We start from the raw sequence: 111,207 nt of genomic DNA on the forward strand, positions 1-111,207 counted from the left end.
TTCGATGCGGCGGTGCTGATGCACCCGCTGATCCCGTTCGAACCGCAGGTGCAGGGCAGCATTGCCGGACGCCGCATCCTGGTCACCGCCGGCAAACGCGATCCGATTTGCCCGCCCAACCTGACGTCGCGGCTGGAAGCCTATTTGCGCGCAGATGGCGCCGATGTCACAGTGGAGTGGCACGATGGCGGCCACGAAATTCGGCCAAACGAGATCGAAGCGGCGAGGCGGCTTTTTGCCGATGCGCCGGTTGAAGGAGCAAGCGATGCCTGACGAATTGCCTGAGATCGAACTCGAGGACCGCGGCTCGAAGGGACGTTATGTCCTGCGCGGGCCCGGTGGCGCCGAGGCGGAAATGACCTTCACCAAGGTCGGCGAGCACCAGATCATCATCGATCACACCGAAGTGCCGGACGTGTTTCGCGGCCAGGGCGCCGGCCTTCGGCTTGTCACACGCGCCGTCGAGGACGCGCGGGCAGTGGGCAAGAAGATCATCCCGCTCTGCCCCTTCGCCAACGCCCAGTTCCGCCGCCATCCGGAATGGGCGGATGTGCTGAAGCAATAGACCTTTTTCCCTTCTCCCCTTGTGGGGTGAGTTGCCGGTCGCCGAAGGCGAATTCATCGTGCCAGTGGCACGATGAAAGGCCGGCGAACGCCGGGACGCTGCGAAGCAGCGGGGACCCGGTAGGTGGTCGGAGTCGCTCAGCCACAAGAGCGAACACCTCTCTGGCATTTGCGCAGTTCGGCCTTCTTGCCTAAGTACACAGTTCGCTGCGGTTCGTCCGCTCCTGCCAACTTGACCGAATGGCTTCCTGATGACCGAATCCGATCTCGTCCCCGTCTTCGACGGCCACAACGACACGCTGCTGCGACTGTACCAGTCGAAAGACACCGACGTCGAAAAGCTGTTCATCGAGGGGACGCAGGGCGGTCATATAGATCTGCCGCGCGCCAAGAAGGGCGGCTTTGCCGGCGGCATGTTCGCTATCTTTCCACCGCCGGTCGAGAAGAGCAAACGCTCTGCGGTGCCGCCGGCGCCGAGCGACAATGAGCCATTGCCGCCGGAACTGCCACGCGCTGATGCGCTCAATTCCACCATCGGCATGGCCTCGATCCTGTTTCGGCTGGAGCGCGCGGGCGCGCTGACCGTCTGCCGCAGTGCCGGTGACATTCGCGAAGCGATGGCGAAAGGTTCGATCGCGGCGGTGTTTCACATCGAAGGCGTCGAGGCGATCGATCCCGAACTTACCTTGCTCGACGTGCTCTACGAAGCCGGCCTGCGCTCGCTCGGCATTGTCTGGAGCCGACCCAACGCCTTCGGCCATGGCGTCCCGTTCCGCTTTCCATCGTCGCCCGATACCGGACCGGGGCTGACCGATGCCGGCAAGGCGCTGGTCAAGGCCTGCAATCAGCTCAAGATCATGATCGACCTGTCGCATCTCAACGAAAAGGGCTTTCGCGATGTCGCCGCACTCAGTGATGCGCCGCTGGTCGCCACTCATTCCAACGTGCATGGGCTGTGCACCCATTCGCGCAACCTGACGGACTGGCAGCTCGGCGCCATCCGCGAGACCGGCGGCATGGTCGGGCTCAACTTCGCAACCGGCTTCCTGCGTGAAGACGGACGGATGAACTCGGACACCAGCCTCGACATCATGGTGCGCCATGTCGACTCGCTGCTGCAGGCGCTGGGCGAGGACGGCGTCGGTCTCGGCTCCGATTTCGACGGCGCCATGATCCCGGCGGTCATCGGCGACGTTGCCGGTCTGCCGAAGCTGATAGATGCGCTGGCCGCGCGCGGCTTCGGACGCGCGCTGATCGAGAAGATCGCCTATCGCAACTGGCTGAACGTTCTCGAAAGAACCATAGGGTGAGGCTTAAGCGCCCATGCGCTTCAGCCAATCCTGGCCGCCGCGATCCCTGATCATCGGCAGCGGGTTCTCCCAGTCCAGCCGCGCGCAGATGCGGTAGACTTCGAGCGTCTCGGCGCTCATTTCGCCGCGCTTGTAGAAGTACATGGCGGCGGCATAGCGGGTACGACCCGACCATTTTTCGCCGAGCGGCGTGTTGACCAGCTGCCACTGTTCGGCGGCTTCCGTCTCATCATCCGGTTCGTCGGCCATGATCAGAAATCCGCCGGCGGATTGGCGGTGCGGCGGTCGAGCTTGATGAAAGGACGGGCCACCACCTTGGCCCGCTTCATCAGCTTCTGGTACTGCAACTCGCGCATGGCGTAGATCTCGACCCAGAGGTCTTCCACCATCGTATCACCATAGGGACGCGTCAGCGAGGCGATGGCGATATTGCGCTTGGCCATCGGCGACCAGATGGCGGCGCTGACCAGCCCGACCTCCTGATGCTTCTTGTGGTAGACGATGGCGTGCTCGGCCGGGATGTTGCCTTCGATCTCCAGCCCGACCAGCATGTGGCGCAGCTTGCGTTTGGCGCGCGCTTCGAGCATGGCGCGGCGGCCATTGAAATGGCCTTTTCCCAAATCGACCATAAAGCCGAGACCGATCTCGTCCGGCATGCGCAGACGGTCGGCGCGAATGGCATGGTCTGCGGTGGTGAAGTCGGCATTGGCGACGATGAGGCCGGCTTCCAGCCGGGCGCGGTTGAGGGCGGCGTAGCCGATGGCGCGGATGCCGCGCAGTTCGCCTGCCGTCATCAGGCGGTCCCAGAGGCTGAGCGCTTTTTCGGCCGGCACGAACAGTTCGTAGCCGAGATCGCCGGTGAAGCCGGTGCGCGAGATGGTGATAGTGCCGCCATCGTGCGGGAACTCGGCGAGATCGAACACTTTGAGTTTTTCAACGCCGGCAAAGCCGGCCTCGCGCAGCACGGCGAAGGAGGTTGGGCCTTGCAGAGCGAGACCAGCGACGCTTTCAGTCTCTTCTTCGACGGTCACTTCGAAACCGATGGCGCTGTCGAGCAGCCAGGGCAGGTGCCGCTCCTGCGAACACAGGCGGAAGCGGGTCGGCGACAGCCGGAACAGCGTGCCGTCATCGAGGACAAAACCTTCGTCGTCGCACCATGCGGTGTAGTGGACGCGGCCCGGTTTCAGCTTGGTGACATCGCGCAGCGTGACGCGATCGAGGAAGGCTTCGGCATCCGGCCCCTCGATGCGGTATTTGGTCATCGGCGAGATGTCGAACAAAGCCGCCTGGCTGCGGATGGCGAAATATTCGAGTTCCTCGTCCCACAGCGAATGCGGCGCGCGATAGCCGGCCCAATTGTACCAGTCCTGAGTTTTGGCCACCGCATCGATGCGCGGCTGGAACGGCGTGCCGAGACGCAAGGTGCGGAAATGGCCCTGCGCTGTGGTGCGGGCGGCGTTGTTGATCGGACTCGTCATGACGACATTCCTTCGCCGTAGAGTGCGGCGTTGACTGGCTGAAACATCCGGTCATCCCTTCGTCGCTATGATGCGCCGCGCCGCATTAAAACCGGGAGCACCCGAAACGCCGCCGCCTGGATGCGAACCGGCGCCGGCCAGGAACAGCCCCTCGATCGGCGTGTCGTAGCCCGACCAGCCGGAGACCGGCCGCGACATCAGCATCTGGTCGGCCTGCAATTCGCCGTGGTGCCAGTGGCCGCCCGGCATGCGGTAGTTGGCTTCGATATCGGCTGGCGTCAAAAGCTCGGCATGCAGCACGGACTTGCCAATACCGGGGGCGTACGCTTCGAGCTGCGCCAAAACAGCCTTGAGGAATTTCGGCTTGCCGGCATCCCAACCCTCTTTCAGCGCATAAGGCGCGTATTGCACGATCGCCGATAGCACGCAGGCGCCACTTGGCGCGAGCGACGGGTCGGAGAGCGAGGGCAGTGTGATCTCCATCACCGGTTCGGCTGAGAACTCGCCATATTTTGACGGGTTGAAGGCGCGCTCGACATGGTCGGGCGAGGGCGCGATGACCAGACGGCCCTTGTGATTATCGGCGTCGACGCCGGAAAATTGCGGTTGCCGTTCGAGCGCCAGATGGAGCTTCGCCGCATCGCCCCTCATGCGGATGTTTTTTACCTTGCGCACGAAACCCGTGTCGATCTCGCGGGGGCCGACGAGATCGAGCATGGTGGTCGCCGGGTTGATGGCGGAGACGATCGTTCTGGCGTGCAGCACCTCGCCGCCGTCGAGGGTCACGCCGACGGCGCGGCCTTTCTCGACGACTATCCTGGCCACGGGCGCTGCCGTGCGGATGGTGACGCCGGCTTTCTCCGCCGCCGCGCGGATCGCGGCGACGACCGCACCCATGCCACCTTTCGGCAGCATCTGCGCGCCGGTTTTGCCGCCGGTCTCGCCGGCCAGCCGATAGTAGAGGCCGAGCAGGGAGGTCGGCGAGCGCGGACCGAGATGGCTGCCAAGCGTGGCGTCGAAGGCAAGCAGGCCCTTCAGCCTGATATCGGCAAGCTGTTCGTCGAGCAGGTCGGCGACGTTCATCAGGAGAACGCGCAGGAAGTCGCGCATGTCTTCCTTGCCGAGCTTTTTCAGCGCCACGGCCGTCTGGCCGAGCGCTGCGGTTTCAAGCAGCGACATGCCACCGAGATCGGGCGGGCGCCGCGACAGGAACGGTTTCAGGATGCCGGCATAGCGCAGAAGTTGCGCGCGCAATTCCTCCCAGGCCGCCTGCTCGGATGGAGTGGAGCCGGTCAGCACCTCGCCATAGGCGCCATGCAGGACAAGCGGCGGGCCGTCCTTCGCCAAGGCGACCGACGGCATGAAGTCTGTACGGGTGACCTGCAGCCCGTGTTTCTCCAGCTCCAATTTCTTCACCACGTCGGGGTGCAGGCGGTTCAGCACATGCGCGATCGAGGAGACCCGAAAACCCGGCGCAAACTCTCCGGTGCGCGCCGCGCCGCCGACATCGCCGGCCGCTTCCAGCACCAGCACCTTGCGGCCGGCTTTCGCCAGAGTGGCGGCAGCGACAAGGCCGTTGTGGCCACCGCCAATGATAATGGCATCAAATGACGTCATGGGCCGGGCTCATATGGGAGGTCGATTTGGCGAGGTCGCGCAGGATCTCGGCTGCCGCATTGCGGCCGGGTGCGCCCATGACGCCGCCGCCGGGATGGGTCGAGGAGCCGCACATATAGAGCCCGCCGACCGGCGAGCGGTATTGTGCGTAGCCCGGCACCGGCCGGTTGAACAGCAGCTGGTCGAAGGTCAGCTCGCCCTGGAAAATATTGCCTTCGGTCAGCCCAACCTCGGCCTCGATCTCGCGTGGCGTGCGCACCTCCATATGGACGATGCGGTCGCGGAAGCCTGGCGAGTATTCCGCGATCTGCGCAACCACGCTTTCAGCGAAACCGTCGCGGTCGGCATCGGTCCAGTCCTGGCCATTCACCTTGGGCGGCGCGTACTGCACGAAGCAACTCATAAAATGCTTGCCCGGCGGCGCCATGGTCGGGTCGAGCGTCGTTGGGATGACCATGTCGAGGAATGGGTCGGCCGACCAGCGACCGGCCTTCCAGTCGTCATAGGCGCGCTCCATGCGCTCCATGGAATCGGTGAAATGCATGTCGCCGCGATAAACGGGTGAATCCTTCGGCAGTGCCGGGAATTCCGGCAGAGAATCCAGCGCGATGTTGACCTTGCCGGAGGAGCCGCGGATCTTGAAGTTCCTGACCCGCCGCAGGAAAATGTCGGGCAGTTCCTTCTCCTCGACCAGTTTCAGGAATGTGCGTTTGACGTCGGCGTTGGAGACGACGAGCTTGCCGTAGACCTCCTCGCCGCCGGCCAGCACCACGCCCTTGGCCTTGCCTCGGCTCACCAGCACATGGTCGACCTCGGCGCCGGTGCGGATAGCGCCGCCGGACGCCTTGAATGAAGCGGCGAGCGCCTTGGTGACGGCGCCCATGCCGCCGCGCGCATAGCCCCAGGCGCCGACCGAGCCGTCGACCTCACCCATATAATGGTGCAGCAGCACGTAGGCTGTGCCGGGCGACATCGGCCCGAGCGCGGTACCGATAATGCCGGACAAAGCGAAGTTCGCCTTGATGACATCGGTCTCAAAATATTCGTCGAGGAATTCCGAGATCGACATGGTCCAGAAGCGCAGCGTCAGCGCCATTTCTTCTGATGACAGGCCGACGAATTTCTTGCCGAGATAGAGAAGCTCTCCGAGGTCGCGCGGCTTGAGACTGGCCGGGTCCGGTGCGGTGCGCATCAGCAGCGGCTGGATGAAACGGCACTGCCGCGTCACGTCGCGCGAATAGCGGTCATAGGCCTCCGCGTCGCGCCTGGAGAAGCGGGCGAATTCGCGCCGGTGCGCATCGTGGTCACGGTAGTTGGCGAGGTAGTCGCCGTCGCGGGTGAACACGGCGCCGCCTTCATAGGAAATAACCTGCAAGCCGAAACGCGGCAGTTCGAGGTCGCGCATGATCTCGGGGCGAAACAGCGAGCAGACATAGGAGCAGTTGGAGTAGAGGAAGCCCGGCGTCAGCTCGCGGCTGGTGGCGGCGCCGCCGACCCAGTCGTTCTTTTCCACCACCAGCACGTCGAGCCCGGCGCGTTGCAAATAGCAGGCGTTGACCAGGCCGTTGTGTCCGCCGCCGATGACGATCGCATCCCAAGCTTTCATTCGCGCCCAGCCTTCATGGTGCTCGACCCTTCATTTTCGCGTGATTTGTCGCCGAATGCGCGGAATTTGGCACGGCAGCGGCTATTCTGTCCAGCCATTCTGAATGAATGTTCAACAAATGATATTGCGTTTTCCTGTTAATACGCTACGCTTTGCCGGCATTCGAACCTGCGCAATTCGGCTGACGGGACTTAAGGTCTGATGATCGAAACGGCAGATGGCGAGCCGGAATATGACGACGCCGCGATCCGCTTCCTCGAGGCGCTGTGGGGCGAGGGCTATCTGTCGCCGGGCGGACCAGACGAGGTCGACCGGGTGGTCGAAGGGCTGTCGCTCAGGGGCAAGACGATCCTCGACATCGGCTGCGGCTCCGGCGGCATCGCGCTGCATCTGGTGGAGCGCCACGGTGCTGCTCATGCCACCGGCTTCGACATCGAGCGGCCGGTGATCGAGGCGGCCAGAAAGCATGCCGCTGCACGATGGCTTTCAGACCGCGCCAGCTTCGTCCAGGCGCCGCCGGGGCCGCTGCCTTTTGCCGACGCTTCGTTCGATGTCGTCTTCTCCAAGGATGCGCTGGTGCACGTGTCCGACAAGGACGCGCTGTTTGCGGAAATCTTCCGCGTGCTGAAGCCGGGCGGCGTCCTTGCCGCCTCCGACTGGCTGATCGGCCATGACGGCGAGCCGTCATCTGAGATGAAGGCCTATGTCGCGGCCGAAGGCCTGTCCTTCGCCATGGCCTCGCCGGCACGCTATGCGCAAGCGATGCGCAGCGCCGGCTTTGCCGATGTCACTGTGAAGGACCGCAATTCTTGGTACCGCGAGGTCGCACGCGGCGAGCTGGAAAGGCTGAAAGGCCCGCTCTACGAGACGGCGGCAGTCGCGGTCGGAGCGGCCTATGTCGACAAGAACATCAAGACCTGGGAAGCCATGCAGAAGGTGCTTGACAGTGGCGAGCACCGTCCCACTCATCTTCGCGGGTGGAAGCCGGCTGTGGTGGGATAGCCGGCAATGTGGAGCATGACGGCACCGATGAAAGCTGCAGCGCGCGAAGAGCGATCCTCCGACACGTCTGGAAAAACCGAGCCGGAAAAACGCGGCCGCAAGGCGTCGAAGGAGGTCAGGCAACAGCAGCTGATCGAAGCGACCATCGATTCGCTGGCCAAGCGCGGTTATTCGGAAACGACGATGGCCGATGTCGCTGACGGCGCCGGCCTGTCGCGCGGCATCGTCAACTTCCATTTCGAGAGCAAGGAGAAGCTACTCGTCGCCACGCTGGCCTATATGGCCGACGAATATGCGGCGCATTGGCGCGTCGCGCTGACCAAGGCCGGCGAGGATCCAGCCCGGCAGCTGCGGGCGCTGGTCGCCGCCGATTTCGACCGTTCGATCTGCAACAAGCGCAAGCTCGCGGCGTGGTGCGCGTTCTGGGGCGAGGCCAAGTCGCGGCCGACCTACCAGGCGCTGTGCGGCGCGCGCGACGCGGCCTACCAGAAGATCTTCATCGACCTCTGTGCCACGCTCAAGCAGGGCGGTGGTTATGGCTATGAGCCGCAGGTCATGGCGCTCGCGCTCAGCGCCATGCTGGAGGGCTTGTGGCTGCGGCTGATGATGGGCACCGAGGACGTCACCCGTGAGAGCGCGCTGCAGGCGGCAAACGAATTCCTGTCAGCCGCTTTTCCGAAACACTATCCGCCGGACAGCGGACGTTGACAACAACCGGCGGATCCAAGCCGGAGCGAACAATCAGAAACAAAGAGGATGGAACAGCATGAAAAGAACAACCCGACGCCTGACACTGACATTGGCGCTGACGGCGACGCTGGCTGGTTCGGCCGCGGCGATTGCGGTCGCCGCCGACAAGGACCTGATCGTGTTCGACTGGTCGGGCTATGAGGACCCGAGCTTCCACCCCAAATATGTCGAGAAGAACGGCGACTCGCCGACCTTCGCCTTCTTCGGCGACGAGGACGAAGCCTTCGAGAAAGTGCGCTCCGGTTTCAAGGCCGATCTTGGCCATCCCTGCTCGCAGAGCGTGACAAAGTGGCGTGAGGCGGGGCTGCTGCAGCCGCTCGACACCTCGAAGATCACCGGCTGGAAGGATCTCAATCCCGGCATCATGGCGATGAAGGATCTGGCCACCACTTCGGACGGCAAGGCCTGGTTCATGCCGTGGGACTGGGGCAACACCCAGCTCACCTACAACTCCGACAAGATCGACGCGAAGGATGTGCAGTCGCTGAAGGCCTTCTCCGATCCCAAGTTCAAGGGGCGGGTCTCAATCGGCGACAATGTCGACGACGCCTATGCGCTGGCCAGCCTTGCCATCGGGCTCAAGGACTGGACCAAGATGACGGACGACCAGTTCAAGCAGGCGTCCGATTTCCTGCGCCAAGTGCACAAGAATGTCCGCTCCTACTGGACCGATACCACCGACGTCGTGCAGTTGCTGAGCGGCGGCGAGGTCGATCTCGTCTGGGCATGGAACGATGCCACGGTACAATCCGTCGCTGCCGGTGTGCCGATCAAGTCCAAGAAGGATACGGACGAAGGCATCTCGACCTGGGTCTGCGGCTACGTGCTGTTCAAGGACGCACCCGGCAATGTCGACAAGGCCTATGACTACCTCAACGCGATCAACGATCCCGAGACCGCCAAGGTGCTGGTCAAGGACTGGGGTTATGGCCAGGCCAACGCCAAGGGCATGGCCGGCGTCGACCCGGCGATCCTGAAAGAAAAGGGCTATGACGACGTGCAGAAATTCGTCGACAAGACCCTGTTCCAATCGCCCGTGCCGTCGTCGCTCAAGCTCAAGATGATCACCGAATTCGAGAAGATCAAGGCAGGCTACTAAAGCTCTGTCCGGCCTCCTCCGTCTGCCTGTCAGTGCGCCGGGCAGACGGTCTCGCCAAGGCCGCTGAAATTCCGTAACGTCGCCCGGCCGCTTTTCGCGATGAGGAGTTTCGCGCCATGAATTCCATGCTTCGCCGCCTCGCCCTTGCCGCTGCTCTTACAGTCGGCGCCGGCGCCGTGCTTGCTTATGCCGAAGGCGGCGGCGACCTCGTCGTGTTCGACTGGTCAGGCTATGAAGATCCGTTGCTGCACCCCGACTACACCGCCAAATACGGCGCCGAGCCGACCTTTGCTTTCTTCGGCGACGAGGAGGAAGCGTTCCAGAAGATGCGCGCCGGCTTCAAGGCCGACATCGCCCACCCCTGCTCGCAAAGCGTGACCAAGTGGCGCGCGGCCGGCATTCTGCAACCGCTCGACACCTCGCGGATCGCCGGCTGGAAGGATCTCAATCCCGGCATCATGGCGATGAAGGATCTCGCCGTCACCGCCGACGGCAAGGCCTGGTTCATGCCGTTCGACTGGGGCAACACTTCGCTGCTCTACCGCACCGACAAGGTCACCGCGGAGGAAGCGCAGTCGCTGAAGATTTTCGCCGATCCCAAATTCAAGGGCCGCGTCACCATCGGCGACAATGTCGATGACGCCTATGCGCTGGCCAGCCTGGTCATCGGCCTCAAGGACTGGACCAAGATGACCGACGCGCAGTTCCAGGAGGCGTCCGCCTTCCTGCGTGACGTCCACAAGAACATCCGCTTTTACTGGACCGACGACACCGACCTCAACCAGGCCTTTACCGGCAATGAGGTCGACCTCGTCTGGGGCTGGAATGAGACCTTCGTGACGCTCAAGGGCCAAGGCATGCCGATCGCCATGAACCGCGACACCAGGGAAGGCATATCCACCTGGGTGTGCGGCTATGTGCTGATGAAGGATGCGCCGGGCAAGCTCGATCAGGCCTATGATTTCCTCAGTGCGGTCAACGCGCATGCCGTGTCCGATTACTTGGTCAAGACCTTCGGCTACGGCCAGGGCAACAGCGCCGGGATGGCCGCGATCGACCATCAGGTGCTGAGCGACCGTGGCTTCGACAATCTCGACAAGTTCTTGGACAGGACGCTGTTCCAGCAGCCGGTGCCGCCTGAGCTCAAGCAGCGCATGGTCACGGAATTCGAGAAGATCAAGGCCGGCTATTGAGCGACAGGACTGAAAGAACCGATGTCGTCATCGTCGGCGCCGGTTTCACCGGCCTGTCGGCTGCGCTTGAGCTGAGAAAGGCCGGCATCGATGTCGTGCTGCTCGAAGCACGCGACCGCGTCGGCGGCAGGGTCGAGGCTATTCGCAACGGGCTTGGCGAGCGCATCGACAGCGGCGGCCAGTTTTTCTGCGAAGACATGCCGGAGGTGACGGCGCTGGCCGCGTCCCGTGGCAAGGCCTTCGTCGAAACCTATGTGAATGGCGATTTCATCACCCATCCATCGCTGTCGGTCGAAGAGGCCGAACGGACCTATCATGGCGCGATCGCAATCCGCGAGCGGATGAATGCGATCGAGCCGGACGATCCCTCGATCGCCGGCATGAGCGCTGCCGCCTGGCTCGAACGCCAGCCTGATCCCACTGACGCCAAGACGGCTTTCCGCTCGATGATCGAAGGCCTGTGGTGTCTGGCGATGGACAAGGTGCCGCTGTGGTACCTCATCGACAATGACCGCCGCATCACCAACGAGGTGCCCGAGCTGCAATATTCGCTGCTCGAAACCATGCAGTCGCTGGCCGAGGACATGGCGGGAGATCTCGGCGACAGGGTTTGGCTGAACGAGCCGGTTACGCGCATCGAGCACGGGCCGCAAGGGGTTCGTGCCGTCTCGGCAGGCAGCGCCATCGAAGCGCGAAGAGTGCTGGTCGCGCTGCCGCCGGCGAGGGCCGCGAAGCTGGATTTCGCGCCCGCTCTGCCGCCAGCTCTCGCAAAGGCGCTGGGCGTCTGGGAAAGCGGTGCGGTGATCAAGATCCTGGTGCGCTATCCCACGCCGTTCTGGCGCGAGCGCGACCTGTGCGGCATGGTGATGTGGCGCGACCTGCCGGGCCTGTTCGCCTGTGACGCCAGCAAGGATGCGCAACATGCCGCGCTGGTCGTCTTCGTCGGCGGACCACTGGCGTTGCGTTGGCGTCCGCTCGCGGACGCGGCGCTGCGCGCGGAGGTCACGGCAAGGCTCGTTGATGCCCTTGGCCCGGAGGCGGCCGGCATTATCGATTTCAGCCAGCGCGACTGGATCGATGACCGCTGGAGCGGCGGCGCCTACAGCGACCTAATTGTCGATGTGACGGCACGGGATGCCGAGCGCACGATCCGTGCCGGCGCTGCCCCGGTTCATTTAGCATCGTCGGAACTGTCGCCGTCATTCCCGGGCTATGTCGAAGGCGCCATCGTGATGGGGCGGATCGCAGCCAAACAGATCGCGACGGAACTTAAAATTCTTAGTGGAGCATGATCTTATTCCGAAAACCGGTTTCCACTTTTCGGGATCATGCTCAGTCCGCCATCGCCACCAAGGCCTCCGGATCGCAGCCGAGGCGGATCGAAGTGCCGACGGGGATATCGTCGGCGCCGAAGTCGTTGGTCTCGGTGACCGACAGTGGCTTTTCCAATCCGGGTATCTCGACGATGAGATGGGTGATCTCGCCAAAATAGTGGCGTTCGACCACCTTGCCGGCCACTTCGAATTTCGCCGTCGCGTTGTCCCACAGCACGCGCAATCGCTCCGGCCTGATGCCCAGCGTGGTGCCGCCGCCATTGCGCACGAAGGCCTTCGGCTTGTCGGTCCTGACCCGGCCGAAGCCCAGCGTGTCGACGACCAGCGAGGCGCTGCTCTCCTCGACGATCTGCGCTTTTACGAAATTCATGCCGCCGAGGAAATCGGCGACCTGGCGGTTGACCGGCCGCTGGTAGATTTCCTTGGGCGAGGCGACTTGGGCGATCTTGCCGCCGAACATTACGGCGATGCGGTCGGACATAGCGAGCGCCTCATACTGGTCATGGGTGACCAGCACGAAGGTGATGCCGACCGCCTGCTGCAGGCGGCGCAGTTCGACCTGCATCTGCTCGCGCAATTTCTTGTCGAGAGCCGACAGCGGCTCGTCGAGCAGCAGCACCTTGGGCCGCATCACCAAGGCGCGGGCGAGCGCCACGCGCTGGCGCTGGCCGCCGGAAAGCTCGGTGGCGAGGCGTTTGCCGAGGCCGGTGAGCGACACCTGCGCCAGCGCTTCCTCGACGCGGCGCTTTTCTTCCGTTCCTCCCAGCCTGAGCCGTTTCAGCCCATAGGCGACATTCTGCTCGACATTGAGATGCGGGAAGATGGCATAACTCTGGAATACCATGTTAGTCGGCCGGCGGTTGGCGGGGATGCCTTCCATCGACTGGCCGCCGACCGAGATCGAGCCGCTGGTCGGGTTGTCGAAACCGGCAATCATGCGCAGCAGCGTGGTCTTGCCGCAGCCGGAAGGGCCGAGCAGCGAAAAGAACTCGCCCTCCTTGATGGTCAGCGAGGTGTCGTCGAGCGCCTTGAACGCCCCATAGCTGCGGGTAACGCTGCGGATTTCGATCATTGCTCGGTCGGTTTGGGGTCGATCAGATTGGGCCCGCTCGGACTTATCTTGCTTGGATGGCTCATCCTGAGGCCGTTCGGCCCGGGACTGCTCAGGCATAGAGGCCTCCCTCGCTCTGGGTGCGTCTGGCCGCATGGCGGCGCAGGATCTCGGCAACGGTCATCAAAACGAAAGAGGCAACCAGCAGCAGCGTGCCCAGCGCCAACACACCCGGCAGCTTGGCGGCAAAGCGCAACTGGCCCCAGATATAGATCGGCAGCGTCGTCTCGGTGCCGGTCAGGAAGAAAGCGATGACGAACTCGTCGAGCGAGATGGTGAAGCAGACCAGGAGGCTGGAAATGATCGCCGGCGCCACCATCGGCAGCGTCACCCGCCGGAAGGTGCCGAAGGCACTCTCGCCGAGATCGGCGGAGGCTTCTTCGAGGCTGCGGTCGAAGCCCTCGAAACCGGCGGTCAGCACCGTCATCGAATAGGGAATGCAGATCAGGACATGGCCGAGTACGACGGTGAACAGCGAAAGGGTTAAGCCCAGTTGCAGCATGACCAGCAGCATGGAGATGGCGAGGATGATTTCCGGCAGCACCAGCGGCGCCATGATCAGGCCATTGATTGTGCGGCGGCCGGGATAGCGGTAGCGGGTGATCGAGCGGGCGGCGAGGATGCCGAGCAGCGTCGCCAGCACCGATGCCGAGATACCGACGATCAGGCTGTTCCAGGCGGCGTCAAGCAGCGCCGGCGTCTTCGGCAGGTCTTGGTACCATTTCAGCGTATAGCCGGTGAGAGGAAATTTTGGCGTCGGCGCGGTGTTGATCGAGAAGATCGGCAGGAAGATCACCGGCAGATAGAGAAAGACGACGTAGAGGAAGGCGTAGGCGGACAGCCAGCCGCCGGGAAAAAGGCGCCGCCTCGCCGTCATCGCGCCAGCCTCTGCAGCGCGCGGATGATGAGCACGGTGGCGCCCGCCATCAGCGTCACGACCAGCATGGTGGTCACGGACAATGCCGCGCCGAGTGGCCAGTTGGAGGCCTTATGGAACTGCGACTCGATGGCATTGGCGATCATCACGCCATCCTTGCCGCCGACCAGCCTTGGGGTGACGTAGTCGCCGACGGTGGGGATCATGACGATGAGAGCGGCCGAGATGACGCCCGGCGCCGACAGCGGCAGCGTCACGCGCAGGAAGGAGCGCAGCGGGCCGTCGCCAAGATCGGTGGCAGCCTCGACCAAGGTGCGGTCGACCTTCTCGAGCGAAACGAAGATCGGCAGGATGGCGAAGGCCGCCCAGGCGTGTGTGAGCGTGATGATGACGGCGCTGGAATTGTAGAGTAGCGCGGTCGATGGTTCGTCGATGATGCCGAGGCCCATCAGGCCGGAATTCAGCACGCCATTATAGCCGAGGATGACTTTCCATGACATCACGCGCAGGAGATAGCTGGTCCAGAACGGGATGGTAATCAGGAACAGCCACAGGCTCTTGTGGCGACCGCCATGGAACGAGATGAAATAGGCGATCGGATAGGCGAGGATGACGGTGAAAAAGCTCACCGTCAGCGAAATGTAGAGCGAGCGCCAGAGCAGATCGCGATAGATCGGCTCGGTCAGCGCGATGCGATAATTCTCCAGCGTGAATGTGTGGTCGATGGTGAGGTAGTTCTGCGTCCAGAAGGAGTGGGCGAAGACCACCAGGATCGGCACCAGCAGCAGGATCAAAGCGTAGACCAAGGTCGGGCTGATCAGGGCAAGGCCCTGGACGGATTCGGACTGCAGAAGGGCGTTTCGCCTTGCTCGCGTCATACGCCGCGTGGGCACCCCTTCGGCAGCTACCGTCATTGCAGCGACCCGGGCGTGATCTCGGTTGCTGGCTCGAACTGTTCCGCCATGATGCTCCCATTGACCGGGCCGGCTGCCTGTTCCCAATTTTTGCGGAGCGCGCTTTGCTGGTTGCGCTCCAAGCTTGCCGGCTTTCTTTCAGCATGAGCGCATCCGTGCATTGAAATCAAGCGCTACTTCTGTAATATTGATTGAACGGACATTCAAAATGAAGTGAAGAATGCCGGCTTTCCTGCCCTTGGCGCTTCGCTTTCTGTCCGGTGAAATTACGCTCAGACGATGCGAGGCAATGATGGCGGCTGCAAGAGACCTAAGAGCGATGGAAATGGCTGACGGTGGCGATGCGGTCGAGCTGGCCAAGCGCCATCTCATCCAGCCCTGGCCTTATGCCGGCTCGGTCGGCAATGAAGCGCGTGCGCTGATCGGCGAGGGCGATGGCATCTACATCACCGATGTAACAGGCAAGCGACTGATCGACGGGCCGGCCGGCATGTGGTGCATCAATGTCGGCCACCGCCGCGAGGAGCTGGCCAGGGTGATGTACGACCAGGCGATGATGCTGTCCTACAACACGCCCTGGTATACGATGAATGCGCCGTCGGCCGAGCTCGCCAAGCGCCTCGCCGATCATGCGCCGGGCGATCTCAGCCATACCTTCTTCACCACCGGCGGATCTTCGGCTGTCGAGACGGCGCTGCGCTTCATGCAGTTCTACAACAATGTGCGCGGGCGGCCGGAAAAGAAGCTGATCCTCAGCCGCGGCGGCGCCTATCACGGCTCGACCTATCTGTCGGCCTCGCTCAACGGGCGGCCGCGCGACCGCGACTGGATGGACGGCGCCGACGATCTGGTCGTCAAACTGTCCTCGCCAGACCCGTTCCGGCGGCCGAAAGGCATTGACGTCGCCGCCTTCTGCGATTTCCTGGTCGATCAGTTTCGCGATGCGGTCGCCCGCGTCGGCGCAGAGAAGATCGGTGCTTTCGTCGGCGAACCGGTGCAGGCATCCGGCGGCGTCGTCGTGCCGCCGGATGGCTATCTCAAGCGCATTCGCGAAATCTGCAGGGACAACGATATCCTCTATATCTCCGATGAGGTGGTGACCGGCTTCGGGCGGCTCGGCCATGTCTTTGCCTCCGGCGATGGCTTCGGCATCAACCCCGACATGATCACCTTCGCCAAGGGCGTTACATCAGGCTATTTCCCGCTTGGCGGCGTCATCATCTCGGAGCGGCTGCTTCAGGAAATGCGCCGTTCCAACCATCCCGATGCGATGTTCGGCCATGGCCTGACCTATACCAGTCATCCCATCGGCTGCGCGGTGGCGCTGAAGAACCTCGATATCCTGGAAGACAGCGTGCTGGCCCACACGCGCGATGTCGCGCCCTATTTCCAGGCGCAGTTGAAGACGCTGGAGGAACTGCCGCTGGTTGGCGAAGTCCGCGGCATGGGCCTGATGGGCTGCGTCGAGTGCGTAGCCGACCGCGAAAGCAAGGATCCGCTGCAGCTCGACAAGGATGTCGGCAAGCGCATCGACGCGCATTGCCACGAACTCGGCCTCCTGGTCCGGCCGCTGATCAACATGTGCGTGATGTCGCCGCCGCTGATCATCACGCGAGAGCAGATCGACGACATGGTGGCGATCCTGCGCGAAGGCATTTCGCGGACCATGGATGATCTGCGCAAAGAGGGCGTGTGGCAGGGGTGACTGGCAGTTCAGCCCCTACACCTGCGAGCGCATAGCCTCATTGAGGTTCCACATGTCCTTCTCCTCCGGCGCCGTCTCCAGGCCCAGCACCGGGATCTGCTTGCGCAGATGGTCGTGGTGGGTGCGCACACCGTATTCGAGGTCGGAGAGATAAAAACCCTCGAAGGCCTCCGAGATCATGGACTCGTTCGACCACACGGAAAGCTGCACGTCCTCGTTCATGGTGTCCCGGTCGATGCGGTAGGCGAGATAGCGGGCGGCCGCCTGTTCCCGGGTCTCGTCGGGGTAGCGGTAGATGGCGCCGCGCAGCAGCGTCTCGCCGGTCGACAGCGGGAACTCCTGATAGAACTGCACCGATTCCGGCATGATCGACAGCGCGTTGTTGGGGAAGATGCCGTAATAGATCCAGGCCCTGCGCAGATGCTCCGGCAGGTGTGAGGCATCGGGCGTGAGCTTGATGTATTCGCGCACGCTCCAGCGCCGGCCGGCATGCGGACTGTAGGTGGCGAAGGAGCGCGACACGCCGTTGATGAACGGCTCGTCGAAATAGGTCGAGCCGTAGAGATCCTGCAGCGCCGGATGCGCCATGGCGACGTGGTAGCCTTCATTGTCGACGTCGCGCACCGACTTCCAGTTGACCGGCGTCTTCTGTGTCCAGATGCCCCAGGACGGCACCATCTCGGCCACGTTGTAGTGTGCCATCTCGGCCTCGATCGGCTTCAACAGTTCGGCCACCGAAGGCTGCGGGCCGCCCTTGCGAAAGCGGACAAAGATGAAGCCCATCCATATCTCAAGGTCGAGCGGCATCAGGCCGAATTCGGTCTTGTCGAGCTCGGGGAAGGAGCGCGGCCGGGCGGCGCCGCGCAGCGTGCCGTCGAGATTGTAGACCCAGCCATGGAACGGGCAGACCAGCGCGTTCTTGCAGGTGCCCTGGCTGTCGGCGACGACGCGGCTGCCGCGATGCCGGCACATGTTGTTGAAGGCGCGCACGACGCCGTCCTTGCCGCGCACGATGAGCGCCCGCTCGCCGACCACGTCCATAGTCAGATAGTCGCCGGCATTCGGCACGTCGCAGACATGGCCGGCGATCTGCCAATGGTTGCGGAAGACGTATTCCTTCTCAAGTTCGAGAAGCGCGTCGGAGTGATAACTCCAGCCCGGCAGACCCCGCCGGTCCCAATCATTGGGGATCGCCACGTCACGGAGATGCGGGTTCATAAAAAAGCTCTTCTTTTATTGAATACTCATTCAATAAAACCATATTTTACATTGAAATGCAATGGTTTGTAGAAATCTCAACTTTTCAAGTCGGCACAACAGGACCAGCTGAAAGCCAGAAAATCCCGGAATATCCGGGCGTTAACCGGGGGGCGTGAAATAGTTGTCCGGCATGCGGATTTGGCCGTGCCGAGCTTGCAAACACGGCCCGCTCCGAGACGAAAATACCTGGCGTCCGCAAATTCGATCCGCAGTGTGAGCTTGTTCATAGTGCGGCCGACAGGAAGCGGGCTTGGTGCGTTCGCGGCCCGCCTGTCGTCAACATTTGATTGCCCGCATGAAACAGCTTCGCAAACGCATCTTGCCGTCGGCACATGACCGGATCTGTCCGGATATGCCCGAATTTCTTGTTTCAAACCTGTTACGCGGGCAAGCCAAGCGCATCATTCGCCCGTTACCAGGCGCGCTTAGGTTCGTTTCATAAGAAAACGAAGGGGAGCAGCAATGCATACGAAAGTCGAGATCACTAGCAACGAACGACGCGCCAAACCGGCACTGCGTCAGCGCGCCAGCGACCATCCGGTTGCGATGTTCTCCATGCTGGGCGCCTGCGCTCTGGCCGTCATGTTCCTGACACCGGCTTCCGGTCCGGCCTTCGCTTCGCTCAACCCGCCGGCCAATGTCGTCCAGGGCGCGCCGACCACCATCAAGACCGCCCGGCTGCCGGAGCCGGAAATCGATTTTGCCTGCCAGGGCCAAGCCTGGGGCGCCGAGAGCGCGGAGTGCCTGCGCGTCATCGCCGCCCAGTCCGGCGTGCACAAGGCGCGTGCCGTCCGCATGATCGCCAACGCAGCGCCGCTGACCACGACACCCAACGTTTTCTGAACCTCCCGAGCGCTTCCTCCCGCGCTCGTTCTTGGCTCCCGCCGCTTCCCTCGGTCGGGAGCCTCTTTTTTAGGGCCTATCGACATTCGGGTGAGGCCGGCCTGCGCATGGAGGTTCCCTGCGCTTCCGGTGCTCGCGTACTTCAAGTACGCTCCGCTCCGGTTCTCGGGAACCACCATTCTCGACTCCGCCTGACCCGAATCTCGATAGACCCCTACGTGGGTGCTTCGGAAAACTTAGCCGGCGGCGGCGACCTGGTCGGCTATTGCCGAGAGTACGCCGCGGACGTCCAGCGTCGAGAACGGCTTTTCCAGGATTTGCGGGCGCTGCGGCGCCGGCAAGGCTTCGATCTCGGCCTTGGCGCCGATCAGGTCGCCGGTGACCAGCACGAAGCGTTTGGCGAGCGCCAGGTTGTCGGCGAGCAATTCGCGGTAGATGGCAATGCCGCTGGTGCCGGGCATGCGCAAGTCGGAAAAGACGATGTCTGGCGGCATGTGGCCGGTCAAGGTCGCCGCCGCCGACGTCCAGGCCGGCACAACCCGCGACTTGATACCCATCAGTTCCAGGATGTCGGAGAGGGAGCCGGCGACGTCGGGTTCGTCGTCGATGATCAGCGCATGGCGCAAGCCGCTGGAACGAGCCGGGCTGTCGCCGGCTGCTGCCGCGCCGCCGGTGATTACCGGCAGCTGGACGACGAAGCGCGCGCCGCGCGGCGGCACCTCCTCGAACCAGATATTGCCGTTGTGGCGCTCGACGATCGATTTCGAGATCGACAGGCCGATGCCGGTGCCGACGCCGACCGGCTTGGTGGTGAAATAGGATTCGAAGATGCGGCTGCGGATCGCCTCGGGAATGCCCGGTCCGTTGTCCTCGACCGAAAACCCGGGGTTGCCGCGATCGCTGCGGAATGTCCGCACCTTGATCAGGCGGTCGCCGCCGATACCGGCCAGAGCGTGTTGGCTGTTGATCAGGAAATTGGCGGCCACCTGCGTGACGTGGTCGGCATCGGCCATCGCCAGCAGCGGGCCGGGCGCGAAATCGGTGTCGATGATGATGCCGCTCGAGCGTGCGCCATAGGCGGTCACTTCGAGTGCGGCGCGGATCACCTGGTTGAGATCGGTCTCGGCCTGCGCCGCCGGATGCAGGCGCACCATCGACAGGAAGCTTTTGACGATGCGGCCGCAGCGCTCGGCAGCGGCGCGCACTTTCTCGGCGCGAACCTTGGTCTGCGGGTCGGTGGCGAATTCATGCAGCAGCGTCGACTGAGCAACGACCACGGCGAGCGGGTTGTTGAGCTCGTGCGAAACACCGGCCAGCAACGAACCCATTGCCGCCATCTTCTCGTTCTGGTGCAGTTTTTCGCGCTGGCGGTTGATCTCTTCTTCGGCGCGCAGCTTATCGCGCAGGTCGCGGATCGAACCGAAGATGAGCTGACGGTCGGCCACCCGCATCTCGGTCGCCGTCAATTCGATGGGAAACACCTCGCCGGCCGCATTCTGTGTCACGGTCTCAAGCCGCTGGCCAACCATCGGCGCGCCGCGGCCAGACATGTATTCGGCGCCCGAGACATAGCCCTTGCGGTAATATTCCGGCACCACGGTATCGAGCAGGTCCTTGCCGAGGATGTCGCTGCGCTGATAGCCGAACATCTTTTCGGCGGCCGGATTGAATTCGATGATCGAGCCGGTCTCGTCGATGACGATGATGGCGTCGAGCGACGCCTGCAGCATGGTGCGGCGGATGACTTCGCTGGCATGGGCGTCGGACGGCGAGTGCTCGATGGCGTCGCCGATGGCGAGCGCGATGATGTGCATCGTCGCCTCTTCCTCTTCGGTCCATTCGCGCTCGTTTAGGCAGTCATTGACCGCGAACGTGCCCCACAGATGACCGTGCGCGAACACCGATACCGACAGGAACGACTTGATGTGCTGCTTTTCGAAATCGGCCCTGAGGAACCCGTCGAGATCGCGCGTATGGCCGGCGAAGATCTTGCCTTGCCGCTCGTCCTCTCCAATCCGCTCCAGCAGCGGATCGGTATCGACGATCGACTGCATGATCACCGTCGGCGAAGCCAGTTCGCCGCCGAAGCGAGGATCGATCCAGTAGGCGGCGACCGATTGGGCGAAGCCCTGGCCGGGCAATTCGCGCAGCCTGAACAGGATGCCGCGCTGGCAATTCATGGCGCTGCAGAGCGTTTCGAGGATGGTTTCCATCTCGCGCTGCCAGTCGCCGGCATCGCGCAACCGGCGGACGACTCGCACAGCCGTCATCGCGGCGCTCTGGCGAGCGCCTTGCGGGTCCATGCGTGGTGCTGGTTCAGCGGTCATGTCAGCCATCAGTAAAGGGCCGTCGGATTAGGCAGCTATGGAGCATTTCACGAAAAAGGTGAAACGCTCCATGTTTCAATGCAATCCCGAACGGAAAATCGCTACGCACTGTTCCTGGAATTGCTAGAGCGTTTCACCGTTTCACGGAAACGGAGAAGCGCTCTATCTCTTTGTTTTTACGCAATTCCGGGCGGAAAAACCGCGTACACTTTTCCTGTAATTGCTCTAGTGCCCGTCACCGGTCGGCAGCGAGAAGATATAGCCTTCGCCGCGCACTGTGCGCAAAAATTTCGGATTGGCCGGATCGGTTTCGATCTTCTTGCGCAGCCGCATGATGCGAATGTCGACGGCGCGCGACGATTCAGGATCCTCAACAAAACCAATCGCCTCGGAGATCGCCGATCGCGTCAACAGCCGGTTGGCGCGGGTCAGGAAAACCTCCAGCACATCGAACTCGCTCTTGGCCATGTCGATGACGGCGCCGTTGGCGCCGGTGACAAGCCTGCCGTCGAGGTCGGCCTGGAACGGGCCGAAGGTCAGGCGGCGGCCGCCATCGGCTTGTGTCTTCGCCGCCTGGGGCGGGCTCGGCTGCGGAACGCGGCGCAGCACGCTGCGCACACGAGCCAGCACCTCACGCAACTCGTAGGGCTTGACGATGTAGTCGTCGGCGCCAAGCTCCAGCCCGACAATGCGGTCGAGTGCGGTGCCGGCAGCCGTGGCATAGATGATGCCGACCGGTATTTTCGAGCGCAGCCAGCGGCCGAGCGACAGTCCGTCCTCGCCCGGCATGGCGATGTCGAGAATGGCCAAATGAAACGGTTCCGTCTCCAGCAAGGCGCGCGCCTCGGCCGCGCTTCCGGCCTGGGTCACATCGTAGCCGTTGGCGCCGAGATACTCGGCGACCGCGTCCCGGAGATCGGGCTCGTCCTCGACGATGACAATCCGTGCCCGCACTATGGCCTCGCTCCCGCTTTCAGCGGAAAGTAGATTGGGTATAAACATGATGTCCAGCACTCATATCCGGTTGCGGGGGAACGGGAAGAAAAACATGGCTGCACGATCCGTCATCGCGCTGGTTTCCGTCGCCGATGTGGTGGCCGGCGATCTTGCCGATCATCTCGACCGGCGCGGCCATGACGTGCGCGAGGCGCGGCAGCCCTGGGAAGCTGAATCCCTGCTTTCGGCCGGAGGCATCGATATCGTCATCGTCGGCGACAGCCTCAGCCAGGCGGAAGGGCGGGACCTGCTCAGGCGTTATGGCGGCGGCCAGAGCGCGGACGGGAAGGCGGGGCCGGATTTCATCCTGATCTGCCGGCCGGCCGATCTGGTCGACAAGGTGCTGGCGCTCGAGCTTGGCGCCGCAGATGTCGTCGAAAGTCCGCTCAATGTCAGGGAGCTTGCCGCGCGCATCGGCGGCCTGCTGACGCGGCGCGGCAGGTCCGCCCAGGAACTGATCGTGCTGGAAAATGCCACCGTCGATTTGCGGTCGGCCATCGTCATGCACCGTTCGGGTACGGAAGAACAGCTGTCGCCGGGCCAGGTGGCGCTGCTCAGGCTGTTTCTGGCCAGCCCGCGCAAGGTGCTGACGCGCGACGACATCATTGCGGCGGCGCCCGCCGAAAATGCCGATGCCTTCGACCGCTCGATCGATTCGCGCATCGTGCGGCTGCGCCGCAAGCTCGACACCGAAACCATCACAACTATACGCGGCGCAGGCTACCGGTTCGACCCGCCGACGCAGCGCGCCGACTGAGGGTCGGGAGGCTGGATTGTTCCTCGGCTCGCCCAAAAAAGCTGCGCAATCTCGGGCGCCATGCATAGGCGTCAGCGCACCACCAGAAGCGATGGTCCCGACGGCAATTCGCTGGCGACTACGATTTCGCTGGCGGCATGCGCGCGGTCCTTCAGGAGAACCGTGGCGAGACCGGCAAAGCCGAGCAGGCCTTGTGCATAGAGCAGTACCGAAAGCACGGAGGCTGCAGATTTCGTCTTCATCGGTTGTCCCCAAAAATCAGAACCGCGGGTGCTTCAGGATAAACCCGAAGTGCCCGCGTCGCCCACGGAGCCCCCCGTTGCGACGCGGGCCTTCGGTCCTCTCGGCAGCAAGTTGCCGGAGGGGCCGCGCATCCACTTCAACCCGAGGCCGACCCGCCAGAGGGCCCTGAGACGGTTGATGCGCAGACTGGAGACAATCCAGACCAAGGCTATGAACAGCGCGGCATGCAGCGTCGAAATCTCACCCGAATTCATCACCGCCAGTTTCGTCATCGGGGTGCCGGCTACTGTGCCGATGCCGCCGACGACAAATGCGGCGATGCTTATCCTGAAGAGCCAGGACAGGGTGGTCGATTTGATGCTCATTTTCGTTGGCGCCGGCTGTTCTCGTTGGGATGACTGTGCCGCGAGCCTGTAACCAGATCATGCCGCCCAGGCCGCGCTTTGTTGCAAGTCGGTTTCGAGCGAAGCCGATCTTCTTTCATATAAGGACATCAGCACTTTCGTTTGGGGGGCGCGGTGCGTGATCGGGAGTGCGCAGCGACGGCGGGAGCACGCTCCTTGTCCACCTTGCTTGTTAGCCCGAGGAAACAGATTCGAAACACAAACGAGCGTCAAGCGAAATCAGTCTGAAACATGACGCAGGGATAAGCGGCCATCGAATTGACGCCGGCCGGGCCGGCAAAGGGGAGCCATCATGTACAAGGCCATTTCCGCCAAACTCATCAACGTCACCGCCGCCGCTGCCGGCGCCGCGCTTCTGCTTGGCGCCGCCAACAGCACCGCCCATGCCGCGGCAAACCAGATCGTCGCGCGTGTTTCGCTGTCGCAGCAGACCATGGAAGTGCTGGTCGACGGCCGGCCGACTTTCGCCTGGAAGGTCTCGACCGGCGACAGTGCGCATGTCACGCCGACCGGCTCGTTCAAGCCGACCCGCATGCACGAGATGTGGCATTCGAAGAAATACGACAACGCGCCGATGCCGCATTCGGTCTTCTTCAGCGGCGGCTACGCCGTGCATGCGACCAACGCCATCAAGCGGCTGGGACGGCCGGCGTCGCATGGCTGCGTGCGGCTGCATCCCGACAATGCCGCCGACTTCTACCAGTTGGTCGAAACCTTCGGCCCGACCAACACCAGCATCGTCATCGTCAAGTAGCAGACTGCGTTTGGAGCGATGGTGCAGCGCAGCCGGACAGGTCATGCCACACCGCAAGTTCCCGCCTTGGAGCTCCATCGGGGCTTCGCGGTAAATCAATCCAGTCAAAAAGAGGCCGGGATTTTCCGGCCTCTTTTCGTTTGTTCGCTGACGCCGTTCGCGCTCAGTCCGCGTGCACCGGCATCAGCTTCGGGTCTGGCTTTTCCGCGTGGTGCGGCAGGTCCTTGCTGGCGATGAAGGTGTAGAACATCGGCACCACGAACAGGGTGAACATGGTTCCGACCAGGATGCCGGTGAAGATCACGAGGCCCATCGAATAGCGCGCCGCCGCACCAGCACCACTGGACACGATCAGCGGCACGACGCCGAGCGCCATCGCCGCTGTCGTCATCAGAATCGGCCGCAAGCGCACCTTGGCCGAGGCGACGATCGCATCGCGCCGCCTCATGCCATGCAACTCGCGCTGCTGGTTGGCGAACTCGACCAGAAGAATGCCGTGCTTGGTGATCAGACCTATCAGTGTGATCAGGCCGACCTGCGTGTAGATATTGAGCGTTCCAAGCCCCAGATTGAGCGGCACGATGGCGCCAAAGATCGACAGTGGCACCGCCATCATGATGATCAGCGGGTCGCGGAAGCTTTCGAACTGCGCCGCCAGCACCAGATAGATGACGATTACGGCGGCTGCGAACGCGATAAGGATCGTGTTGCCCTGCTCCTTCTCCTGCCGGGACTGGCCGGAATAATCGATGAAGAAGGTATCGGGCAGGCTCTCCTTGGCAAGGTTCTCCAGGGTCTGCAGCCCGTCGCCCGTGGTGACGCCGGGAAGCGGCAGCGCTGATATCGTCGCCGAGTTCAGCTGGTTGAACTGCTCGATCGCGGCCGGCGCGGCGTTGGTCGAAATCTTCACTACCGCTGAAAGCGGCACCATTTCGCCGGTCACGCTACGCACGAAATATTCGCCGAGCTTCTCGGGATTGTCGCGGAATTCCTTCGGCACCTGCGGGATGATGTCGTAGCTGTTGGAGTCGCGGTCGAACTGAGCCACTTCGGCGCCGCCGACCAGCAGCGTCAGCGTCTGGCCGATGTCGGCGATCGGCAGGTTGAGAGCCGCCGCGCGGTCGCGGTCGATGGTCACCGTCACCTGCGGAGCGTCAAAGGACATCGAGTTTTGCACGACGATGAAGCGGCCGGAGGCCTGCGCCTTGTTCTTAATCTGCTCGGCCGCCTCGTAGACCTCGGCGGAACCACCGGTCGAGCGCACCACCATGGAGATCGGCAGGCCGCCGCCGGAGCCCGGCAGCGTCGGCGGCGCGAAGACGAAGGCCTCAACGCCGGCCACCTTGCCGAGGCGTCCCTGGATATCGGCTTGAAGCTCCTTTGAGTTGCGCTGGCGCTCGGCCCAATCCTTGAAGGCGAAGCCGACAAAGGCGCCGTTGGTGGCGCCGCCAAAGGCAACGGCGGAGAATTGCGCCCTGGTTTCGGGAATGTCCTTCACCAGGCCGAGGATCTGGTTGACGTAGGTCTCGGTGTAGTCCGAGGTCGCGTAGCGCGGTGCCGTCACGATCGACAACAGGAAGCCCTGGTCCTCTTCCGGCGCCAGCTCGCTCGAGGTCTTGGTGAACATGAAGCCGGTGAGCGCAACCAGCGCCACGACCATCAGCAGCGTCACCGGTCGATTTCTCAAGGAGGCGGTGACCGCCCGCTCATAGACATGCTCGACACGGCTGAAGGTTCCGTCGACGACGCGCTGGAAGCGACTGTGCGATCCCGTCTTGAGCAGACGCGCTGCCATCATCGGCGTGATGGTGACGGCTATGACGCCGGACAGCACCACCGAACCGGCGAGCGTCACCGCGAACTCGCGGAACAGCGCGCCGGTCAGGCCGCCGGTGAAGGCCAGCGGCGCGAACACGGCGGCGAGCGTGATGGTCATGGCCACGATGGCGGAGAAAATCTCGCGCATGCCGTTGAAGGCCGCCTGCATCGGCGACATGTGGTCCTCCTCCATGTGGCGATGGATGTTCTCCACCACCACGATAGCGTCGTCGACGACAAGGCCGATGGCCAGCACCATGGCCAGCAGCGACAGAAGGTTGATCGAATAGCCGACCGCAAACAAAAGGAAGCAGACTCCGACCAGCGACAGCGGGATGGTCACGATCGGCATCATCACCGAGCGGAATGAGCCGAGGAACAACAGGATGACCACGACGACGATGGCGACGGCTTCGGCGATGGTCTTGAACACTTCATCGATCGAGGCGCTGATCTGTTCGGTGGAATCGTAGACGATTTCGATGGTCATGCCTTTCGGCAGCGTCTCTTGAATCAAAGGCACGATCTTGTGGATCGCCTCCGCCGTTGTCAGCGGGTTGGCGGCCGGCGTCGGGAAGATGGCGAGGAAGGTGCCGGGCTTGCCATTGAAGCTCACCCTCGTGTCGGTGCTCTCGGCGGCAAGCTCGACTCGCGCCACGTCGCGCAAGCGCACCACCTGGCCGTCCGTCGAGCGCAGCGGAAGCTCGGCAAAGGCCTCAGGCGTCTGCAGCGTCGAGCGAACCGTGATCGAGGAGACGACATATTCGTTCTCGGTGTTGCCGGGCGCCGACAGGAAGTTGGAGTTGTTGATCGCCGCCAGCACTTCGGCGGCGGTGACGCCACGCGCAGCAAGCTTGACCGGGTCGATCCAGACCCGCATCGAATATTCCTCGGCGCCGAAGATCTGCACGTCGGCGACACCTTCGACCGTCGACATGCGCGGCCGCACCACCCGCTCGATATATTCGGTGAGCTGCTCCTTGCTCATGTTCGGATTCTGCATCGAGATGTACATCATCGCGAACTCTTGGCCGGTGCCCTTGACGATGACCGGGTCCTTGGATGCATCCGGCAAGGTGCCGCGTACGCCCTGCACTTTCGACAGGACCTCGGTGAGCGCGACATCCGGATTGGAGCCGAGCTTCATCTGGACGACCACGGTGCTCGAAGACGGCCGGCTGGACGAGGTGACGTAGTCGATGTTCTCGGTCGAGGCGACGGCCCGCGCGATCGGGGCGGAGATGAAGCCCTGGATCAGGTCGGCGCTGGCGCCGGGATAGGCGGTGGTGATGGTGATCGCCGTCTCGTCAACCTTGGGATACTGCCGGATCGACAGGTTGAAGATGCCCTGGAAACCCAGGAGCAGGATCATGCAGGCGAGGACGGTGGAGAGGACCGGCCGGCGAATGAAGATGTCGGAAAAGTTCATTTCTGAGCCTGCTGGTTAGCCGACTTGCTGGGGTCAATGGTGTTGTCGACAGCGACGGACATGCCGTTGAAGAGACGGTTCTGACCGGCGGTGACGACCTCGTCACCGGCCTTGATGCCCTCGATGATCTCGACCATGCCGTCGTTGCGGCGGCCGGGCTTCACGAACACCTGCGACAGCACGAGCGCCGGCTTTTCCGGTTCTGCCGCGGGCTTCGCGGGGTCGACAGCCGGCTTGTCCGCGGGCTTCGCCGCGGCGTCTTCGGCAGCCGGTTTCGCGCCGGCCGGCTTTGCATCTGCCGCCGGCTTTGCTGCGTCGGCCCCTGCAGCAGGCTTTTCCTCGGGTTTCGCGGCTGGGGCGCCTTCCGCCGGCTTCGCCGGAACGACGACGAAGACGAAGTCGCCATAGAGGCTCGACGTCAATGCCGTCTGCGGCAAGGACAGAATGTTTTTCTCCTGCGGCAGCTCGACGCGAACCTGGACGAACTGGCCGGGCGTCAGCTTGCCGTCAGGGTTGGCGACCTCGCCGCGGACGGACACCAGGCGGCTTGAAGCGTCGATCTTGGGATCGATGCCGCGAATGGAGCCGGCAAACGGCATGTCGGCGCCGCCGCCGGTGCCGCCGAGGCCGAGCCGCACCGCCTGGCCTATGTTGAGCAGCGGCAGCTGCTGTTCGGGTACCGAGAAATCGACCCGCATGGTGTCCAGATCCTGCAAGGTCACCACTGCGTTGCCGGGCGAGAGATATTGGCCGAGGTCGATCTTGGGGATGCCCACGGTGCCGGCGAACGGCGCCGTCAGCTGCTTCTGATCAAGCACGGCCTGCAGCTTGTTGACCTGCGCGGCGGAGGCCGATGCAGCGGCTTGAGCGGTGTCGAGCGTGGCATCCGTTCCGACGCCGCGCCGCTGCAGTTCCAGCGCGCGTTCGAGCGCCGTCTTGTCGGACACGGACTGCGCCTTGGCCGCGACGAGATCCGCGCGTTCGACGGCATCGTCGAGCTGCAGCAGGACCGAATCGACAGGCACCTTCTGGTTGGCGTGGAAAAGGATGTCCTTGACGATGCCGCTGGTCTCGACGGTAAGGTCGACACCGCGCACGGCGCGTACCGTGCCGATCGCCTCGACGCCCGGCGTCCAGTCGGAAGGCTTGACGACAACCGTCGATACGGTCGTCGCCGGCGGCTTCATGGTGGCGAAATACTGTTTGATAGCGTTGTCGCGGAACAGGTTGAAGCCGACAACGCCGACGCACACCAAAGCGAGCAGAAGCAGAATTGCGGTGATAGAGATGAAGCGCTTCACGAACTGTCCCCTCGGCCGGTGTCCGGCAAAATAGCCGAATAGCGGGACACTTATCGACGCCAGGTCCCGATTACAAATGACGGCGAACTTACTGTACCGTCTGGACGGTCTTGTCAATTCCGCCTAGGCTGGTGCGGGGGAAGGGATCGATGAAGACCCAAAGGGCAAATTCGCGCGACAAGATACTCGCCGCCGCCGCCGATGTCGCACGCGAGACCGGTCCCGGCAGCCTGTCGCTTGACGCCGTCGCCAGCCGCGCCGGCGTGTCGAAAGGCGGCCTGTTATATAACTTTCCGACCAAGGCCAAACTGATGCAGGGCCTGGTGGAGAATTACCTGCGCGCGTTCGAGCTGGCGCTGGAATCGGGCCGTGTCGCCGGCGCCAGCGGCGAGAGCCTGCTCGCCACCTATATCCGGCTCTCGGCGGATGATTGTGAGGAGCCGAAGCCGACGGCTTCGTGGATATTCTCGGCGATCGCCGAGGATCCGGATTTCCTGACGCCGATAAAAGCCTTCAAGTCACAGCTGCTGCAGCGGCTGAAGAGCGAGACGCCGGACCTCAAGACGCTGCTGGTCTGCTTTCTGGCCATCGAAGGGCTGCGCAGCATGAACCTCTTCGATTCCGACGTGCTGTCCGCCGACGAACGCCACTTGCTGGTATCGGCCCTACTGGAGATTGCGGGATAGCTTAGGGCGTCGCGGTCGAAGAAGCGATACGGGCCGGGCGGAAAGGACGGTTAGTGAGCGGCATGGCATAGGCACGCATCACGACATCGGCGATTTCAAGCTACAGCCCCCCTGATTCGTTGGATCGATGCTTCAGGAATGACTGCGCGAATGCGCGGCCGACTATGTTGCGCCGCACCATAACACTGCCGTGCCAGCCTTGACGTGTCAGCCTTGAGACGGCGCTCGGCGAGGCCGGCAAAGCGCGTTTTAGGGCTGTGATGGCGCCGGCATATGGTTATGGCATTGTCATGTTGCGGCGCACAAACTATGTGCCTTTGTAGTCCTCCTAACAGTCGCGAGATCTCCATGGGTTCCCTTTCTTCGAAGAATGCGCTCGTCACCGGATCGACCAGCGGCATTGGCCTGGCCATTGCCCGCGCCCTTGCCGCCGAGGGCTCCAACGTCACGATCAACGGCCTTGGCGAAGCCGCGGCGATCGAACAGGAGCGCGCCGGCATCGAGAAGGATTTCGGCGTCCAGTGCCGCTACTCCGGCGCCAACATGATGGACGGCGCAGCGGTGACCGCCATGGTGCGCGAAGCCGAGCAGGCCTTAGGCAGCCTCGACATTCTGGTCAACAATGCCGGGATACAGCATGTCGCGCCAATCGAGGAGTTTCCCGACGACAAGTGGGAAGCCATCATCCGCATCAATCTGCTTGCCGCCTTTTACGCGATCAAGGCCGTGGTGCCCGGCATGAAGGCGCGCAAATGGGGCCGCATCATCAACACCGCGTCGGCGCATGCACTGGTCGCCTCGCCGTTCAAGTCGGCTTACGTCTCGGCCAAGCACGGCATAGCGGGTCTGACCAAGACGGTAGCGCTGGAAGTCGCGCAGGACGGCATCACCGTCAACGCCATCGCGCCCGGCTATGTCTGGACGTCACTGGTCGAAAGGCAGATCCCCGACACGATGAAGGCGCGCGGCATGACCGAGGAACAGGTCAAGCGCGACGTGCTCCTGGCGGCACAGCCGACGAAGCAATTCGTCACCGTGGAGGAGCTCGCCGCGCTGACGCTGTTTCTGTGCTCGGACTCGGCCAGGCAGATTACCGGCACGACTTTGCCGATGGATGGCGGCTGGACGGCGCAGTAGGCGCGGTCCCCCGGCGCCGCTCTTTCCTTGACAAAGACGAAGGATCAATCCAGCATTGTGGCAAGGGGTTCCTTCGCGACGACCCCGTGAGGCGTCAGCCCAATGATCGCGTCCAAACTCTCACTCTGGAGGTGGACGCCATGCCGTCAACAACCGCAATCACCGTAGCGCAGCTTTCCCGCCTTGTCGGTCTGTCCGACGCGCCTGTTCTTGTCGATGTCCGCATCGACGAAGACTACGACGCCGATCCGCGGCTGCTTCCGGCCTCGTGCCGGCGCGACTTCAAGTCTGTTTCGAGCTGGGCGGCCGAGTTCACGGGGGCTCATGCTGTCGTCATCTGCCAGAAGGGGCTGAAGCTCTCGCAAGGCGTTGCCGCATGGCTGCGCCATGAGGGCATTGCTGCCGAATCCCTTGAAGGCGGCTTCGAGGCGTGGCAGGCGGCCAAGGGACTTCTGGTCAAGGCCGACAAGATACCGCCCCGCGACGACAAGGGCCGCACGGTCTGGGTGACGCGTGCCCGCCCCAAGGTCGACCGCATCGCCTGTCCCTGGCTGATCCGCCGCTTCGTCGATCCCTCGGCGGTGTTCCTGTTTGTCGAGCCGTCTGAAGTGCTGGCGGCCGCCGATCGGTTTGGGGCGGTTGCCTTCGACATCGACGACGTGTTCTGGAGCCATCGCGGCGAGCGCTGCACCTTCGACACGATGATCGAAGAGTTCGGGTTGCGGTCCGAAGCGCTCGATCGCCTTGCGCTGATCGTGCGTGCAGCCGATACGGCGCGCCTCGATCTCGTACCGCAGGCGGCCGGGTTCCTCGCTGCATCGCTCGGGCTGTCGCGCATGTTCCGCGACGATCTCGAACAGCTTGATGCCGGCATGCTGCTCTACGATGCGTTCTTCAGATGGTGCCGCGATGCCACTGACGAAACCCACAATTGGCCCAGCGCGGGCAAAGCGCCATGAGCGCCCTCGCCGCGGACGACGATGCACAGGCTACCGAGGCTCCGGTCGTCCCGACCTTCCGCCAAGCCGCGAAACTGTGGGCAAGGATCGGCCTGCTCTCCTTCGGCGGGCCGGCCGGACAGATCGCGCTGATGCACAAGGAATTGGTCGAGGATCGCCGCTGGATCGGCGAGCAGCGGTTCCTGCATGCGCTCAACTACTGCATGCTTCTGCCAGGCCCCGAGGCACAGCAGCTCGCCATCTATATCGGCTGGCTGCTGCACCGGACCGCCGGCGGCCTCGTCGCCGGCATCCTGTTCGTGCTGCCCGGTGCGTTTGTCATGCTGGGCCTCAGCATCTTCTACGTGCTTTACAATGATGCGCCTGTCATCGAGGCGCTGTTTTTCGGCATCAAGGCGGCGGTGCTGGCCGTCGTCGTCGAGGCGGTCCTCCGCATCGGCAAACGGGCGCTCAAGAACCGGGTGATGGTGGCGATCGCGGTGGCCGCGTTCCTTGCCATTTATGTCATCAGGCTGCCGTTTCCGCTGATCATCCTGGTTGCAGGGCTGACCGGCTGGATCGGCAACCGCTTGGCACCGGCGCGTTTTTCCGGAGCCGCACGCGGCAAGGACAATTTGCCCGATGTCAGGGGCGCCGTCGACGTCATGTTCGAACGCGGCGACCTCGCTCACACCAAGCCGACGAAATGGCACGCGCCGCGCACCATCGCGATCTGGCTGCCGATCTGGCTCGGGCCGGTCGTACTGATCCTGGCGCTGACCGGCCCTGCCAGTGTTTGGGCACAGCTTGGCGGCTTCTTCAGCCTGATGGCGGTGGTCACATTCGGCGGCGCCTACGCTGCGCTCTCCTATGTCGCGCAGGCAGCGGTGACCTCGTTCGGCTGGCTGGCGCCGGGTGAAATGGTCGATGGGCTTGGTCTGGCCGAGACGACGCCGGGACCATTGATCCTGGTGCTGCAGTTCGTCGGCTTCGTCGCCGCCTATCGTCACGCCGGTGCGATGGGACCGCTTGTGGCCGGATCGCTCGGCGCATTGCTGACGCTCTGGGTGACGTTCGTGCCGTGCTTCTTCTGGATCTTTCTGGGTGCCCCCTACATCGAGGCGCTGCGCGGCAACAAGGCGCTGTCGGCGGCGCTGAGTGCGATCACGGCGGCTGTCGTCGGCGTGGTGATGAACCTTGCGCTGTGGTTCGCACTGCATGTCGTCTTCGGCGCGGTGCACCGCGTTGGCCTGGGCACGGAGGTGCCGGTGCTGTCGTCGCTGGACTGGCGTGCCGCGTTGCTGGCGGCAGCCGCCATGGTCGCCATGCTGAAACTGAGGATCGGCATGCTGCCGACATTGGCCGGCTCGGCGCTGGCCGGACTGGCGCTGCTGGCCTTGCCTGCGTAGCGTTCGAAGGCGCGGCCAGCCATTATCACAGCCGGATTTTTGAGGTATGCCGGGGCGGCGCACAACGGTCGCGGGCGCTGGTAGGATCAGCGCCAGCCCCGGAGATACGCTTTACGTCGAACCCGATACCGCCAAGCTGAACCTGTTCGACGCGGAGAGCGGGGGAGCGCTGGTAAACTGATTTGACGAGGTTGGCCAAGCTGCTTCAAAGTCGATCCTGGATCGCACAACGGGATGTGACATGGTGGATTCCGATCGGATCGACAAGCTGATCGCAGGGGTGCCCCCTGCCTTGGCGCTTCGTGCCGGGCTGGACCTTGGCATCTTCACCCGGCTCGGCGGCGATGCTGCGACTGCCGACAGCCTTGGGGCAGCGCTCAAAGTCGAGCCCGCTCGTCTGTCGCGGCTCCTCTACGCGCTCGCCAGCATCGGTCTCCTCGAGGTCGAGGATGGTCAGTTTCGCAACGGAGCCGAATCGTCGGAGTTTCTCGACGCGTCCAAGCCGACCTATCGCGGCGGCGATCATGTGCTGCTGCGCGAACTCTGGGGAGCCGACCTTTTGACCGCAGAGTCGCTGCGGCAAAACCGGCCGGCCGCGCTGCATGACTTTTCCGAAGCGGGGCCAGAATCCGCAGCGGCCTTCAGCCGCATGCTCGCACCGGGAGGGGTGATTTTCGGCCGGAATCTGGCCCGTGAGCTGGACCTCTCGGCGGTCCGTTCGGTGATCGACATCGGCGGCGGCGCCGGGACCATTCTGGTCGGACTTCGCGAGCGATGGCCGCATATTGCGGCGACTTTGATGGAACTCCCGACGGTCGCAGCGGTCGCACCAGCGATCCTGTCGGAATACGGTGCCGGCGATGTGGTTGTCGAAGAAGGCGACATAACGGTCGCGCCATCGACCGGCCGGCATGACTTGGCAATCCTGAAGGCCGTCGTCCAGGTCCTGCCGCCGGACCAGGCGCGCAGTTCGATCCTGAACGCGGCGCGTTGCCTCACCCAAGGAGGCGAGATCGCAATTGCGGGGTGGGGTGTCGTCGATGACGACCGTCTCGGCCCGCCTGAGGGTGTCTTTCTCAATCTCACCTTCCTGAACCTTTACCGCGCAGGCGAATCGTACACGGAAGGTCAGTATCGCGGGTGGATGGCCGAGGCTGGGTTCCGGGATATCTCCAGGTCGCAGCTGACCGACGGCACCACGTTGTTTCGTGGGCGCCTCACGGACTGATTGTGGCTGGAGTGGTTGGTTTCGGGCGTGTGTGGCCCTCAGAGCCAGCCCCGGACGGATTGCACAAAGTTCCTGAGGCGGCGTGAGCCGATCTTTCCCCTTACCGGCAGCGCGGTGTCCCCTGTCTTCTCGATAGCTTCTTCGCAGAGGGGGCATTTAAATGTCACTTGGTCGACAACAAAGTTCGGGATAGCGGCATATTTCGCATTCGTCGATTGGGGCGGAACCTCCGACAGGATGTTGCGCGGTCGCTGCAACTTGCGCCTAGCTAGCCCGTTCGACTACGTCGAATCGGAATGGAGTTTTTAGACATTCGTTTATCTATTCGTGGTTTCTAATACATATGGCATCCAACGCGTTCACCCGGATTTGGTTTGCTTTGAGCCGCCTAAGGCGCGCCACGAACGGTAACGTTGCCGTCATCGTTGCCTTCACCTTGCCGGTCGTGGTTGGCGGCGCCGGCCTCGGTGTGGAGACATCCTTCTGGTATTACAGCAGCCTCAAGCTGCAGGCCGTTGCCGATGCCGCGGCCTATGCCGGCGCGCTCGAGAAAGTCGCGGGTTCCGATAACCCGACCATCATCGCCGCCGCCACGCAGTCCGCGACCTCGAACAATTTTGCCACGCCGGGCACGATCCAGGTCAACACGCCGCCATTGTCCGGCCCGAACACCGCGAAGAAGGCAGTGGAGGTCATCGTCAAGCAGAACATCGACCGCTACTTCACGGCGATTTTCAACCAGGCGCCCGTTGCCGAACAGGCAAGGGCGGTGGCGCTGATCAATGACGCCTCCAAAGCTTGTGTGCTGGCGCTCAGTCCCTCGGCCTCCCAGGCTGCGCTCTTTTCCGGCAACACCACCGTCAACCTCACCGGCTGTTCGGTCATGTCGGACTCGATTGCCTCGGACGCCATAAAGACGCAGGGCTCGGCGGTGCTCAAGGCCGACTGCCTGATCACGGTCGGCGGCATGGTGCTGAACAATCCAGCGACCACGGTCTGCAAGTCCAACATCACCCGAGCCTTGCCGGCAGCCGATCCTTTCTCCGGCTTGGCGACGCCGACAGCAGGCAACCCTTGCAAGAATGTCAACGGCAACAAGACGTCGCAAACACTCCAGCCTGGCACCTACTGTAGCGGCATGAGCCTCAGCGGCAACGTCACCCTGCAGCCCGGCGTCTACGTCGTGCAGGGCGGTATGAAGGTCAACGCCAACGCGGTCGTCGCCGGCAGCGGGGTAACCATCTTCATGGCAGGCAGCAACACCGTCAGCATGAACGGCAACGCCAAGGTGACGCTGAGCGCGCCTACCTCCGGAGCCTATTCCGGCGTGCTGTTCTACGGCGACAGGACCGGGACCGCGGCGCAGAGCACCTTCAACGGCACCGCGGCCTCGCTTTTGACCGGCGCCATCTATTTCCCCAGGCAGCAGGTCAACTACCTTGGCAACTTCTCCGGGAACGGCGGCTGCACTCAGGTCGTCGCCGACACCATCCAGTGGTCCGGCAGTACGACCATCAAGCAGGACTGCACCAGCCTCGGGATGAAGAACATTCCGGCGACGCAATCCGTTCAGCTCGTCGAGTAGCGGGATGGGTGGGCGGACTTTGCGCATTGTCCTGGACAAATCCGGGATAGCTGCCGTCGAGTTTTCCATGTTGCTGCCCATCCTGTGCCTCGTCTGCCTCGGCATCGCCGACGGCTGGTCCTACGTAACGAGTTACCTGCAGATGCGCGCGGGCGTCAAAACCGCGGCCAATCTCGTAATGGCCGGCGCGTCCAATGACACCGGAACGCAGGCGGTCGCGCTTTCGAGCTGGAACGACAAGCCCGAGGACGCCGCGGTCGTACTGGTCCGCTCCTATTTGTGCGGCGCCACGGTCGTGGATGCGACCACCATTTGCGGCGGAACGAAGCTGCCGACCGTCTTCGTCCAGATAACGGCGACGGGCACCTGGGTGCCCCCGTTTAACTTCGGTGTCTTCCCGGACCCGCGCGCGATCAGTCATCAGCAGGTGATCCGTGTCCGCTGAAAGGATCGGATCCAGGTGGCGCCGTGACTGCTCCGGCGCAGCCGGGCTGGAATTCGCCTTGATCGCGCCTTTCCTGGTGATGCTTTTGTTCGGAATCTTCGCCTTCGGCTGGGCCATGAATGCCGTGTCGACCGTCCGCTATACACTGGAAACCTCTTCCCGGGCGCTGCAGCTGAACAACACGCTTTCGCAGAGCGACATCCAGGCCATCGCCACGCAGAAATTGGTGAACCTGGGTCTGAAGAACGTCATTGTGACGATCGCGACCGACCCTGCCAGCGGCGGTTTCAAGATGGCGCATCTGACCGCCAGCTATGCCTTCGTCATCGCTTTCCCGTATTTCGACCAGTATCCGATAAATTACGCCACGACCGTCACGGTGCCCCTGGTTGCTAGCTAGGCGTACGACCGGCTTCGTTGAGTTGGCGGCGCCGAACTCAGACCGTAACGGATCGACTGGGAACCATCGCTCGATCTGGAATTGGTCGATTCTCTTCGCCGCTGTAGATGCTTAAAGCTCGCTCCTGAGACCTCAGGGATGGACTTTTTCTATGGAACTAAAGTCGGGCTGCTTGCTTGGTCGCGTCCGTGAAAATCACCGAAGACCAGTCCATCAGTGCTGCAACATGCCGACAGGCTATCTCAGTCACCAAGCCTTTGATCTTGCTGGTGATCCCGACAGGAATCGAACCTGTGACCTACAGATTAGGAATCTGCCGCTCTATCCTACTGAGCTACGGGACCACGCGGCCCGACACATAGCCGCTTCCGATCGTTTCGCCAAGAGGCTCGCCGAAGGCAATTCGGCCGGCCTTTCGGCGGTATATGTCAGGCTGCGAGCGCCGTTTCGGCCAGTTTTACCCAGTAGCTCATGCCGTGCGGGATGACTTCGTCGTTGAAGTCGTAGGCCGGATGGTGGAGGCCGGCGGTCTCGCCATTGCCGATGAAGATGAAGGCGCCAGGGCGGGCTTCCAGCATGTAGGAGAAGTCTTCGCCGCCCATCACCGGCTGGATGGCGCGGTGGACCTGGGTGTCGCCGGCGACATTTGCCGCGACATCGCCGGCAAAGACCGTTTCTTCCGGATGATTGAAGGTCACGGGATAGTTGGCGTCATAGTCGACAGTGATCGTCGCGCCGAAGGCGGTGGCTATTCCTTCGCAGATGGTGCGGATGCGCTCTTCCGATTTCTTGGCGATCTCTTTCTTCAGTGTGCGCACCGTGCCGGCAATCTCGGCGGTCTCGGGAATGACGTTGTAGGCGTCGCCGGCGTGGAACTTCGTCACCGAAACCACCACCGCCTCGACCGGATCGGTGCTGCGCGAAGCGACCGTCTGAAGGGCGCCGACCAACTGGCTGGTGATGACGATCGGGTCGATCGTGCCGTGCGGCATCGCCGCATGGCCGCCGCGGCCCTTCACGGTGATGGTGAACTCGGCGGTCGCCGCCATGATCGGACCCGGCCGGATGGCGAACTGGCCCACCGGCAGGCCCGGCATGTTGTGCATGCCAAAGACCCGCGAAATATCGAAACGCTCCATCATGCCGTCCTTGACCATCTCGTTGCCGCCGCCGCCGCCCTCTTCGGCCGGCTGGAAGATGACCGCGACCGAGCCGGCGAAATTGCGCGTTTCGGTCAGATATTTGGCGGCGCCCAAAAGCATCGCCGTATGGCCGTCATGGCCGCAGGCATGCATTTTGCCAGGAATGGTCGAGGCATAGGGCTTGCCGGTGATCTCGTTGATCGGCAGCGCGTCCATGTCGGCGCGCAAGCCGATGGTCGCGCCTTGCCCCTTGCGGCCATGGATGATGCCGACGACGCCGGTCTTGCCGAGGCCCGTCACCACGTCGTCGCAGCCGAATTCCTTCAGCTTCTCGGTGACGAAGGCGGCGGTCTTGAAGACATCGAAATTCAGTTCTGGCGTCTGGTGCAGATGGCGTCGCCAGCCGGCAACTTCATCCTGCATCTCGGCGGCGCGGTTGAGAATCGGCATAATGGTTCCATCTCGCTATTGGAGCAGACGATCTGGCCTGCTTGATTGCAATTGTGATTGCCATGCTTGTTGCCATCTTGGCACTTTGCCATCTTGGCGTCACATAGGGTAAATAGCACCCCAGACAATGTGATCCGGAAATTGAGGGCCGGATCAGGTCATGCTGGCCATCGCGTAACGAAATCTTACGGAGCCAGGGGCGACTACGGCAAGAGGCGATTTCGGATTCCATGATGCGGCACAGCCATATCCTCAAATTACTGCTAACGGGCGGCTTGGCGTTACCCATGCTGGCTGGGCCAGCTTTGGCCAATCCGGTGATCCTGTTCGACCTCAACAGCGGCAAGGTTCTGCAGCACCAGGACGCCTTCAAGCGCTGGTATCCCGCTTCGCTGAGCAAGCTGATGACCGCCTATGTCACCTTCCGGGCGATTGCCGCCGGCGAGGTCCAGCTCGATTCACCGATCAAGGTGACCAAGCATTCGGCGGGCGAACCGCCGAGCAAGATGGGCTTCAAGCCGGGCTCGGTGATGCGGCTCGACAATGCGTTGAAGATGATGCTGGTCAAATCGGCCAACGATATCGCCATGGCCATCGGCGAAAACATAGGCGGCTCGCAGGCCGGATTCGCCGTTCGCATGAATGCGGAGGCGGCGCGGCTCGGCATGACCGGAACGCATTTCGTCAATCCGAACGGACTGTTTTCGCCGGAGCAGTATACGACGGCGCGCGATCTTGCCCTGCTGGTGATGGCGATCCGCAAGGAATTCCCGCAATACGCCCCCTGGTTCTCGATCGAAGGCCTTGCCGTCGGCAAGAAGGCGATCTCCAACTACAATCTCTTGATCGGGCGCTATCCCGGCGCCGACGGCATGAAAACCGGGTTCGTTTGTCCCTCGGGCTTCAACATGATCGGCTCGGCGACACGCAATGGCCGCACGCTGGTCGCGGTCGTGCTCGGCGAAAAATCGGCGATCAGCCGTGCCGAGACCGCCGCCAGGCTGCTTGACCAGGGCTTTGCCATGCCCGACCCGAACTGGCTCACGGTCGCGGCCATGCCTTCCTATGGCGATACCATGTCACCCAACGACATGCATGATGAGATCTGCAAGAAGAAGGCGCCGCACGAGCAGTCCGAGGCGGCTCCGCCGGTGGCCGCGAAGGGCGCCGACGTGCCGAAATCGCCCTATCAGGAAAAGCTCGACCACGTGCCGACGCTGGTTGCCGTGGGCCTCGGCGGCGCCACCGGGCCGGCGCCGAAGGCGATGCTCGACCAGGGCGGCCAGGAATACGCCGATGTGCCGCTGCCGAGCTGGCGGCCAGACATTCCGGCGCCAAAGGGCGCCGAACCGGCCGTGGTGGGCCAGGCAACCGCGGTGCAGGGCGACCAGCTGGTCAAAGCCGCGAACTAGGCGATGGCTGGCTTTCCGATACCCGTCACGGTGGTCACCGGCTTCCTCGGCGCCGGCAAGACGACATTGCTCAACCGGCTGCTCAAAGATCCGGCACTGGTCGACACGGCCGTCATCATCAACGAATTCGGTGAGGTGGCGATCGACCACCTTCTGGTCGAGCAGGCCTCGGACGGCATCATCCAGCTGTCCGACGGGTGTCTATGCTGCACGGTGCGCGGCGAACTGGTCGACACGCTGGCTGACCTCGTCGACCGGCTGCAGACGGGCCGTATCGCCCGTCTCGCCCGCGTCGTCGTCGAAACCACCGGGCTCGCCGATCCGGCGCCGGTGCTGCAGTCGATCATGGCGCATCCCGCCCTGGTGCAGGCCTTCCGACTTGATGGCGTCATCACGCTGGTCGACGCGGTCAACGGCAACGCGACGCTCGACGGCCATGTCGAGGCGGTCAAGCAGGTGGCAGTCGCCGATCGCATCGTGCTGACCAAGGTCGATCTGGCCAGCGATTCCGGCGACGTCGATGCTTTGCGAACGCGAGTCCATCAGCTCAATCCAGGCGCCGTGGTGCTGGAGGCCGGCGACGGCCGAACCGGCGTCGCGGCTCTGTTCGACTGCGGCCTCTACAATCCGGCGACCAAATCCGCCGATGTCCGGCGCTGGCTCGGCGAAGAAGCCGCCCATGAGCACCACCATCATCATCATGATCACGGCGAGCATGAGCACCACCACGATTCCCGCGTGCGCTCCTACTCGCTGGTCCATGACGGCCCGGTGCCGTTTTCGGCGATCGAGATGTTCCTCGACCTGCTGCGTTCTGCGCATGGCGACAAGCTTTTGCGGATGAAGGGCGTCATCGAGCTTGCGGAGGACCCGTCGCGGCCGCTTGTTGTCCACGGGGTACAGAAGATCCTGCATCCGCCGGCGCGGCTACTGGCCTGGTCGGACGGCCAACGCGGCACCAGGCTGGTGCTGATCACGCTCGATATGCCGGAAGATTATGTGCGCCGGCTGTTTTCCGCTTTCACCAACCGGCCGTCGATCGACACGCCGGATCGCGCGGCGCTGGAGAGCAATCCGCTGGCGATAGCCGGGGGCTGATTCTCAGGCTCGCTCTGCGCCGCGTTCGACCAGGAAGCGGTGGCCGCCGGTGACGGCTGACGTTTCAACCAGTTGGTGACCAGCGTCGGCGCAAAAGGCGGGGATGTCGATGACCGCCAGCGGGTCGGTGGTCTCCAGCCAAAGCCGGCTGCCCGGCTGCATTGCCGCTAGGCGTTTTTTCGCCTTGAGAACGGGCAGGGGGCAGTTCAGGCCCTTGAGGTCATAGATTGCGGTGTGATTTGTTTGTTTGTTTTCATGCATGTCTTTGTCCCAAAACCGCTGCGCACTTTTGGGCGGCATGCATCGGCAAGGCGAAAACCTCAGCCGCCGAACATGCCTAGCAGCTTGTTCTTGATCTTCGACATCCGGCTTTCGTCCGCCGGCGGTTCCGCAGGCGCCGCCTCGACGCTCGCAGTGGCGACCGGCTGCTGGGCGGCCTGCTTGGCTGCTTCCTTTTCGGCCAGCGATTGGGCCTTTGCGGCTTGCTTTTCAGCCAGTGCCTGGGCCTTGGCGGCTTTCGCAGCCTCGATGGCAGCAACCCGCTGTTCCTCGGCCTTGCGCTTGGCTTCCTTCTCTGCGTCCAGCGCCGCCATCTTGCGGCCGGCGGGCGAATCGATGCGGCCCATGCGCGCCGTCTCGGTCAGCGTGCCGTCGGAATTCAGCGACGGCGGTTCGATCGGCACGCGCTCGCCCCGGGCGCGGCGCTTCGACCAGTCTGAAACGATGGCGGCTTCCTTGATGCCGGCAATGGTTGGCTTGGGCGCTGGCACGCTGGCCTTGACCGCGCCGGTGAAGGCCGCGTCATAGCTGCTTTGATAGGCGTTGAGTGCGCTCTTCAGCGAATCGGGCTGCGTGGTCGCGGGGCATGCGCCAGTCGGATCGAATGTCGTGCCCTCAGGCGCCACCTGGTTGAAGACATAGCGCTTGTCGCAGACATCGACCTTCGGTGGCACCTTGGTGATCTCGAAATTGTCGTAACCGACCTTCAGCATCTTCCAGAACTCATAGTTCGGGTCGTTGCGGTAGCGCGCCATGTTGGCGGCGGTCATGCGGAACGGGAAGGCCTGGATCTGGAACTCGGTCTGGCCGCCCTGGAAGGCATCGCGACCAAAAGCGTAGATCTGCTCGATCTGCGGGTCGGTCATCGAATAACAGCCCGACGACGAGCAGGCGCCGTGCACCATCAGATTGGCGCCGGTGCGGCCATTGGCACGGTCATAGGCGTTGGGATAGCCGATGTTGAAGGACAGGTGATAGTTCGAGCGCGGATTCATCTGCGACGGGCGGACCGTATAGAAACCTTCCGGCGCCTGGCGGTCGCCCTCGGTGTATTTTGGGCCGAGCTTGCCCGACCATTTGCAGATGTCGTAGCTGGCGACCATCTCGTAGCGGCCGGTGGTCTTGGCCTTCCAGATTTCGAGCTTGCCTTCTTCCTTGAAGATGCGAGCCATCACCGACGAGGTGCGGATCATGCCCTTGGCTTTCATGTCGGCCAGGATCTTGTCCGGCAGCGGCTTGCTGGCTTCCGGCGCAAAATTCTTCATCGAGGAATCGTTGCAGCCGGCAACGCCAAGCGCGGCGATCAGGAGTCCAGTGCGGGCAAGCTTGGTAAACATGGATACGGCTATGTCTTTTTCTCGCGGCACGGCCGGATAGCGCCCGGGCCTGCATGCTGAACACTGACGGACCCTAAGCCCGTTAACCTTGAAAATTCCTTACCGCAAGCGTCGGACGGCGCCCCCCACGGCAATTCGCCCGGTGTCACGGATTTTTTATTGAGCCGAATGCGGCGGCATTTTTGTGGCGAAATTGCTCCTTGACGCCACATTGCGGTGCGCTGCCGGCCAAAATCAGAGGCTGCGGCCCATCGCCAGATATTTTTCGCGGCGCTGTTCGCGAAAATCGGTGTTGGCGCCGGCAAAATCCTTCATCGTCTTGGCGATGAGATCGCCGGTGGCGGCGATCACCGTTTCGGGCGCGCGCTGGGCGCCGCCGAGCGGCTCGGCAATGATGGCGTCGATGATCTTCATTTCCAGAAGGTCCTGGGCGGTGATCTTCATGTTGGTCGCCGCATCTTTCGAGCGCGTGGTGTCGCGCCACAGGATCGAGGCAGCGCCTTCCGGCGAGATCACCGAATAGATGGCGTGTTCCAGCATGTAGACGCGGTTGGCGGTGGCGATCGCAATGGCGCCGCCCGAACCGCCTTCGCCGATTACAACCGAAATCGATGGCACTTTGAGGCCGAGGCAGGCCGAGGTTGAGCGGGCGATGGCTTCAGCCTGGCCGCGTTCCTCGGCGCCAACGCCGGGGTAAGCGCCGGCGGTGTCGACCAGCGTCAGAAGTGGGATCTGGAAACGGTCGGCAAGTTCCATCAGCCGCACGGCCTTGCGGTAGCCTTCAGGGCGCACCGAGCCGAAATTGTGCTTGAGCCGGCTCGCCGTGTCGGAGCCCTTTTCCTGGCCGATGACGGCCACCGGTTCGCCGCGGAAGCGGGCGAAGCCGCCGATGATCGCCTGGTCCTCGCCGAAATTGCGGTCGCCGGCGAGCGGCGTGAAATCGCTGAACAGACCCTTGATGTAGTCGAGGCAATGCGGCCTGTCGGTGTGGCGCGCGACCTGCACCTTCTGCCACGGCGTCAGCGCCTTGTAGATGTCGCGCAGCGCGTCGCGCACGCGCTTCTCGAGCCGGCTGATTTCGTCGCCGACGTCGACCGCCTCGCCATTCTCGGCAAGCTTCTTCAGCTCGAGGATCTTGAGTTCAAGGTCCTGCACCGGCTTTTCGAAATCGAGGTAATTGTACATTCTTGAGCGGACCGATGCGTCGGAAGGCAAACATCGCGCAGATGTAGGCTCCGCGCGGGCACGTTGCCCTCACATAGCGATATGAGGCCTAGTCGGCAAGCGGATGATGATCGTTGACCAGCCGCACCAACCGCTCTTCCAGCACATGCGTGTAAATCTGCGTGGTCGAGATATCGGCGTGGCCGAGCAGCTGCTGCACCGCCCTGAGATCGGCGCCGTTCTGCAGGAGATGGCTGGCGAAAGCATGGCGCAGCACATGCGGCGAAATTTTCGCCGCCGATATGCCGGCCCGCGCGGCAAGGCCTTTGAGATCGCGGGCAAAGACCTGCCGGGAGAGAAAGCCGCTGTCGCCGGCGGCCGGGAACAGAAACGGGCTGTCGGCGAAAGCCGGCACCGTGGCCCGGGCTGTGAGCCAAGCCCGCATCGCCGTGCGGGCCTTGGCCGACAGCGGCACCATGCGCTCCTTGTCGCCCTTGCCGCGCACCATGAAGAAGCGGTCGTCGCGCTGCGCGACGGTCACCGGCAGGCCGACAAGTTCGGAGACGCGCAGGCCGGTGGCATAGAGCACCTCGACCAAAGCGTGCAGGCGCAGTGCCGCCACCCGGTCGCCATTGACGCCATCGCCTGTCTCAAGCGCCGCACGGTCGAGCAGCCGACCGGTATCGGCCTCGCTCATCGTCTTGGGCAGCGGCCGGCCCTTTTTCGGACTGTCCAGCGTGCCGGTCGGGTCGTCGCCGCGCAAGCCCTCGGCGTAGAGAAACTTGAAGAACTGGCGGATCGCCGACAGTTTGCGCGCCTGCGACGTCGACGCAAAGCCGCGCGCCGCGATATCGTCGAGATAGGCGCGGATGTCGGCTGCGGCGGCAGCGGCAAGCCCGCCGGCAATCTGCTGCGAAGCGTCTTCGAGATCACGGCGGTAGGAAGACAGCGTGTTTGCAGCGGCACCGCGTTCGGCGCTCATCATCTCGAGAAAGGCTTCGATGCGAGCCGCGCTGTTCATGTTCCAGGGGTCAGTTTGGGTCAGTTTTTCTTGGGGTTCAGCTTTTCCGGTGGGATGCGCACGGTGATTTCGGCTTTTTTCGGCTCGACGAACATCGCCAGCGCCACCATCGTACCATAGGCAATGCCGGCAAGAATCATCATCGTCACGACAAAGCGGAACAGTGTCGGCATCAATCTTCGCCCGTCTTCTTGCTCTGCGATTCCAAGCCCGTGTCCTTATGGGACGCTAATTCCGTCAATTCAAGGACGAAGGGCTCTGCGTGCGAAAGGCGCTATGCTTGACGCAAACGGGCTTTTGATGTCGATACGCCGGTAAAGACGGCTTAGAAACAGCATGGTCTCATGAACGCGTTACCAGCAAATCCTCCCGGCGATAGCCATGCCGCGCTGCTCGACAGGCTGGGCAGCCGCTCGATCGTCTTTGTCGGCCTGATGGGCGCCGGCAAGACGGCGATCGGCCGCAAGGTGGCGACGATGCTGTCGCTGCCCTTCGTCGACAGCGACCAGGAGATCGAAACCGTGTCGCGCATGACGGTGCCGGAACTGTTCGAACGTTATGGCGAGACCGAATTCCGGGCATTGGAGCAGCGCGTCATCCTGCGCGTGCTGGAGAGTGGGCCGCAGGTGCTGTCGACCGGCGGCGGCGCGTTCATGAATGCGCAGACGCGGGAAGCGATCGCCGGGCATGGCGTGTCGGTGTGGCTGAAGGCCGAGATCGACCTGTTGATGGAACGCGTGTCCAAGAAGCAGAACCGGCCGTTGCTCAAAAGCGCCGATCCGCGCGCCGTGCTCGAGCGGCTGATGGGCGAGCGCTACCCGGTCTATGCCACGTCCAACATCACGGTGCCGACACGCGACGACCGCAAGGAGGTCATTGCGACCGAGGTTGTCGACGCGCTGTGCGGGCATTTCGGCATTCCGGCTCCGACTGCGCCGGGCGAGGTGCGGCTGTGAGCGAACCGGTCACTGTCGAGGTCGGCCTTGGCGAGCGTGCCTATGACATCCTGATCGGCCCCGGCCTTTTGGCGCGCGCCGGCGCCGAGATTTCGCGCCGCCTGCCCGGCACGAGAGCGGCGGTGGTCACCGACGACAATGTCGCGGCGGCACATCTCGACGCGCTGAAGGCCGGTCTGGAAACAGGCGGCATCCAGCCTGCCGTCATCACTTTGCCGGCCGGCGAAAAGACCAAGAGCTTTGCCCATCTCGAAGAGGTGGTCGACGGCGTGCTCGCCGCCAAGCTGGAGCGCGGCGATGTCGTCATTGCGCTCGGCGGTGGCGTCATCGGCGACCTCACCGGCTTTGCCGCCGGCATCGTGCGCCGCGGCATGAATTTCGTCCAGATTCCAACCTCGCTGCTGGCGCAGGTCGATTCCTCGGTCGGCGGGAAAACCGGCATCAACAGTCCGCGCGGCAAGAATCTGGTCGGTGTCTTCCACCAGCCGAAACTGGTGCTGGCCGACACCGAAGTGCTCGACACGCTGCCGATCCGCGAATTTCGCGCCGGCTATGCCGAGCTTGCCAAATACGGGTTGATCGACCGACCGGCGTTTTTCGCCTGGCTGGAAGCGAACTGGGAAAAGGTGTTCGCTGGCGGACCGGAGCGGACCGAGGCCATTGCCGAGGCGTGCCGCGCCAAGGCCGATGTCGTCGCCCGCGACGAGTTCGAAACCGGCGACCGCGCACTGCTCAATCTTGGCCACACATTCGGCCATGCGCTGGAAGGCGCCACACAGTATGACGGCGCCCGCCTCGTCCATGGCGAAGGCGTCGCCATCGGCATGGCGCTGGCGCACCGCTTTTCCGCAAGGCTCAATCTGGCCAGCCCGGACGACGCGGCGCGGGTCGAGGCGCATCTTCGCGCCGTCGGTCTACCCTGGCGGATGGCCGACATCCCTGGTGAGTTGCCCGATGCCGAGGCGCTTCTTGGCTTCATCACCCAGGACAAGAAAGTGTCGCGCGGCGCGCTGACCTTCATCCTGACGCGCGGCGTTGGCCAGGCTTTTATTGCCAAGGATGTACCGGCGTCGGAAGTGCTTTCGTTCCTCAGCGAAAACCACCCGGGCCAGGAAGGCCGGCCGCGATGATCAACGAGCCCGGCTGGACCGTCGTCGCCGTCCTTGCCATCCTCATCCTGCTTGTCCTGGCCGTGCGCACGCGCCTGCTTGCCATGTTCGGCTATGAGTTGTCGCGCATCGAGCCGCAGCGCTCGACCCAGGACGAGTTGCGCGGCGCGGTCGACGATTTCCGCCGCGACGGCCAGATGGTGCGTGAGGACCGCGACCGTGTCGGCGGGCTGTTCGATCTCGCCGAGCTCGAAGTCTCCGACATCATGGTCCACCGCACCAATATGCGCTCGGTCAATGCCGACAATGGGCCGGAAGCCGTGGTGCGCGAGATCCTGCAGAGCCCGCACACCCGCATGCCGTTGTGGAAAGGCTCTCTCGACAACATTGTCGGCGTGCTGCACGCCAAGGACCTGCTGCGAGCGCTGAACGAGGTCGGCAACGACTTTTCCCGGATCGACGTGATGAAGATCGCGTCGAAGCCTTGGTTCGTGCCCGACACCACCACGCTGCAGGAACAGCTCAACGCCTTCCTGCGTGCCAAGGCGCATTTCGCTATCGTCGTCGACGAATATGGCGAGGTCGAAGGGCTGGTGACGCTGGAGGACATTATCGAGGAGATCGTTGGCGAGATCGCCGACGAGCACGATGTCGACATTCAGGGCGTCAAGCAGGAGGCGGACGGTTCCGTGGTCGTCGACGGCACCGTGCCGATCCGCGATCTCAACCGGGCGCTCGACTGGAACCTGCCTGACGAGGAAGCGACCACCATTGCCGGCCTGGTCATCCACGAGACGCAGTCGATCCCCGAGGAAAAGCAGGCTTTCACCTTCCACGGCAAGCGCTTCGTGGTGATGAAGCGCGACAAAAACCGGATCGCCAGAATCAGGATCAGGCCGGCGGGCGAATCTTAAAGGTACCGAGCAGGCCCGCCACATGACGCTCTTTGCCGAGCTTATGCCGCGATCTGGCTCGTAGACCGTTCGTGGATGGTCGCACCGGTTTGAGCGTCAACTGCGACCAGGCTGACCTCGTAGCCCCAGAGGCTGCGGACATGGCGCAGCGTCGCGTCACGGCTGGCCCCTTCGAGCACAACACCATCCTTTACCCTGTGTTGCAGCCGCAACTGCCGGTCGCCGAGCAGGTCGACATCAATCACCTGGATGTCCGGCCGATTCGCTCCAAGGTCGTAACTGTGGGCTAGCTGGGCGCGTATCTTGTGATAGCCACGTTCGTTGTGGATCGACGCGACTTCGAAATGCGGTTTGTCGGCTCCATCGCCAAGCACGAAGAACCGCCATTTTCGGATCAAGCTCGGGCTGAGGTACTGGCGGATAAAGGATTCGTCGCGGTGGTTGGCCCAGGCCTCAAGCAGGACCTCGCGCCAGTTGCCATGTCCTGCAATGTCCGGGAACCAGTCGCGGTCCTCCGCCGTCGGCTCGGTCGAAATGCGCTGTATGTCCTGCATCATGTCGAGGCCGAGGGCATAGGGATTGATGCCTGAAAACCGGGGATCGTCAAAGGCCGGCTGGAAGATCACGTTCGAATGGTTGCGCAGGATTTCGAGCATGGCACCTTCGCCGATCCGGCCACGATCGAATAGCATGTTCATGAGGGTATAATGCACGAAGGTGGCGCAGCCTTCATTCATGACTTGAGTCTGTCGCTGCGGGTAGAAATATTGCGCGATGACGCGGACGATCCTGATGATCTCGCGCTGCCAGGGTTCCAGGATCAGGCTGTTCTTCTCGAGGAAATAAAGGAGGTTTTCCTCGGGAAGGTTGAGCGATCTCTTGCGCTCCGCCATCCCTTGATCCTCATTGCCGGACTTGTTTTTGTTCTGCGACGGCGGCAGCGTGCGCCACAGATCGTTGTAGGAGCGCTCTTCGTATTCGAGGCGCTCGCGAAGCCCTTCGCGCTGTCGCTCCGACGAGAGCTTTGGCGGCCGGTGGTAGCGGAACACCCCTTGTTCCATCAGCGCATGGGCGGAATCGAGAATGGCCTCCACTGCTGCAAGGCCGTGCCGCTCCTCGCACCGGGCGATGTAGCCCTTGGCGAAGTCCAGATAACCCAGGATTGCCCCGGCGTCGGTCCATTGCTGAAACAGATGATTGTTCTTGAAGAAATGATTGTGGCCAAGCGCCGCGTGGGCCGTCACAAGGGCCTGCAACGCCATGGTGTTTTCCTCCATGAGGTAGACGATGCAGGGATTGGAGTTGATGACCAGTTCATAGGCCAGCCCCCGACCACCCTTACGGTAAAGAAGCTCCTGGTGAAGGAAATGTTTGCCGAACGACCAATGCCGATACATCAGTGGCATGCCGATAGATGAGTAGGCGTCGAGCATCTGCTGGGAGGAGATTATCTCCATCTGGACCGGGTAAGTATCGAGATACAACTCGTCGACCGCGATCGCCTCGATCTCTTCAAAAGCCCGCGATAATTTCTCGAAATTCCAGTCAGAACCGGAAAACAACAAATTCGTTTCGTTGGCTCGCCTGACCATCTCTCTCTCTCAAGCGCTCTTGATGGCCGCCGGCTGCCTGGCGAAGAGCCGGTGGAAGACCGGGTAAATATCCGCGGGAGCAGCGATGCGGCTCATCTGGAAGTTGGGCCATTTCAGCTCGATCGTACTGTAGGCGCGCCAAAGCGACGTCCCGTTTTCGGTAGCACCGAATATGTGGCTCTCGCGTTCGTCGATGATCTCGACATAGGCGAAATACTGGCACAGGCGCATGAGCTTGCCGTTCATGAGCTCTATGCATCGCTCGGAATCGGTGGTGAAATTGTCCCCGTCAGAGGCCTGCGCGGCGTAAATGTTCCACTCGCTGGCAGGATAGCGCTGGCCGATAATGCGGTGCATTTCGTCGAGCGCGGTGGAGACGATCGTACCGCCGCTCTGCGTGTTGTAGAAGAACGTGTCCTCATCCACTTCGTGCGCCTCATGGGTATGGCGGATGAAGACGATCTCCGTGCGTTCGTAGCGCCGTTTCAAGAACAGGTGCAGCAGCACGAAGAAGCGTTTGGCCAAGTCCTTTTCGCGTTGGCCCATCGATCCGGACACGTCCATAAGGCAGAACATGACGGCATTGGCATTCGGCACCGGCCGGGCGTCGAAGCGGTTGAATCGGATATCGACCGGATCGACAAAGGCAATTCGCCTGCGCCGTCGCTCCAGCCGGTCAAGCTCGTCGCGTAATTCCGCGATGCGCTGGCGCACCGCCGCGCCGGCCGGGGCCGACTCAAGCGTGACGATTTCCCGGAGGATCGCCTCCAGTTCCTGCTGCGTGGGGCGCCTCAGCGCAATGCGCCGGCCTAGGCTGTTGCGCATGGTGCGGCCGGCATTGATGTTGGTCGGGGAACCGGTTGCCGCGAAGCCGGCCCGGCGCGGCTTGAAGGCAAGGATTTCCTTGAGATTGAGCTTAACCAGGTCGGGCAGTTCGAGATCCTCAAAAAAGAGTTCGAGCACCTCCTCGCGTGACAGCACGAAACGAAAATCGTCTTCCGACGCCGTGTTTCCTGGCGACGACGCCGCGCCGCCCCCATGCGGCTTCGGGAGCAGGTCTCCAGGGGAAAAATGCCTGTTGCCCGGAAGGATGTGTCGGCGCCGTCCGCTGGCCCTGTCATCGTTGAAGCTCGGCTCGGCCGTTTTCCTTTCAGGCATGGGCACGGCGTGCTCGGTATCCACGTCGGCGATCCTGCCAGTGCGGATTTGATCGCGAATGCTCCGCTTCAACTCCTCGCGAGCACGCCTGAGGAAGCGCTGTCGATTGCCAAGGCTCTTGTCCTTGGGGTTCAGGCGACGGTCGATGAAGATCGGCATGGAACCATCCGGCTCTGTCAACCCGCCTTGTTCACCCGCATGTACCAGTCCACCAGCCGGCGTACCTGCCGTTCTGTGTAGCCACGCTCGATCATGCGCTGCACGAATTCGTTGTGGCGCTTTTCCGTAACGCTGTCTTGCTTGGAGCCGAAGCTGATCACCGGCAAGAGGTCCTCGACCTGTCCGAACATCCGCTTCTCGATGACCTCGCGCAGTTTTTCATAGCTGGTCCATGACGGGTTGCGGCCGTGGTTTCTTGCGCGAGCGCGCAGAGTGAACTTCACCACCTCGTTACGGAAGTCCTTGGGATTGGCGATGCCTGCCGGTTTCTCGACCTGCGAAAGTTCGTTGTCCAGGATCTCCCGGTTGAGGATCTGGCCGGTGTCGGGTTCCTTGTAGTCCTGGTCCTCAATCCAGGCATCCGCATAGGCGATGTAGCGGTCGAAGAGGTTCTGGCCGTATTCGCTATAGGACTCCAGATAGGCCTTCTGGATTTCGTGGCCGATGAACTCGGCGTAGCGCGCCGCAAGCTCCGACTTGATGAATTCAAGATAGGCCGCTTCCGTTTCCTTCGGGAACTGCTCCCGCTTGATCGCCTCCTCCAGAATGTACATCAGATGCACAGGATCGGCGGCCACCTCCTCATTATCGAAGTTGAATGTCTGCGAAAGGATCTTAAAGGCAAAGCGCGTGCTGACGCCCGTCATGCCTTCATCGACGCCGGCGGCGTCGCGATATTCTTGGACCGACTTTGCCCTGGGATCGACTTCCTTCAGATTTTCGCCGTCATAGGCGCGCATCTTGGTGTAGAGCGGCGAGTTGTCGTGCTCGGCCAAGCGCGTCGAAACTGCAAAGCGGCTGAGGATGTCCAAAACTTCAGGGGCACAGGGGCTGGCGGCCAACTCGCTCTCACGCAGCAATTTCTCATAGATCTGCCTCTCTTCGGTGATCCGCAGGCAATAGGGTACCTTGACCACCAGGATGCGATCGAGAAACGCCTCGTTGTTCTTGTTGCTCTTGAACTGTTGCCATTCCGACTCGTTGGAATGGGCGACGATGATCCCCTGGTAGGGAAAGGCGCCGAAATTTTCAGTGCCGTTGTAGCTGCCTTCCTGTGTCGCGGTCAGCAGCGGATGCAGAACCTTGATGGGTGCCTTGAACATCTCGACGAATTCAAGCAGACCTTGCGTGGTCCGGTTCAGGCCACCGCTATAGGAATAGGCATCGGGGTCGGACTGGCTAAAATTTTCCAATTGCCTGATGTCGACCTTGCCGACCAGGGCCGAGACATCCTGATTGTTCTCATCGCCAGGTTCGGTCTTGGCAATGCCGATCTGGCGCAGCCGCGAAGGCATCAGCTTGACGACGCTGAATTTGGAGATGTCGCCAGACAATTCGTCGAGGCGCTTGGCCGCCCATGGCGAAATCAATCCGTTCAGCCGGCGCCGGGCTATGCCGTATTTATCCTCTAGCAGATCACCCATGTGATCGGGATGGAACAGCCCAAGCGGCGACTCGAAAACCGGGCTGATCTGGTTGCCGACCTTCAGCGTGTAGATCGGGCGCTGCTCCATCAGTTTCTTCAGGCGCTCGGCCAGAGAGGATTTGCCGCCGCCGACCGGGCCGAGGAGATAGAGGATCTGCTTGCGTTCTTCGAGACCCTGCGAGGCATAGCGGAAATACCCGGCTATGCGCTCGATCGTATCCTCCATTCCATAGAAGTCGGAAAAATGAGGGTAGACCTTGAGGGTCCGATTCGAGAAAATGCGGCCGAGCCGCTCGTCTTTGCTGGTGTCAACCAGTTTTGGTTCGCCGATTGCGTCGACCATCCTTTCGGGAGCCGAAGCGTACATCGATTTGTCTTCCCGACAGGCAAGAAGATACTGTTGGATGCTGACCTCTTCGTCCGCCGCATTGGCATAAATTTCCGAAAAAAGATCGAAGACGTCGGATTGGGTTGCACGCATGATGTTCTGCCCTCGGAGCCGATCTGGATTCCAATCGCCTCATCACCTTCAACTGTCGGAAAGCATTGTTGGTTCCCTTCACATGAAGGAGAGTGGCTGCAATCCGGGTAGAAGGCTTGGGAGGAAACATTCGGAGTGGCTGGAATGGCGGGTTGCCCGGTGCTGCGGCGCTGATGGGCGGCGTTGTCGCCGGCCAGCTATCTCGATGGACACAAGCATCCGCCGACCTTCATCGCCTATTCGCGCGCCGAAGGCCGCGACGACCAATCGAAGGCTTTGCCAAACGCCTGCGCGCCATCGGCACTGAAGTGACGCTGTTCGACGGCAACGCCTACACGCATATGTCGATCAATCACGACTTCGGCGAGGACGGCGACGCGTTGACCGCCGCGATGCTGGCCTTCCTGAATGGACCGTCGGTTGATCCCCGATCCCCGCGAGGCGTCCTGGATCAGACCAAAAAGCCCCGGCGGGACATTGCCGACCCGGCGGCTACAGGTGCAATTGTTCCTGAGTTGTCGATTGGGAAAGAAAATCATGAATGGCGCCGATCTGCTGTGCGACGTGCTCCTGGCCAATGACGTCACGGTCTGCTTCGCCAATCCTGGCACATCCGAAATGCATTTCGTTGCCGCACTGGACCGCAAACCTCAGATGCGCTGCGTGCTCGGCCTGTTCGAGGGCGTGGTGACCGGCGCCGCCGACGGCTATGCGCGCATGACCGACCGCCCGGCAGCAACGTTGCTGCATACCGGACCGGGTCTCGCCAACGGTTTGGCCAACATGCACAACGCAAGGCGTGCGCGCAGCCCGATGATCAACATTGTCGGCGACCATGCTTCCTACCATCTGCCGCTCGATGCCCCGCTGACCAGCGACATTGAAGGCCTGGCGTCGCCGATGTCGAACTGGGTTGGCCGCGTCAAGGGGCCGGCCGATATTGTGCCGGCCGCAGAGGCGGCTTTCCGCGCCTCACTCACGCCGCCTGGCGTCACGACCTTGATCCTGCCTGCGGATGCCGCCTGGGGCGAAGTTGCTGCGATTTCGCCTGGCAAGGTGAAGCTGGAGCCGCCGCCCGCCGTCGACATGGCTGTTGTGCGCACGATCGCCGAAGCAATCCGCGCCGCGCCGGGCCGTGTCGGCATGGTGGTGCGTGGGCAGGCGGCGCGCGCCGATGGACTTGAAATCGCAGGGAGAATGTCATCGGGAAGCGATGTCAGGCTTTTCAGTGAGGTTCTGATCGCCCGCATGCAGCGCGGCCGCGGGCGGTTCGCCCCGACCCGCATTCCCTATCCGGTCGATGCGGCGACGGCCATGCTCCGGGATATCGACTTGCTGGTGCTGGTCGGCGCCAAGGAGCCGGTTGCCTTCTTCGCCTATCCCGGCAAGCCCGGGCGGCTGGTTCGGGACGATTGCAAGGTGCTTTCGCTGGCGGCGCATGGCCAGGATCTGAAAGCGGCGCTGGAGGCGCTGGCTGCCGAGGTCGGCATCAAGCCGACGCAGCAATTCGCCGCCGCAACCGCCTTTCCAGACGAACCGACGCTGAGCGGCAGACTGACGGACGATGCCATCGCGCTGTCGGTGGCGCGCAAACTTCCGGCCAATGCCATCGTCTGCGACGAAGCGGTCACCTCGGCGAGACGGTTCTTCGCGCTATCCGCCTTTGCGGCGCCGCACGACTACATGATGGGTACGGGCGGATCGATCGGCGGCGGCATTCCGATGGCGACAGGAGCAGCGATCGCCTGCCCGGACCGCAAGGTGATCAATCTCGAGGCCGACGGCAGCGGCATGTACACGGTGCAGGGACTGTGGACCCAGGCCAGGGAAAAGCTTGACGTCGTGACCATCATCTTTTCCAACCGGACCTACGCCATCCTGCATGGCGAAATGAAGAATGTCGGGGTCAATGAGATCGGCGAGAACGCTAGGCGCATGCTCGATCTCGACCATCCGGCGCTGGACTGGGTTGCGCTGGCCAAAGGCATGGGCGTCGAGGCGGCCCGCGCCGACACGTGCGAGCGGTTCGACGCGCTGCTCGACAGTGCCCTGTCGCGTCCGGGACCGTTTCTCATCGAAGCGGTGATCTGAGGCGGAGAGACTTACCAACGGGTCTTTTCGCCGGGTGCAGCCGGTTCGATTGCCAGCGCATGGACGCCGGCTTGCAGCTCCGCTGCCAGCAATTCGTTGACGGCGCGGTGGCGGTCGATGCGGCTCATGCCGGCAAAGACGGATGAGACGATGCGGACGCGAAAATGCGTCTCGCCAGTGCCGTCATAGGCAGCGTGATGGTCGGAGCCGTGGTGGTGATGACCGGCATGAAGGTGGCTTTCATTGACGATCGCCAGGCGCTCCGGCGAAAACGCCTTGTTCAGCTTGTCTTCCATAGTCGCCTGTATGGACATCGCCATCTCCCTTCACCATATCTGCAAGGCGTGATCGGGAAATCGGGATCGATCCCGCCGGGCCGCCTCAAAAAATCGCCATTTCGCCCTGCTTTATGCCGCGATTCAGCGGTTAGGGCGATGATCGCGAAAATGTCAATTCTTGTTTCGCACGTGCGAACAGCCCATAAATGGGTGAGATGAAACCGTACCCCAAATATTTCGAGAAAATTCGGGTCCGTCCCGACAAGGATGCGGAGCTGAAGTCGCACTCGCCGATCTGCCAGTGGGACGGCTGCAAGGAGGCCGGTACCCACCGGGCGCCGGTCGGACGCATGAAGGAAGGCGAGTATTTTCAGTTCTGCTTCGATCATGTGCGCGAATACAACAAGGGTTTCAACTACTTCTCCGGCGTGCCGGACACCGAGATAGCCCGCTTCCAGAAGGAAGCGATGACCGGCCACCGGCCGACATGGAAGATGGGCGTCGCCGGCGCCTCGACGCGCTCCTCGCCCGATTTCGCCCAGCAGCGTTCCGGTCGCGCCGGCTATTACAACCGCATGCGCGATCCTTTCGACCTGTTCAAAGGGCCGAAGGACCCGCGCGAGGCGCGCGAACGCAAGGCCAAGCCGCTTGAGGCCAAGGCGCTGGAAACGCTTGGCCTTGATACAAAGGCGACTGGCAAGGACATCAAGGCGCGCTATAAGGAACTTGTGAAGCGCCACCATCCGGATGCGAATGGCGGCGATAGAGGTTCGGAAGACCGGTTCCGCGATGTGCTGCAGGCCTATCGCGTGCTCAAGCAGGCGGGTTTGTGCTGAGCAACCTAACGGTTCGTGTCGTTTTCCAACTTTCATAAGGGTGGAAAAGGCTCTAAGACCGCCCCCGGACAAAATCGATTGCCGGCGAAATCAGGCATTTCGCCCGTGGAGACTTGGATAGAGATGAACAAGGTCGATCGCGACATCGCCAATTTGCCCGACACGACGGTGTCGGTGAAAGACAAATTCGGCTTCGAGTCCAAGATGGTGGTGCCGGCCTATTCGGTGACCTCGGAACATGTGCCGGACATCGATCCGGACTATCTGTTCGACAAGGCGACGACGCTGGCGATCCTTGCCGGCTTTGCCTACAATCGCCGCGTCATGGTGTCTGGCTATCACGGCACCGGCAAATCGACCCATATCGAACAGGTCGCCGCCCGCCTTAACTGGCCCTGCGTGCGCGTCAACCTCGACAGCCACGTCAGCCGTATCGACCTCGTCGGCAAGGACGCCATCGTCGTCAAGGATGGCCTGCAGATCACCGAATTCCGCGACGGCATCCTGCCCTGGGCCTACCAGCACAATGTCGCGCTCTGCTTCGACGAGTACGATGCAGGCCGTCCGGACGTGATGTTCGTCATCCAGCGCGTGCTGGAATCGTCGGGCCGCCTGACGCTGCTCGACCAGAGCCGGGTCATCCGCCCGCATCCGGCGTTCCGGCTGTTTTCGACCGCCAACACGGTCGGCCTCGGCGACACTACCGGCCTCTATCACGGCACGCAGCAGATCAACCAGGCGCAGATGGATCGCTGGTCGATCGTCACCACGCTGAACTACCTGCCGCACGACAATGAGGTGAACATAGTGCTGGCCAAGGCCAAGCACTATCGCGACGGCAAGGGCAAGGACATCGTCAACAAGATGGTGCGGGTCGCCGACATGACGCGCTCGGCCTTCATCAATGGCGATCTGTCGACCGTGATGAGCCCGCGTACCGTCATCACCTGGGCCGAAAATGCCGAGATCTTCGGCAATATCGGCATGGCGTTCCGGCTGACCTTCCTCAACAAGTGCGACGAGCTGGAGCGTTCGGTGGTGGCCGAGTTCTACCAGCGCGCCTTCGGCGAGGACCTGCCCGAGAGCGCCGCCAACGTGGTGCTGGGCTGAGCAGAGCCTCGATGGCGGGTCCGGGCGACAACACGCGCAACAAGTCGAAGACGGGGTCTGAAGCCGACAGCTTCAAGCGTGCCGTCACCGTCTGCATGCGCGCCATCGCCGGCGACAAGGAGCTCGAAGTCGGTTTCGCCAAGGACCGCCCGGCGCTCGCCGGCAGCCGCGCCCGACTGCCCGAACTGCCGAAGAAAGCGTCCAAGACAGACATCGCGATTACTCGTGGCCTGGGTGATTCCATGGCGCTGAAGCGCGCTTGCCACGATCAGCGCATCCACACCAAACTGGCGCCGGAAGGCAAGCTGGCGCGCTCGATCTATGACGCCGTGGAACAGGCCCGCGTCGAGGCGATCGGCAGCCGCGCCATGCAAGGCGTCGCCGACAATATCGGCTCGATGCTGGAGGACAAATACGCCAAGGCCAACCTTGTCGACGTCAAGGACAAGGCCGACGCGCCGATCGAGGAGGCGCTGGCGCTGATGGTGCGCGAAAAGCTGACCGGACGGCCGATCCCGAAGAGCGGCGAACGGCTGGTCGACCTCTGGCGGCCCTGGGTCGAGGAAAAAGCCAAGGCCGATCTCGACGGACTGTCGGCCAAGCTTGGCGACCAGCAGGCCTTTGCCCGCGTCGTGCGCGAGATGCTTGCGTCCATGGAGATGGCCGAGGAACTCGGCGACGACCAGGAAACCGAAGACTCCGAGGACAATGACGACAACCAGCCGCAAGGCGAGGAGCAGAGCGAGGAGGGCGGTGAAGACGATTCCGGCTCCGAGCAGTCGCAGTCCGAGGATGCCGAGGCCTCGGCCGACGACGAACAGTCGTCCGAGACTGAGGCCTCCGACGCCACTGCCGACGATCTTTCCGACGATGACGATGCAGACGCCGAAACGCCGGGCGAGGCGCGCCGTAACGACAACCCCTTCGCCAACCTGCCGAAAGAGATCGACTACAAGGTTTTCACCACCGCCTTCGACGAGACGGTCGGTGCGGAAGAGCTGTGCGAGGAAGAAGAACTCGACCGGCTGCGCGCCTTCCTCGACAAGCAACTGGCCAATCTCTCCGGCGTCGTCGGACGGCTCGCCAACCGGCTGCAGCGCCGCCTGATGGCGCAGCAGAACCGTTCCTGGGATTTCGACCTCGAAGAGGGTTATCTCGATCCGGCACGCCTGGTTCGTGTCGTCATCGACCCGATGCAGCCGTTGTCGTTCAAGCAGGAGCGCGACACCAAATTCCGCGACACGGTGGTGACGCTGGTGCTCGACAATTCGGGCTCGATGCGCGGTCGGCCGATCACGGTTGCCGCCACCTGTGCCGACATTCTGGCGCGCACGCTGGAGCGCTGCGGCGTCTCGGTCGAGATCCTCGGCTTCACCACGCGGGCGTGGAAGGGCGGACAGGCTCGCGAGAAGTGGCTGAAGGACGGCAAGCCGCCGAACCCCGGCCGGCTCAACGATCTGCGCCACATCATCTACAAATCCGCCGATCATCCGTGGCGTCGCGCCCGGCGCAATCTCGGCCTGATGATGCGCGAGGGCCTGCTCAAGGAAAACATCGACGGCGAGGCGTTGTTATGGGCGCACAACCGGCTGATCGCCCGGCCCGAACAGCGCAAGATCCTGATGATGATCTCGGACGGCGCGCCGGTGGACGATTCGACGCTGTCGGTCAATCCTGGCAACTATCTCGAGCGGCATCTGCGCGCCGTCATCGAGCTGATCGAGACGCGCTCGCCGGTCGAGCTGCTGGCCATCGGCATCGGCCACGACGTTACCCGCTATTACAGGCGCGCCGTCACCATCGTCGATGCCGAGGAACTGGCCGGCGCCATGACCGAGCAGCTGGCCTCGCTGTTTGCCGAGGAAAACGTGCGCGATACACGCCGCGGCGGCTACGGGCGCGCTGGATGATTTTTTTGCGCGGCGGGTTTCGGCAGATGCTCTTCGCGGTCACTGCCTTGTTCGGCATGGCGTTTGCGCCGGCCATCGCCGCCGGCCCAAGCGCGGTCGAGCCGGTCGAAGTCTCGGCGCGGCCGATCACCACCTTCAATATCGGCAGCGCCGACAAGCAGTTTGGGCTGCTGGAATTCGTCGGCGGTCTTGAGATGAACTCGACGACGCGCGATTTCGGCGCGCTGTCGGCATTTCGGTTCGTCAAACCCGGCAGCGATTTCATCGGCGTCGCCGATACGGGCTTCTGGTTCTTCGGCTCGATCACCCATGATGCCAACAAGCGGCCGTCCGGCATCCAGAATTTCCGCATGCAGCAGATGGTCGATGAAAAGGGCCGGCCGATCGACAGGAAATGGGAAGTCGATGCCGAGGGCCTTGCAGTCAAGGACGGCATCGCCACCGTCGGCTTCGAGCGCGATCACCGCGTCGCCCAGTTCAAGATTGACCCCAGCAACATGACGGCGCCGTTCAAGCAACTGAACTTTCTGGTTCCAGCCCGCGAACTGCGACAGAACCGCGGTTTCGAGACCGTCACCCACGCCAATCCCAACGGCCAGCACGAGGGCGGCCTCGTCGTGGTCTCGGAAAAGAGCTTGGACAAGGCTGGCAACATCTATGCCGCCATCATCGAAGGGCCGCACAAGGGCGTCTTCACGGTCAAGCGCAACGGTGATTTCGACATCACTGACGGCGCCTTCCTGCCGGATGGCGACCTGCTGCTTTTGGAGCGCAGTTTCTCGATGGCCGGCGGTGTCAGGATGCGGCTAAGGCGCATCTATGGCGAAAGCGTCGAGAAGGGCGCGGTTGCCGACGGGCCGGTGCTGATGGAAGCCGACATGGGCTACCAGATCGACAATATGGAAGGACTCGACGTCTGGACCCGCGATGACAGAGCGCTGATGGTGTCGCTGATCTCGGACGACAACCATTCGATCCTGCAGCGCAACCTCTATCTGGAATTCATCCTGCACCAGGATTGAGAGCCCTAAGGCTTGGTGGCGATCCAGATGACGTGGCGCGCGCCGCGCTTGCCATTGGCGCGCGTCTTCACCTCGTCCACGACAAAGCCCGCCTGCTTGAGCCTAAGTGTGAAGCCGGCATCGGGGCCTTGCGACCAAACAGCCAGCACGCCCCCGGGCCTGAGCGCTGCACGCGCCGCGCCGAGCCCGGCAGCGCCATAGAGGGCGTCGTTGCCCTTGTAGACGATGCCTTCGGGGCCATTGTCGACATCGAGCAGGATGGCGTCCCAGGCTGCCTTGTCGGATCTTATGATGTGCCCGACGTCGGCTTCGCGAACCGTCACACGGGGATCGTCGAGACAGCCGGCGAAGACCGCCTCCATGGGGCCGCGCGCCCAGGCGATGACGGCGGGGACAAGCTCGGCAACGGTGATGCCTGCGTCGGCGCCCATTTGGGCAAGCGCAGCGCGCAGCGTAAAACCCATGCCGAGGCCGCCGATCAGGATTTTCGGTTGGGCGCGGCCGCCGATCTTTTCACAGGAGAGCTTGGCCAGCGCTTCCTCGGAGCCGCTGAGGCGGCTGTTCATCAGCTCATTGGTGCCGAGCATGATCGAGAATTCGCTGCCGCGCTGCTTCAGGCGCAGTTCCTGTCCGCCGTCAGGCGTTTTGGCCGAGCCGAGCTGGACCCAGGGAATCACGGCCTAGACAGCCACGGCCGGCTGGCTCCAGTGGGCGGCGAGCAGCCGGTAGGGGATCAGGGCCACAACAGCGATGATCAGCTTCACCGAGAGGTCGCCCAGCGCCCAGGAGACCCAGCGCATGGACTCGACCGGCAGCACGCCCATCAGCGGCGCCGTCTCCAGCGCAAAGCTGTCGTTCGGGCCGGCAAAAGCGAAGGCGGCCGAAAAGGCGATGCTGAAGAACACCAGGGTGTCGAACACCGAGCCGACCAGCGTGCCGACGATCGGCGCGCGCCACCAGCTCTGCCGGCGCAACCGGTTGAACACGGTGACGTCGAGCAATTGCGCGCAAAGGAAGGCCGCGCCGGAAGCTGTGGCGATGCGCACCAGCCGGTCGGCTGATGTCTCGAACTCGATCAGGCCGTGGCGAAACAGGAAGGGCGGGACGAGGATCGAGCAGACCACAGCGGTCATGAAGCCGACAAGGACGATGCGGCGCGCCACGGTCGGCCCGTAGCGGCGGTTGGCAAGGTCGGTGACCAGGAAGGAGAAGGGATAGGTGAAGGCGCCCCAGGTCAGGATGTCGCCCAGCGACAGACCGCCGGCCTGGCCCTGCATCGGGAACTGCACGAGGATGTTCGATGCCACGACGACAAGCGCCATGGCGGCCACAAAGGGCAGATATCGCGAGAAGGAAGTCATTTTTTTATCCTGGGTAATGGAACCAGCCAGGCGCTAGCCGAAGTTCGGGTCGCGCTGCCTTGCAAGTTTTGAGCATCGGATTGCTCCGATGCTGCTGCCTTAGAAGTTTTGAGCATCGGATTGCTCCGATGCTCAGGGCGGTCGTCCCCCGCCTTGATATCGTTAAGCGGCGGGCTGGTCGGCCAGCTTCTTGGCGATCTGCTTCTTCAACAGGCGCGCGCGCTGCGACAGTTCCTTGGCGTCGGCCTTGGCCAGGAAGGCGTCGAGGCCGCCGCGATGCTCGACCGAACGCAGCGCGTTGGCCGAAATGCGCAGGCGCACATTCTGGTTCAGCGCTTCCGAAATCAGCGTCACATTGACGAGGTTCGGCAGGAAGCGGCGCTTGGTCTTGTTGTTGGCGTGGCTCACATTGTTGCCGGTCTGGACTGCCTTGGCAGTGAGTTCGCAGGTGCGGGACATGGTTCTAACCTTCAGTTCTGTCTAGCCTGCCAAACCTTGTTCGCCCGCGCCGGGTGGCGCGCGGTTTCAGTCAGGCGGCCTTATGGAAAAGTTGGCGTTCCATAGTTGCATTTCGCCAATGCGTCAAGCTCCGGCTTGCCCACGACTGTGACGAGCGTTTCACATAAAGGCCGGAATTCAGCCTATAAGCGGTCGGACAGGGACATCTCAAGCCGGAGTCGCCCGCCTCCGGTTAAAAAAATCAAGGACCGAGCCCGCCATGCTTCGCCCGTCACATGCCGTTGTCGCGATACTTGTCGCCGCCTTGCCAACATCAACCCTTGCCGCCGCGCCCGCAGCCACCGCACAGTCCTTCAAGGGCGAATACACGGTGTCGTTCCTCGGCCTTTCCGTGGCCAAGGCGACATTTTCCAGCCACTACGAAGGCGATAGCTATTCCATAGACGGCACCGTCTCCAGCGCGGGTCTCGCCACCTTGTTCGACGACACGAGCGGCACGATCTCGTCAAAGGGCAAGATTCTGGGCAAGCAGATGCAGCCGCAGGTATTTCGCGCCGATTATAAGTCCGGCAAGAAGGCTTCCATGGTCGATATCCGCTTTGCCAATGGCGCGGTGACCGCCACCCAGGTCATTCCCGAGCCGAAAAAGCGCAATCCCAAAAACTGGATACCGCTGGGCAGCAACGATCTGGCATCGGTGCTCGATCCGATGGCGGCTACCGTCATCCATGCCGACAGCCTCGACCAGGTCTGTGGGCGCAAGGTGAAATTCTATGACGGCGAGATGCGCGCCGACCTGACGCTGACCTACGCCTCGAAAGGATCGATCTCGGTCAAGGGCTACAAGGGCGACACCGTTACCTGCAAGATGAGCTTCGAGCCGGTGGCAGGCTACCGCAAGGGCCGCAAGGCGCTGAATTACCTGAAGAAGAAGAGCCAGATGATGGTGACGTTTGCACCGCTCGGCCAAACCGGCATATATGCGCCGATCCACGCCACGGTCGGGACGCAGATCGGCACCTTGACTGTCAGCGCGGGGCGGTTCGAAGCTACTGAATAGACGCGCCCACCCGAATAGAATGGGGCGAGTCGCCGGAGACGGGCATGGGGCGCGCAACACTGATCGGTTTCTCGGCGGTCGCCATGTGGGCGCTGCTGGCGTTGCTCACCGATGCGTCGGGCGCCGTGCCGCCATTCTTGCTCTCGGCCATCACCTTCACCATCGGCACCGCAGTCGGGTTGGTTGCCCGGCTGTTCATGCCGGCGACCGATAAAAGCCTGAAGATCCCACGCCAGGTCTGGGTGATCGGCATTGCCGGACTGTTCGGCTACCATTTCTTCTATTTCACCGCGCTGCGCAACGCGCCGGCGGTCGAGGCAAGCCTGATCGCCTATCTGTGGCCGCTGCTGATCGTGCTGGGATCAGCGCTGATGCCGGGCGAGAAGCTGGCCTGGAACCATGTCGTCGGCGCGCTGCTCGGGCTCGCCGGGACCGTGCTGATCGTCACCAAGGGTGGCGGCCTCGCCTTCGATGCTCGCTACACCTTCGGCTATGCGATGGCGGCCGTCTGTGCGCTGCTGTGGTCGTCCTATTCGCTGCTGTCGCGGCGCTTTCCGGCGGTGCCGACCTCGATCGTCACCTGGTTCTGCGCCGCCACGGCAGCCCTGTCTCTCGTCTGCCATCTTCTGCTGGAAAAGACGGTGCTGCCCGATGGTCCCGGCCAGTGGCTGGCGGTGCTTGGTTTGGGGTTGATGCCGGTGGGCGCGGCCTTCTACGCCTGGGATATCGGCGTAAAGCGCGGCAACATCCAGGTGCTCGGCGCGGCAAGCTATGCGGCGCCACTGCTGTCGACATTGGTGCTGATCGCGGCGGGCGTTGCCGAGCCGTCGCTGCGTATCCTGGCGGCCTGCGTGCTGATCACCGGCGGCGCGGCGCTGGCGGCGAAATCGTTGTTCCTGCGCAAGGCGGCAACTGGCGGGGCAAGCGCATGACGATGCCGTTTGCCGGCGGCATCGACGCCAACGCAAATGCAACATTGATTTTTTCGCTGGTGGCGGCAGTGATCTACGCCTTCACCCTGGATATGCGGCCGACGCTGGCCCGCTCGGCGGCAAAGACGCTGGCCGTGGCCATGCTTGCGGCGCTCGCCTTCATGCAAGGTGGGCCGCTGTTGCTCGTCGCTGCGCTGGCGCTCAGCGCCGTCGGCGACGCCTTCCTGTCGCGTGACGGCGAAAAGGCCTTCCTCGGCGGGCTGGCCAGCTTCCTTGCGGCGCATGTCCTCTATGTGCCGCTCTTCCTGCGCAGCGGCGGCGGGCTGGATGTGCTCAGCGCCGAGACATGGCGCGGCGTCATCGCGCTGGCCATGGCGGCCTTCGCAGTCGTCATGCTGGCGGCACTCTGGCGCCGTGTCGGCCCCCGCCTGCGGGTGCCAATCGGCGTCTATATCGCAGCCATTCTGGCGATGGGCATCTCGGCGTTGACGCTCGACAATCCGTGGGTCATCGGCGGCGCTGTTATGTTCATGGCATCGGACGGGCTGCTTGCCGCGGAGAAATTTCTGGTTCCGGCAATAGCACCCTATCGCGCCGGCATCCGTTATGCGGTCTGGGTGCTCTACTATGCCGCCCAGTTGGCAATTACGCTCGGCTTTTTGCTACGCTAGGTTCCCAGCCCGGCTCGGCCATTTCGAACGCGGCGAAGTCGAAGCCCGGCGCCACGGTGCAGCCGACCAACGTCCATTCGCCGAGGCTGCGCGCCGATTGCCACCAGCCGGCCGGCACGACGATCTGCGGCCGCTCGCCCGCCGCAAGCTCAATGCCGAGCACCTGCTCGATCACCTGGTTAAGCATTGGACTACCTTCCTCGCACATCGACAGCGCCAGCGGCGCTCCGGCATGGAAGTGCCAGACCTCGGCCGCGTCCTTGACCCGGTGCCAGGCCGAAATCTGGTCCTGTTCAAGGAGGAAATAGATCGCCGTCGAATGGCCGCGCGCGCCACCGGCGCCGTCGCGAAAGGTCTCGGCATACCAGCCGCCTTCCGGATGCGGCTTGAGGCCAAGCATGGCGATGATTTCAGCGGCGCTGGTCATGGCTGATCCCGGAACGATGCTCAGAAATTGTCCTTGCGCTTGCGGATTTCCGCGAACACTTCGGCGTCGGAGGCCTCCTCCATACCGAGATGCTTGCGGATCGCCGGGTCGTGCCAGCGCAGGAACGGATTGGTCGACAATTCCTCGCCGATCGTGGTCGGCAGCGTCGCCTTGTTGTCGGCGCGCAGGGTCTCGATTTTGGCGGCGCGTTCCCTGAGCGCCGAATTGGTCGGGTCGACGGTCAACGCAAAGCGGGCGTTCGAAAGCGTATACTCATGGCCGCAATAGATGACCGTGTCCGCCGGGAGTGCCGCCAGCTTCTTCAGCGACTCATACATCACCGGCGGCTTGCATTCGAACAGCCGGCCGCAGCCGAGCGCGAACAAAGTGTCGGCGGTGAACGCCACTTTCGAGGCCGGAAAATGATAGGAGACATGGCCCGCAGTGTGGCCGGGCGTGGCGATGACATCGATCCGCTCGCCGCCGAGATGGACGACCGAGCCTTGCCCGACGGTCTCGTCGATGCCGGGAATTTTTCCCTTTTCAGCCTCCGGTCCGACTATGCGCAGCTTGAAGCGCTCCTTCAGCGCCAGATTGGCCTCGACATGGTCGACATGGTGGTGGGTGGTCAGGATCATCGTCGGCTTCCAGCCGGTACGCTCGATCGCGGCAATGATCGGCGCTTCTTCGGGCGCGTCGATAATGGCGGTCTCGCCGCTTTTCGGGTCATGCACCAGCACGCCGAAATTGTCGCTGCGGCACATGAACTGTTCGATTTCGACGGGCATTGGCATCTCTCCATCTGTTGGCGCAGACATAGGGCGCTTGGCCGCCGATGTCACTCTAGCTTTGCAGAACGTGGCGGCTTTGTTGAACTTGGGCGGCATCGCAGCTACCGTCCCGCGCATGCATTCCGATATCGTCGATCTCCGCTCCTTCTATTCGACCACGCTCGGCCGCCTGGCTGAACGCTCGATCACCATGGCGCTGTCCTCAATATGGGCAACAGTGCCGAATGAGCGGCTGGTCGGGCTCGGCTATACCTTGCCGTGGCTGGAGCGGTTCGGCACCGATGCCGAGCGGGTGTTTGCCTTCATGCCTGCTACGCAAGGCGCCGTCGTCTGGCCGGCGAACGGGCCGACGGCTACGGCGCTGGTCTTCGACGAGGAATTGCCGCTGGTCGATTCCTGCATCGACCGCATGCTGCTCGTGCATTCGCTCGAACATGTCGAAAACCCGCGCGAGACGCTGAACGAGATCTGGCGGGTGCTGTCGCCGGCAGGGCGCGTCGTCATCGTCGTGCCCAACCGGCGCGGTGTCTGGGCGCGGTTCGAGCACACGCCGTTCGGCAATGGCCGGCCGTTCTCGCGCGGCCAGCTGACAGAATTGCTGCGCGAGGCGAATTTCACGCCGGCTTCCTGGTCCGACGCGCTGTTCTTCCCGCCATCGCCGCGGCGCTTCATGATGCGGTTCCACAATGTGCTGGAGCGCGCCGGCCGGCGGTTCTGGCCGATCTTTTCCGGCGTCATCGTGGTCGAGGCGCAGAAGCGGCTCTATCAGGGCGTGCCGGTCGCGCAGCGCGCTTCGCGCCGTGTCTTCGTGCCGGTACTGTCACCGCACGGTGCGACGCGGCTTGGCCGCCGGGCGGAAGGGGTGACATCGACGACGCGTCAGGTGACACCTTCGTGATCATCATGGAAACTGGTGTTGCGTGGGTTTTTCCCACCTATCTGTCGCAGATGCATTCGCGGTCCGTTTGAGCGGCGGATGCCTTCAAGTCTCTCCATCTGGTTTCAGCAACGCTTCTGAACGCAAGGACCTCGTGCATGGCTGATCAACCGGACAAGTCCGCCACCGTTCAGCCGGTAACCGTCGAAGCCAGCAGCCTGCGCGATCAGGTAGCGACGATCAAACGGGCGCTGATAGGCTCACCGGTGCGCAAGTGGCTGGTCTGGACGTCGGTCGGCATTATGGCGGTCATCGTCGCGACGTCGATCGGCCAGGTTCTGCTCAACCGCTGGAACCAGCCTTTCTACGATGCGCTGGCGCGTCGCGACATGGCGGCCTTCCTGCATCAGCTGATGATCTTTGCCGTGATTGCCGGCACGCTGCTGCTGCTCAACATCGCTCAGACCTGGCTCAACCAGATGATCCGGCTGAAGCTGCGCGAGGCGCTGACGCTCGACCTGATCGACCAATGGATGCGGCCGGCGCGGGCCTTCCGGCTCGCCAATGCCGGCGCCATCGGCGTCAATCCCGACCAGCGCATGCAGCAGGATGCCGCGCATCTGTCCGATCTGTCGACGGACCTCGGCGTCGGCCTGCTGCAATCCTTCATCCTGCTGGTGTCGTTCGTCGGCGTGCTTTGGCAACTCTCGTCGGGCTTCGTCTTCCACATCAACGGCTGGTCGCTGGCGATACCGGGCTACATGGTCTGGGCCGCGTTCCTCTATGCCGGCATCGCCTCCTGGCTGAGCTGGCTGGTCGGGCGGCCGCTGATCCGCCTCAACAGCGACCGCTACACCCGCGAGGCCGAGCTGCGTTCCGGGATGGTGCGCGTCAACGAGAATGTAGACGCCATCGCGCTCTATCACGGCGAAGCCGATGCCAAGAGACGGCTCGAAATCGACCTTGGCACGGTGCTGGGCGCGATGCGAAACATCTACAAAGCGCAGATCAACCTTTCCTGGGTGACCGATACCTATGGCTGGATCACCGTGGTGGCGCCGATCCTGGTTGCATCGCCGGTCTATTTTTCAGGCGACATCAGCTTTGGCGGGTTGATGATGGCGGTCGGCGCCTTCAACCAGGTGCACTCGTCGCTGCGCTGGTTCATCAACAATATCGGCGGCATCGCCGACTGGCGCGCCACGCTGATGCGCGTTGCCGACTTCCGCATTGCGCTCGATGAAACCGATGTGTTGCACGACAAGGAAAAGCGCATCGAATTCGGCGATAACGCCAATGGCAGCCTGACCTTCGAGAAGCTCCAAGTGGCCTCGCCGGAGGGCTGCACCAAACTTTCAGACAGCCATGTCGAGATCCATCCCGGTGAGCGCGTCATGATCACCGGCGACCCAGGCGCCGGCAAGACATTGTTCTTCCGCGCCATTGCCGGCCTTTGGCCCTGGGGCAGCGGGCGGATCGGCTTGCCGGCCGGAGAAACGCCGATTTTCGTGCCGCGTGTTCCGTATTTTCCTGCCGGCACGTTACGCGAAGTGCTGCATCCAAATGGCTCGGCGCCGGCTGGCGATGCTGATTTTGGGGCGGTGCTGGCCGAGGTCGGCCTCGAGCGGCTGTCATCCTCGCTCGACCGTTCCGCACGCTGGGAGCGTGAACTCAACGATGACGAACAGCGGTCGCTGGCCTTCGCCAGGCTGGCCTTGCGGCAGCCGAAATGGGTGATCATCGACGAAGCGATGGACGCGTTCGATGGTCCTTCGCTGCGAAGGGTACTGTCCATGCTGGAGAAACGCCTGCCGGAAACCGCGATCCTCAACATCGGGCGCGGACTGCACAATGGTCATTTCTTTCCACGCGCATTGAACATCGTGAAGGATACGGGTGCTGCGCCACTGAAACCCGCCCGAGTCAGGACCGGCGCCATCGACCCGCCGCCGAAAGCGGCCGTGCGGCGAAAGAAGTAGAAGGGGCTTTATTTCGCCGCGATCGCGGCGAAGAATCACGGGTCGAAACGTCCGTGGTGCGGCCATGCTCGATGCGCTCAGCCTGCTTGCCTGCCTTGCCTGCACCACGCCCGTGGCTGCCCCGGCCGTTGCCGTGGATGTCGAACTGGTGCTGGCGGTCGACATCTCACAGTCGATGGACGAGAGGGAGTTCGCGCTGCAGCGCGCGGGCTATGTCGAGGCGCTCAGGCATCCCGATTTCATCAAGGCCGTGCGCTCGGGAACCACCGGGCGCATCGCGCTTGCCTATTTCGAATGGGCGGGCGTCGTGCGCGAGGATGGCGTCATCGCCTGGCAGGTGATCGACAGCGCAGAGAGCGCCAACGCCTTCGCCGACAGAATAGAAGCGCGGCCGTTCCGCAGCTTTCGCGGCACCTCGATTTCGGGCGCGCTTGCCTTCGGCGCCGGGCTGTTCGAGGGCACGGGGTTCGATGCGCCACGCAGCGTCATCGACATTTCCGGCGACGGTCCCAACAACACCGGGCTGCCCGTCGCCACGACACGCGATGCGGCGGTGGCCAAGGGCATCGTCATCAACGGCCTGCCGATCCTGATCAGCCCGTCGCCGACCTTCAGCCATCTCGACCAGTATTATGACGACTGCGTCACCGGTGGGCCCGGCTCCTTCGTGTTGCCGATCTATGCGGCCTCGGAATTCGCCACCGCCATACGCCGCAAGTTGATCCTGGAGGTGAGCGGCATCGCCGATGCGACCGTGGTCCCGATCGATGCCGCCGCACCCATGGACTGCCTGCAGGGCGAACGCGACCGGCGGCTATATTCCGACCCATATCTGCCGGAACTCGACAAATGAGGTTTGAGGCAGTTCGGAGGGGAAAGCCGCTGCGCGGCTTGTCGGCAAACTTCAGGCCGGCCGTGCACCGTATTTGTCGCGAAATTCGGCATAGAGATCGCGGCGCCAGCGCCGGCCGCCGACATAGCCACGCAACAGCTGCGGCAGCGAATAGCCAAGCGCCTTCGACGACCGGTTGGCCATATAGCCGGAGAACGCCTGCGAAACCCTGCCCTTGAGTGCATCGGCGATGAGCTGCCGGGCGATCATGTAAGGCGGAATGTAGGGGTAGCGGTCGGCGATATAGGGGTGCTTGTCGATCAAGCTCGCATAGGCTTCGACATAGCCGTCCCGGCGACCGGAGATCGAATTCTCCGAGTTGTACTTTTTCCAGTCGATCACTTCGGACAGCTGCGCGCCGCTGCGACGGGCAAAGCGCAGCAACAATTCGCGATCCTGCATGCGCGTGACGTCACTATCGTAGCCGCCGATGGCCAGCAGCGACTCGCGCCGGGCGGTGATTGCCGACCCGGCAATGAAGATGGTCTGCGCGACAAGGGCCCGCTCCAGCGAGTCGCGGCTCAGCAGCGCCTCGCGGTTGACGCAGTTGGTGCGGCGATTGCCCTTCAGCGACACGAAGGAACTGATCAGCACTTCGAGCGAGGGATTGTTGTCGAACTGCTCCAGCGTCCGCGCCAGGCGATCCGGCAAATAGACGTCGTCGGAATCGAGGAATGTCACCACCGGCGCCTGCGCCCGCTCGATGCCGGCATTGCGGGCGGCATTGGCGCCGCGCCATTTTGAGCCAACATAGATCAGCCGTGGATCGCGGATTTCGGCAAGTGCGGCTGCCGTACCGTCGGTCGAGCCGTCATCGACGACAATGTGTTCGAACCGGGGAAAATTCTGCGCCAGCACGCTCTCCACGGCGCGCACGACCTTGCTGCGGCGATTGTGCGTCGGTGTGATCACCGAGATCAGCGGAGCGAGGTCGGTTGCCTTGGACATGTTGCTTCGATTGTGCCCCGAAATGCCTGGAGGCCGGAGGTTTTGATGGTCGCCGTCCAAGCCTTACCCCGGGATGGCATTCGATTCGACGCTACAAAAAACCAGCGGCAATGTCATCACAAACTGTTGAGCCAGGACGCCGGTAAGCCGGCCGATTACCCCAGACGTAATCGACCGATGGCCATCATGTCTGCAGATTGCGCCAACGAAGCCGGTCGTCGGGCTTCGATCTCACAGGGAGTTCAGCCATGGCCGCCTACGCCGTCGCCCATATGCGTCAAGTCACAATGGGCCCGCAGATTGTCGAGTATCTGCAGAGGATCGACGCCACATTGGAGCCGTTCGGCGGCCGCTTCCTTGTCCACGGCGGCGACATGGACGTGGTCGAAAACGAATGGCCCGGGCATCTGATCGTCATCGAGTTTCCGGACAGGGCGCATGCGTGGGGCTGGTACGATTCATCAGCCTATCGCGAGATTCTGGCCTTGCGCACCGACAACTCCCACGCCGATGTGATCATCGCCGATGGCGTTCAGCACCCGCACAAGGCGACGGACGTGCTGGAATAGGGGCAAACTACCGCTTCAGCAAGAACACCGCTTGCTGGCCGAAGAAATTCCAGAACCACCATGGCATCGACAGGCCGATCTTCTGGCCGTTGCCGTCGAGCGCGGTGGCTTTCTCGACCGAAGCGCCGAGTTCCTCGACCAGATTGACGAAGTCGCGGATGGTGCAGAAATGGATGTTGGGCGTGTCGTACCAGGAATAGGGCAGGTCCGCGGTCACCGGCATCCGGCCATTGACGAACAGCGACAGCCGCACCCGCCAGTGGCCGAAATTGGGGAAGGAGACGATGGCGCGGTTGCCGATTCGCAGCAGCTCGTCGAGCACCAGCTTCGGGTTGCGGGTCGCCTGCAGCGTCTGAGACAGGACGACGAAGTCAAAACCCTTGTCCGGATAGAATTCGAGGTCGGTGTCGGCATCGCCCTGGATGACCGAGAGGCCGCGCGAAACGCATTCATTGACGCCGCGCTGTGACAGCTCCAGCCCGCGGCCGTCGACCTGCTTGGTCTCCTGCAGGAGTTCGAGCAGCAGGCCGTCGCCGGAGCCGACATCGAGCACCCGCGACTGCGGGGGTATCAGGTTGGCCACGACTTCGAGGTCGACGCGCTGGCTGCCATTGACGCTCATGAGGCGAGCCCCCTTGCGCGGGCCGCCGAGCCGATGAAGCCCTTGATGGCGGCAAACAGTTCGGGTTCGTCGAGCAGGAAGGCATCATGGCCGCGGTCGGTGTCGATCTCGACGAAGGAGACCGATGCGCCGGCGGCGTTGAGCGCATGCACGATCGAGCGGCTCTCCTCGGTCGGGAACAGCCAGTCCGAGGTGAAGGACACCAGGCAGAAGCGGGTCTTGGTCCCGGCAAACGCGTCGGCCAACCGGCCGCCATGATCGGCGGCGAGGTCGAAATAATCCATCGAACGGGTCATGTAGAGGTAGGAGTTGGCGTCGAAGCGGTCGACGAATGTCATGCCCTGGTGGCGCAGATAGCTTTCGATCTGGAAATCTGCGTCGAAACCGAAGGTCAGCGCTTCGCGGTCCTGCAGATTGCGGCCGAATTTCCGATGCAGGGCGGCTTCCGACAGATAGGTGATGTGGGCGGCCATGCGCGCCACGGCGAGCCCCTTTTCCGGGCGCTTGCCGTGCTCGAAATATTTGCCGCCATGCCAGTCCGGATCAGCCATGACAGCCTGGCGGCCGACCTCGTGGAAGGCGATGTTCTGCGAGGAATGGCGTGCGCCTGTGGCGATCGGCAGGGCCGAGAAGACGCGCTCGGAATAGCATGACGCCCATTCCAGCACCTGCATGCCGCCCATCGAGCCGCCGAGCACGCAAAACAGCTTTTCGATGCCGAAATGGTCGACCAGCATCAGTTGCGCCCGCACCATGTCGCGGATGGTGATGATTGGCAGGTCGAGGCCGTAGGGCTTGCCGGTGGCGGGATTGGTCGAGGCCGGACCGGTGGAACCGAGGCAGCCGCCGATGACGTTGGAGCAAATGACGAAGAAGCGGTTGGTGTCGATGATCTTGCCGGGACCGATCAGCACTTCCCACCAGCCGGGCTTGCCGGTCACCGGATTGGTGCTGGCGACATGCTGGTCGCCGGTCAGCGCGTGGCAGACCAGGATGGCGTTGGTGCGGGCATCGTTGAGGGCGCCATATGTCTGGTAGGCGATCTGGAACGGCGACAAAAGCGTGCCGGCGTCGAGCTTCAGCGGCTTGTCAGGGCCAAAACGCAACACAGGGCTCGACGGGTTGTCGGCCTCGTTGTTGGTTTTTGTAGCGCGGAGCGCGGCCATGTGACTCTCCTTGCCCGCCGTCAGGCAATAAAAAACCGGCAATGCGATCGCAAAGCCGGTTACGTCACGCAAACGGCCCTTTAGCGAGTTGTTTAACGTGGCTGCAAGCCGACCGGCCAAATCACCACGGAACTGTTGCGTTCTTCTAGAACTCGTGCGGCCCGGCGTCAACGGCCAGCTATTGCCCGCCTCTCGACATTCGCGGCTACGGCTTGTATTTCCGCTGCGGCCTCCGGACGGAGGCATTCTCGATGGATTTGCGACATGGACAAGACAGCGGACAAGGCACGGCCGACGCCCCGCGCGGGCATTATGGACATCGACGCCTATGTGCCGGGCAAGAGCACGGCACCGGCCGGCGTTGCCAAGGTCCATAAATTGTCGTCGAACGAGAACCCGCTCGGCCCGTCGCCGAAGGCGATCGAGGCCGCGCGCGAAGTGGCTGGCAAGCTCGATGTCTATCCCGACGGCACCGCCCGCCGGCTGCGCGAGGCGATCGCCGAGGTGCATGGCCTCAACCCGGCAAACATCATCTGCTCCAACGGTTCCGACGAGATTTTGGGCCTGCTGGCGCAGACCTATCTGGCGCCAGGCGATGAGGCGATTTTTACCGAACATGCCTTCATGGTCTACAAGATCTACATTCAGTCGGCGGGGGCCAAGCCGGTTGCTGTGAAGGAAACCGAGGAGCGCGCCGACGTCGACGCGATCCTGGCCGCGGTGACGCCGCGGACCAAAATCATCTTCCTCGCCAATCCCAACAATCCGACCGGCACCTATCTGCCGTTCCAGGAGGTCCGCCGCCTGCATTCCACGCTCCCGGGCAACGTGCTTCTGGTGCTCGACGCGGCCTATGCCGAATATGTCAGGCGCAATGACTACGAGGCCGGCATCGAGCTGGCGGGCAGCGCACAGAATGTGGTCATGACCCGCACCTTCTCCAAGCTCGGCCTTGGCGGCGCGCGCATCGGCTGGATGTATGGCCCACTGCACATCGTCGATGCCATCAACCGTATCCGCGGCCCTTTCAACGTTAACGCAACAGCGATCGAGGCCGGCATTGCCGCCATCCGCGACCGCGCCCATGTCGAGCGCAGTTCGTTGCACAACGAGACCTGGCTTACCTGGCTGAATGAAGAGCTGACGAAGCTTGGGCTCAGGGTGACGCCCAGCGTCGGCAATTTCGTCCTCATCCACTTTCCCGACGACAAGAAGCATTCGGCTGAGGCGGCGGACGACTACCTCACCCAGCGCGGCTATATATTGCGGCGCGTTACCGGCTATGGCTTTCCCAATGCGCTGCGCATGAGCGTCGGCACCGAAGAAGCCAATCGCGGCGTTATCGACGCCCTCACGACGTTCCTGAAAAGCTGAAACAATGACATCACCGATGTTTGAAAAGATCGCGCTGGTCGGCATCGGCCTGATCGGCTCGTCGCTGGCCCGCGTTATCCGCCGCGAGGGCCTGGCCCGCCATGTCGCCATCGCGACGCGCAGCCCGGCCACGCTGGCGCGGGCGAAGGAGCTCGGTCTTGGCGAGAGCTACACCACCGGCGCCAGGGAAGCGGTCCGCGACGCCGACCTGATCATCGTCTCGGTGCCTGTGGGATCGTCGGGCGAGGTGGCGCAAGAGATCGCGCCGGGGCTGAAAAAGGGCGCCATCCTCACCGATGTCGGTTCGACCAAGGCCTCCGTCATTGCGCAAATGCAGCCCTATGTACCGGACGGCGTGCACTTTATTCCGGGGCACCCGCTGGCAGGTACGGAGAAATCGGGCCCGGATGCGGGTTTCGCCGACCTGTTCGAAAACCGCTGGTGCATCTTCACGCCGCTGCCGGGAACCGATCCGGCCGCGCTGGAAAAGCTGTCGGAATTCTGGCGGCGCTGCGGCTCCAACATCGACTCGATGGACCCGCAGCATCATGACATGACGCTGGCCATCGTTTCGCATCTTCCGCACATCATTGCCTACAACATCGTCGGCACGGCCGACGATCTGGAATCGGTGACCAAGTCGGAAGTGATCAAATATTCGGCTTCCGGTTTCCGCGACTTCACCCGTCTGGCCGCCTCCGACCCGACCATGTGGCGCGACGTGTGCCTGCACAACAAGGATGCCATCCTGGAAATGCTGGCGCGCTTTTCGGAGGACCTCGCCTCGCTGCAGCGGGCGATCCGCTGGGGCGACGGCGACAAGCTGTTCGACCTGTTCACCCGCACCCGGGCCGTTCGCCGTTCGATCATCGAGGCCGGCCAGGATATCGACGTGCCGGATTTCGGCCGGCAGGCGGTGAAAAGTTAAATCTGTTTCAGACGGGCCAGGTCGCCGCGACCATGGCCATTGCCTCGTCCCTGTTTGGCGCCCCCAGCCGGCCGCCGAAGCGCTGGCATTTGAGCGCGGCCGCCGCGCTGGCAAAGCGCAACGCCTGCTCGATCGGCATGGTTTCCGCCAACGCGACAGCAAAGGCGCCGTGGAAGACGTCGCCGGCGGCAAGCGTGTCAACCGCCTTGATCTTCGGCGCCGCGATGTGGCGCACGCATCCGGCGGACCGGTCATGCCACCAGCTTCCCGCGGCGCCGCCGGTCACCGCCACGAAGGCATCGGTGCGGCTGGCGAGGTCGGCACAGGCGGTTTCGGGGTCCAGCGCGTGGTCGCAGATAATGCGTGCAGCCGTCTCCGAAGCGACGATGTGCGACGCCAGCGGCAACAGACGCTCCAGCACCTCCAGCGGCGCCGTGTCGGCGTCGAGGATTGCCGGGCAACCGGCGTCGCGCGCGGCGGTCAAGGCAAGAGCGGCGGCGCCCGGCCAGCGCACATCGACCAGCACGGCATCGAAGCCGGAAAGATCGGCGATAGGCACCGCCTCGGGGTCGGCCTGCGCCTTTGGGTCGTAGAAGGGCACGATGATGCGCTCGCCATGAGCGTCGACCAGGATCGCGGCCAGCGCCGAGCGGGCGCCTTCGACGCGGCGGACAAAGCCGCAATCGACGCCCTCGGCCTCGATGCCGGCCAGCAATTGGTCGCCGACGGCATCGCCACCTGCACTTGCCCACAGGAACACCTCGGCGCCGAGACGGCGGGCGGCGCAGGCAGCACTTGTCGCCATGCCCGAGGCGATCTGGATGCCGTCCGAGGCGATGAACTTGCCCTGATGCGTGGGCAGGGTTTCGACGCGCAGGATGGTATCCAGCGTCAGCGCGCCAACGCTCAGCAGTTTCACCGGTCGGTTCATGCGTCGGCTTGCTCGAGCATGATCTCTCCCCAATAGCCGTTCCCGCTCTTTGCGATCATGCTCTATCTCTTTGTTTTAACGCAATTCCGGACGGAAAACCGCTCACACTTTTCCTGGAATTGCTCTAATCGAGCGGCTTGATCTTGCCCAGCGGAATGAAGCCGAGCGAGACCTTGCCCTTCACCACCTTGAGCGGCATCGACGGTTCGTTGCCGAGCAGCGCCAGACCGGCAAAGCCTTGCTCGATCTGGCTCTTCTGCTCGGGGATTGCGGTGGCGAGGATTGCCGCCACGGCTTTGGGATCCTGCAGCTTGATCGTCAGGTCGGCATTGACCTGGCCGTTGGCGTCGACCGACACCGGGCCGGAGACGGTGATGCGCGCGGTTCCCGACGACAGATCGAGCTTGTGGATGTCGACCGCCTGGCCGCGCAGGCTCCTGGCCTGCGTCTTCATCAGCGCGACGCCGTTCTTCAGCGTCGCGTCGCCGCTGCCGTCGAGCGGCGGCAGCACGCGCCCGCCGATCGCGTCGGCGTCGATCTCAAGATCGGTGAAGCTGCCGACGTAGCCGATGTCCTGGCCGTCGGGTCGCAACTCGCCCGCCGCGGTTCCGGCGCTGAACAGCGAAACCGGATCAGTGTCGTCGGCCGGATCCGTCTGGCCGGACAAGCTCTCCGCCTGCAGCGAAATGCTCCGGGGCAGGGGCCAGGAGAGCTTGGCATTGGCCTGCAGATTGTCCCAGTCGATCCATAGCGGCGCCATCCCCGGCACCGAGGTGCGCAGCGGCCCACGCAACTCGGCGGCAGGCGACAAAGGCCGGATGAGCTCTGCAACGAAGTTGAAGCTGCCTGCCGAGGCGGCAACGTTCCTGGCGTCGTCCTCGTAAGCCAGATTGTCACAGGAGATGGCAAAACTCAGGGGGTAGCCGCTGACGGTGAGGTTGGCGCAGCCGGCCTCGATGCCTTTGTCCTTGAGCGAGGCCACCGCCTTGTCGGCTTCGCTGCTGACGCGACCGGCGACATAGAACCAGACCGCGCTGTAGACGCCGAACAGCATAACGACCAAGGCAGCGAGCCACATCAGCCGGCGGCGAAACTTCGACGGACGCTCGTCACTTGACGTCATGCTGCGGCTTTCATTAACGCGGGCGTGTTGCGGGTGGACTGTGGCTTACGCAACAAGCAAAAAGAACAGAAGAGCACCGATTCCGATGCGGCGGCGTCACTCTCGTGCAATCAGGCTTGGCGATATGGGCGATTTTTGGGTTTTTGGCTACGGCTCGCTGATCTGGCGACCGGGATTCGCCCATGTCGAGACACGGCGCGCGCGGCTTTACGGCTACCGCCGGTCGCTCTGCGTCTATTCCTTCGTGCATCGCGGCACGCGTCAGCGGCCGGGCCTGGTGCTCGGCCTCGACCGTGGCGGCTCCTGCATCGGGCTGGCGTTTCGCGTGCCCGGCGAGCTGCGCGATGAGGTGCTGACCTATCTGCGCGAGCGCGAATTGGTGACCAGCGTCTACCTCGAGCGTGTGCTCGATATCAGTCTCGACGTGAATGGTGCGGCCGCGGGAGAGAGAGTGAAAGCGGTCGCCTATATCGTCGACCGCCAGCATGAGCAGTATGCCGGCGGGCTCGATGCCGCGCATGCGGCAGGTGTTATCCGTGGCGCCGTCGGCCAGTCCGGAAACAACGAGGATTATGTGCTCAACACGCTGCAGCATCTCGCGGCGCTGGGCATCAGCGACCACTGGCTGGAAGAGGTGGCGAAGCGGATCGCCTCGTGAGCCGGTAGACCACGGCGAGCCTGCAGGCGAAGCGCTCGCGCCTTTGTGAAGCGCTGGCCCGCTGGAAAAATTGGCTGAGGCCTTTGACCTCGGCGCGGCGAGACCTAGCTTAGCTGCGGCCCGAAGCATTCGGGTCGCCCGCCGCCAGCCCACGGAGCCCCGTCTTGCAAAAACGCCGTCTCGGTCAAACCGACCTTTCCATCGCGCCGCTGGTCCTGGGCGGCAATGTCTTCGGCTGGACCGCGGACGAGAAGACCTCCTTCGACCTGCTCGACCGGTTTGGCGACGCCGGCCTCAACGCTATCGATACGGCCGATGCCTATTCGCGCTGGGTGCCCGGCCACGCGGGCGGCGAGTCCGAGACCATCATCGGCAAATGGATGAAAAGCCGCGGCAACCGTGACAAGATCATCGTCATCACCAAAGTCGGCTCGGATATGGGACAAGGCAAGAAGGATTTGTCCGCTGCCCATATCGAAAGGGCGGTCGAGGCGTCGCTCAAGCGGCTGCAGACCGATGTCATCGACCTCTATTTGTCGCACTGGCCGGACCCGACCACGCCTTATGAAGAGACGCTCGGCGCCTACCAGAAGCTGCTCGCTGCCGGCAAGGTCCGCCATATCGGCGCCTCGAATCTCGACGCCGGCCAGCTGCGCGCCGCGCTCGATGTTGCCAGCCTGCGCGGGCTGCCGCGCTACAGCGTGCTGCAGCCGGAATACAATCTCTACGACCGCTCATCCTTCGACGGGCCGCTGCATGATCTGTGCGTGGCCGAGGATATCGGCGTCATCACCTATTTCAGCCTCGCCAAGGGGTTTTTGAGCGGCAAATACCGTAGCGAGGCCGATCTCGGCAAAAGTGAACGCGGCGGCGGCGTGAAGGTTTATCTCAATGCGCGCGGCATGCGCATTCTGGCCGCACTCGACACCGTCGCGGCGCGCCATTCGGCCAAGCAGGCGGAAGTGGCACTCGCCTGGGTGATGGCGCAGCCCGGCATCACCGCGCCGATCGCCAGCGCCACGACGCTGGACCAGGTCGACAGCCTGGCGCGCGCCGCATCGCTGAAGCTCAGCGCGGAGGATCTCGTGGCGCTGGACAAGGCCAGCGCCTAGCCGCGCAGCTTCGGCACGATCGTTCAAGACGACGGCTGTCCGCCTCGCCACACTGCTCTCCATTATTGTGGAGAAGAGGCAGCATGGCCGCAGACATTCTTTCGCAGGCGCAGCCCTGGCCGCAGTTGCTGGCGCTGGTGCTGGCGGCAACCGTCGTCATGGGCAGTCCTGGCCCGGCGACGATCAGCGTCACGGCGATAGGGGCCGCCTTCGGCCTGCGCAATTCGCTTCACTACACATCGGGGATCATTTTAGGCACCGTCGCGGTGCTGCTGGTGGTGGCCACCGGCATCAAGGCTATCCTTACCTCGATGCCGGGCGTAGCGCCGGTGCTGGCGGTCGCTTCCGCCGCCTATATTCTCTACCTCGCCTACAGAATAGCGACAGCGCCGCCGCTGGCCGCGCGTGACAGCAGCGCGGTTCTGCCGACCTTCCTCGGCGGCTTCCTGCTCGCCGTTGCCAACCCGAAAGCCTATGTGGCGATTGCTGCGGTCCTTGCTGGCTCCGCGACCGCAGCCGGCGCCGATGCTCTCGGCATCCCGGCCAGGCTGGCGGTTCTCACCCTGATGATCGTAGCCATCCATGTGCTGTGGCTGCTGGCCGGCGCGGCCTTCGCCCGCACCCTGCGCCAGCCGCTGACGTCGCGGATCATCAATCTGGCCTTCGCGGCGACGCTGGTGCTGACCACGGCGCTGGCGGCGTGGCCTTGAGCCGGCCCGCAGAAGAGATCAAGCTTTGGTCTTTTTTTTTGGCGCGATTCAGGACGGAAAAAACCGCTCACACTTTTCCTGGAATTGCTTTGGCGGCCGCGGCGAGTTCGGCCAGCCGCTTGACCGCCGTCGGCGGCATTTGCGGCGGGTTAGGAGCCTGCGATGCCTCGATCAGCAGCTGGTCGCAGGCGGCTTCCGTATCGCCGATCAGCCGGTCCATGAATTCGTCCTTGCCGAGCCCGGGCGGAATCGGCGGCAGGAAGCGGGCCTTGATGGTGCCGGGAAAGCGCAAGAATTTGCGGCGAGGCCAATAGAGGCCGGCGACATGGGCGACCGGTACCACCGGGACGCCAAGCTGCGTATAGAGCTCGACAATGCCGTATTTGTAAGCCGGCTCGTCGCCTGGCGATCGGCGCGTGCCTTCGGGGTAGATAATCAGCTGGCGCGGATTGCGCCCCATCTCCTGCTTTGTCGATGCAACGACCTGCTTCAACGCCTTGGAGCGGCTGCCGCGGTGAACCGGGATCATCCGCATCTTCAGGATGTACCAGCCGAAGAAGGGGATCCAGGTCAGCTCGCGCTTCAGGATATAAAGCGGATCGTGGAGGAAGGGAAAGAAAGCGATCGCGTCCCAAAACGACTGGTGTTTCGGCGCCAGGATGAAAGAGCCCTCCGGCAGGTTCTCGACGCCGGTGATGTCGCTCCTCGTGCCGGCGATCTTGTCGTAGAGCCACAGGCTGGTGCGCGACCAGAATTTCGGCACGAACCAGGCGCGATGGCGTGGCGAGAGGAAATAATAAGGGGTCCAGAGGACCATCTGGACGATCAGATTGACATAGAAGACGAAGTTGAACGCCAGCGAGCGGAAATAGAGCATGCGGGGAAGGGCCCGTTGAGGAGGTGTGCGTTGGTTACACCAAGCGCGGGCAAAAAGGAAACGCCGCAATGGCCTGAAATAGGCCGGCTCGCCACTGACACAAGCCAGTCCCAAACTCACCACGTCGCCTGCAATAGCCGCTGCTTCAGTTGCGGAGCGGCGAAATCGAGGAATGCCCTGAGTTTCACCGCCAGCAGGCTTTGGCCGGCATGGACGAGGCTCACCGGCCATGGCGAAGGCTCGAAGGCCTGCAAGACCCGGACGAGCACGCCGGAACGTAGTGCGTCCGCGATCTGGTAGGAGAGCACCCGCGTCATCCCGGCGCCTGCAATCGCGGCATCGATTGCAGCTTCCGCCGTGTTGACGCGCAGCCGTGAGCGGATCGGCACGATCAGTTCGCCCTTGTCGCCGGCAAAGCTCCAACTGGCGAGAGCGGAAGGCCCTTCGAAACTGATGCATTCATGCGCGGCCAGATCGTCCGGCGTCCGCGGCATGCCATGCGCGGCGATATAGGCGGGGCTGGCGCACACGACGCGACGGATCGCGCCGACGCGGATGGCAATGAGGCTCGAAGGCGCAAGCTCGCCGATGCGGATGGCAAGGTCGAGATGTTCCTCCGCCAGTTGGGTTATCCGGTCAGCCAGCGTCAGGCGAATGGTGACTTGAGGATAAACCGCCAGGAATTCGGTGACGACAGGCAGCACGTGCAGGCGACCAAAGACGACCGGCGCGGTGATGAACAGGTCGCCGGTCGGCGTGCTGTATTCGCCGGCAGCGGTGCGTTCGGCTTCGCCGACCTCGCCGAGGATGCGGCGGCAGGCGGCCAGATAGGCCTGGCCGGCATCGGTCAGCGTGAGCTGCCGGGTCGAACGGTTCAGCAGGCGCGCCTGAAGGTGCTTCTCGAGGTCGGAAACCTTGCGGCTGACCGTTGCCAGTGGAATGCCGAAATGGCGGCCGGCAGCGGAAAGGCTGCCCGCTTCCACCGCGGCGACGAACAGCGACATGGCTTCGAGACGATCCATAGTGTCTTCCGGAAATTGGAAGGATAGCTTGCAACTATGCCATCTACATCCAAAACATGGAAGGACCTACCTCTTCGCGTACAATGGCCGTGTTTCGGCCTCGCGGAGGCTTCCATGAATGCTCATACTTTCACCAGCGATGTCGCCTTCACGCCGACGGTCAAGGCGATCCAGACCCGCAAAGGTTCGCGCAAGGGCTATGCCAGCGCCGAGGAGCGCGGCGGATGGCGCGCCCATATGACGCCCGACCTCGCCGACTTCATCGCGGCGCAGACCAGCGTCTTCCTTTCGACGGCAAATGGCGAGGGTCAGCCCTATATCCAGCATCGCGGCGGGCCAGCCGGCTTCCTCAAGGTGCTGGACGAGAAGACCATCGGCTTTGCCGATTTCTCCGGGAACAGGCAGTTCATCACGCAGGGGAATCTCGCCGACAACAACCAGGCATTCCTGTTCCTGATCGACTATGCGCATCGCCAGCGCGTCAAGATCTGGGGCACGGCGCGCGTCGTCGAGGACGATGCCGAGCTTCTGGCAAGGCTGATGCCGCAGGACTACAAGGCGCGCCCCGAGCAGGTCATCCTGTTCACCGTCTCGGCCTGGGATGCCAATTGCCCGCAACACATTCCGCAGCGATTCGAGGCCGCCGATGTCGCGGCCGCACTCGCTGAACGCGACAAGCGGATTGAAAGCCTCGAACAGGAGATTGCGCGGCTGCGTGGCCCGGAAGACGGCACGGCCAAAGGGTAATCGAGCGCCGTCAGAGTCGTCTGTCTGGACGCAATTCCCAAGGGAAAGCGTACGTGCTTTTCCCGGGAAAACCGCCACACACTTTTCCTGGAATTGCTTTAGTCCTTGGCGGTCGAAACCTCGGCCAGTGCGACGCTGTCGGCAGTCTGGCGGACCTGGACGACGCCGCGCGCAAGCGCCAGCAGGTATTTGCTGTATTCGGTCAGAAGCACGCGTAGCGCTTCCGGCTTGGTCAGCCAGTCGCCATTGTCCAGATTGGTGTTGACCACCGGATAGGGTTCAAGCCTGGCGCCATGCAGCAGGCGGCCCATCTCGAGCAGGCTGCGCGGCATGTGGTAATTGTTGGTGACGAGGATGACGCTGCCATAGGCGTGGCTCTCCACCCATTTAGCGCTTTCCTCGGCATTGCCGATCGTGTCGAGCGCGGCGCGGTCGATGTCGACACAGCAGGAAAACAGCGCCTTGTCGCCGCCGGTAGCAGCCTGCAATTGGCGGCGGCTGGCAGAGGGATGCACGCCTGAGATCAGCAGCCGCTCGCCCTTGCCGGAGGCAAGCAGATCGAGTGCTGCGTCGAGGCGGGCCTGACCGCCGGTCAAGACGATGATCGCATCGGCCTTGGCTGGGTTGGTCGGGGTCGTCATGTGGCTGACCTTGCTGGCGAACCAGCCGAAGCCACCGGCAAACAGGGCCACCAGCAGCAGTAGACAGAGGGAGGCGAGACGCAGGGCGGTGCGCAAACGGCCCAGCCCGGTACGCACACGCAAACGCACCACTGGCATCTGTCCAGCCGTTCCGGTCGACTCCCGCGCGTTCATCATCCTATGGTTAATCCTGAAATGCCTTTTTGGTAAGGAAAAAAGCGCACATTGCGTTACGTCGGTTTTCGATCCGTGATCGTCCCTTCCATTCCTGTCCTTGCCCCCGAACTGTTTTCGCTTCTGCCCTCACGGTTCACCCCGCATCCGGCTGGCGGACATCGATGTCGCTGAGATAGGCGACGACGGTGGCGTGCGAGGTCGCCGCCGTCAGTCCGCCGATCACCAGCACCATCAGGCCGACGCCGAGATAGCCTGCCGATCCGATGGCGAAATTGCCGAACAAAGCGGTGGCCTGGTCGGCCTGCGGCGTTGCCATGTTGCGCGACGACCACCAGGAAAAGACGATGAAAACCAGGATCGCGGCTGCGCCGCCGGCGGCCGCGCCCTTCATGCCGGTGACCAGGAAATGCCAGCGGAATTCGCGCGCGATGAAGCGCGCCTCGGCGCCGACGAAATGCAGCACTTCGATGATATGGCCGTTACCCGCCATAGCGCCGCGCGTCGCAAACACTACGGTCAGCACCGTCGCCGACAGCATCAGGACCAGCACGGCGATGCCGATGGTGACCGTGGTGCGGGCCATGGCGACCAGCCGGTCGACCCATGTACGGTGATCGTCGAGCGAAGCACTCGGCAGCTTGGGCGTGAGCGCCGCACGGATGGCGCTAAAGTCGGGCGGACTGGTCTCGTCGATGGTGACGATGATCAGGCGCGGCACCGGCAATTCGTCGATATTCAGGCCCGAGCCCAGCCATGGCTCCAACAGACGCGCGGTGGCGTCGCGATCGATGATCCGGGTTTCCTTCACGCCGGGGAATTCGCCGACGATCTGCGAGGCCTGGGCAAGGGCTGCCTCCATGTCGAGGCCGTCGACCGGTTTGATCTGAATCGTCGCCTCGCGCGAGATCTGGTTTTCCCAGACCGAGGCAGTGTCGCGCACCAGCGTGACGGCGCCGAAAGTCAGGCAGGACAGGAAGGTCATGATGGCGATGACCAGCACCAAGGCGCGGCCGGCAATATTCTGCGCCGGCACGATCGGCGCCATGCGGCGCTGGACGCGCTGCGTCGTCGTCGCGGGCTCGGCGGCGTCTTCATGCAGCTGTTCGGCCGATAGCTCAGTCATAAATATCCAGCCTTCCGCCGGCCAGGATCATGCGGCGCGCGTCGACCTGCTCCATCAGGCCGAGATCGTGAGTGGCGATCACCACCGCGGTGCCGAGCCGGTTGAGCTCAATGAACAGCCTGAGCAACCGGCGCGCCAGCGGCGGGTCGACATTGCCGGTCGGCTCGTCGGCAAGCAGGATTTCGGGCTGTTCGATCAAGGCCCGGGCGATTGCCGCGCGCTGCTTTTCGCCACCCGAAAGGACCGGCGGCAGCACATGCATGCGCTCGCCCAGGCCAACCCATCTCAAAAGTTCGGTGACGTCGGTGCGGTAGCTCGCTTCCTCGCGGCCGCGCACGCGCAGCGGCAGAGCGACATTCTCATAGGTGGTCATGTGGTCGAGCAGGCGGAAATCCTGGAACACCACGCCGATGCGGCGCCTGAGATGCGGCAGTTCAGCGCGCGAGATGCGCGAGCGGTCCTTGCCGAAGATGGTGATCAGCCCGCGTGTCGGCTTCAGCGACATGAACAGAAGGCGCAGCAGCGTCGTCTTGCCGGCGCCGGAGGGCCCGCTCAGGAACTGGAAGGAGCTCTCCGGAATGTGCAGGGAGATGTCGCGGAGGATTTCCGGACCCATGCCATAGCGGAGGCCGACATTTTCGAAGCGGATCACGTGCGACGACCTGAGGTGTGTGGCGGCGGCGTGCCAGCCCTTTCTGTCCAACGACCATCGGCCGCCATGGTTAACCGTCGGTTAATTTTCGCTGTTTTTGAGTGCGTCACAAGGGTTCCGGTGGGGAAGCGTTAACCATTTCCATTTACGCAAAAGAAACGAAGAGGCAACAGCGGGGCCATGATGGCTGAGCAACGAACCGCGCGCCCGGTTTCCGGCGAAATCATGACCGGGACAAGTGTCGCACCGGAATCGCGGCCTGTGGCGACCGACATCGTCGATGCGGATTATGAGGTGCTGCCGCAGCTGATCCCACTGATAGAAGCCATGCCGACGCCGGCGCGCGACATCGCGACGCCGTCGATGGAAGGCATGGAGATGCTGCGCAAATCAGATGCGTCAGCCGGGCGGCCGGCATCGCGTGGCGGGCCGATCTTCTGGATTGCCGGCATCGGTGCGGCGCTTGCCGCCTTCTGGGTCTCGGGTGGCCACGCGCTGGTGCGCCAGACGCCGTTCTGGTCAGTCGAACAGCCGGAGGGCGCCGTACTCAGCATTGCCGGCGTCACGTCGCGTGTCGACGCCTCAGGACCCGCCCCGGTGCTGTTCGTGGATGGCGAGGCCGTCAATGACGGTTTGAAGGCGGGACAATTGCCGCCGCTGGAGATACGTGTCACCGGCAATGACAGCCGCATCACCCGTTATACTCTGGGGACATCCAACCGTTCTCTGGCGCCCGGCGAAAGATTCGGCTTTTCCAGCCGCCTCGATGTGCCTAGAAACGGCGTCAAGGCCGTGGCGGTCACCTTCGCCGGCTAGTCGGTTCTCTGGAAAGGTTGTTGATGCCAGTTGTGCGCGGCAAGGACATCGAGGTCCTGTTTTCGGCGTCCGCGATCGCGCGGCGCAATCTCGAACTCGCCAAGGAGATCGCCGAGCACGACTATCACGACCTGCTGGTGATTTCGGTGCTGAAGGGCTCGTTCATCTTCGCCGCCGATCTGATCCGCGCCATGCACGATGTCGGGCTGTCGCCGGAGGTCGAGTTCATCTTCATTTCCAGCTATGGCGCCGGCACCACCAGCGGCGAGGTGAGGGTGCTGCGCGACATCGACAATGAGGTCGCCGGCCGCGACGTGCTGCTGATCGACGATATCCTGGAGTCGGGCAAGACGCTCTCCTTCACCCGCAACCTGATGCTGTCGCGCGGCGCCAAAAGCTGCGCCATCGCGGTGCTGTTGGACAAGCGCATGCGCCGCCAGACGGAGCTGAACGCCGACTATGTCGGCTTCGACTGTCCCGATTACTTCGTCGTCGGCTACGGCATGGACGTCGCTCACGCTTTTCGCGAACTGCCGTTTGTCGGTGTGGTCAAAGGCGATGCCTGAGAAAAGGGCCCGACGCTTCAAATTTTCAGAAAAAGTCAACTTTTGCCCGCCAAATTCCGGCCCATGGCAAAGCTTCTGATCGTCGAGGACGATGAGTCCGTCCGCACCCTCGCCGCCCGCGCGCTCGAACGCGCCGGGCACTCGATCGATATCGCCGCCGACGGCGCGCAGGGGCTGGCGATGGTCAGTGCTGCAGGCGGCGGTTACGACCTCGTCGTCTCCGATATCCGCATGCCGGAAATGGACGGCATCGAGATGGCGATCGCCGCAGCCAGGCTTTTCCCTGACATGAAGATCCTGCTGATGACCGGCTATGCCGACCAGCGCGAGCGCGCCGAGGAATTGAACGGCGTCATTATCGACGTCGTGCAAAAGCCTTTCACGCTGGCCGAAATCCGCTCGCGGGTCGACCAGGCGCTCGCCTGCTTCGCCTGACACGCTTCAGGCGACATCCTGAGACGCGGCGAGGACAGGCGCAGCGCTCCGGCGCCGTTCGGTGTTGAGCGCCAGCAGACCGGCGCCGATGATCAGCGCCGCACCGATGGCAGTGGTCGAGCGCGGCACCTCGTCGAAGAACAGGAAGCCCCACAGCGGCGACCAGATAATCCCGGTGTATTCGAAGGTGGCGACGCGGTTGGCGGGCGCCAGCCTGTAGGCCTGTGACAGCAGGATCATGCCGGCCGAAGCGACGAACCCGCAGGCCGCCATCTTGAGGAAATCCGGTGTCGTCGGCCAGACCCACGGCCGCACCAGGAATTCGAGGCTGGGGTGGACAGCATGGGTTATGCCGGCAAGCCAGAATGTGCCGGCAACCGCAGCGGCGCCGACCAGATAGGCGCCGTTCTGGTAGAAGGCCATGACGGTGGAGGATTCGGTGTCGCCGATCTTGCGCGCCATCAGCTGTGAAAAGCCGTAGAGCAAAGCCGAGCCCAACGAAAGCAGCGCCGCCCAGTCGAACAGGCCGGCGCCCGGGCGCAGCATCACGACCACGCCCAGCATGCCGATCAGCACGGTGGCGAGAGCCTGCCAGGATACCCGCTCGCCGAGATAGGGCCCGGCTATCGCCATGATGAACAGGGGCGCCATGAAATAGAGCGCCACCGCGTCGGCGAGCGGCAAGGCAGCGATCGCCAGATAGTAGACCGTATAGGAGGAGAACTGGATGAAGGCGCGTATCGTCAGCAGGCCGAACCGCTTCGAGGCGATGGCCCGCAGGCCGACATCGGCGCGAACGAGAACGACCAGGATCGGCAAAGCGACGATCGAGCGGATCCACATCACCTCGGTCACGGGATAGCCGGCCGACACCGCCTTGACCAGCGGGTCCTGGAGCGAGAACACCAGCACGCCAAGGCACAGGCTGATGATGCCGAGAACGATCCGGTTGCGCATGTTGTTCTGCCGGCCCTTGCCTTAACTGCCCGCAGGCGCCCGGCCTGGGTAAAAAGAACCCGCCACCGTTTCGGGCAGCGGGTATGAGTGAGGACTCTTTGATTGGTCCGCAGCCGGTTTCGCGGCGGCATATCCAATGGGTGAGCGGACTATGCTGCGGCGTTTGACATGTTGCAAACGAATTGGGATGATACCAGAGATCAAATTTGCTTATGACGGATTCGATGCGGCCAACCCTCGACAGCGATCTCCTGCGCACCTTCGTCGCCATTGCCGAAGCGGGCAATTTCACCCGGGCGGCGGAGCAGGCCGGGCGCACCCAGTCGGCGGTGTCGATGCAGATGAAGAAGCTCGAGGAGCTGGTCGGCGACAGCCTGTTCGAACGCGGCTCGCGCGGCGTGGCGCTGACGCGCCGTGGCGGCGAGCTGATCGTCAATGCCCGCCGCATCGTCTCTCTGCTCGACGAGACGGCGGCATCGATGGCGGCGGCACCGCTTGGCGGGCCTGTGCGCATCGGCATTCCCGAGGAATATGGTCACGCCATCCTGTCGCGCGCGCTCGGCGCCTTCTCGAAGCGTCACACCAAGGTCGAGGTCACCGTGCGCTATGCACATTCGGGCGCCCAGCTGGCAGCGTTGGCGGCCGGTGAACTCGACCTCGCCGTGGTGTTCGAATGGCAGGATCCTTCCGGCGGCGAGGTGCTGATGCACGATCCGACCGTGTGGGTGACATCGAGCCTGCATCACATGCATGAGGAGCGGCCGGTGCCGATCGCGCTCTACAACCGGGCCGGCTGGTGCAAGGACTTTGCCATCAAATCGCTTGAGCAGCGTGGGCTGGCCTACCGTGTCGCCTATACCAGCGACACCACCGGCGGCCTGAAGCTCGCCGTCACCTCTGGCCTGGCGATCGCGCCGATCTCGCACAGCAATATTCCGGATGGCTGTCGTGAACTCACCGCCGCTGACGGGTTCGGCCATATCGATTCCTCGAATGTGGTGATGCACCGCAGCCCAAATGCCTCAGGCGAAGCTATCGACGGCATGCAGGAGGCGATCCGCGAGGCGTTCGTCAACCGGCCGGCTTAGTCTGTTGCATCCTCGTAGAAATGCAGGCGATTGCCGAAGGGGTCGCCGACCGACACTTCACGGGTCTGCCACGACGTGGTTTCGAGGCCCGGCCGGGCGTAGCGGTATCTCTTGCCGATCAGTTCGCGGTGCAATGCCGCGATGTCCTCGACCTTGATGCGCATGGCTATACCCGGCGCGCCGTCGCCATGATGTTCGCTCAGATGCAGGACACAGCCGTCGCGGATTACACCCATGTAGAGCGGCGCATTGTCGTCGAAGCGGTGCTCGAACTCGACCTTGAAGCCGAGAAAGTCGACATAGAATTCGCGTGCCTTGGCGATGTCGAAGATGCGCAGGATGGGCGTGACGGCACCGAGTTTCGGCATGGCGCTGATACCATTCAGTTCGACGGATGTTGCCTTGGAGGCTACTTCAGCTCCAGCAGCCGCTCGAGGTAGCTGCGCTCGATGTCGGGGCTGAGCGCGTTGCCGAGCCGCTTGCGAATCGCCTCGAGAATCTGGCGGGCGCGCTGCACGTCGATCTCGTCGGGCACCTTCACCGAATCGCCGAAATCGGGTCCGCGGCTGGCGCGCGGTCGGCCCAGCGGATCGCGGCCGGCGTCCTGTTGGCGGCCGCCTTCCTGGCTGCCGCCCTGGTCGCCCTGCATCGCCTGCAGCTGCTTCATCATCTCCTTGGCGCCCTTGCGCAGCGCTTCCAGCGCGCGACCCTGGTGGCCGACTGCCTGGTCGCCTTCGCCTTCGCCAAGCGACTTTTCGGCGTTGCTCATGGATTTGCCAGCGTCGCCAAACCCCTCATTGGGCTGCATGCCCATGCCTTCCAGGCCCTTCTTCAGCTTGTCGAGTTCGCTCTGCAACTGGCCCTGGCCTTCCTGCAGCTGCTTCATCGCATCGGCGAATTCCTGCGGTGTCATCGACTTCGGCCGGGCGAGAGGATCGCGATCCTTGCCGACGCCCGGCTGGTCCGGGTCGTCGCCATTGCCTTCGCCGGGCTGCTGATTATCTCCGCGCTGCATCTGGTCCATGCGGTAGGTGTCGTTCATCATCTCCTGCTGGCGGCGCATGATCTCGCCCAGCTTGTCCATCTGCTGGCGCATCTCGCTGTCCTGCTCGCCGCCCTGCTGCTGACGGCCGGCCTGCAGGTTGTTCATCATGTTTTCCAGCTGCGACAGCAGCTCCTGCGCCTTGTCGCGGTCGCCCGACTTCGCCAGGTTCTCGATCTGGTCCATCATGCGGTCGATATCACTCTGCCGCAGCTCGCGACCATTCTGCTGCATCTGCGGCGCGTTCGGTTTCTGCTTGGCGCGCTCGGCGAATTCCTGCAGGAATTCGTTCATCGCCTCGCGCAGTTCCTTCATCGCCTTTTCGATCTCTTCGTCGCTGGCGCCGCGCTTGATGGCGTCCTGCAGCGCCTGCTGGGCCTGGCGGAGCCGCTTTTCGGCGGACGAGAGATTGCCTTCCTCGATGCCGAGCGCGATTTCCCAGAGATAGGCAACCTCGTTGCGCAACTGATCGTCGCTGTCCGACATCTTCAGCCGGCTGCGGGCGCTCATGATGGCGAGGTAATGCGACATGTTGTCGAACGTGTCCTCGGGCCGCAGCGTGATGGCGTCCATCAGGTCGAGCACGCGCGGCTTGGCATTGGCGTCGAGCGCCAGCAGGCGGCGCTGCTCGACCACCGCCCGCGCCAGCGGGTTGGCGAAGGGTCGCTCCGGCATCACAATAGTCTTGGTCTCGCTGGTCGCGGTGTGTCCGGCATCGTCGGTGGCGACAAGCGACAGCTTGATGCTGGCGCCGGCCCAGACGTGCTCGGTGAGGTCCTTGGTGGTCTTGGCGGCGTTCGCCTTGCCGCCGCGGCGCGGCAGCGCCAGCGGCAGGTCAGGCGGACCGTAGAGCGGATGCGCATCGGGCGCCGCCGGATCGGCCAGCGCGAAAACCGCCTTGGCGGTGGCCGCGCCATAGTCGTCGTCGATCTGGTAGTTGAGCTCGAAGGCGCCGTTGACGGCGCGCTTGGGCTCGCCGACGAAGCGGATCGTCGGCGGCTTGTCGGGGATCACCGCGAAGGCCCAGCGACCGAGATCGGCTTCGCCCGACTTCAGCGTCAGCGTGCCGTCGGCGGTCAGCTTGCCGGTGAACTGGCGCAGCTTGGGGGTCGCGGGGTTGACCGCCGCTGCCTTGACGGCCGCCACCTGTGGTCCCGACGGGTCGATGGCGCGAGCATTGCCGCCCTTGTCGGCAAAGCTTAGCGTTTCCTCGCCGGAGCCGCCGGTCACGCGCAGCGAGACGTCGCTGCCTTGCGGCACGGTGAAGGTGGCAACCGCCTGCTTGGCGTTGCCATCGATGACTGGCGCGGTCAAGAAGATGGGCGGCTTGCCGGTATAGGCCGGCGGGGTCACCCAGGCATCGATGCGCGGCGGTACGATGTCGCGCGCCGCATGCGCACTGAAACCATCGGACAGCCTGCCGCCGGACGGTCCGAAGGAAAAGGCAAAAGCGGTGACCAACAGCAGCGCCGCCACGGCACGCAATGCCCACGGATCGCGCTCCGGCACGCGGGTACGCGGCAGGTCGGCGCCAAGGCTGCCGAGCTTGTCGGCCATGCGCTTTTGGTGTTCGCGCCACAACGCCTGGGAAAAGATGCTTTCCTTGCCGCTGGGACGGTCGGTCTGCACCAGCACCGGGCTGTGCTGCAGCTGGTTGGCGGCCTCGATACGGCGGTCGATTTCAGCGGCGGATGGAAGCTTGAAGAAACGCAGCGGATAGAGCGCCGTCAGCGTGGCAATACCGAACGCAGTGACCAGGATAATGCGCGCAATGTCAGGCAGCCGGGGGAAAAGGCCGAGCCAGGAGAGGCTGAGAAACAGGCTGGCGATGATGAGCAGCGGCAGAAGCAGCGGCCAGCCGCGCTCGACCGTCATCGAGACCCGTGTCGCCAGCCGGCTCAGGGCAAGCCGCCCGGCCAGGCTGCGATCGCCACTGGAAATGGGGCGTTCCGTCATCGGCCCTTCCTGCCCGGGCGGGATAGCCCGGACTCAACAAGCAGAAGTTTACCAGCAAACACGGCAAAGGCGAGGCGGTTCCGGAAAACTTGAAAAGCTTTGACGGGTTTGCGTCCCACTTCAGTCGAAGCAAGGTTTAGAATTTCGCCGGATCGGTATTCGAGCCGCAGACAAGGACGGCGATCCGCTCGCCCGGCGCCGGCGTGTAGCGGCCGGACAGCAGCGCTGCGAAGGCCGCTGCGCCGCCCGGCTCGGCGATGATCCGCACCCGCTCCCACAGCGCCTTTTGCGCGGCGATGATGGCGTCGTCGGTGACCAGGATGGAGCGTTCGACGAAGGCCTCGGCGATCGGGAACATCATCTCGCCGACGCGTTTGGGCGCCAGCGAATCGGCGGCGACGCCTTCGGCCGGCGCATCGACGGGGTGGCCGGCTTCGAAGGCGTGATGCAGCGTCGGCGCGCCTTCGGGCTCGATGGCGATGATCCTGATGCGGCCGGCAAACCAGGCGGCGATGCCGCCGATCAGGCCGCCGCCGCCGACAGCGACCAGCAGCGTGTCGATGTCGGGCAGATCGTTTTCGATTTCGAGGCCGAGCGTGCCTTGGCCGACCAATGTTTCCTCCTGGTTGAAGGCATGGATCTGCAGCGCGCCGGTCTTTTCAGCAAAAGCCTCGCTGGCGGCCAGCGCCTCGGCATAGCGGGCGCCGCCGACGATCAGTTCGGCGCCGTAGCCGCGGATGCGCTGCAGCTTGGCCGCCGGGCTGACTTCGGGAACGAAGATCGTCGCATTGTGGCCAAGCCGCATGGCGGCATAGGCGACCGCGGCGCCATGATTGCCGCCCGATGCGGCGACGACGCCGGCCGCAGGCACCGGCCGTTCGAGCAGATTGGTGAAGGCGCCGCGCGCCTTGAACGAGCCGGAATGCTGCAGGCATTCGAGCTTGAGGTCGACCGCCAGCGGCGGCCGGTCGAAATCGGCCATGTCGACGCGCAGCACCGGCGTGTGCCTGATATAGGGGCGGATGCGCGGTTCCATCGCGGCGATGCGTTCGCGCGTGACGGCGTTGCCGTTCGTCATGACCGTCTCCTTGGGATTGACAGCAATTAGTAACTTGGCAAAATGGCTAAATGCAAGAGGTTGATGTCTTCAAGGCGATCGCCAATGAACGCAGGCTGCAGATCCTCGACTGGCTGAAGGATCCGCAGGCCCATTTCCCGGCCCAGGCAGACGGCGATCTGGTCGAGGACGGCGTTTGCGCGCTGCTGATCGCGGAGAAGCTCGGCATTACTCAGGCGACGCTCTCCGAACATATGCGCGTGCTTACCCAGGCCGGCCTGCTGCGGCCCAAGCGCATCAAGCAATGGACGTTCTACCGCCGCGACGAGGACAGGATCGCCGACACAAGGATGCTCATCCAGAACCGGCTGTAGCGCAGCCGCCGTGGCGGCTCCTATGCAAGCCAGTCGGGCACCGAATCCAGGCCGATAAGCTCGTCATAGGTCTGGCGCCGGCGTACGACATGGAAACGGTCGCCGTCGACCAGAACCTCAGGCACAAGTAGGCGGGTGTTGTAGGTGCCGGATTGCACCGCGCCATAGGCGCCGGCGGTGGTGACGGCAATGAGGTCGCCAGACTTGAGCCGGGGCAAGTCACGGTCGAGGCCGAGATAGTCGCCGGTCTCGCAGACCGGGCCGACGACGTCGACCGCCATGCGCGGCGTGTCGGCCGGCGGCTGCACCACCGGCTTGATGTCGTGGAAGGCATCGTAGAGCGTCGGCCGGATCAGATCGTTCATGGCGGCGTCGACGACGAGGAAGTTCTTGGCGTCGCCTTCCTTCACGAAGATCGCTTCCGAGACCAGGATGCCGGCATTGCCGACGATCAGCCGGCCCGGCTCGAACATCACCTTCACTCCAAGCTTTGTCAGGTGCTTCCTGACGATCTCGGCATAGGCATCGGGCAGAGGCGGCGGGCTGTTGTCGGTGCGGTAGGGGATGCCGAGGCCGCCGCCGAGATCGACATGCTCGACGGCGTGGCCATCGGCGCGCAGCGCGCCGACCAGTTCCGCCAGAAGCGCGAAAGCATCGTCAAAGGGCTGCAACTCGGTGATCTGGCTGCCGATATGGGTATCGATGCCGATGGGCTTGGTGCCCGGCAAACCGGCCGCGCGGGCATAGACCTGGCGCGCCCGTTGCCAGGGAATGCCGAACTTGTTCTCGGCCTTGCCGGTGGAGATCTTCCTGTGCGTCCTGGCGTCGACATCCGGGTTGATGCGCAGCGACACCGGCGCCACCTTGCCGAGCGCGGTGGCGCGGGCCGACAGCAATTCAAGCTCCGGCTCGGATTCGACATTGAAACAGAGAATGCCGGCCTCGAGCGCGAAATCCATCTCGCGCGCGGTCTTGCCGACACCGGAAAACACGATCTTGTTGGCCGGGATTCCGGCGGCGAGCGCGCGGCGCATTTCGCCTTCCGAGACGGTATCGGCGCCGGCGCCGAGCTTTGCCAGCGTCCGCAGCACCGCCTGGTTGGAATTCGCCTTCAAGGCGTAACAGACCAGCGTGTCGAGCCCGGCAAAGGCCCCGGCGAACACCCGGTAGTGTCTGGTCAAGGTTGCCGTCGAATAACAATAGAACGGCGTGCCGACGCTTGCGGCGATGTCTGGTATCGCCACGTCCTCGGCATGGAGCACGCCGTCGCGGTAATCGAAATGGTTCACGAGAGTGTTTCCGGAAGTTGGAGCACGAGACCTGGTTAGCACGAGACCTGGTCAGAAAGACCAAGCCGGTCTCATCGGCCCTAGATCAGCGGGTCGAGGATGAATTTCTTGTCCACGACCGGTTTTTCCGGCTCCGGCGGCACCGGCTGTTTGGCGCGCTCGGCGTCCTTGCGGGCCTGGACGGCCGCTTCATAGGGCGTGTCGAGACCGGCCTTACGGCCGCAAGCGGTCACGGCAGCCATCGCCGTCAGCAGCGTCAGCGTCACCAAAATCCTGCTTGCGGTCATCGATCCATCCGTCCGAAACTTTATATGCTGCGCTTTTAACCGAGTTTTAGGCGCATTGCACCCCGGCATCATGCCTTGGCGATGCGCTTTTTCCAGCTGCGGATCTGCTTCCTGACCTCCGACGGCGCCGTGCCGCCGAAACTGGTGCGGCTCTTCACCGAATTCTGCACCGCCAGAACCGAGAAGATGTCTGCCGTGATGCCGGGGTTGATCGACTGCAGATCCTCCAGCGACAGCTTTTCAAGGCTCACCTTCTTCTCTTCGGCCAACGCCACCGCGCGGCCGGTGACATGGTGTGCCTCACGGAAGGGCAGGCCCAGCGTTCGCACCAGCCAGTCGGCGAGGTCGGTCGCGGTCGCGTGGCCCGAGCCGGCGGCCTTCTTCATGGCGGCGGCATTGACCGTCATGTCGCGCACCATGCCGGTCATCGCCGCCAGCATCAGATCGAGCGTCTCGGCGGCGTCGAAGACCGATTCCTTGTCTTCCTGCATGTCCTTGCCGTAGGTCAGCGGCATGCCCTTCATCACCGTCAGCAGCCCGACGAGATGGCCGGTGACGCGGCCGGTCTTGCCGCGCACCAGTTCGGCGGCGTCCGGGTTCTTCTTCTGCGGCATGATTGAGGAGCCGGTGGAGAAACTGTCCGACAGTCTGACAAAGCCGAATTGCGGCGTCGACCAGATGATGATTTCTTCGGCGAGCCGCGACAGATGCGTGGCGGAGATCGCCACCAGGCTCAAAAACTCCAGCGCGAAATCGCGGTCGGAGACGCTGTCCAGCGAATTGCGCATCGGCTCGCGGAAGCCGAGCGCCTTGGCGGTCTTGTGGCGATCGATCGGAAAACTGGTGCCGGCAAGCGCTGCCGCGCCGAGCGGGCTTTCATCCATCCGCTCGATGGCGTCGCGGACGCGCGACAGGTCGCGCGAAAACATCTCGACATAGGCCATGCAGTGGTGGCCGAAGGTCACCGGCTGCGCCGCCTGCATGTGGGTGAAGCCCGGCATCACGGTTGCCGCATGCTCCTCGGCGCGCTCGAGCAAGGCTGAGATCAGCCCCTTCAGCGCCTCGGCGACGCGGAAACATTCGTCCTTGACCCAGAGCCGGAGATCCACCGCCACCTGGTCGTTGCGCGAGCGGGCGGTGTGCAGGCGGCCGGCGGCCGGGCCGATCAGGTCGGCAAGGCGGGCCTCGATATTCATATGGATGTCTTCCAGCCGGGTCGAGAACTCGAACGTGCCGGCCTCGATCTCTTTTAGGATCGTGTTCAGCCCGTGAGCGATTTTTTCTTGATCGGCCGCCGAAATAATGCCCGTTTCAGCCAACATCTCGCTGTGGGCGATCGAACCTCTTATGTCTTGGGCATAGAGTTTGCGGTCGAACGAAATCGACGCGTTGATCGCTTCCATGATCGCGGCCGGACCCGAGGCAAAACGTCCGCCCCACATCTGGTTGCTGGCCTTCTTGTCGCTCATCGCTATAACCCGTGCTCCGGAGCAGTCTTAGAAAATGGCAGACGGTAACAGATACTTCCCGGCCCCGCGCCTGATCCTCGCCGCTTTGCTGGCGGGCGTGCTGGCCGGCGCGGTCGCGGTATATGTCAGCGAGAGCGGGTCTGGCAACAACGCAGCCACCGGCAGCGCACCTGCGGCCGGCGCGGGCAACAGCAAGAACGATGTCGCCTGCGCCGCCAAGAGCGACCGCGCCAAAAAGGTTGCCGCCGCGGCCACCGGCCAGGTGGCGGCATTGCTGCCCGCCGATCCGCCGCAATCGCTGAAAAGTCTCGCCTTCAACGGTCCCGACGGCAAGCCGATGACGATCGCCGATCATGCCGGCAAGACCGTGCTGCTCAATTTGTGGGCAACGTGGTGCGCGCCCTGCCGCGCCGAAATGCCGGCGCTCGACGCCTTGCAGAAGGAAAAGGGCAGCGATGCCTTCGAAGTGGTCGCGGTCAATGTCGATGCCGGCGACGATGTGAAGCCGAAGAAGTTCCTCGCCGATATCGGCATCGGGTCGCTCGGCTACTACCGCGATTCGACGCTGGCGCTGTTCAACGACGTCAAGACGCGCGGCTTGGCGCTAGGCCTCCCCGTCACCATGCTGATCGATGGCGAAGGCTGCCTGATCGCGCATATGAACGGACCGGCCGAATGGTCGGGACCGGATGCCAAGCGCCTGGTTGAGGCCGCACTCGCCCCTTAGAGCGGTTCACCGTTTCGTCGAAACGGCTACCCGCGCTAACTTTTTTGTTTCGACGCAATTTCGGACGGAAAACCGTTTCAAGCTTTTCCTGAAATTGCTCTAGGCTGAGCGCAGGGCCGCCGCCGGCGGCAGCATCAAGATGCTGCCGCCGCGTTGTTTGACGCCGGCGTCCTCTTGTGCCGCCGGCGCCGCGACGCCGGTCAGTTCGCTGAACGCCTCGATCGGGCTCGGCCGGCCTAGGTAGTAGCCCTGGCCGATCTCGCAGGCCTCGGCGTCGAGGAATTTCAGCTCGCCCAGCGTCTCGACGCCCTCGGCCAGAACCGGCAGGCCGAGACCGCGGCCAAGCCCCAGAACGGCGCGCACGATGGCTGCCACCTGGCCGTTGCTGTCGACTGATTTGATGAATGAGCCGTCGATCTTGATCTTGTCGAAGGGGAAGGCGCGGAGATTGGACAGCGAGGAGTAGCCGGTGCCGAAATCGTCCATCGCCACACGCACGCCAAGCGCCTTCACCTGGCGCAAGGTCGCCAGCGCGCGCGGCATGTCCTTGACCAGCGCCGTTTCGGTGATCTCGAGTTCGAGCCTGCCGGGCGTCAGGCCGGAGCCGAGCAGGACTTCATGCACCTTGCGGCTGAAATTCGGATTGTGGAGCTGCACCGCCGAGACATTGACCGCGACGGTGAGAGGGTTCTTCCAGCGCGCTGCCTCGGCGCAGGCCGTCGCCAGCACCCATTCGCCGATCTGGATGATGACGCCGCTGTTTTCGGCCACCGGGATGAAGGTCGCCGGCGACACGTCGCCGCGCTGCGGATGGCGCCAGCGGATCAGCGCTTCGAACCCAACCATCCGCCCGCTGCTGATCTCCTTTTGTGGCTGGTAGACGAGGCGAAACTCATCGCGCGCCATGGCCTGGCGCAGTTCGTGCTCCATCACGCGCCGGTCTCGCGCCTCGGCGCCCATCGAGGCCTCGAAGTAACGGTAAGTGTCCTTGCCCTCGGCCTTGGCGCGGTAGAGCGCGGTGTCGGCGTGGCTGACCAGGAGTGTCGGCTCATCGGCGTCGAGCGGATAAAGTGCAATGCCGATGCTGGCCGACACCAGCCCGCCACCGACCGACAGCCGGTTTTCCTCGCGCATGGCCGCCAGCACCGCCTCGGCGATGCGGCCGGCCGCCTGCGGATCGGGAAGGTTCGGAGCGATGATGGCGAACTCGTCGCCGCCGAGACGCGCCAGCATCTGTCCGTGGCGGAGCACGGCGGAGGCGCATAGCGCCACCTTCTGCAGCATGGCATCGCCGGCGCCATGCCCGAACAGGTCGTTCACTTCCTTGAAGCGGTCGAGGTCGAGCAGCAGCAGCGCAAGATGCCCACCCTTGCCGCCGCGATCCATTGCGGCAATTTCGGCCTCGAGCCGGCCGGAGAAACTGCGGCGGTTGGGGAGCCCGGTCAACGGGTCGAAATGGGCGAGGCGCAGGATCTCCTGCTCGGCCTTCCTGCGTTCGCGGATGTCGCGCACGGCGACCACGCTGTGCCGCTTGCCGCAATAGTCGATGCTTCTGGCGATAAGTTCGACGGGGATGGTGGCGCCGTCATGGGCTCTGAGTTCGGCTTCCTGTGCCTGTCCGCTGCAGTCGGACATGCCGGCCGCGGTGCGTTCGCCGAAGAGGTCGCCAAGCAGCATCGCGTTCAGCACTTCCGGCGCAATGCCGGTGAGTGCCGCGATGCTGTCATTGGCGCTGACGATGCGGGCGTCGTCGCAGACGATCAGCCCCTCGACGGCGGCGTTGGCGAGGCCGTGCATGCGCTCGGCCTCGAGCTTGTGACGCCGGAAGCGAAGGTCGATCCACAATGCTGCGGCTGAAAGCACCAGGATAGCCATGCTGACTGCAGCGGCGGCGAAGGCCTGCGACACCGGTTCGACCGTGAACTGCGATATCTCGATGGAGGAGTCCGGGAAGATCGACACCGCGCCCATGGCGATGAAGTGCAGGCTGCAGATCGCCAGCGTCAACAGGATGGCGGCGGCGATAGTGGCCTGCATGGACGGCCGTCGCAACACGACCAGCAGCGCCAGCGCGGCGAGGGTGACGCCTGCCAGCACCGAGACGCCGACCAGCAGCGGGTTCCAGACGATGCGCCCTTCGACCTCGAAGGCGGCCATGCCGATATAGTGCATGGCGGCGATACCAGCGCCGAGGACCGCGCCGCCGACCAGAGGGTAGTCGATGCCCCGGCGCAAGGTGGCGATCCACATGCCCGCGGCGGTCAGGGCGACGGAACCGGCGAGCGAAAGCGCCGACATTTCCGTATTGTAGGCGTTGGGGATTCCGGGAGAAAAGGCAAGCATTGCGATGAAGTGCGTCGCCCAGATACCGAAGCCGGTGGAAGTGGCTGCTATCATCAGCCAGGTATAGCGGTTGCGCTCGCTCGAGCGGTCGACATGGCGAAGCAGGTTGACCGCCGAGAAGGAAGAAATACCGCAAATGAGCGCTGCCAGTGCGACCAGTCTCAGATCGTGCTCATGCACGATACAATTATAGACCGTCAGCATCTCGCCCCACCTGCTCTCCCACAGCAATCAAGCCGTCCACTTGATTAGTATGCCACGCTTGACGAAGAATCGGTTATGCGAACTACAACTACAGCGGGTTTTTCGGGTTGTACGTTGCGGCGATCCTGTCTCATTCCAGACGCACGGTTACAGCAGCGCCTGGCGCGATGCCGCTCGGCCGATCTCGATCTGGCCGAGCGCCGGTTTGGCGGCCGCACGGTGCAGGTGCGTGGCGCTGTCACGCGGGCCCTTCACGCATCGCTGGGCGGTCGGCGATCCTTGCAGGCCCACCATGCCCCATTCTATCGCTGAGCCGGCTTGGCATTTCTCTCTGTCCTCGTTGCAAGGCGAGGGGGCGCGAAGTTAGCCGGGTATGAAATTCACGAAACAGCAACAAATCCGTTGTCCGATTGTCATCAGCGACACATATTGCGTTCGCGGGAGCGCCCCTTTCGCCAATGACAAACGGGAGATGAAACATGAAGTTGTTCGGCTTTGCGGCCGGTGTTGCCGCCACCTTGACCCTGCTTTCCACCACCTCCGCCTTCGCCGCCACCCAGATCAGTTGGTGGCATGCAATGACCGGCGCCAATGCCGAGGTGGTCGACAAGATCGCCAAGGATTTCAATGCCAGCCAGAGCGACTATGAAATTCTCCCTGTTTTCAAGGGCACCTATCCCGAAACGCTGAATGCCGGCATCGCTGCCTTTCGTGCGGGGCAAGCGCCCGACATCATCCAGGTGTTCGACGTGGGTACCGGCGTCATGATGGCCGCCGAAGGTGCGATCAAGCCGGTGGCCGATGTGCTGACCAGCGCCGGCGTGACCTTCGACAAGAGCCAGTATTTGCCCGGCATCGTCGGCTACTATTCGAAGCCGGACGGGACCATGCTGTCCTTCCCCTATAATTCCTCGTCGCCCATCCTCTATTACAACAAGGATATCTTCCAGAAGGCCGGGCTTGACGTGAACAATCCGCCAAAGACCTGGAACGAGGTGTGGGAAGCCGCCAAGAAGATCAAGGCGAGCGGCGCCGCTTCCTGCGGCTATACCTCGACGTGGTTGACCTGGATCCACCTTGAGGCCTTCGCCGCCTGGAACGACGTTTCCTATGGCACCAACCAGAACGGACTTGCCGGAACCGACGTCGAGCTCAAGATCAATGCGCCGATCTTCGTCAATCATTTCCAGGCGCTCGCCGACCTGGCCAAGGACGGCACCTTCAAATATGGCGGCCGTACATCCGAAGCCAAGCAGATCTTTCTTGCCGGAGAATGCGGCATCTTCACCGAATCGTCGGGGGGTCTCGGTGACATCGTCAAATCGGGCATGAACTACGGCATCGGCCAGCTTCCCTATGATAGTGACGCCAAGGGCGCGCCCCAGAACACCACGCCGGGCGGCGCCAGCCTGTGGGTGTTCGGCAACAAATCGGACGAGGAATACAAGGGCGTCGCGGCGTTCTTCTCCTACCTGTCCAAGACCGAAGTGCAGGAGTATCTGCACCAGAAGTCGGGTTATCTGCCGGTGACGCTCGCTGCCTATGAGGCGACCAAGAAGTCCGGCTTCTATGACAAGAACCCGGGCCGTGAGACGCCGATCCTGCAGATGCTGGGCAAGGCGCCGACCGAGAACTCGAAGGGCGTGCGCCTCGTCAACCTGCCGCAGGTGCGCGACATCGAGAATGAGGAGTTCGAGAAGATGCTGGCCGGCCAGCAGACTGCGCAGCAGGCGCTCGACAACGCGGTCGCACGCGGCAACAAGGCGATTCAGGAAGCGATCGGAAACTGAAGCGATTGTCAGTTGAACCTCGTCCACGCGGACCCGCGTGGACGATTTCCTGAATAGCGAGGGAATCACCCTGTCTCCACGCGTCGTCTTTCCCAACAAGACCCTGCCTTACCTGCTGGTGGCGCCGCAACTCGCCATTACGCTGATCTTTTTCTACTGGCCGACCGGGCAGGCGCTCTACCAGTCGATGCTCAGGGAAGACCCGTTCGGGCTGAAGAGCAAGTTCGTCGGGCTCGCCAATTTTCGCAAGGTGCTGGCCGACCCGGCCTACCTCAACTCGATCAAAGTTACGCTGGTGTTCTCTCTGGCGACCGCGATGGTCGCCATGGGTGTGGCCCTGTTGCTTGCCGTCATGGCCGAGAAGGTGGTGCGCGGCAAAGGCCTTTATCGCACGCTGCTGATCTGGCCGTATGCGGTGGCGCCGGCGATTGCCGGCATGTTGTGGCTGTTTCTGTTCAACCCCTCGATCGGTTCGCTGGCCTACGCCTTGAGAGGTCTCGGCATCGCCTGGGATCCCTTGCTTAACGGAAACCAAGCCATGATCCTGCTGGTATCTGCGGCTGCCTGGAAGCAGATCAGCTACAATTTCCTGTTCTTCGTCGCCGGGCTGCAGGCGGTGCCGAAGACGTTGATAGAGGCGGCGGCCATGGACGGCGCCGGGGAGACGAAGCGCTTCTGGACCATCGTCTTCCCGCTGCTCGCACCGACGACCTTCTTCCTGCTGGTCGTCAACACTGTCTATGCGCTGTTCGACACTTTCGGTATCGTTCATGCCGTCACCGGCGGCGGGCCAGGCAAGGCCACCGAGACGCTGGTCTACAAGGTCTACAATGACGGTTTCGTCAATTTGATCCTCGGCGATTCGGCCGCGCAGTCGGTCATCCTGATGGTCATCGTCATCTCACTCACGGCCATCCAGTTCCGCTATGTGGAACGCAAAGTCCACTACGGTTGAGCGCGAGCGATGATTGGTCAGTCCCCGCTTCGCGCCCTCATCGCCCACGCCGTGCTCATCCTGGGCATCCTGATCGTCGCTTTCCCGATCTACTACACCTTCGTTGCCTCCACGCAGACGCTGCAGACCATCCTCAAGCCGCCATTGCCTCTTTTGCCCGGCGACCAGGTCTGGAACAATTACAGCGAGGCGCTGTTCGGCGGTGTCGGCCGCATCGGCGGCGTCAGTGTCGGCCGATTGCTGCTCAACACCACGATCATGGCGCTCGGCATCGCGGTAGGGAAGATTTTCATCTCGATCCTTTCGGCCTATGCGATCGTGTTCTTCCGTTTTCCGCTTCGGATGGTCTTCTTCTGGCTGATCTTCATCACGCTGATGCTTCCCGTCGAGGTGCGCATCCTGCCGACCTACAAGGTGATGGTCGATCTCGGCATGATCGACACCTATGCCGGCCTGATCATTCCGCTGATCGCCTCGGCCACCGCCACGCTTCTGTTTCGCCAGTTCTTCATGACCATCCCAGGTGAGTTGGTGGAAGCGGCGCGTGTCGACGGCGCCGGACCATGGCGATTCTTTTTCGACATCCTGCTGCCGCTGTCGCGCACCAACATCGCGGCGCTGTTCGTCATCCTCTTCATTTATGGCTGGACGCAGTACCTGTGGCCGCTGCTCGTCACCAACAGCAATGACATGAACACCATCGTCATCGCACTTAGAAAGATGGTCTCCTTCGCCGATGCCGATACCCAATGGCATCTGGTCATGGTCACCGCGATGCTGGCCATACTGCCGCCGATCCTGATCGTGGTGCTGATGCAACGCTGGTTCGTGCGCGGACTGGTCGATACCGAAAAGTGAGAAGCTGATGGCGACCATCGATCTGAAGGATGTGAAGAAAGTCTATCCCGGCGGCGTCGAGGCGGTGAGGGGTGTCTCGATCGCCATTCCCGACAAGGAGCTTTGCGTGCTGGTTGGGCCGTCCGGCTGCGGCAAGTCCACGCTGCTGCGGATGATCGCCGGGCTTGAGACCATTTCTTCCGGCACCGTCGCCATCGACGGCAAGATCGTCAACACGATCGGTCCGACCGAGCGCGACATCGCCATGGTGTTCCAGAACTATGCGCTCTATCCACATATGAAGGTCTACGACAACATGGCCTACGGGTTGCGCAACCGGGGTACTCCCAAGGACGAGATCGACAGCAGGGTTCGCTCGACCGCCAAGGTGCTGGAGCTCACGGCGCTGCTCGACCGGCGCCCGCGCGAGCTTTCCGGCGGCCAGCGCCAGCGCGTGGCCATGGGTCGCGCAATCGTGCGCAATCCAAAAGTCTTCCTGTTCGACGAACCGCTTTCCAACCTCGACGCCAAACTGCGCGGCCAGATGCGGGTCGAAATCAAGAATTTGCAGCGCTCGCTCGGTGTCACCTCGGTCTACGTCACCCACGACCAGCTTGAGGCGATGACGCTGGCCGATATTCTCGTCGTCATGAATGGCGGGTTGGTCGAGCAGACGGGCGCGCCGCTCGACATCTACGAGAAGCCGGCATCGACCTTCGTCGCCTCCTTCATCGGAGCGCCGCCGATGAACCTTCTGCCTCTTTCGCAAGGACCGGCTGGTCCGGCGCTGACCGACGGCAAGACGGTTGACTTCGCGCCTACGAACGCCGCCACGCTTGGCTTCCGCCCTGAGGATGCCGACGTCACCTTCAGTGCCGAGGCATCATCCGGCGCGCTTATTCTGCCTGCGGCGGTCGAGGCGGTCGAACCTGTGGGAGCCGAAAGCTTTCTTCACTGTGCCGCCGGCGGCAACCGCATCGTCGTGCGTGTGGCCGGCCGCGCCACGGCCAAACCCGGCGATCAACTGCGCGTCGTGGCCAGGGCCGAGAAGCTGCATTGGTTCGACAATGCTGGGAAACGAGTCGATTGACGCAGCCGCTCGCGCCAATCCGACGCATCGGCAGTTCAGGCGAAGACATGCGCCTTGCCGGAAACTGTCAGACGCACGATCTCGCCGACGGCAGGTGCGTCGATTCCCGGCTTGCGTAAGGTCAGCGGTGTGCTGCCGATCGCCGCGGCGTCCGGCGGATCGGGGTTGTTCAACAGCCGCACGGCAATGGTGCACATCGAGCCTGCGAATTCCGAGTCCGTCACCTCGGCGAATATCGTGCCCGCAGGACCCGACATGCCTTCGCGCGACGTGCGCTTTACCTGCACCTGCTCCGGTCGCAGCATGATGCGGGCGATGTCGCGCCGCTCCTTCGAGTCGACGGCTATGCGACCAAGCGAGGAGGTGGCGAAGCCGCCTGAAATCTTTGCCGGCAAGATGATGGCGTCGCCAAGAAACTCGGCAACCATGCGGTCTTTCGGCTGCAGATAGAGTTCTCGCGGTGTGCCGATCTGAGAGAACTTTCCGTCGCGCATGACCGCCACCTGGCTGGCGAAGGACAGCGCCTCGGCCTGGTCGTGGGTGACCAGGATGGTGGTGATGCCGGCGGCTTCGAGTAGTTCGGCGACCGCCTTGCGCATCGAGGCGCGCAGACCGGTGTCGAGCGCCGAGAACGGTTCGTCGAGAAGCATCAGCCTGGGCTTCATCGCCATCGCGCGGGCCAGCGCCACGCGCTGCTGCTGGCCGCCGGAGAGCTGGTGCGGGCGGCGCTTGAGGATCGCCTTGTCCAGCCCGACGGTATAGGCGAGCTCGGCGATGCGCTCGGCGCGCTGGTCCTCGCCGCGGGCCATGCCAAAGCCGATATTGTCGCCGATGCTGAGATGCGGGAACAGGGCGCCGTCCTGCGCCACCAGGCCGATGCCGCGGCGGTGCGCCGGCACCGCATGGCCGCCATTGGCCAGCACCTCGCCGTCGAGCACGACGCGGCCCTGGTCGGGCGCCTCGAAGCCGGCGATCAGCCGCAGCAACGTCGTCTTGCCGCAGCCGGACGGGCCGACGATCGCGGTGCGACTGCCGCTTGCGGCGCTGAGCTCGATGCCGGCAAGGGCTGCGACCGGGCCGTAGTGCTTGGTGAGGCCACTGATTTCGAGAAAGCTCATCGCCCGGCCATCCGTTTCGACTGGACATAGAGCAGCCAGGTCAGCGGCAGCGACATCGCCACCATGATGAAGGCGTAAGGGGCGGCGGAGGCATAGTCGATCTCGCCGCTATAGGACCAGAACGCCATGGCCAGCGTGCGCGTGCCGTTGGGCGCCAGCATCTGGGTGGCGGTCAGCTCGTTCATGATGCCGAGCGCGACCAGCGCCATGCCGGCCGCAGCCCCCGGCGCCGACAGGCGAATCGTTGTCGACCAAAGCGCCTTCAGCGGCGGCCGGCCAAGGCTGGCGGCGGCGCGTTCGAGCTCGACCGGCGCCTGTGCGATCGAGGCTCTGAGGCTGATCAAGGCGCGCGGCAGGAACATCAGGGCATAGGCGACGAGGATTGTGAACAGCGTCTGGTAGAGCGGCATGGCGATGCGCACGGTAATGGTGACCAAGGCCAGCGCGATGACCACGCCGGGCAGCGAACCGACAATGTAGTTGCAGCCTTCGAGCAGCCGCTGCAGCGGTCCCGGCGCGCGGATCGAGATCCAGGCCATCGGCATGGCGGCGATGGTCGCAAGCAAGGCGCCGGCCAGCGCCAGGAACAGCGTCTGGCCCAGCGCCAGGCCGATCTCGTCCAAACGCCAGACATCGGCGCCGCCGGCGACCAGCCAGCGGCCGATGGTGACGAAGGGCACGCCGATGGCGAGCAGCGTGGTGACGGCAGGCAGAGCCAGGCAAGCCAGCGTGGCGCGCCCGAGCCTCGAGCGCTGCCGGTGGCGCGCCGCGCCTGAGCCGACGCGGGCATAGCGCTCTTCGCCGCGCACCAGCACCTCCAGAGCGAGCAGCACGAAGCAGCATGTCACCAGGACGCCGGCCAGCATGTTGGCGGCGGGGCCGTTGAAGGTCGACTGGAACTGGTCGACGATCGCGGTGGTGAAAGTGTCGAAGCGGATGAAGACATAGAGGCCATATTCGGCAAGCAGATGAAGTCCAACCAGCAGCGCACCGCCGCAAATGGCGAGCCTGAGCTGCGGCAGCACGACGCGCCAAAACACGCGCCATGGTCCGAGGCCAAGCGCTGCGGCCGCATCTTCCAGGGCGGGATCCAGCCGGCGCAATGCGGCCGCTAGTGGCAAATAGAGGAATGGGAAATAGGCAAGGACCGACACCAGCACGCCGGCCCACAGGCCATGCAGTCCCGGGACCAGGGTAATCCAGGCATAGGAGTGCACGAAGGCGGGGATGGCAAGCGGCGCGACCGACAGCCAGGCCCAGAGGCGGGCGCCTGGCAGGTCGCTGCGCTCGGTCAGCCATGCCAGCGTCACCGACAGCACGGTGGCGATCGGCACGGTGAGCGCCACCAGAAGCACGGTGTTGACCAGAAGTTCGCCGACGCGCGGCCGGAAGACCAGGGCCGAAGCAGTGTCCCAGCCGATCTGCACGCCGATCCAGATGATGAACGCCAGCGGCAGCAGCGACAGCAGCGAGACAATTATGGCGACAAGCGCGATCCAGGACATGGGCTTCCGGCGGGACCGCCCGACTGTCTGGCCTGAACGTGCGAGATCGACCGCAGTTTGCATCAGCTCGACCGCGCCACTGCCGCCGGGGCGGGGGCGCCGCAGGCGCGGCCGGAAACGCAATGTGTCGTCATGGACAATGCCATCTCGAAAACAGAGCGCTCCTGCGGAAAGTCCGGCAGGAGCGCAATCGTTGCCCTTTTAGGACGAACCCAGCCTAAAGCAAGCCGGCTGCCGTCATCAGGTCCGTCACCTTTTTGGAGTTCAGTGTCGCCGGATCGACCTTCGGCGCCTGCAGGTCGGCCAGCGGCACCAGCTTGGGATTGGACTGCGCGTCCTTGCCGATAGCGTATTCGAAGGACGTGCCGGTCTTCAGCACGTCCTGGCCGCCTTTCCCGGTCACCCATTTGAGGAACGCCTGGGCTTCCTTCGGGTGCTTGCTCGAGGCGAGCACGCCGCCGCCGGAGATCGAGACGAAAGCGCCGGGATCCTGGTTCTTGAAATAATGCAGTTCGACGTTCTTGCTGTTTTCGCCGGTCTTTGCCTGATCGCCGAAATAGTAATAGTGGTAGATGATTCCGCCTTCGATCTCGCCGGCATTGACCGCCTTCATCACCGTGCCGTTGCCCTTGTAGGCGGTGAAATTCTCCTTCATGGCCTTCAGCCAGTCGGCGGTTGCGGCTTCGCCCTTGAGCTCGAGCAACGCGCTGACGATGGCCTGAAAATCGGCGCCGGAAGGCGAGGCTGCCCAGCGGCCTTTCCAGCTCGGATCGGCGAGATCGAGCATCGATTTGGGCAGCTTTTCGGCCGTGAGCTTGGTTTTGTTGTAGGCAAAGACGGTGCTGCGCGCCGCGACACCCACCCATCTGCCGCTGCTCGGCTGGAATTCGGCCGGGACTTGCGCCAGCGTGTCGGCGTCGACCGGCGCGAAAAGGCCCGCCGCTTCGACCAGGGTCATCGCCGGCGAGTTTTCGGTCAGGAACACGTCGGCCGGCGAAGAAGCGCCCTCGGCGACGATCTGGTTGGAGAAATCGCTGTCGCCGCCATTGCGCAGCGTGACCTTGATGCCGGTTTCCTTGGTGAAACCTTCGACCCATTCCTTGGCCAGGCTCTCATGCTGGGCGTTGTAGACGATGATGCCGGCATCCGCGGCCATCGCCGGCCCGGCGATCATGCTCACGGCCAGCGCTGTGGCCCCCGCTAGGGTGGAGAGCGTGTATCTCATGGCGTCATCCTCAGTCTCGGTGGTTCTGGTTTCGCAGGCTGCACCTATCGATACCTGACAGCAGTAGTCAACATTGCTCGGCTGCTTCAATCGGTCGCCGCTCCCGCAAACTTTCGTGATTTTGCGGCACTTTGGCTTGGACATCATTTCGCCGGACACGTAACAAATCGGTGCCGAGGCGCGAAGATCGGGGAGTGAACTCTTGTGAGCGGCAAGGATGAGGCCGAGCTTTCCCGGCTGATGCGGGCCGCGATCGCGGGAGATGAAAGGGCCTACGCCGACTTTTTGCACCGGATCGCCGCGCTGGTTCGCGGCTTTGCGAGGCGCAAGATCGTACAGGGCGGGGTCGATCCCGAGGATGTCGTGCAGGAAACCTTGCTGGCCATTCATGTGAAACGGCATACCTGGCGCCAGGACGCGCCGGTGTTGCCATGGATCTATGCGATAGCCCGCTTCAAGCTGATCGATGCTTTCCGGCGGCGCGGACGGCGCATCGAAATCGAGATCGACGAGATCGCCGAGACCTTTGCCGAGCCGGAAACCGAGACCGTCAGCGAACGCGACATCAACCGGGCGCTGGACGGACTGCCGGCTGCGCAGCGTTCCGTCGTTTCTTCGATCTCGGTCGACGGCCGCTCCATCGGCGAGACGGCGGCCAGGCTCGGCGTCAGCGAGACGGCGGTGCGGGTGTCGCTGCATCGCGGGCTTGCCGCGATCGCCAAGCGATTTGGGCAGGGGCGCTTCGGGCGGCAGTGACATGAGGACGGAGGATCTCATCAAGGCACTCGACGCCGACACAAGCAGCAAGGCGATGCCGCTGCGCTCGGCCTGGTTGATGGCGGCGGCAGCCGCGGCGGTGATCGCGGCTCTGGTCTTCTTTCTCACCATCGGCCCGCGTCCCGACATCATGACCGCCATGCACACGATGCGGTTCCTGGCGAAGTTCGTGTTCACCATCGTGCTCGCCGTCACCGCCTTTGGCCTGGTCCGGGCGTTGTCGACGCCGGGCGCTTCGACGGCAAGAGCCGCGGCCTGGATGCTGGCGGCGCCGCTGCTGGTGGCCGTGGCGGTGGCTCTCGAACTGTTCATGGTGCCGGAGCCGATGTGGAGCACGCGCATGGTCGGCTCCAACATGATGATCTGCATGGGCTTCATCCCGCTGATCGGAATCGGCCCGCTTGCCGTCTTCCTGTGGATGCTGCGCTATGGAGCGCCGACGCGGCCGGTGTTGGCCGGGGCGGTCGCGGGACTGCTCGCCGGCGGCCTGGCGGCGACCTTCTACGCCGCGCACTGCTTCGACGATTCTCCGCTTTTCGTCGCCACCTGGTACACGCTCGCCATCGCCGTCCTCGCCGGTCTGGGCGCGCTCGGGGGACGGTTCTTCGTGCGCTGGTGACCGGGCCGTCCAAGATCGCCCAATAATCACCGATCCTTAATCATGCCGGGAATTGTTTGCGGGTTCACCGTGTTGCCGGTGGCTCCGGCGCAACCTTTCCTTAAAATCGATCATCCAGTGTTTTTTGCAGAAATGTGTTGCGCATGGGGTGGCATGCACAGTGATGCGACGAGAGCGAAAAAGCCTGCGGGCTGACAGTCACGTGGCTTTGGTGCTTGCGGCCGGAGGGCTTTGCGCTGCCGTGGTCGCGCTCCTGCTGTCGCGGCTCGATGTCAGCGCCGAAGTGCTGAAACTCTGCCTGCAGATATCGGTGCCGGTCGCCGCCGTTGCGCTGATTCTCGCCGCCCTGTTCATTTACCGGATACTGGACGACCGCCGGCAGATCGCCGAAAGCGAGCAGCGTTTCCGCCGCGCCATGGAGGATTCGGCGATCGGCATCGCCATTGTCGGCCTCGACGGCCGCATCCATGAAACCAACCCGGCCTTCGCCGCCATGCTCGGCTATAGCAAGCAGGAGATCGAGGCGCTGACCTTCTTCCAGATCACCCATCCCGACGATGTGCAGATCGGCCGTGAGACGATGGAAGGCATGCGGGCGGGCACCGTCAACGCCTTCCACTTCGAAAAGCGCTACCTCAGGAAGGACGGCACGCCGGTATGGGCCCATCTTGCCGGTTCCGTCATTCGCGACGAGAAGAGCGGGAGCCCGCTCTACCTGGTCTCCCAGATCGAGGATATCGATGCGCGCAAGCAATCCGAGGCGCGCATAGCCGAAGCCGAAACGCGCTGGAATTTTGCCTTGGCCAGCGCCGGACAAGGCGTCTGGGATCTTGATATGCGGAAGGGCGGCACCACCTACTCCGCCACCTGGGTGAAGATGCTGGGCTATGCCGATGGCGAACTGGACGGCGACCCCGACCGCTGGCTGGCGATGATCCACCCCGACGATCGCGAAAACGTCGCCGAAGCCGATCGTGCCCATCTGGAGGGCAGGACACCGTTCTTCGAAGCCGAGTTCCGGATGCGCCACAAGGATGGCCACTGGGTCTGGATCCTCGACCGCGGCAAGACGCTCGAACGCGACAAGGACGGACGGCTGGTCAGGGCCATCGGCAGCCTGACCGACATCACCCAGCGCAAGCAAACCGAGGAAAGCCTCATCGTATCGGCGGCAATGCTGGCCGACGAGAAGGAGCGGCTGAGGGTGACGCTGCAGTCGATCGGCGACGCCGTCATCTGCACCGATGCCGCCAACCGCATCACCTTCATGAACCCGGTCGCCGAAAAGCTCACCGGCGTTGTTGGCGCGGAGGCGCTCGGCAAGACGCTTGGCCATGTCTACTGGGCGGTGGACGAAGAAACCGGGCAAAGGATCGGCATGACGCGGCCGGCGCTCGGCAGCGCCAGCCCTGCCGACCAGAACAGTCGCGCCGTCCTCATCCGTCGCGACGACACGCGCTGCAGCATCCGCCAGGTGGTGTCGCCGATCATGAACGACCGCCAGGAGTTCTGCGGCCTGGTCATCGTCTTCCAGGACTTCACAGATGCGCGCGCCTTGCAGCGCCAACTCGCCTATGCCGCCGCGCATGATGCGCTGACCGGCCTTGCCAACCGTTCGAGCTTTATCCGCACCATGGAGGAACTGGTCGACCGGAGCCGCAAGGCCGACACGGCCAGGCCGGCGGGCGAGCATCATTTCATGTTCATCGATCTAGACCATTTCAAGCTGGTCAACGACACTGGCGGGCACGCCGCCGGCGACGCCTTGCTGAAGCGGGTTGCCGAGGCCATTCGCGGTGCGCTTGGGCCGGAGGATATCGTGGCCCGCCTCGGCGGTGACGAATTCGCGGTCATCCTGAAAGCCGGGTCGAGCGCCGGCGCCAGGATTGCCGCACGCTCGGTCATCGACGCCATCCGCGGCCTGCAGTTCAGCTGGGACGGCCGGCCGCATGCGATCGATGCCAGCATCGGGCTGGCGCCGATCCACAGCAACAGCGGTGAAGTCGACGAGATCATCGCCCGGGCCGATGCTGCCTGCTATGCGGCCAAGGCCGCCGGCCGCGGCTGTGTTTCCGTGGCGCCTGACGATACCGGGTCAAGAGGCCAAGCAGAGCCGCCGCTTGCAGCGGCGTCCTGAGGTAGCACGGAACTTTCGGTCTGGTGGTTAGCGCGTCGGAACCGGATGCTCGCCGCGATAATCGTAGAAGCCGCGCCCGGTCTTGCGGCCGAGCCAGCCGGCCTCGACATATTTCACCAGCAGCGGGCAGGGGCGATATTTCGAATCCGACAGGCCGTCATGCAGCACCTGCATGATCGACAGGCAGGTG

The 111,207-nt window shown here is 63.3% G+C and carries 109 protein-coding genes, 1 tRNA gene and 1 riboswitch (2 of these 111 running past the window's edge); of the genes, 57 read left to right on the plus strand and 53 right to left on the minus strand.

Going from position 1 to position 111,207, the window contains the following annotated elements:
* The 3 genes from NLY42_RS10760 to NLY42_RS10770 all read left to right on the plus strand — a co-directional run.
* Nucleotides 1–273: the end of an alpha/beta hydrolase gene (locus NLY42_RS10760; RefSeq protein ID WP_023754154.1), read on the plus strand. The gene continues 360 nt to the left of window position 1, outside the view; only the last 273 of its 633 coding nucleotides appear in the window; its start codon lies off the left edge, out of view; it ends in the stop codon at nt 271–273.
* Nucleotides 266–565 carry a GNAT family N-acetyltransferase gene (locus NLY42_RS10765; protein ID WP_023683956.1) on the plus strand — a complete coding sequence of 100 codons (300 nt, stop codon included), beginning with the start codon at nt 266–268 and terminating at the stop codon, nt 563–565. The genes NLY42_RS10760 and NLY42_RS10765 overlap by 8 nt, the downstream gene beginning before the upstream one ends.
* 250 nt (nt 566–815) lie before the next feature.
* Nucleotides 816–1,874, plus strand: coding sequence for a dipeptidase (locus NLY42_RS10770; protein WP_023754155.1), 1,059 nt, complete (start codon nt 816–818; stop codon nt 1,872–1,874).
* A 3-nt stretch (nt 1,875–1,877) separates the two neighbouring features.
* On the opposite strand, the gene NLY42_RS10775 is transcribed toward NLY42_RS10770, so the two are convergent.
* Genes NLY42_RS10775 through NLY42_RS10790 form a run of 4 tightly spaced genes read right to left on the minus strand, consistent with a single transcriptional unit; the run spans nt 1,878 to nt 6,575 of the window.
* A complete protein-coding gene (locus tag NLY42_RS10775; protein ID WP_023690115.1) occupies nt 1,878–2,123 on the minus strand; it encodes a hypothetical protein in 246 nt (81 codons plus the stop codon).
* 2 nt (nt 2,124–2,125) lie between these two features.
* Nucleotides 2,126–3,352 carry an aminomethyl transferase family protein gene (locus NLY42_RS10780; RefSeq protein WP_023754156.1) on the minus strand — a complete coding sequence of 409 codons (1,227 nt, stop codon included), beginning with the start codon at nt 3,350–3,352 and terminating at the stop codon, nt 2,126–2,128.
* A gap of 51 nt (nt 3,353–3,403) precedes the next feature.
* Nucleotides 3,404–4,969: a phytoene desaturase family protein gene (locus NLY42_RS10785; RefSeq protein ID WP_023756493.1), complete on the minus strand. Its 1,566-nt coding sequence runs from the start codon at nt 4,967–4,969 to the stop codon at nt 3,404–3,406.
* Nucleotides 4,956–6,575 carry a phytoene desaturase family protein gene (locus tag NLY42_RS10790; RefSeq protein WP_023754157.1) on the minus strand — a complete coding sequence of 540 codons (1,620 nt, stop codon included), beginning with the start codon at nt 6,573–6,575 and terminating at the stop codon, nt 4,956–4,958. The genes NLY42_RS10785 and NLY42_RS10790 overlap by 14 nt, the downstream gene beginning before the upstream one ends.
* A 201-nt stretch (nt 6,576–6,776) precedes the next feature.
* On the opposite strand from NLY42_RS10790, the gene NLY42_RS10795 reads away from it, so the two are divergent.
* From NLY42_RS10795 to NLY42_RS10815, 5 genes are all read left to right on the plus strand, one after another.
* Entirely contained in the window at nt 6,777–7,577 is an 801-nt protein-coding gene (locus tag NLY42_RS10795) for a class I SAM-dependent methyltransferase (protein WP_023754158.1), read from the plus strand.
* Between the two features lie 27 nt (nt 7,578–7,604).
* The gene (betI, locus tag NLY42_RS10800) at nt 7,605–8,285 is read left to right on the plus strand and encodes a transcriptional regulator BetI (protein ID WP_023690120.1); all 681 of its coding nucleotides are present in this window, start codon (nt 7,605–7,607) and stop codon (nt 8,283–8,285) included.
* 58 nt (nt 8,286–8,343) lie between these two features.
* Complete coding sequence (locus NLY42_RS10805) at nt 8,344–9,426, plus strand: ABC transporter substrate-binding protein (protein WP_023754159.1); 1,083 nt, start codon at nt 8,344–8,346, stop codon at nt 9,424–9,426.
* 116 nt (nt 9,427–9,542) lie between these two features.
* A complete protein-coding gene (locus NLY42_RS10810; RefSeq protein ID WP_023754160.1) occupies nt 9,543–10,619 on the plus strand; it encodes an extracellular solute-binding protein in 1,077 nt (358 codons plus the stop codon).
* Nucleotides 10,616–11,911: a flavin monoamine oxidase family protein gene (locus NLY42_RS10815; RefSeq protein ID WP_023754161.1), complete on the plus strand. Its 1,296-nt coding sequence runs from the start codon at nt 10,616–10,618 to the stop codon at nt 11,909–11,911. The genes NLY42_RS10810 and NLY42_RS10815 overlap by 4 nt, the downstream gene beginning before the upstream one ends.
* A 40-nt stretch (nt 11,912–11,951) precedes the next feature.
* Here NLY42_RS10815 and NLY42_RS10820 read toward each other — a convergent pair whose 3' ends face one another.
* From NLY42_RS10820 to NLY42_RS10830, 3 genes are all read right to left on the minus strand, one after another.
* Nucleotides 11,952–13,025, minus strand: coding sequence for an ABC transporter ATP-binding protein (locus NLY42_RS10820; RefSeq protein WP_023754162.1), 1,074 nt, complete (start codon nt 13,023–13,025; stop codon nt 11,952–11,954).
* Between the two features lie 91 nt (nt 13,026–13,116).
* On the minus strand, nt 13,117–13,941 hold the full coding sequence (locus NLY42_RS10825; RefSeq protein ID WP_023754163.1) for an ABC transporter permease: 825 nt from the start codon (nt 13,939–13,941) through the stop codon (nt 13,117–13,119).
* On the minus strand, nt 13,938–14,855 hold the full coding sequence (locus tag NLY42_RS10830) for an ABC transporter permease (RefSeq protein WP_023701363.1): 918 nt from the start codon (nt 14,853–14,855) through the stop codon (nt 13,938–13,940). The genes NLY42_RS10825 and NLY42_RS10830 overlap by 4 nt, the downstream gene beginning before the upstream one ends.
* Before the next feature lie 292 nt (nt 14,856–15,147).
* On the opposite strand from NLY42_RS10830, the gene NLY42_RS10835 reads away from it, so the two are divergent.
* A complete protein-coding gene (locus NLY42_RS10835) occupies nt 15,148–16,560 on the plus strand; it encodes an aminotransferase (RefSeq protein ID WP_023754164.1) in 1,413 nt (470 codons plus the stop codon).
* A 15-nt stretch (nt 16,561–16,575) separates the two neighbouring features.
* Here the strand turns inward: NLY42_RS10835 and NLY42_RS10840 are convergent, their stop codons facing one another.
* Nucleotides 16,576–17,778: an aromatic ring-hydroxylating oxygenase subunit alpha gene (locus NLY42_RS10840; protein WP_023751675.1), complete on the minus strand. Its 1,203-nt coding sequence runs from the start codon at nt 17,776–17,778 to the stop codon at nt 16,576–16,578.
* A gap of 504 nt (nt 17,779–18,282) precedes the next feature.
* On the opposite strand from NLY42_RS10840, the gene NLY42_RS10845 reads away from it, so the two are divergent.
* A complete protein-coding gene (locus NLY42_RS10845; RefSeq protein WP_023751676.1) occupies nt 18,283–18,663 on the plus strand; it encodes a hypothetical protein in 381 nt (126 codons plus the stop codon).
* Between the two features lie 236 nt (nt 18,664–18,899).
* Here NLY42_RS10845 and NLY42_RS10850 read toward each other — a convergent pair whose 3' ends face one another.
* Together NLY42_RS10850 and NLY42_RS10855 are read right to left on the minus strand one after the other, a co-directional pair.
* Nucleotides 18,900–20,990: a hybrid sensor histidine kinase/response regulator gene (locus NLY42_RS10850; protein WP_023754165.1), complete on the minus strand. Its 2,091-nt coding sequence runs from the start codon at nt 20,988–20,990 to the stop codon at nt 18,900–18,902.
* A 225-nt stretch (nt 20,991–21,215) separates the two neighbouring features.
* On the minus strand, nt 21,216–21,944 hold the full coding sequence (locus NLY42_RS10855) for a response regulator transcription factor (protein WP_023701369.1): 729 nt from the start codon (nt 21,942–21,944) through the stop codon (nt 21,216–21,218).
* Between the two features lie 94 nt (nt 21,945–22,038).
* Between NLY42_RS10855 and NLY42_RS10860 the strand changes: the two genes are divergently transcribed.
* Complete coding sequence (locus NLY42_RS10860; protein ID WP_023670063.1) at nt 22,039–22,743, plus strand: response regulator transcription factor; 705 nt, start codon at nt 22,039–22,041, stop codon at nt 22,741–22,743.
* Between the two features lie 71 nt (nt 22,744–22,814).
* On the opposite strand, the gene NLY42_RS10865 is transcribed toward NLY42_RS10860, so the two are convergent.
* Both NLY42_RS10865 and NLY42_RS10870 read right to left on the minus strand, forming a co-directional pair.
* Nucleotides 22,815–22,985: a hypothetical protein gene (locus NLY42_RS10865; protein ID WP_023670062.1), complete on the minus strand. Its 171-nt coding sequence runs from the start codon at nt 22,983–22,985 to the stop codon at nt 22,815–22,817.
* 33 nt (nt 22,986–23,018) lie between these two features.
* The gene (locus NLY42_RS10870) at nt 23,019–23,351 is read right to left on the minus strand and encodes a hypothetical protein (protein ID WP_023670061.1); all 333 of its coding nucleotides are present in this window, start codon (nt 23,349–23,351) and stop codon (nt 23,019–23,021) included.
* 331 nt (nt 23,352–23,682) lie between these two features.
* Between NLY42_RS10870 and NLY42_RS10875 the strand changes: the two genes are divergently transcribed.
* Complete coding sequence (locus NLY42_RS10875; RefSeq protein ID WP_023754166.1) at nt 23,683–24,144, plus strand: L,D-transpeptidase; 462 nt, start codon at nt 23,683–23,685, stop codon at nt 24,142–24,144.
* 163 nt (nt 24,145–24,307) lie between these two features.
* Here the strand turns inward: NLY42_RS10875 and NLY42_RS10880 are convergent, their stop codons facing one another.
* A complete protein-coding gene (locus NLY42_RS10880; protein WP_023754167.1) occupies nt 24,308–27,391 on the minus strand; it encodes an efflux RND transporter permease subunit in 3,084 nt (1,027 codons plus the stop codon).
* Complete coding sequence (locus tag NLY42_RS10885; RefSeq protein WP_023754168.1) at nt 27,388–28,692, minus strand: efflux RND transporter periplasmic adaptor subunit; 1,305 nt, start codon at nt 28,690–28,692, stop codon at nt 27,388–27,390. The genes NLY42_RS10880 and NLY42_RS10885 overlap by 4 nt, the downstream gene beginning before the upstream one ends.
* A gap of 149 nt (nt 28,693–28,841) precedes the next feature.
* On the opposite strand from NLY42_RS10885, the gene NLY42_RS10890 reads away from it, so the two are divergent.
* The 8 genes from NLY42_RS10890 to NLY42_RS10925 all read left to right on the plus strand — a co-directional run bounded on the left by NLY42_RS10890 (nt 28,842) and on the right by NLY42_RS10925 (nt 36,520).
* Nucleotides 28,842–29,378 carry a TetR/AcrR family transcriptional regulator gene (locus tag NLY42_RS10890; protein WP_023670057.1) on the plus strand — a complete coding sequence of 179 codons (537 nt, stop codon included), beginning with the start codon at nt 28,842–28,844 and terminating at the stop codon, nt 29,376–29,378.
* A gap of 348 nt (nt 29,379–29,726) precedes the next feature.
* Nucleotides 29,727–30,515 carry a 3-hydroxybutyrate dehydrogenase gene (locus NLY42_RS10895; RefSeq protein WP_023670056.1) on the plus strand — a complete coding sequence of 263 codons (789 nt, stop codon included), beginning with the start codon at nt 29,727–29,729 and terminating at the stop codon, nt 30,513–30,515.
* Between the two features lie 140 nt (nt 30,516–30,655).
* Nucleotides 30,656–31,474, plus strand: coding sequence for a chromate resistance protein ChrB domain-containing protein (locus NLY42_RS10900; RefSeq protein ID WP_023670055.1), 819 nt, complete (start codon nt 30,656–30,658; stop codon nt 31,472–31,474).
* On the plus strand, nt 31,471–32,862 hold the full coding sequence (gene chrA, locus NLY42_RS10905) for a chromate efflux transporter (RefSeq protein ID WP_023754169.1): 1,392 nt from the start codon (nt 31,471–31,473) through the stop codon (nt 32,860–32,862). The genes NLY42_RS10900 and chrA overlap by 4 nt, the downstream gene beginning before the upstream one ends.
* A 292-nt stretch (nt 32,863–33,154) precedes the next feature.
* Complete coding sequence (locus NLY42_RS10910) at nt 33,155–34,090, plus strand: methyltransferase (RefSeq protein WP_245271314.1); 936 nt, start codon at nt 33,155–33,157, stop codon at nt 34,088–34,090.
* A 379-nt stretch (nt 34,091–34,469) separates the two neighbouring features.
* Complete coding sequence (locus NLY42_RS10915; protein WP_348528091.1) at nt 34,470–35,675, plus strand: pilus assembly protein TadG-related protein; 1,206 nt, start codon at nt 34,470–34,472, stop codon at nt 35,673–35,675.
* A 67-nt stretch (nt 35,676–35,742) separates the two neighbouring features.
* A complete protein-coding gene (locus NLY42_RS10920; protein WP_245262859.1) occupies nt 35,743–36,120 on the plus strand; it encodes a pilus assembly protein in 378 nt (125 codons plus the stop codon).
* Between the two features lie 58 nt (nt 36,121–36,178).
* Entirely contained in the window at nt 36,179–36,520 is a 342-nt protein-coding gene (locus tag NLY42_RS10925) for a TadE/TadG family type IV pilus assembly protein (RefSeq protein WP_023685375.1), read from the plus strand.
* A gap of 267 nt (nt 36,521–36,787) precedes the next feature.
* On the opposite strand, the gene NLY42_RS10930 is transcribed toward NLY42_RS10925, so the two are convergent.
* Nucleotides 36,788–36,864: transfer RNA gene (locus tag NLY42_RS10930), tRNA-Arg, on the minus strand.
* An 84-nt stretch (nt 36,865–36,948) separates the two neighbouring features.
* A complete protein-coding gene (locus NLY42_RS10935) occupies nt 36,949–38,112 on the minus strand; it encodes a M20 aminoacylase family protein (RefSeq protein ID WP_023685374.1) in 1,164 nt (387 codons plus the stop codon).
* A 233-nt stretch (nt 38,113–38,345) separates the two neighbouring features.
* Here NLY42_RS10935 and NLY42_RS10940 point away from each other — a divergent pair, with 233 nt between their 5' ends.
* The gene (locus NLY42_RS10940; protein ID WP_023685373.1) at nt 38,346–39,524 is read left to right on the plus strand and encodes a D-alanyl-D-alanine carboxypeptidase family protein; all 1,179 of its coding nucleotides are present in this window, start codon (nt 38,346–38,348) and stop codon (nt 39,522–39,524) included.
* A 3-nt stretch (nt 39,525–39,527) separates the two neighbouring features.
* A complete protein-coding gene (locus tag NLY42_RS10945) occupies nt 39,528–40,622 on the plus strand; it encodes a CobW family GTP-binding protein (protein ID WP_023726959.1) in 1,095 nt (364 codons plus the stop codon).
* Between the two features lie 3 nt (nt 40,623–40,625).
* Here NLY42_RS10945 and NLY42_RS10950 read toward each other — a convergent pair whose 3' ends face one another.
* From NLY42_RS10950 to NLY42_RS10970, 5 genes are all read right to left on the minus strand, one after another.
* On the minus strand, nt 40,626–40,883 hold the full coding sequence (locus NLY42_RS10950) for a sulfurtransferase TusA family protein (protein WP_031193210.1): 258 nt from the start codon (nt 40,881–40,883) through the stop codon (nt 40,626–40,628).
* Nucleotides 40,884–40,942: 59 nt separating this feature from the next.
* The gene (locus NLY42_RS10955) at nt 40,943–42,238 is read right to left on the minus strand and encodes a L,D-transpeptidase family protein (RefSeq protein ID WP_023685371.1); all 1,296 of its coding nucleotides are present in this window, start codon (nt 42,236–42,238) and stop codon (nt 40,943–40,945) included.
* Nucleotides 42,239–42,472: 234 nt separating this feature from the next.
* Nucleotides 42,473–43,423 (minus strand): acetyl-CoA carboxylase carboxyltransferase subunit alpha, encoded by a 951-nt coding sequence (locus tag NLY42_RS10960; RefSeq protein ID WP_023685389.1) that lies wholly within the window; start codon nt 43,421–43,423, stop codon nt 42,473–42,475.
* An 88-nt stretch (nt 43,424–43,511) separates the two neighbouring features.
* On the minus strand, nt 43,512–44,423 hold the full coding sequence (locus NLY42_RS10965) for a site-specific tyrosine recombinase XerD (protein WP_286489141.1): 912 nt from the start codon (nt 44,421–44,423) through the stop codon (nt 43,512–43,514).
* Nucleotides 44,424–44,443: 20 nt separating this feature from the next.
* The gene (locus tag NLY42_RS10970; protein ID WP_023670666.1) at nt 44,444–44,596 is read right to left on the minus strand and encodes a hypothetical protein; all 153 of its coding nucleotides are present in this window, start codon (nt 44,594–44,596) and stop codon (nt 44,444–44,446) included.
* Nucleotides 44,597–44,767: 171 nt separating this feature from the next.
* Between NLY42_RS10970 and NLY42_RS10975 the strand changes: the two genes are divergently transcribed.
* From NLY42_RS10975 to NLY42_RS10985, 3 genes are read left to right on the plus strand one after another with little or no spacing between them, the layout of a single operon-like run.
* Nucleotides 44,768–45,379 (plus strand): shikimate kinase, encoded by a 612-nt coding sequence (locus NLY42_RS10975; RefSeq protein ID WP_023670667.1) that lies wholly within the window; start codon nt 44,768–44,770, stop codon nt 45,377–45,379.
* Nucleotides 45,376–46,509 (plus strand): 3-dehydroquinate synthase, encoded by a 1,134-nt coding sequence (gene aroB / locus NLY42_RS10980; protein WP_023706317.1) that lies wholly within the window; start codon nt 45,376–45,378, stop codon nt 46,507–46,509. Before NLY42_RS10975 ends, aroB begins: the two co-directional genes overlap by 4 nt.
* Nucleotides 46,506–47,402: an HlyC/CorC family transporter gene (locus NLY42_RS10985; protein ID WP_023670669.1), complete on the plus strand. Its 897-nt coding sequence runs from the start codon at nt 46,506–46,508 to the stop codon at nt 47,400–47,402. Before aroB ends, NLY42_RS10985 begins: the two co-directional genes overlap by 4 nt.
* 41 nt (nt 47,403–47,443) lie before the next feature.
* Here the strand turns inward: NLY42_RS10985 and NLY42_RS10990 are convergent, their stop codons facing one another.
* Genes NLY42_RS10990 through NLY42_RS11000 form a run of 3 tightly spaced genes read right to left on the minus strand, consistent with a single transcriptional unit; the run spans nt 47,444 to nt 52,278 of the window.
* Entirely contained in the window at nt 47,444–48,994 is a 1,551-nt protein-coding gene (locus NLY42_RS10990; protein WP_023714987.1) for a SpoVR family protein, read from the minus strand.
* A gap of 9 nt (nt 48,995–49,003) precedes the next feature.
* Nucleotides 49,004–50,311 carry a YeaH/YhbH family protein gene (locus tag NLY42_RS10995; protein WP_023686733.1) on the minus strand — a complete coding sequence of 436 codons (1,308 nt, stop codon included), beginning with the start codon at nt 50,309–50,311 and terminating at the stop codon, nt 49,004–49,006.
* Nucleotides 50,312–50,328: 17 nt separating this feature from the next.
* Nucleotides 50,329–52,278 carry a PrkA family serine protein kinase gene (locus NLY42_RS11000; RefSeq protein WP_023754173.1) on the minus strand — a complete coding sequence of 650 codons (1,950 nt, stop codon included), beginning with the start codon at nt 52,276–52,278 and terminating at the stop codon, nt 50,329–50,331.
* 152 nt (nt 52,279–52,430) lie between these two features.
* Here NLY42_RS11000 and NLY42_RS11005 point away from each other — a divergent pair, with 152 nt between their 5' ends.
* Both NLY42_RS11005 and NLY42_RS11010 read left to right on the plus strand, forming a co-directional pair.
* Entirely contained in the window at nt 52,431–52,859 is a 429-nt protein-coding gene (locus tag NLY42_RS11005; protein ID WP_245263508.1) for a hypothetical protein, read from the plus strand.
* A complete protein-coding gene (locus NLY42_RS11010) occupies nt 52,816–54,369 on the plus strand; it encodes an acetolactate synthase large subunit (RefSeq protein ID WP_023701378.1) in 1,554 nt (517 codons plus the stop codon). Before NLY42_RS11005 ends, NLY42_RS11010 begins: the two co-directional genes overlap by 44 nt.
* A gap of 11 nt (nt 54,370–54,380) precedes the next feature.
* Here the strand turns inward: NLY42_RS11010 and NLY42_RS11015 are convergent, their stop codons facing one another.
* On the minus strand, nt 54,381–54,683 hold the full coding sequence (locus NLY42_RS11015; protein ID WP_023711704.1) for a BolA family protein: 303 nt from the start codon (nt 54,681–54,683) through the stop codon (nt 54,381–54,383).
* A 170-nt stretch (nt 54,684–54,853) separates the two neighbouring features.
* Here NLY42_RS11015 and NLY42_RS11020 point away from each other — a divergent pair, with 170 nt between their 5' ends.
* The 4 genes from NLY42_RS11020 (at nt 54,854) to NLY42_RS11035 (ending at nt 59,525) form a co-directional block, all read left to right on the plus strand.
* Entirely contained in the window at nt 54,854–55,483 is a 630-nt protein-coding gene (locus tag NLY42_RS11020) for a J domain-containing protein (protein WP_032887126.1), read from the plus strand.
* A 123-nt stretch (nt 55,484–55,606) separates the two neighbouring features.
* On the plus strand, nt 55,607–56,593 hold the full coding sequence (gene cobS / locus NLY42_RS11025; RefSeq protein WP_023670677.1) for a cobaltochelatase subunit CobS: 987 nt from the start codon (nt 55,607–55,609) through the stop codon (nt 56,591–56,593).
* 11 nt (nt 56,594–56,604) lie between these two features.
* Complete coding sequence (gene cobT / locus NLY42_RS11030) at nt 56,605–58,503, plus strand: cobaltochelatase subunit CobT (RefSeq protein WP_023754174.1); 1,899 nt, start codon at nt 56,605–56,607, stop codon at nt 58,501–58,503.
* A complete protein-coding gene (locus tag NLY42_RS11035; protein ID WP_023754175.1) occupies nt 58,500–59,525 on the plus strand; it encodes an esterase-like activity of phytase family protein in 1,026 nt (341 codons plus the stop codon). Before cobT ends, NLY42_RS11035 begins: the two co-directional genes overlap by 4 nt.
* Nucleotides 59,526–59,530: 5 nt before the next feature.
* On the opposite strand, the gene NLY42_RS11040 is transcribed toward NLY42_RS11035, so the two are convergent.
* The 3 genes from NLY42_RS11040 to rpmB all read right to left on the minus strand — a co-directional run bounded on the left by NLY42_RS11040 (nt 59,531) and on the right by rpmB (nt 61,345).
* Complete coding sequence (locus tag NLY42_RS11040) at nt 59,531–60,202, minus strand: polyamine aminopropyltransferase (RefSeq protein ID WP_023694049.1); 672 nt, start codon at nt 60,200–60,202, stop codon at nt 59,531–59,533.
* Between the two features lie 3 nt (nt 60,203–60,205).
* Nucleotides 60,206–60,886 carry a queuosine precursor transporter gene (locus tag NLY42_RS11045; protein ID WP_023731082.1) on the minus strand — a complete coding sequence of 227 codons (681 nt, stop codon included), beginning with the start codon at nt 60,884–60,886 and terminating at the stop codon, nt 60,206–60,208.
* 162 nt (nt 60,887–61,048) lie between these two features.
* Nucleotides 61,049–61,345, minus strand: coding sequence for a 50S ribosomal protein L28 (gene rpmB, locus NLY42_RS11050; protein WP_023670682.1), 297 nt, complete (start codon nt 61,343–61,345; stop codon nt 61,049–61,051).
* A 259-nt stretch (nt 61,346–61,604) separates the two neighbouring features.
* Between rpmB and NLY42_RS11055 the strand changes: the two genes are divergently transcribed.
* From NLY42_RS11055 to NLY42_RS11065, 3 genes are read left to right on the plus strand one after another with little or no spacing between them, the layout of a single operon-like run.
* A complete protein-coding gene (locus NLY42_RS11055; RefSeq protein WP_023711708.1) occupies nt 61,605–62,405 on the plus strand; it encodes a DUF3108 domain-containing protein in 801 nt (266 codons plus the stop codon).
* Between the two features lie 44 nt (nt 62,406–62,449).
* The gene (gene yddG, locus NLY42_RS11060; RefSeq protein ID WP_023699112.1) at nt 62,450–63,337 is read left to right on the plus strand and encodes an aromatic amino acid exporter YddG; all 888 of its coding nucleotides are present in this window, start codon (nt 62,450–62,452) and stop codon (nt 63,335–63,337) included.
* Entirely contained in the window at nt 63,334–64,008 is a 675-nt protein-coding gene (locus NLY42_RS11065; protein ID WP_023754176.1) for a lysoplasmalogenase, read from the plus strand. The genes yddG and NLY42_RS11065 overlap by 4 nt, the downstream gene beginning before the upstream one ends.
* Here the strand turns inward: NLY42_RS11065 and NLY42_RS11070 are convergent.
* A complete protein-coding gene (locus tag NLY42_RS11070) occupies nt 63,983–64,435 on the minus strand; it encodes a cupin domain-containing protein (protein WP_023745808.1) in 453 nt (150 codons plus the stop codon). The two genes, NLY42_RS11065 and NLY42_RS11070, sit on opposite strands and share 26 nt — an antisense overlap.
* Before the next feature lie 20 nt (nt 64,436–64,455).
* Nucleotides 64,456–65,223, minus strand: a complete 768-nt coding sequence (gene gloB / locus NLY42_RS11075; protein ID WP_023754177.1) for a hydroxyacylglutathione hydrolase — start codon at nt 65,221–65,223, stop codon at nt 64,456–64,458.
* A 118-nt stretch (nt 65,224–65,341) separates the two neighbouring features.
* Here gloB and NLY42_RS11080 point away from each other — a divergent pair, with 118 nt between their 5' ends.
* The 3 genes from NLY42_RS11080 to NLY42_RS11090 all read left to right on the plus strand — a co-directional run bounded on the left by NLY42_RS11080 (nt 65,342) and on the right by NLY42_RS11090 (nt 68,935).
* On the plus strand, nt 65,342–66,124 hold the full coding sequence (locus NLY42_RS11080) for a class I SAM-dependent methyltransferase (protein ID WP_023670688.1): 783 nt from the start codon (nt 65,342–65,344) through the stop codon (nt 66,122–66,124).
* A 137-nt stretch (nt 66,125–66,261) separates the two neighbouring features.
* Nucleotides 66,262–68,082: an ABC transporter ATP-binding protein/permease gene (locus NLY42_RS11085; RefSeq protein WP_027050739.1), complete on the plus strand. Its 1,821-nt coding sequence runs from the start codon at nt 66,262–66,264 to the stop codon at nt 68,080–68,082.
* Nucleotides 68,083–68,146: 64 nt separating this feature from the next.
* The gene (locus tag NLY42_RS11090) at nt 68,147–68,935 is read left to right on the plus strand and encodes a DUF1194 domain-containing protein (protein ID WP_023714977.1); all 789 of its coding nucleotides are present in this window, start codon (nt 68,147–68,149) and stop codon (nt 68,933–68,935) included.
* A 51-nt stretch (nt 68,936–68,986) separates the two neighbouring features.
* On the opposite strand, the gene NLY42_RS11095 is transcribed toward NLY42_RS11090, so the two are convergent.
* Nucleotides 68,987–69,922, minus strand: coding sequence for a glycosyltransferase family 2 protein (locus tag NLY42_RS11095; protein ID WP_023673297.1), 936 nt, complete (start codon nt 69,920–69,922; stop codon nt 68,987–68,989).
* 248 nt (nt 69,923–70,170) lie between these two features.
* On the opposite strand from NLY42_RS11095, the gene NLY42_RS11100 reads away from it, so the two are divergent.
* Entirely contained in the window at nt 70,171–70,491 is a 321-nt protein-coding gene (locus NLY42_RS11100; RefSeq protein ID WP_023694041.1) for a DUF1330 domain-containing protein, read from the plus strand.
* Nucleotides 70,492–70,498: 7 nt separating this feature from the next.
* Here NLY42_RS11100 and metW read toward each other — a convergent pair whose 3' ends face one another.
* Both metW and metX read right to left on the minus strand, forming a co-directional pair.
* Nucleotides 70,499–71,113 carry a methionine biosynthesis protein MetW gene (gene metW / locus NLY42_RS11105; protein ID WP_023704331.1) on the minus strand — a complete coding sequence of 205 codons (615 nt, stop codon included), beginning with the start codon at nt 71,111–71,113 and terminating at the stop codon, nt 70,499–70,501.
* A complete protein-coding gene (gene metX / locus NLY42_RS11110) occupies nt 71,110–72,279 on the minus strand; it encodes a homoserine O-acetyltransferase MetX (protein WP_023685352.1) in 1,170 nt (389 codons plus the stop codon). Before metX ends, metW begins: the two co-directional genes overlap by 4 nt.
* 60 nt (nt 72,280–72,339) lie before the next feature.
* Nucleotides 72,340–72,417: riboswitch (SAM riboswitch) on the minus strand.
* A gap of 126 nt (nt 72,418–72,543) precedes the next feature.
* Here metX and hisC point away from each other — a divergent pair.
* The gene (gene hisC, locus NLY42_RS11115) at nt 72,544–73,653 is read left to right on the plus strand and encodes a histidinol-phosphate transaminase (protein ID WP_023726966.1); all 1,110 of its coding nucleotides are present in this window, start codon (nt 72,544–72,546) and stop codon (nt 73,651–73,653) included.
* A 4-nt stretch (nt 73,654–73,657) separates the two neighbouring features.
* Entirely contained in the window at nt 73,658–74,581 is a 924-nt protein-coding gene (locus NLY42_RS11120) for a prephenate/arogenate dehydrogenase family protein (protein WP_023754178.1), read from the plus strand.
* Between the two features lie 7 nt (nt 74,582–74,588).
* Here the strand turns inward: NLY42_RS11120 and NLY42_RS11125 are convergent, their stop codons facing one another.
* Nucleotides 74,589–75,512 (minus strand): sugar kinase, encoded by a 924-nt coding sequence (locus tag NLY42_RS11125; protein WP_023754179.1) that lies wholly within the window; start codon nt 75,510–75,512, stop codon nt 74,589–74,591.
* A gap of 124 nt (nt 75,513–75,636) precedes the next feature.
* A complete protein-coding gene (locus NLY42_RS11130) occupies nt 75,637–76,635 on the minus strand; it encodes a DUF2125 domain-containing protein (RefSeq protein WP_023742893.1) in 999 nt (332 codons plus the stop codon).
* A 124-nt stretch (nt 76,636–76,759) separates the two neighbouring features.
* Between NLY42_RS11130 and NLY42_RS11135 the strand changes: the two genes are divergently transcribed.
* The 3 genes from NLY42_RS11135 to NLY42_RS11145 all read left to right on the plus strand — a co-directional run bounded on the left by NLY42_RS11135 (nt 76,760) and on the right by NLY42_RS11145 (nt 79,115).
* Nucleotides 76,760–77,293: a gamma-glutamylcyclotransferase gene (locus NLY42_RS11135; RefSeq protein WP_023754180.1), complete on the plus strand. Its 534-nt coding sequence runs from the start codon at nt 76,760–76,762 to the stop codon at nt 77,291–77,293.
* 164 nt (nt 77,294–77,457) lie between these two features.
* On the plus strand, nt 77,458–78,405 hold the full coding sequence (locus tag NLY42_RS11140; protein WP_023754181.1) for an aldo/keto reductase: 948 nt from the start codon (nt 77,458–77,460) through the stop codon (nt 78,403–78,405).
* Nucleotides 78,406–78,488: 83 nt separating this feature from the next.
* The gene (locus NLY42_RS11145; RefSeq protein ID WP_023754182.1) at nt 78,489–79,115 is read left to right on the plus strand and encodes a LysE family translocator; all 627 of its coding nucleotides are present in this window, start codon (nt 78,489–78,491) and stop codon (nt 79,113–79,115) included.
* Between the two features lie 67 nt (nt 79,116–79,182).
* Here the strand turns inward: NLY42_RS11145 and NLY42_RS11150 are convergent, their stop codons facing one another.
* Both NLY42_RS11150 and NLY42_RS11155 read right to left on the minus strand, forming a co-directional pair.
* Nucleotides 79,183–79,992, minus strand: a complete 810-nt coding sequence (locus tag NLY42_RS11150; protein ID WP_023754183.1) for a lysophospholipid acyltransferase family protein — start codon at nt 79,990–79,992, stop codon at nt 79,183–79,185.
* A gap of 116 nt (nt 79,993–80,108) precedes the next feature.
* On the minus strand, nt 80,109–81,014 hold the full coding sequence (locus NLY42_RS11155; protein WP_023754184.1) for a LysR family transcriptional regulator: 906 nt from the start codon (nt 81,012–81,014) through the stop codon (nt 80,109–80,111).
* Between the two features lie 114 nt (nt 81,015–81,128).
* Here NLY42_RS11155 and NLY42_RS11160 point away from each other — a divergent pair, with 114 nt between their 5' ends.
* Nucleotides 81,129–81,761: a pyridoxamine 5'-phosphate oxidase family protein gene (locus NLY42_RS11160; protein WP_023754185.1), complete on the plus strand. Its 633-nt coding sequence runs from the start codon at nt 81,129–81,131 to the stop codon at nt 81,759–81,761.
* A 98-nt stretch (nt 81,762–81,859) separates the two neighbouring features.
* Here NLY42_RS11160 and NLY42_RS11165 read toward each other — a convergent pair whose 3' ends face one another.
* The 3 genes from NLY42_RS11165 to ftsE all read right to left on the minus strand — a co-directional run bounded on the left by NLY42_RS11165 (nt 81,860) and on the right by ftsE (nt 84,354).
* The gene (locus NLY42_RS11165) at nt 81,860–82,579 is read right to left on the minus strand and encodes a YdcF family protein (protein WP_023754186.1); all 720 of its coding nucleotides are present in this window, start codon (nt 82,577–82,579) and stop codon (nt 81,860–81,862) included.
* Nucleotides 82,580–82,712: 133 nt separating this feature from the next.
* A complete protein-coding gene (locus tag NLY42_RS11170; protein WP_023673312.1) occupies nt 82,713–83,702 on the minus strand; it encodes a cell division protein FtsX in 990 nt (329 codons plus the stop codon).
* Nucleotides 83,695–84,354, minus strand: a complete 660-nt coding sequence (gene ftsE / locus NLY42_RS11175; RefSeq protein WP_023754187.1) for a cell division ATP-binding protein FtsE — start codon at nt 84,352–84,354, stop codon at nt 83,695–83,697. The genes NLY42_RS11170 and ftsE overlap by 8 nt, the downstream gene beginning before the upstream one ends.
* 180 nt (nt 84,355–84,534) lie before the next feature.
* Here ftsE and NLY42_RS11180 point away from each other — a divergent pair, with 180 nt between their 5' ends.
* From NLY42_RS11180 to NLY42_RS11190, 3 genes are all read left to right on the plus strand, one after another.
* The gene (locus NLY42_RS11180) at nt 84,535–85,170 is read left to right on the plus strand and encodes a hypothetical protein (RefSeq protein WP_023685343.1); all 636 of its coding nucleotides are present in this window, start codon (nt 84,535–84,537) and stop codon (nt 85,168–85,170) included.
* Nucleotides 85,171–85,193: 23 nt separating this feature from the next.
* Nucleotides 85,194–85,736, plus strand: coding sequence for a hypoxanthine phosphoribosyltransferase (gene hpt / locus NLY42_RS11185; protein ID WP_023673315.1), 543 nt, complete (start codon nt 85,194–85,196; stop codon nt 85,734–85,736).
* Between the two features lie 63 nt (nt 85,737–85,799).
* Nucleotides 85,800–86,171, plus strand: a complete 372-nt coding sequence (locus tag NLY42_RS11190) for a response regulator (RefSeq protein WP_023694030.1) — start codon at nt 85,800–85,802, stop codon at nt 86,169–86,171.
* Between the two features lie 6 nt (nt 86,172–86,177).
* On the opposite strand, the gene NLY42_RS11195 is transcribed toward NLY42_RS11190, so the two are convergent.
* The gene (locus NLY42_RS11195) at nt 86,178–87,128 is read right to left on the minus strand and encodes a DMT family transporter (protein WP_023748501.1); all 951 of its coding nucleotides are present in this window, start codon (nt 87,126–87,128) and stop codon (nt 86,178–86,180) included.
* A 224-nt stretch (nt 87,129–87,352) separates the two neighbouring features.
* On the opposite strand from NLY42_RS11195, the gene NLY42_RS11200 reads away from it, so the two are divergent.
* Entirely contained in the window at nt 87,353–88,216 is an 864-nt protein-coding gene (locus tag NLY42_RS11200; protein WP_023701399.1) for a LysR family transcriptional regulator, read from the plus strand.
* Here the strand turns inward: NLY42_RS11200 and NLY42_RS11205 are convergent.
* The 3 genes from NLY42_RS11205 to NLY42_RS11215 form a co-directional block, all read right to left on the minus strand.
* Nucleotides 88,213–88,584: a glyoxalase superfamily protein gene (locus NLY42_RS11205; RefSeq protein ID WP_023685340.1), complete on the minus strand. Its 372-nt coding sequence runs from the start codon at nt 88,582–88,584 to the stop codon at nt 88,213–88,215. The genes NLY42_RS11200 and NLY42_RS11205 overlap by 4 nt on opposite strands.
* Nucleotides 88,585–88,625: 41 nt before the next feature.
* Nucleotides 88,626–91,214: a TIGR02302 family protein gene (locus tag NLY42_RS11210; protein ID WP_023754188.1), complete on the minus strand. Its 2,589-nt coding sequence runs from the start codon at nt 91,212–91,214 to the stop codon at nt 88,626–88,628.
* A gap of 136 nt (nt 91,215–91,350) precedes the next feature.
* Nucleotides 91,351–92,292 (minus strand): threonine/serine dehydratase, encoded by a 942-nt coding sequence (locus tag NLY42_RS11215; RefSeq protein WP_023731069.1) that lies wholly within the window; start codon nt 92,290–92,292, stop codon nt 91,351–91,353.
* Nucleotides 92,293–92,342: 50 nt separating this feature from the next.
* Here NLY42_RS11215 and NLY42_RS11220 point away from each other — a divergent pair, with 50 nt between their 5' ends.
* Nucleotides 92,343–92,645 (plus strand): ArsR/SmtB family transcription factor, encoded by a 303-nt coding sequence (locus tag NLY42_RS11220; protein ID WP_023694025.1) that lies wholly within the window; start codon nt 92,343–92,345, stop codon nt 92,643–92,645.
* A gap of 20 nt (nt 92,646–92,665) precedes the next feature.
* Here the strand turns inward: NLY42_RS11220 and lysA are convergent, their stop codons facing one another.
* From lysA to argH, 3 genes are all read right to left on the minus strand, one after another.
* Nucleotides 92,666–93,934, minus strand: a complete 1,269-nt coding sequence (lysA, locus tag NLY42_RS11225; protein WP_023754189.1) for a diaminopimelate decarboxylase — start codon at nt 93,932–93,934, stop codon at nt 92,666–92,668.
* Nucleotides 93,935–94,014: 80 nt separating this feature from the next.
* The gene (locus tag NLY42_RS11230; RefSeq protein WP_023673325.1) at nt 94,015–94,221 is read right to left on the minus strand and encodes a hypothetical protein; all 207 of its coding nucleotides are present in this window, start codon (nt 94,219–94,221) and stop codon (nt 94,015–94,017) included.
* Between the two features lie 68 nt (nt 94,222–94,289).
* A complete protein-coding gene (argH, locus tag NLY42_RS11235) occupies nt 94,290–95,690 on the minus strand; it encodes an argininosuccinate lyase (RefSeq protein WP_023754190.1) in 1,401 nt (466 codons plus the stop codon).
* Between the two features lie 34 nt (nt 95,691–95,724).
* Between argH and tlpA the strand changes: the two genes are divergently transcribed.
* On the plus strand, nt 95,725–96,417 hold the full coding sequence (gene tlpA, locus NLY42_RS11240; protein WP_023726975.1) for a thiol:disulfide interchange protein TlpA: 693 nt from the start codon (nt 95,725–95,727) through the stop codon (nt 96,415–96,417).
* A 99-nt stretch (nt 96,418–96,516) separates the two neighbouring features.
* Here tlpA and NLY42_RS11245 read toward each other — a convergent pair whose 3' ends face one another.
* Together NLY42_RS11245 and NLY42_RS11250 are read right to left on the minus strand one after the other, a co-directional pair.
* Nucleotides 96,517–98,964, minus strand: coding sequence for a bifunctional diguanylate cyclase/phosphodiesterase (locus NLY42_RS11245; protein WP_023756523.1), 2,448 nt, complete (start codon nt 98,962–98,964; stop codon nt 96,517–96,519).
* A 147-nt stretch (nt 98,965–99,111) separates the two neighbouring features.
* Nucleotides 99,112–99,258, minus strand: a complete 147-nt coding sequence (locus NLY42_RS11250; RefSeq protein ID WP_023685332.1) for a hypothetical protein — start codon at nt 99,256–99,258, stop codon at nt 99,112–99,114.
* Nucleotides 99,259–99,443: 185 nt separating this feature from the next.
* Between NLY42_RS11250 and ugpB the strand changes: the two genes are divergently transcribed.
* From ugpB to NLY42_RS11270, 4 genes are all read left to right on the plus strand, one after another.
* Nucleotides 99,444–100,754 carry a sn-glycerol-3-phosphate ABC transporter substrate-binding protein UgpB gene (ugpB, locus tag NLY42_RS11255; RefSeq protein WP_023685331.1) on the plus strand — a complete coding sequence of 437 codons (1,311 nt, stop codon included), beginning with the start codon at nt 99,444–99,446 and terminating at the stop codon, nt 100,752–100,754.
* Between the two features lie 70 nt (nt 100,755–100,824).
* Entirely contained in the window at nt 100,825–101,709 is an 885-nt protein-coding gene (ugpA, locus tag NLY42_RS11260) for a sn-glycerol-3-phosphate ABC transporter permease UgpA (RefSeq protein WP_023685330.1), read from the plus strand.
* Between the two features lie 9 nt (nt 101,710–101,718).
* The gene (ugpE, locus tag NLY42_RS11265) at nt 101,719–102,567 is read left to right on the plus strand and encodes a sn-glycerol-3-phosphate ABC transporter permease UgpE (protein WP_023694018.1); all 849 of its coding nucleotides are present in this window, start codon (nt 101,719–101,721) and stop codon (nt 102,565–102,567) included.
* A gap of 7 nt (nt 102,568–102,574) precedes the next feature.
* Complete coding sequence (locus NLY42_RS11270; protein ID WP_023673333.1) at nt 102,575–103,636, plus strand: sn-glycerol-3-phosphate import ATP-binding protein UgpC; 1,062 nt, start codon at nt 102,575–102,577, stop codon at nt 103,634–103,636.
* 35 nt (nt 103,637–103,671) lie between these two features.
* Here the strand turns inward: NLY42_RS11270 and NLY42_RS11275 are convergent, their stop codons facing one another.
* From NLY42_RS11275 to NLY42_RS11285, 3 genes are all read right to left on the minus strand, one after another.
* The gene (locus tag NLY42_RS11275) at nt 103,672–104,754 is read right to left on the minus strand and encodes an ABC transporter ATP-binding protein (protein WP_023686694.1); all 1,083 of its coding nucleotides are present in this window, start codon (nt 104,752–104,754) and stop codon (nt 103,672–103,674) included.
* Nucleotides 104,751–106,322, minus strand: a complete 1,572-nt coding sequence (locus NLY42_RS11280; RefSeq protein ID WP_023685328.1) for an ABC transporter permease — start codon at nt 106,320–106,322, stop codon at nt 104,751–104,753. The genes NLY42_RS11275 and NLY42_RS11280 overlap by 4 nt, the downstream gene beginning before the upstream one ends.
* Before the next feature lie 154 nt (nt 106,323–106,476).
* The gene (locus tag NLY42_RS11285; protein ID WP_023685327.1) at nt 106,477–107,484 is read right to left on the minus strand and encodes an iron ABC transporter substrate-binding protein; all 1,008 of its coding nucleotides are present in this window, start codon (nt 107,482–107,484) and stop codon (nt 106,477–106,479) included.
* 204 nt (nt 107,485–107,688) lie between these two features.
* Between NLY42_RS11285 and NLY42_RS11290 the strand changes: the two genes are divergently transcribed.
* The 3 genes from NLY42_RS11290 (at nt 107,689) to NLY42_RS11300 (ending at nt 111,017) form a co-directional block, all read left to right on the plus strand.
* Nucleotides 107,689–108,240 carry a sigma-70 family RNA polymerase sigma factor gene (locus NLY42_RS11290; protein WP_023671665.1) on the plus strand — a complete coding sequence of 184 codons (552 nt, stop codon included), beginning with the start codon at nt 107,689–107,691 and terminating at the stop codon, nt 108,238–108,240.
* A 1-nt stretch (nt 108,241) separates the two neighbouring features.
* On the plus strand, nt 108,242–108,880 hold the full coding sequence (locus tag NLY42_RS11295) for an NrsF family protein (protein ID WP_023671666.1): 639 nt from the start codon (nt 108,242–108,244) through the stop codon (nt 108,878–108,880).
* Nucleotides 108,881–109,082: 202 nt separating this feature from the next.
* Nucleotides 109,083–111,017, plus strand: coding sequence for a PAS domain S-box protein (locus NLY42_RS11300; RefSeq protein WP_050591089.1), 1,935 nt, complete (start codon nt 109,083–109,085; stop codon nt 111,015–111,017).
* A gap of 27 nt (nt 111,018–111,044) precedes the next feature.
* Here NLY42_RS11300 and NLY42_RS11305 read toward each other — a convergent pair whose 3' ends face one another.
* Nucleotides 111,045–111,207, minus strand: partial view of a 3-hydroxybutyryl-CoA dehydrogenase gene (locus NLY42_RS11305; RefSeq protein ID WP_023671668.1) — the 3' end only. It continues 716 nt past the right edge of the window; the window shows 163 of its 879 coding nt (coding positions 717–879); its start codon lies beyond the right edge, outside the window — the gene reads right to left on this strand; the stop codon is at nt 111,045–111,047.

Source organism: Mesorhizobium sp. C372A, assembly GCF_030323245.1.
Classification (GTDB): domain Bacteria; phylum Pseudomonadota; class Alphaproteobacteria; order Rhizobiales; family Rhizobiaceae; genus Mesorhizobium.

Bases quoted from the DNA above. Each gene is read 5' to 3' on its own strand.
- NLY42_RS10765 (WP_023683956.1), top strand. From the start codon at position 266: ATGCCTGACGAATTGCCTGAGATCGAACTCGAGGACCGCGGCTCGAAG.
- NLY42_RS10770 (WP_023754155.1), top strand. From the start codon at position 816: ATGACCGAATCCGATCTCGTCCCCGTCTTCGACGGCCACAACGACACG.
- NLY42_RS10775 (WP_023690115.1), bottom strand. From the start codon at position 2,123: ATGGCCGACGAACCGGATGATGAGACGGAAGCCGCCGAACAGTGGCAG.
- NLY42_RS10780 (WP_023754156.1), bottom strand. From the start codon at position 3,352: ATGACGAGTCCGATCAACAACGCCGCCCGCACCACAGCGCAGGGCCAT.
- NLY42_RS10785 (WP_023756493.1), bottom strand. From the start codon at position 4,969: ATGACGTCATTTGATGCCATTATCATTGGCGGTGGCCACAACGGCCTT.
- NLY42_RS10790 (WP_023754157.1), bottom strand. From the start codon at position 6,575: ATGAAAGCTTGGGATGCGATCGTCATCGGCGGCGGACACAACGGCCTG.
- NLY42_RS10795 (WP_023754158.1), top strand. From the start codon at position 6,777: ATGATCGAAACGGCAGATGGCGAGCCGGAATATGACGACGCCGCGATC.
- betI (WP_023690120.1), top strand. From the start codon at position 7,605: ATGAAAGCTGCAGCGCGCGAAGAGCGATCCTCCGACACGTCTGGAAAA.
- NLY42_RS10805 (WP_023754159.1), top strand. From the start codon at position 8,344: ATGAAAAGAACAACCCGACGCCTGACACTGACATTGGCGCTGACGGCG.
- NLY42_RS10810 (WP_023754160.1), top strand. From the start codon at position 9,543: ATGAATTCCATGCTTCGCCGCCTCGCCCTTGCCGCTGCTCTTACAGTC.
- NLY42_RS10820 (WP_023754162.1), bottom strand. From the start codon at position 13,025: ATGATCGAAATCCGCAGCGTTACCCGCAGCTATGGGGCGTTCAAGGCG.
- NLY42_RS10825 (WP_023754163.1), bottom strand. From the start codon at position 13,941: ATGACGGCGAGGCGGCGCCTTTTTCCCGGCGGCTGGCTGTCCGCCTAC.
- NLY42_RS10830 (WP_023701363.1), bottom strand. From the start codon at position 14,855: ATGACGGTAGCTGCCGAAGGGGTGCCCACGCGGCGTATGACGCGAGCA.
- NLY42_RS10835 (WP_023754164.1), top strand. From the start codon at position 15,148: ATGGCGGCTGCAAGAGACCTAAGAGCGATGGAAATGGCTGACGGTGGC.
- NLY42_RS10840 (WP_023751675.1), bottom strand. From the start codon at position 17,778: ATGAACCCGCATCTCCGTGACGTGGCGATCCCCAATGATTGGGACCGG.
- NLY42_RS10845 (WP_023751676.1), top strand. From the start codon at position 18,283: ATGCATACGAAAGTCGAGATCACTAGCAACGAACGACGCGCCAAACCG.
- NLY42_RS10850 (WP_023754165.1), bottom strand. From the start codon at position 20,990: ATGACCGCTGAACCAGCACCACGCATGGACCCGCAAGGCGCTCGCCAG.
- NLY42_RS10860 (WP_023670063.1), top strand. From the start codon at position 22,039: ATGGCTGCACGATCCGTCATCGCGCTGGTTTCCGTCGCCGATGTGGTG.
- NLY42_RS10865 (WP_023670062.1), bottom strand. From the start codon at position 22,985: ATGAAGACGAAATCTGCAGCCTCCGTGCTTTCGGTACTGCTCTATGCA.
- NLY42_RS10870 (WP_023670061.1), bottom strand. From the start codon at position 23,351: ATGAGCATCAAATCGACCACCCTGTCCTGGCTCTTCAGGATAAGCATC.
- NLY42_RS10875 (WP_023754166.1), top strand. From the start codon at position 23,683: ATGTACAAGGCCATTTCCGCCAAACTCATCAACGTCACCGCCGCCGCT.
- NLY42_RS10880 (WP_023754167.1), bottom strand. From the start codon at position 27,391: ATGAACTTTTCCGACATCTTCATTCGCCGGCCGGTCCTCTCCACCGTC.
- NLY42_RS10890 (WP_023670057.1), top strand. From the start codon at position 28,842: ATGAAGACCCAAAGGGCAAATTCGCGCGACAAGATACTCGCCGCCGCC.
- NLY42_RS10895 (WP_023670056.1), top strand. From the start codon at position 29,727: ATGGGTTCCCTTTCTTCGAAGAATGCGCTCGTCACCGGATCGACCAGC.
- NLY42_RS10900 (WP_023670055.1), top strand. From the start codon at position 30,656: ATGCCGTCAACAACCGCAATCACCGTAGCGCAGCTTTCCCGCCTTGTC.
- chrA (WP_023754169.1), top strand. From the start codon at position 31,471: ATGAGCGCCCTCGCCGCGGACGACGATGCACAGGCTACCGAGGCTCCG.
- NLY42_RS10920 (WP_245262859.1), top strand. From the start codon at position 35,743: ATGTTGCTGCCCATCCTGTGCCTCGTCTGCCTCGGCATCGCCGACGGC.
- NLY42_RS10935 (WP_023685374.1), bottom strand. From the start codon at position 38,112: ATGCCGATTCTCAACCGCGCCGCCGAGATGCAGGATGAAGTTGCCGGC.
- NLY42_RS10940 (WP_023685373.1), top strand. From the start codon at position 38,346: ATGCGGCACAGCCATATCCTCAAATTACTGCTAACGGGCGGCTTGGCG.
- NLY42_RS10945 (WP_023726959.1), top strand. From the start codon at position 39,528: ATGGCTGGCTTTCCGATACCCGTCACGGTGGTCACCGGCTTCCTCGGC.
- NLY42_RS10950 (WP_031193210.1), bottom strand. From the start codon at position 40,883: ATGCATGAAAACAAACAAACAAATCACACCGCAATCTATGACCTCAAG.
- NLY42_RS10955 (WP_023685371.1), bottom strand. From the start codon at position 42,238: ATGTTTACCAAGCTTGCCCGCACTGGACTCCTGATCGCCGCGCTTGGC.
- NLY42_RS10960 (WP_023685389.1), bottom strand. From the start codon at position 43,423: ATGTACAATTACCTCGATTTCGAAAAGCCGGTGCAGGACCTTGAACTC.
- NLY42_RS10965 (WP_286489141.1), bottom strand. From the start codon at position 44,423: ATGAACAGCGCGGCTCGCATCGAAGCCTTTCTCGAGATGATGAGCGCC.
- NLY42_RS10970 (WP_023670666.1), bottom strand. From the start codon at position 44,596: ATGCCGACACTGTTCCGCTTTGTCGTGACGATGATGATTCTTGCCGGC.
- NLY42_RS10975 (WP_023670667.1), top strand. From the start codon at position 44,768: ATGAACGCGTTACCAGCAAATCCTCCCGGCGATAGCCATGCCGCGCTG.
- NLY42_RS10985 (WP_023670669.1), top strand. From the start codon at position 46,506: ATGATCAACGAGCCCGGCTGGACCGTCGTCGCCGTCCTTGCCATCCTC.
- NLY42_RS10990 (WP_023714987.1), bottom strand. From the start codon at position 48,994: ATGGTCAGGCGAGCCAACGAAACGAATTTGTTGTTTTCCGGTTCTGAC.
- NLY42_RS10995 (WP_023686733.1), bottom strand. From the start codon at position 50,311: ATGCCGATCTTCATCGACCGTCGCCTGAACCCCAAGGACAAGAGCCTT.
- NLY42_RS11000 (WP_023754173.1), bottom strand. From the start codon at position 52,278: ATGCGTGCAACCCAATCCGACGTCTTCGATCTTTTTTCGGAAATTTAT.
- NLY42_RS11010 (WP_023701378.1), top strand. From the start codon at position 52,816: ATGAATGGCGCCGATCTGCTGTGCGACGTGCTCCTGGCCAATGACGTC.
- NLY42_RS11015 (WP_023711704.1), bottom strand. From the start codon at position 54,683: ATGTCCATACAGGCGACTATGGAAGACAAGCTGAACAAGGCGTTTTCG.
- NLY42_RS11020 (WP_032887126.1), top strand. From the start codon at position 54,854: ATGGGTGAGATGAAACCGTACCCCAAATATTTCGAGAAAATTCGGGTC.
- cobS (WP_023670677.1), top strand. From the start codon at position 55,607: ATGAACAAGGTCGATCGCGACATCGCCAATTTGCCCGACACGACGGTG.
- cobT (WP_023754174.1), top strand. From the start codon at position 56,605: ATGGCGGGTCCGGGCGACAACACGCGCAACAAGTCGAAGACGGGGTCT.
- NLY42_RS11035 (WP_023754175.1), top strand. From the start codon at position 58,500: ATGATTTTTTTGCGCGGCGGGTTTCGGCAGATGCTCTTCGCGGTCACT.
- NLY42_RS11045 (WP_023731082.1), bottom strand. From the start codon at position 60,886: ATGACTTCCTTCTCGCGATATCTGCCCTTTGTGGCCGCCATGGCGCTT.
- rpmB (WP_023670682.1), bottom strand. From the start codon at position 61,345: ATGTCCCGCACCTGCGAACTCACTGCCAAGGCAGTCCAGACCGGCAAC.
- NLY42_RS11055 (WP_023711708.1), top strand. From the start codon at position 61,605: ATGCTTCGCCCGTCACATGCCGTTGTCGCGATACTTGTCGCCGCCTTG.
- yddG (WP_023699112.1), top strand. From the start codon at position 62,450: ATGGGGCGCGCAACACTGATCGGTTTCTCGGCGGTCGCCATGTGGGCG.
- NLY42_RS11065 (WP_023754176.1), top strand. From the start codon at position 63,334: ATGACGATGCCGTTTGCCGGCGGCATCGACGCCAACGCAAATGCAACA.
- NLY42_RS11070 (WP_023745808.1), bottom strand. From the start codon at position 64,435: ATGACCAGCGCCGCTGAAATCATCGCCATGCTTGGCCTCAAGCCGCAT.
- gloB (WP_023754177.1), bottom strand. From the start codon at position 65,223: ATGCCCGTCGAAATCGAACAGTTCATGTGCCGCAGCGACAATTTCGGC.
- NLY42_RS11080 (WP_023670688.1), top strand. From the start codon at position 65,342: ATGCATTCCGATATCGTCGATCTCCGCTCCTTCTATTCGACCACGCTC.
- NLY42_RS11085 (WP_027050739.1), top strand. From the start codon at position 66,262: ATGGCTGATCAACCGGACAAGTCCGCCACCGTTCAGCCGGTAACCGTC.
- NLY42_RS11090 (WP_023714977.1), top strand. From the start codon at position 68,147: ATGCTCGATGCGCTCAGCCTGCTTGCCTGCCTTGCCTGCACCACGCCC.
- NLY42_RS11095 (WP_023673297.1), bottom strand. From the start codon at position 69,922: ATGTCCAAGGCAACCGACCTCGCTCCGCTGATCTCGGTGATCACACCG.
- NLY42_RS11100 (WP_023694041.1), top strand. From the start codon at position 70,171: ATGGCCGCCTACGCCGTCGCCCATATGCGTCAAGTCACAATGGGCCCG.
- metW (WP_023704331.1), bottom strand. From the start codon at position 71,113: ATGAGCGTCAATGGCAGCCAGCGCGTCGACCTCGAAGTCGTGGCCAAC.
- metX (WP_023685352.1), bottom strand. From the start codon at position 72,279: ATGGCCGCGCTCCGCGCTACAAAAACCAACAACGAGGCCGACAACCCG.
- hisC (WP_023726966.1), top strand. From the start codon at position 72,544: ATGGACAAGACAGCGGACAAGGCACGGCCGACGCCCCGCGCGGGCATT.
- NLY42_RS11120 (WP_023754178.1), top strand. From the start codon at position 73,658: ATGACATCACCGATGTTTGAAAAGATCGCGCTGGTCGGCATCGGCCTG.
- NLY42_RS11125 (WP_023754179.1), bottom strand. From the start codon at position 75,512: ATGAACCGACCGGTGAAACTGCTGAGCGTTGGCGCGCTGACGCTGGAT.
- NLY42_RS11130 (WP_023742893.1), bottom strand. From the start codon at position 76,635: ATGACGTCAAGTGACGAGCGTCCGTCGAAGTTTCGCCGCCGGCTGATG.
- NLY42_RS11135 (WP_023754180.1), top strand. From the start codon at position 76,760: ATGGGCGATTTTTGGGTTTTTGGCTACGGCTCGCTGATCTGGCGACCG.
- NLY42_RS11145 (WP_023754182.1), top strand. From the start codon at position 78,489: ATGGCCGCAGACATTCTTTCGCAGGCGCAGCCCTGGCCGCAGTTGCTG.
- NLY42_RS11150 (WP_023754183.1), bottom strand. From the start codon at position 79,992: ATGCTCTATTTCCGCTCGCTGGCGTTCAACTTCGTCTTCTATGTCAAT.
- NLY42_RS11155 (WP_023754184.1), bottom strand. From the start codon at position 81,014: ATGGATCGTCTCGAAGCCATGTCGCTGTTCGTCGCCGCGGTGGAAGCG.
- NLY42_RS11160 (WP_023754185.1), top strand. From the start codon at position 81,129: ATGAATGCTCATACTTTCACCAGCGATGTCGCCTTCACGCCGACGGTC.
- NLY42_RS11165 (WP_023754186.1), bottom strand. From the start codon at position 82,579: ATGATGAACGCGCGGGAGTCGACCGGAACGGCTGGACAGATGCCAGTG.
- NLY42_RS11170 (WP_023673312.1), bottom strand. From the start codon at position 83,702: ATGACTGAGCTATCGGCCGAACAGCTGCATGAAGACGCCGCCGAGCCC.
- NLY42_RS11180 (WP_023685343.1), top strand. From the start codon at position 84,535: ATGATGGCTGAGCAACGAACCGCGCGCCCGGTTTCCGGCGAAATCATG.
- hpt (WP_023673315.1), top strand. From the start codon at position 85,194: ATGCCAGTTGTGCGCGGCAAGGACATCGAGGTCCTGTTTTCGGCGTCC.
- NLY42_RS11190 (WP_023694030.1), top strand. From the start codon at position 85,800: ATGGCAAAGCTTCTGATCGTCGAGGACGATGAGTCCGTCCGCACCCTC.
- NLY42_RS11195 (WP_023748501.1), bottom strand. From the start codon at position 87,128: ATGCGCAACCGGATCGTTCTCGGCATCATCAGCCTGTGCCTTGGCGTG.
- NLY42_RS11200 (WP_023701399.1), top strand. From the start codon at position 87,353: ATGCGGCCAACCCTCGACAGCGATCTCCTGCGCACCTTCGTCGCCATT.
- NLY42_RS11205 (WP_023685340.1), bottom strand. From the start codon at position 88,584: ATGCCGAAACTCGGTGCCGTCACGCCCATCCTGCGCATCTTCGACATC.
- NLY42_RS11210 (WP_023754188.1), bottom strand. From the start codon at position 91,214: ATGACGGAACGCCCCATTTCCAGTGGCGATCGCAGCCTGGCCGGGCGG.
- NLY42_RS11215 (WP_023731069.1), bottom strand. From the start codon at position 92,292: ATGACGAACGGCAACGCCGTCACGCGCGAACGCATCGCCGCGATGGAA.
- NLY42_RS11220 (WP_023694025.1), top strand. From the start codon at position 92,343: ATGCAAGAGGTTGATGTCTTCAAGGCGATCGCCAATGAACGCAGGCTG.
- NLY42_RS11230 (WP_023673325.1), bottom strand. From the start codon at position 94,221: ATGACCGCAAGCAGGATTTTGGTGACGCTGACGCTGCTGACGGCGATG.
- argH (WP_023754190.1), bottom strand. From the start codon at position 95,690: ATGAGCGACAAGAAGGCCAGCAACCAGATGTGGGGCGGACGTTTTGCC.
- tlpA (WP_023726975.1), top strand. From the start codon at position 95,725: ATGGCAGACGGTAACAGATACTTCCCGGCCCCGCGCCTGATCCTCGCC.
- NLY42_RS11245 (WP_023756523.1), bottom strand. From the start codon at position 98,964: ATGCTGACGGTCTATAATTGTATCGTGCATGAGCACGATCTGAGACTG.
- NLY42_RS11250 (WP_023685332.1), bottom strand. From the start codon at position 99,258: ATGGTGGGCCTGCAAGGATCGCCGACCGCCCAGCGATGCGTGAAGGGC.
- ugpB (WP_023685331.1), top strand. From the start codon at position 99,444: ATGAAGTTGTTCGGCTTTGCGGCCGGTGTTGCCGCCACCTTGACCCTG.
- ugpE (WP_023694018.1), top strand. From the start codon at position 101,719: ATGATTGGTCAGTCCCCGCTTCGCGCCCTCATCGCCCACGCCGTGCTC.
- NLY42_RS11270 (WP_023673333.1), top strand. From the start codon at position 102,575: ATGGCGACCATCGATCTGAAGGATGTGAAGAAAGTCTATCCCGGCGGC.
- NLY42_RS11275 (WP_023686694.1), bottom strand. From the start codon at position 104,754: ATGAGCTTTCTCGAAATCAGTGGCCTCACCAAGCACTACGGCCCGGTC.
- NLY42_RS11280 (WP_023685328.1), bottom strand. From the start codon at position 106,322: ATGCAAACTGCGGTCGATCTCGCACGTTCAGGCCAGACAGTCGGGCGG.
- NLY42_RS11285 (WP_023685327.1), bottom strand. From the start codon at position 107,484: ATGAGATACACGCTCTCCACCCTAGCGGGGGCCACAGCGCTGGCCGTG.
- NLY42_RS11295 (WP_023671666.1), top strand. From the start codon at position 108,242: ATGAGGACGGAGGATCTCATCAAGGCACTCGACGCCGACACAAGCAGC.